Annotated in this window: 118 protein-coding genes, 2 tRNA genes and 2 pseudogenes (2 of these 122 running past the window's edge); 56 read left to right on the top strand and 66 right to left on the bottom strand. The window is 61.6% G+C overall.

Annotated features, from left to right (window positions below; translation table 11 throughout):
• The 4 genes from glmS to WDO70_00845 form a co-directional block, all read left to right on the top strand.
• Positions 1-525 carry the 3' end of a glutamine--fructose-6-phosphate transaminase (isomerizing) gene (gene glmS / locus WDO70_00830; GenBank protein MEJ0061770.1) on the top strand. The gene continues 1,296 nt to the left of window position 1, outside the view, so 525 of the gene's 1,821 nt are visible here — the last part of the coding sequence; its start codon lies off the left edge, out of view; its stop codon occupies positions 523-525.
• 46 nt (positions 526-571) lie between these two features.
• Positions 572-1,948, top strand: coding sequence for a 3-deoxy-7-phosphoheptulonate synthase class II (locus WDO70_00835; GenBank protein MEJ0061771.1), 1,377 nt, complete (start codon positions 572-574; stop codon positions 1,946-1,948).
• A gap of 24 nt (positions 1,949-1,972) precedes the next feature.
• Complete coding sequence (locus WDO70_00840; protein MEJ0061772.1) at positions 1,973-2,338, top strand: hypothetical protein; 366 nt, start codon at positions 1,973-1,975, stop codon at positions 2,336-2,338.
• Positions 2,339-2,437: 99 nt separating this feature from the next.
• Positions 2,438-5,290, top strand: a complete 2,853-nt coding sequence (locus WDO70_00845) for a S8 family peptidase (protein MEJ0061773.1) — start codon at positions 2,438-2,440, stop codon at positions 5,288-5,290.
• 15 nt (positions 5,291-5,305) lie between these two features.
• Here WDO70_00845 and WDO70_00850 read toward each other — a convergent pair whose 3' ends face one another.
• Complete coding sequence (locus WDO70_00850; protein ID MEJ0061774.1) at positions 5,306-6,808, bottom strand: leucyl aminopeptidase; 1,503 nt, start codon at positions 6,806-6,808, stop codon at positions 5,306-5,308.
• A 62-nt stretch (positions 6,809-6,870) separates the two neighbouring features.
• Between WDO70_00850 and lptF the strand changes: the two genes are divergently transcribed.
• Positions 6,871-8,055 carry an LPS export ABC transporter permease LptF gene (gene lptF, locus WDO70_00855; GenBank protein ID MEJ0061775.1) on the top strand — a complete coding sequence of 395 codons (1,185 nt, stop codon included), beginning with the start codon at positions 6,871-6,873 and terminating at the stop codon, positions 8,053-8,055.
• Positions 8,056-8,061: 6 nt separating this feature from the next.
• On the opposite strand, the gene WDO70_00860 is transcribed toward lptF, so the two are convergent.
• Positions 8,062-9,150 (bottom strand): hypothetical protein, encoded by a 1,089-nt coding sequence (locus WDO70_00860; protein ID MEJ0061776.1) that lies wholly within the window; start codon positions 9,148-9,150, stop codon positions 8,062-8,064.
• A 145-nt stretch (positions 9,151-9,295) separates the two neighbouring features.
• Complete coding sequence (locus tag WDO70_00865) at positions 9,296-9,676, bottom strand: hypothetical protein (GenBank protein ID MEJ0061777.1); 381 nt, start codon at positions 9,674-9,676, stop codon at positions 9,296-9,298.
• Between the two features lie 177 nt (positions 9,677-9,853).
• On the opposite strand from WDO70_00865, the gene WDO70_00870 reads away from it, so the two are divergent.
• Positions 9,854-10,543, top strand: a complete 690-nt coding sequence (locus WDO70_00870) for a hypothetical protein (protein MEJ0061778.1) — start codon at positions 9,854-9,856, stop codon at positions 10,541-10,543.
• A gap of 3 nt (positions 10,544-10,546) precedes the next feature.
• Here WDO70_00870 and WDO70_00875 read toward each other — a convergent pair whose 3' ends face one another.
• From WDO70_00875 to WDO70_00890, 4 genes are all read right to left on the bottom strand, one after another.
• A complete protein-coding gene (locus WDO70_00875) occupies positions 10,547-11,113 on the bottom strand; it encodes a hypothetical protein (GenBank protein MEJ0061779.1) in 567 nt (188 codons plus the stop codon).
• Between the two features lie 29 nt (positions 11,114-11,142).
• Positions 11,143-11,547, bottom strand: coding sequence for a hypothetical protein (locus WDO70_00880; protein ID MEJ0061780.1), 405 nt, complete (start codon positions 11,545-11,547; stop codon positions 11,143-11,145).
• Entirely contained in the window at positions 11,544-12,002 is a 459-nt protein-coding gene (locus WDO70_00885) for a hypothetical protein (GenBank protein ID MEJ0061781.1), read from the bottom strand. Before WDO70_00885 ends, WDO70_00880 begins: the two co-directional genes overlap by 4 nt.
• Positions 12,003-12,194: 192 nt before the next feature.
• Positions 12,195-12,980 (bottom strand): exodeoxyribonuclease III, encoded by a 786-nt coding sequence (locus WDO70_00890; GenBank protein MEJ0061782.1) that lies wholly within the window; start codon positions 12,978-12,980, stop codon positions 12,195-12,197.
• 110 nt (positions 12,981-13,090) lie between these two features.
• Between WDO70_00890 and WDO70_00895 the strand changes: the two genes are divergently transcribed.
• Positions 13,091-13,699, top strand: coding sequence for a hypothetical protein (locus WDO70_00895; GenBank protein ID MEJ0061783.1), 609 nt, complete (start codon positions 13,091-13,093; stop codon positions 13,697-13,699).
• Here the strand turns inward: WDO70_00895 and WDO70_00900 are convergent.
• From WDO70_00900 to xseA, 4 genes and pseudogenes are all read right to left on the bottom strand, one after another.
• Positions 13,696-14,670, bottom strand: a complete 975-nt coding sequence (locus WDO70_00900) for an NAD-dependent epimerase/dehydratase family protein (GenBank protein MEJ0061784.1) — start codon at positions 14,668-14,670, stop codon at positions 13,696-13,698. The two genes, WDO70_00895 and WDO70_00900, sit on opposite strands and share 4 nt — an antisense overlap.
• 9 nt (positions 14,671-14,679) lie before the next feature.
• Positions 14,680-15,645: a nucleotide sugar dehydrogenase gene (locus WDO70_00905; GenBank protein ID MEJ0061785.1), complete on the bottom strand. Its 966-nt coding sequence runs from the start codon at positions 15,643-15,645 to the stop codon at positions 14,680-14,682.
• A gap of 67 nt (positions 15,646-15,712) precedes the next feature.
• Positions 15,713-15,976 (bottom strand): annotated as a pseudogene (locus WDO70_00910) (nucleotide sugar dehydrogenase).
• Between the two features lie 48 nt (positions 15,977-16,024).
• Positions 16,025-17,503 carry an exodeoxyribonuclease VII large subunit gene (gene xseA / locus WDO70_00915; GenBank protein ID MEJ0061786.1) on the bottom strand — a complete coding sequence of 493 codons (1,479 nt, stop codon included), beginning with the start codon at positions 17,501-17,503 and terminating at the stop codon, positions 16,025-16,027.
• A gap of 35 nt (positions 17,504-17,538) precedes the next feature.
• Here xseA and purD point away from each other — a divergent pair, with 35 nt between their 5' ends.
• Positions 17,539-18,807 carry a phosphoribosylamine--glycine ligase gene (gene purD / locus WDO70_00920; GenBank protein MEJ0061787.1) on the top strand — a complete coding sequence of 423 codons (1,269 nt, stop codon included), beginning with the start codon at positions 17,539-17,541 and terminating at the stop codon, positions 18,805-18,807.
• 58 nt (positions 18,808-18,865) lie between these two features.
• On the opposite strand, the gene WDO70_00925 is transcribed toward purD, so the two are convergent.
• Together WDO70_00925 and WDO70_00930 are read right to left on the bottom strand one after the other, a co-directional pair.
• Positions 18,866-19,057, bottom strand: coding sequence for a hypothetical protein (locus tag WDO70_00925; GenBank protein MEJ0061788.1), 192 nt, complete (start codon positions 19,055-19,057; stop codon positions 18,866-18,868).
• Between the two features lie 76 nt (positions 19,058-19,133).
• Positions 19,134-19,518, bottom strand: a pseudogene (locus WDO70_00930) (nucleoside deaminase).
• On the opposite strand from WDO70_00930, the gene WDO70_00935 reads away from it, so the two are divergent.
• From WDO70_00935 to rsmD, 3 genes are read left to right on the top strand one after another with little or no spacing between them, the layout of a single operon-like run.
• Entirely contained in the window at positions 19,444-19,602 is a 159-nt protein-coding gene (locus tag WDO70_00935; GenBank protein ID MEJ0061789.1) for a hypothetical protein, read from the top strand. The pseudogene WDO70_00930 and the gene WDO70_00935 overlap by 75 nt on opposite strands.
• 19 nt (positions 19,603-19,621) lie before the next feature.
• The gene (locus WDO70_00940) at positions 19,622-20,386 is read left to right on the top strand and encodes a pseudouridine synthase (GenBank protein ID MEJ0061790.1); all 765 of its coding nucleotides are present in this window, start codon (positions 19,622-19,624) and stop codon (positions 20,384-20,386) included.
• Positions 20,383-20,952: a 16S rRNA (guanine(966)-N(2))-methyltransferase RsmD gene (gene rsmD, locus WDO70_00945; GenBank protein ID MEJ0061791.1), complete on the top strand. Its 570-nt coding sequence runs from the start codon at positions 20,383-20,385 to the stop codon at positions 20,950-20,952. Before WDO70_00940 ends, rsmD begins: the two co-directional genes overlap by 4 nt.
• A 2-nt stretch (positions 20,953-20,954) precedes the next feature.
• Here rsmD and mutL read toward each other — a convergent pair whose 3' ends face one another.
• The 6 genes from mutL to WDO70_00975 form a co-directional block, all read right to left on the bottom strand.
• The gene (gene mutL / locus WDO70_00950; GenBank protein MEJ0061792.1) at positions 20,955-22,739 is read right to left on the bottom strand and encodes a DNA mismatch repair endonuclease MutL; all 1,785 of its coding nucleotides are present in this window, start codon (positions 22,737-22,739) and stop codon (positions 20,955-20,957) included.
• Complete coding sequence (locus WDO70_00955; protein ID MEJ0061793.1) at positions 22,736-24,013, bottom strand: pentapeptide repeat-containing protein; 1,278 nt, start codon at positions 24,011-24,013, stop codon at positions 22,736-22,738. The genes mutL and WDO70_00955 overlap by 4 nt, the downstream gene beginning before the upstream one ends.
• 79 nt (positions 24,014-24,092) lie before the next feature.
• Positions 24,093-25,094, bottom strand: a complete 1,002-nt coding sequence (gene galE / locus WDO70_00960; protein ID MEJ0061794.1) for a UDP-glucose 4-epimerase GalE — start codon at positions 25,092-25,094, stop codon at positions 24,093-24,095.
• A gap of 113 nt (positions 25,095-25,207) precedes the next feature.
• Positions 25,208-25,281: transfer RNA gene (locus WDO70_00965), tRNA-Gly, on the bottom strand.
• Positions 25,282-25,377: 96 nt separating this feature from the next.
• Complete coding sequence (locus WDO70_00970) at positions 25,378-26,349, bottom strand: quinone oxidoreductase (protein ID MEJ0061795.1); 972 nt, start codon at positions 26,347-26,349, stop codon at positions 25,378-25,380.
• A 5-nt stretch (positions 26,350-26,354) separates the two neighbouring features.
• Positions 26,355-27,053 (bottom strand): dienelactone hydrolase family protein, encoded by a 699-nt coding sequence (locus WDO70_00975; protein ID MEJ0061796.1) that lies wholly within the window; start codon positions 27,051-27,053, stop codon positions 26,355-26,357.
• A gap of 231 nt (positions 27,054-27,284) precedes the next feature.
• Between WDO70_00975 and WDO70_00980 the strand changes: the two genes are divergently transcribed.
• The 6 genes from WDO70_00980 to WDO70_01005 all read left to right on the top strand — a co-directional run bounded on the left by WDO70_00980 (position 27,285) and on the right by WDO70_01005 (position 31,083).
• On the top strand, positions 27,285-27,560 hold the full coding sequence (locus WDO70_00980; protein MEJ0061797.1) for a DUF6489 family protein: 276 nt from the start codon (positions 27,285-27,287) through the stop codon (positions 27,558-27,560).
• Between the two features lie 120 nt (positions 27,561-27,680).
• Complete coding sequence (locus tag WDO70_00985) at positions 27,681-28,289, top strand: hypothetical protein (GenBank protein ID MEJ0061798.1); 609 nt, start codon at positions 27,681-27,683, stop codon at positions 28,287-28,289.
• An 8-nt stretch (positions 28,290-28,297) separates the two neighbouring features.
• The gene (locus tag WDO70_00990) at positions 28,298-28,969 is read left to right on the top strand and encodes a hypothetical protein (protein ID MEJ0061799.1); all 672 of its coding nucleotides are present in this window, start codon (positions 28,298-28,300) and stop codon (positions 28,967-28,969) included.
• Between the two features lie 110 nt (positions 28,970-29,079).
• Positions 29,080-29,670, top strand: a complete 591-nt coding sequence (locus tag WDO70_00995; GenBank protein MEJ0061800.1) for an RDD family protein — start codon at positions 29,080-29,082, stop codon at positions 29,668-29,670.
• 70 nt (positions 29,671-29,740) lie between these two features.
• A complete protein-coding gene (locus tag WDO70_01000; protein ID MEJ0061801.1) occupies positions 29,741-30,181 on the top strand; it encodes a hypothetical protein in 441 nt (146 codons plus the stop codon).
• 134 nt (positions 30,182-30,315) lie between these two features.
• Positions 30,316-31,083: a DUF5765 domain-containing protein gene (locus tag WDO70_01005; protein ID MEJ0061802.1), complete on the top strand. Its 768-nt coding sequence runs from the start codon at positions 30,316-30,318 to the stop codon at positions 31,081-31,083.
• On the opposite strand, the gene WDO70_01010 is transcribed toward WDO70_01005, so the two are convergent.
• Together WDO70_01010 and WDO70_01015 are read right to left on the bottom strand one after the other, a co-directional pair.
• Entirely contained in the window at positions 30,991-31,950 is a 960-nt protein-coding gene (locus WDO70_01010; GenBank protein MEJ0061803.1) for an L-threonylcarbamoyladenylate synthase, read from the bottom strand. The genes WDO70_01005 and WDO70_01010 overlap by 93 nt on opposite strands.
• Entirely contained in the window at positions 31,947-32,477 is a 531-nt protein-coding gene (locus tag WDO70_01015; GenBank protein MEJ0061804.1) for a peroxiredoxin, read from the bottom strand. Before WDO70_01015 ends, WDO70_01010 begins: the two co-directional genes overlap by 4 nt.
• A gap of 34 nt (positions 32,478-32,511) precedes the next feature.
• On the opposite strand from WDO70_01015, the gene WDO70_01020 reads away from it, so the two are divergent.
• On the top strand, positions 32,512-35,643 hold the full coding sequence (locus WDO70_01020; GenBank protein MEJ0061805.1) for an AsmA-like C-terminal region-containing protein: 3,132 nt from the start codon (positions 32,512-32,514) through the stop codon (positions 35,641-35,643).
• Positions 35,644-35,646: 3 nt separating this feature from the next.
• Here the strand turns inward: WDO70_01020 and WDO70_01025 are convergent, their stop codons facing one another.
• Both WDO70_01025 and tyrS read right to left on the bottom strand, forming a co-directional pair.
• Positions 35,647-36,240 carry a hypothetical protein gene (locus tag WDO70_01025; protein ID MEJ0061806.1) on the bottom strand — a complete coding sequence of 198 codons (594 nt, stop codon included), beginning with the start codon at positions 36,238-36,240 and terminating at the stop codon, positions 35,647-35,649.
• 68 nt (positions 36,241-36,308) lie between these two features.
• Complete coding sequence (gene tyrS / locus WDO70_01030; GenBank protein MEJ0061807.1) at positions 36,309-37,547, bottom strand: tyrosine--tRNA ligase; 1,239 nt, start codon at positions 37,545-37,547, stop codon at positions 36,309-36,311.
• A 61-nt stretch (positions 37,548-37,608) separates the two neighbouring features.
• Here tyrS and WDO70_01035 point away from each other — a divergent pair, with 61 nt between their 5' ends.
• Complete coding sequence (locus WDO70_01035; GenBank protein MEJ0061808.1) at positions 37,609-38,502, top strand: aldose 1-epimerase; 894 nt, start codon at positions 37,609-37,611, stop codon at positions 38,500-38,502.
• Between the two features lies 1 nt (position 38,503).
• Here the strand turns inward: WDO70_01035 and WDO70_01040 are convergent, their stop codons facing one another.
• Positions 38,504-39,385: an HAD family phosphatase gene (locus WDO70_01040; protein MEJ0061809.1), complete on the bottom strand. Its 882-nt coding sequence runs from the start codon at positions 39,383-39,385 to the stop codon at positions 38,504-38,506.
• Between the two features lie 326 nt (positions 39,386-39,711).
• On the opposite strand from WDO70_01040, the gene WDO70_01045 reads away from it, so the two are divergent.
• Both WDO70_01045 and WDO70_01050 read left to right on the top strand, forming a co-directional pair.
• The gene (locus WDO70_01045; protein ID MEJ0061810.1) at positions 39,712-40,632 is read left to right on the top strand and encodes an ROK family protein; all 921 of its coding nucleotides are present in this window, start codon (positions 39,712-39,714) and stop codon (positions 40,630-40,632) included.
• 21 nt (positions 40,633-40,653) lie between these two features.
• The gene (locus tag WDO70_01050) at positions 40,654-41,139 is read left to right on the top strand and encodes a phosphomannose isomerase type II C-terminal cupin domain (protein MEJ0061811.1); all 486 of its coding nucleotides are present in this window, start codon (positions 40,654-40,656) and stop codon (positions 41,137-41,139) included.
• A 19-nt stretch (positions 41,140-41,158) separates the two neighbouring features.
• Here the strand turns inward: WDO70_01050 and WDO70_01055 are convergent, their stop codons facing one another.
• The gene (locus WDO70_01055; protein ID MEJ0061812.1) at positions 41,159-41,875 is read right to left on the bottom strand and encodes a helix-turn-helix transcriptional regulator; all 717 of its coding nucleotides are present in this window, start codon (positions 41,873-41,875) and stop codon (positions 41,159-41,161) included.
• 157 nt (positions 41,876-42,032) lie between these two features.
• On the opposite strand from WDO70_01055, the gene WDO70_01060 reads away from it, so the two are divergent.
• Positions 42,033-43,091 carry an SPFH domain-containing protein gene (locus tag WDO70_01060; protein MEJ0061813.1) on the top strand — a complete coding sequence of 353 codons (1,059 nt, stop codon included), beginning with the start codon at positions 42,033-42,035 and terminating at the stop codon, positions 43,089-43,091.
• Positions 43,092-43,182: 91 nt separating this feature from the next.
• Here the strand turns inward: WDO70_01060 and secA are convergent, their stop codons facing one another.
• From secA to shc, 4 genes are all read right to left on the bottom strand, one after another.
• Positions 43,183-45,903: a preprotein translocase subunit SecA gene (gene secA / locus WDO70_01065; GenBank protein MEJ0061814.1), complete on the bottom strand. Its 2,721-nt coding sequence runs from the start codon at positions 45,901-45,903 to the stop codon at positions 43,183-43,185.
• A gap of 89 nt (positions 45,904-45,992) precedes the next feature.
• Positions 45,993-46,736: a hypothetical protein gene (locus WDO70_01070; GenBank protein MEJ0061815.1), complete on the bottom strand. Its 744-nt coding sequence runs from the start codon at positions 46,734-46,736 to the stop codon at positions 45,993-45,995.
• 28 nt (positions 46,737-46,764) lie between these two features.
• Entirely contained in the window at positions 46,765-47,175 is a 411-nt protein-coding gene (locus tag WDO70_01075; GenBank protein MEJ0061816.1) for a hypothetical protein, read from the bottom strand.
• Positions 47,176-47,183: 8 nt separating this feature from the next.
• The gene (gene shc / locus WDO70_01080) at positions 47,184-49,109 is read right to left on the bottom strand and encodes a squalene--hopene cyclase (GenBank protein MEJ0061817.1); all 1,926 of its coding nucleotides are present in this window, start codon (positions 49,107-49,109) and stop codon (positions 47,184-47,186) included.
• A 255-nt stretch (positions 49,110-49,364) separates the two neighbouring features.
• Here shc and WDO70_01085 point away from each other — a divergent pair, with 255 nt between their 5' ends.
• The 6 genes from WDO70_01085 to tolB are packed head-to-tail and all read left to right on the top strand — an operon-like array spanning position 49,365 to position 54,087.
• Positions 49,365-50,201, top strand: coding sequence for a hypothetical protein (locus tag WDO70_01085; protein MEJ0061818.1), 837 nt, complete (start codon positions 49,365-49,367; stop codon positions 50,199-50,201).
• 38 nt (positions 50,202-50,239) lie between these two features.
• Positions 50,240-50,683, top strand: coding sequence for a tol-pal system-associated acyl-CoA thioesterase (gene ybgC / locus WDO70_01090; GenBank protein MEJ0061819.1), 444 nt, complete (start codon positions 50,240-50,242; stop codon positions 50,681-50,683).
• 9 nt (positions 50,684-50,692) lie between these two features.
• Positions 50,693-51,433: a protein TolQ gene (gene tolQ, locus WDO70_01095; protein MEJ0061820.1), complete on the top strand. Its 741-nt coding sequence runs from the start codon at positions 50,693-50,695 to the stop codon at positions 51,431-51,433.
• A gap of 27 nt (positions 51,434-51,460) precedes the next feature.
• Positions 51,461-51,916: a protein TolR gene (gene tolR / locus WDO70_01100; GenBank protein MEJ0061821.1), complete on the top strand. Its 456-nt coding sequence runs from the start codon at positions 51,461-51,463 to the stop codon at positions 51,914-51,916.
• Between the two features lie 7 nt (positions 51,917-51,923).
• Positions 51,924-52,730, top strand: a complete 807-nt coding sequence (locus WDO70_01105; GenBank protein ID MEJ0061822.1) for a cell envelope integrity protein TolA — start codon at positions 51,924-51,926, stop codon at positions 52,728-52,730.
• Between the two features lie 19 nt (positions 52,731-52,749).
• Positions 52,750-54,087, top strand: a complete 1,338-nt coding sequence (gene tolB / locus WDO70_01110; GenBank protein ID MEJ0061823.1) for a Tol-Pal system beta propeller repeat protein TolB — start codon at positions 52,750-52,752, stop codon at positions 54,085-54,087.
• Between the two features lie 7 nt (positions 54,088-54,094).
• On the opposite strand, the gene WDO70_01115 is transcribed toward tolB, so the two are convergent.
• Genes WDO70_01115 through WDO70_01125 form a run of 3 tightly spaced genes read right to left on the bottom strand, consistent with a single transcriptional unit; the run spans position 54,095 to position 55,845 of the window.
• Complete coding sequence (locus WDO70_01115) at positions 54,095-54,601, bottom strand: Smr/MutS family protein (protein MEJ0061824.1); 507 nt, start codon at positions 54,599-54,601, stop codon at positions 54,095-54,097.
• 52 nt (positions 54,602-54,653) lie between these two features.
• Positions 54,654-55,088, bottom strand: a complete 435-nt coding sequence (locus tag WDO70_01120) for a hypothetical protein (protein ID MEJ0061825.1) — start codon at positions 55,086-55,088, stop codon at positions 54,654-54,656.
• Positions 55,089-55,098: 10 nt separating this feature from the next.
• Positions 55,099-55,845 carry a hypothetical protein gene (locus WDO70_01125; GenBank protein ID MEJ0061826.1) on the bottom strand — a complete coding sequence of 249 codons (747 nt, stop codon included), beginning with the start codon at positions 55,843-55,845 and terminating at the stop codon, positions 55,099-55,101.
• 599 nt (positions 55,846-56,444) lie between these two features.
• Between WDO70_01125 and WDO70_01130 the strand changes: the two genes are divergently transcribed.
• The 5 genes from WDO70_01130 to WDO70_01150 all read left to right on the top strand — a co-directional run bounded on the left by WDO70_01130 (position 56,445) and on the right by WDO70_01150 (position 59,374).
• Positions 56,445-57,248 carry a nuclear transport factor 2 family protein gene (locus tag WDO70_01130; protein MEJ0061827.1) on the top strand — a complete coding sequence of 268 codons (804 nt, stop codon included), beginning with the start codon at positions 56,445-56,447 and terminating at the stop codon, positions 57,246-57,248.
• A 273-nt stretch (positions 57,249-57,521) separates the two neighbouring features.
• Positions 57,522-58,148 (top strand): disulfide bond formation protein B, encoded by a 627-nt coding sequence (locus WDO70_01135; protein ID MEJ0061828.1) that lies wholly within the window; start codon positions 57,522-57,524, stop codon positions 58,146-58,148.
• Positions 58,096-58,668 carry a demethoxyubiquinone hydroxylase family protein gene (locus tag WDO70_01140; GenBank protein MEJ0061829.1) on the top strand — a complete coding sequence of 191 codons (573 nt, stop codon included), beginning with the start codon at positions 58,096-58,098 and terminating at the stop codon, positions 58,666-58,668. The genes WDO70_01135 and WDO70_01140 overlap by 53 nt, the downstream gene beginning before the upstream one ends.
• Positions 58,669-58,901: 233 nt before the next feature.
• Positions 58,902-59,111 (top strand): hypothetical protein, encoded by a 210-nt coding sequence (locus WDO70_01145; protein ID MEJ0061830.1) that lies wholly within the window; start codon positions 58,902-58,904, stop codon positions 59,109-59,111.
• 11 nt (positions 59,112-59,122) lie between these two features.
• On the top strand, positions 59,123-59,374 hold the full coding sequence (locus tag WDO70_01150; GenBank protein MEJ0061831.1) for a hypothetical protein: 252 nt from the start codon (positions 59,123-59,125) through the stop codon (positions 59,372-59,374).
• Between the two features lie 128 nt (positions 59,375-59,502).
• Here WDO70_01150 and WDO70_01155 read toward each other — a convergent pair whose 3' ends face one another.
• A complete protein-coding gene (locus WDO70_01155) occupies positions 59,503-60,477 on the bottom strand; it encodes a type II secretion system F family protein (GenBank protein ID MEJ0061832.1) in 975 nt (324 codons plus the stop codon).
• Positions 60,474-61,373, bottom strand: coding sequence for a type II secretion system F family protein (locus WDO70_01160; protein MEJ0061833.1), 900 nt, complete (start codon positions 61,371-61,373; stop codon positions 60,474-60,476). Before WDO70_01160 ends, WDO70_01155 begins: the two co-directional genes overlap by 4 nt.
• Positions 61,374-61,511: 138 nt before the next feature.
• Here WDO70_01160 and WDO70_01165 point away from each other — a divergent pair, with 138 nt between their 5' ends.
• Genes WDO70_01165 through WDO70_01175 form a run of 3 tightly spaced genes read left to right on the top strand, consistent with a single transcriptional unit; the run spans position 61,512 to position 63,315 of the window.
• Complete coding sequence (locus tag WDO70_01165) at positions 61,512-62,105, top strand: hypothetical protein (GenBank protein MEJ0061834.1); 594 nt, start codon at positions 61,512-61,514, stop codon at positions 62,103-62,105.
• Positions 62,102-62,698 carry a hypothetical protein gene (locus WDO70_01170; protein ID MEJ0061835.1) on the top strand — a complete coding sequence of 199 codons (597 nt, stop codon included), beginning with the start codon at positions 62,102-62,104 and terminating at the stop codon, positions 62,696-62,698. The genes WDO70_01165 and WDO70_01170 overlap by 4 nt, the downstream gene beginning before the upstream one ends.
• Complete coding sequence (locus WDO70_01175) at positions 62,695-63,315, top strand: hypothetical protein (GenBank protein MEJ0061836.1); 621 nt, start codon at positions 62,695-62,697, stop codon at positions 63,313-63,315. The genes WDO70_01170 and WDO70_01175 overlap by 4 nt, the downstream gene beginning before the upstream one ends.
• A gap of 5 nt (positions 63,316-63,320) precedes the next feature.
• Here the strand turns inward: WDO70_01175 and WDO70_01180 are convergent, their stop codons facing one another.
• From WDO70_01180 to hemE, 11 genes are all read right to left on the bottom strand, one after another.
• Positions 63,321-64,994, bottom strand: a complete 1,674-nt coding sequence (locus WDO70_01180; GenBank protein ID MEJ0061837.1) for a CpaF family protein — start codon at positions 64,992-64,994, stop codon at positions 63,321-63,323.
• The gene (locus WDO70_01185) at positions 64,991-66,229 is read right to left on the bottom strand and encodes an AAA family ATPase (protein MEJ0061838.1); all 1,239 of its coding nucleotides are present in this window, start codon (positions 66,227-66,229) and stop codon (positions 64,991-64,993) included. The genes WDO70_01180 and WDO70_01185 overlap by 4 nt, the downstream gene beginning before the upstream one ends.
• Positions 66,230-66,273: 44 nt before the next feature.
• A complete protein-coding gene (locus WDO70_01190) occupies positions 66,274-66,708 on the bottom strand; it encodes a CpaD family pilus assembly lipoprotein (GenBank protein ID MEJ0061839.1) in 435 nt (144 codons plus the stop codon).
• A gap of 4 nt (positions 66,709-66,712) precedes the next feature.
• On the bottom strand, positions 66,713-68,113 hold the full coding sequence (locus tag WDO70_01195; GenBank protein MEJ0061840.1) for a type II and III secretion system protein family protein: 1,401 nt from the start codon (positions 68,111-68,113) through the stop codon (positions 66,713-66,715).
• Between the two features lie 11 nt (positions 68,114-68,124).
• On the bottom strand, positions 68,125-68,997 hold the full coding sequence (cpaB, locus tag WDO70_01200; protein ID MEJ0061841.1) for a Flp pilus assembly protein CpaB: 873 nt from the start codon (positions 68,995-68,997) through the stop codon (positions 68,125-68,127).
• 28 nt (positions 68,998-69,025) lie between these two features.
• Positions 69,026-69,547 (bottom strand): prepilin peptidase, encoded by a 522-nt coding sequence (locus WDO70_01205; protein MEJ0061842.1) that lies wholly within the window; start codon positions 69,545-69,547, stop codon positions 69,026-69,028.
• A 278-nt stretch (positions 69,548-69,825) separates the two neighbouring features.
• A complete protein-coding gene (locus WDO70_01210; GenBank protein ID MEJ0061843.1) occupies positions 69,826-70,116 on the bottom strand; it encodes a hypothetical protein in 291 nt (96 codons plus the stop codon).
• 79 nt (positions 70,117-70,195) lie between these two features.
• Positions 70,196-71,452 carry a transcription termination factor Rho gene (gene rho / locus WDO70_01215; GenBank protein ID MEJ0061844.1) on the bottom strand — a complete coding sequence of 419 codons (1,257 nt, stop codon included), beginning with the start codon at positions 71,450-71,452 and terminating at the stop codon, positions 70,196-70,198.
• Positions 71,453-71,684: 232 nt separating this feature from the next.
• Positions 71,685-72,110, bottom strand: coding sequence for a protoporphyrinogen oxidase HemJ (gene hemJ / locus WDO70_01220; GenBank protein ID MEJ0061845.1), 426 nt, complete (start codon positions 72,108-72,110; stop codon positions 71,685-71,687).
• Between the two features lie 40 nt (positions 72,111-72,150).
• Entirely contained in the window at positions 72,151-73,173 is a 1,023-nt protein-coding gene (gene hemH, locus WDO70_01225; protein ID MEJ0061846.1) for a ferrochelatase, read from the bottom strand.
• Positions 73,170-74,189: a uroporphyrinogen decarboxylase gene (gene hemE, locus WDO70_01230; GenBank protein MEJ0061847.1), complete on the bottom strand. Its 1,020-nt coding sequence runs from the start codon at positions 74,187-74,189 to the stop codon at positions 73,170-73,172. Before hemE ends, hemH begins: the two co-directional genes overlap by 4 nt.
• A 481-nt stretch (positions 74,190-74,670) precedes the next feature.
• On the opposite strand from hemE, the gene WDO70_01235 reads away from it, so the two are divergent.
• Positions 74,671-75,168 carry a hypothetical protein gene (locus tag WDO70_01235; GenBank protein ID MEJ0061848.1) on the top strand — a complete coding sequence of 166 codons (498 nt, stop codon included), beginning with the start codon at positions 74,671-74,673 and terminating at the stop codon, positions 75,166-75,168.
• Positions 75,169-75,259: 91 nt separating this feature from the next.
• Entirely contained in the window at positions 75,260-75,412 is a 153-nt protein-coding gene (locus WDO70_01240) for a hypothetical protein (protein MEJ0061849.1), read from the top strand.
• Positions 75,413-75,543: 131 nt separating this feature from the next.
• Here the strand turns inward: WDO70_01240 and WDO70_01245 are convergent.
• From WDO70_01245 to WDO70_01275, 7 genes are all read right to left on the bottom strand, one after another.
• Positions 75,544-75,630: transfer RNA gene (locus WDO70_01245), tRNA-Leu, on the bottom strand.
• An 88-nt stretch (positions 75,631-75,718) separates the two neighbouring features.
• Positions 75,719-76,555: an N-carbamoylputrescine amidase gene (gene aguB / locus WDO70_01250; protein MEJ0061850.1), complete on the bottom strand. Its 837-nt coding sequence runs from the start codon at positions 76,553-76,555 to the stop codon at positions 75,719-75,721.
• On the bottom strand, positions 76,555-77,532 hold the full coding sequence (locus WDO70_01255) for an agmatine deiminase family protein (protein MEJ0061851.1): 978 nt from the start codon (positions 77,530-77,532) through the stop codon (positions 76,555-76,557). The genes aguB and WDO70_01255 overlap by 1 nt, the downstream gene beginning before the upstream one ends.
• Positions 77,533-77,539: 7 nt before the next feature.
• Positions 77,540-78,592 (bottom strand): deoxyhypusine synthase, encoded by a 1,053-nt coding sequence (locus WDO70_01260; GenBank protein ID MEJ0061852.1) that lies wholly within the window; start codon positions 78,590-78,592, stop codon positions 77,540-77,542.
• On the bottom strand, positions 78,589-79,863 hold the full coding sequence (locus WDO70_01265) for a type III PLP-dependent enzyme (GenBank protein ID MEJ0061853.1): 1,275 nt from the start codon (positions 79,861-79,863) through the stop codon (positions 78,589-78,591). Before WDO70_01265 ends, WDO70_01260 begins: the two co-directional genes overlap by 4 nt.
• A gap of 603 nt (positions 79,864-80,466) precedes the next feature.
• A complete protein-coding gene (locus WDO70_01270) occupies positions 80,467-82,113 on the bottom strand; it encodes a DUF1566 domain-containing protein (GenBank protein ID MEJ0061854.1) in 1,647 nt (548 codons plus the stop codon).
• Positions 82,114-82,358: 245 nt separating this feature from the next.
• Positions 82,359-82,664: a hypothetical protein gene (locus WDO70_01275; protein MEJ0061855.1), complete on the bottom strand. Its 306-nt coding sequence runs from the start codon at positions 82,662-82,664 to the stop codon at positions 82,359-82,361.
• 368 nt (positions 82,665-83,032) lie between these two features.
• Between WDO70_01275 and WDO70_01280 the strand changes: the two genes are divergently transcribed.
• Positions 83,033-84,073 (top strand): rod shape-determining protein, encoded by a 1,041-nt coding sequence (locus tag WDO70_01280; GenBank protein ID MEJ0061856.1) that lies wholly within the window; start codon positions 83,033-83,035, stop codon positions 84,071-84,073.
• Between the two features lie 20 nt (positions 84,074-84,093).
• On the opposite strand, the gene WDO70_01285 is transcribed toward WDO70_01280, so the two are convergent.
• Positions 84,094-84,840, bottom strand: coding sequence for an FkbM family methyltransferase (locus WDO70_01285; protein ID MEJ0061857.1), 747 nt, complete (start codon positions 84,838-84,840; stop codon positions 84,094-84,096).
• Positions 84,841-85,057: 217 nt separating this feature from the next.
• Here WDO70_01285 and mreC point away from each other — a divergent pair, with 217 nt between their 5' ends.
• The 4 genes from mreC to WDO70_01305 all read left to right on the top strand — a co-directional run bounded on the left by mreC (position 85,058) and on the right by WDO70_01305 (position 89,218).
• Entirely contained in the window at positions 85,058-85,963 is a 906-nt protein-coding gene (gene mreC, locus WDO70_01290; GenBank protein MEJ0061858.1) for a rod shape-determining protein MreC, read from the top strand.
• Positions 85,960-86,469 (top strand): rod shape-determining protein MreD, encoded by a 510-nt coding sequence (mreD, locus tag WDO70_01295; GenBank protein MEJ0061859.1) that lies wholly within the window; start codon positions 85,960-85,962, stop codon positions 86,467-86,469. The genes mreC and mreD overlap by 4 nt, the downstream gene beginning before the upstream one ends.
• Positions 86,470-86,548: 79 nt before the next feature.
• Complete coding sequence (gene mrdA / locus WDO70_01300) at positions 86,549-88,366, top strand: penicillin-binding protein 2 (GenBank protein ID MEJ0061860.1); 1,818 nt, start codon at positions 86,549-86,551, stop codon at positions 88,364-88,366.
• A 99-nt stretch (positions 88,367-88,465) separates the two neighbouring features.
• On the top strand, positions 88,466-89,218 hold the full coding sequence (locus WDO70_01305) for a hypothetical protein (protein MEJ0061861.1): 753 nt from the start codon (positions 88,466-88,468) through the stop codon (positions 89,216-89,218).
• A 30-nt stretch (positions 89,219-89,248) separates the two neighbouring features.
• Here the strand turns inward: WDO70_01305 and WDO70_01310 are convergent, their stop codons facing one another.
• Positions 89,249-89,587 (bottom strand): TIGR02300 family protein, encoded by a 339-nt coding sequence (locus WDO70_01310; protein MEJ0061862.1) that lies wholly within the window; start codon positions 89,585-89,587, stop codon positions 89,249-89,251.
• Between the two features lie 279 nt (positions 89,588-89,866).
• Between WDO70_01310 and aroA the strand changes: the two genes are divergently transcribed.
• Both aroA and cmk read left to right on the top strand, forming a co-directional pair.
• Entirely contained in the window at positions 89,867-91,210 is a 1,344-nt protein-coding gene (gene aroA, locus WDO70_01315; GenBank protein ID MEJ0061863.1) for a 3-phosphoshikimate 1-carboxyvinyltransferase, read from the top strand.
• Positions 91,207-91,851, top strand: coding sequence for a (d)CMP kinase (cmk, locus tag WDO70_01320; protein ID MEJ0061864.1), 645 nt, complete (start codon positions 91,207-91,209; stop codon positions 91,849-91,851). The genes aroA and cmk overlap by 4 nt, the downstream gene beginning before the upstream one ends.
• A gap of 10 nt (positions 91,852-91,861) precedes the next feature.
• Here the strand turns inward: cmk and WDO70_01325 are convergent, their stop codons facing one another.
• Positions 91,862-92,059 (bottom strand): hypothetical protein, encoded by a 198-nt coding sequence (locus WDO70_01325; GenBank protein ID MEJ0061865.1) that lies wholly within the window; start codon positions 92,057-92,059, stop codon positions 91,862-91,864.
• A 246-nt stretch (positions 92,060-92,305) separates the two neighbouring features.
• Between WDO70_01325 and rpsA the strand changes: the two genes are divergently transcribed.
• On the top strand, positions 92,306-94,060 hold the full coding sequence (rpsA, locus tag WDO70_01330; GenBank protein MEJ0061866.1) for a 30S ribosomal protein S1: 1,755 nt from the start codon (positions 92,306-92,308) through the stop codon (positions 94,058-94,060).
• 39 nt (positions 94,061-94,099) lie between these two features.
• On the opposite strand, the gene WDO70_01335 is transcribed toward rpsA, so the two are convergent.
• Entirely contained in the window at positions 94,100-94,663 is a 564-nt protein-coding gene (locus WDO70_01335) for an NAD(P)H-dependent oxidoreductase (GenBank protein ID MEJ0061867.1), read from the bottom strand.
• 224 nt (positions 94,664-94,887) lie between these two features.
• Here WDO70_01335 and ihfB point away from each other — a divergent pair, with 224 nt between their 5' ends.
• Positions 94,888-95,190, top strand: coding sequence for an integration host factor subunit beta (gene ihfB / locus WDO70_01340; GenBank protein MEJ0061868.1), 303 nt, complete (start codon positions 94,888-94,890; stop codon positions 95,188-95,190).
• 131 nt (positions 95,191-95,321) lie between these two features.
• Positions 95,322-95,699 (top strand): LapA family protein, encoded by a 378-nt coding sequence (locus WDO70_01345; GenBank protein MEJ0061869.1) that lies wholly within the window; start codon positions 95,322-95,324, stop codon positions 95,697-95,699.
• A 2-nt stretch (positions 95,700-95,701) separates the two neighbouring features.
• On the opposite strand, the gene WDO70_01350 is transcribed toward WDO70_01345, so the two are convergent.
• Positions 95,702-96,088, bottom strand: coding sequence for a hypothetical protein (locus WDO70_01350; protein MEJ0061870.1), 387 nt, complete (start codon positions 96,086-96,088; stop codon positions 95,702-95,704).
• A 98-nt stretch (positions 96,089-96,186) separates the two neighbouring features.
• On the opposite strand from WDO70_01350, the gene pyrF reads away from it, so the two are divergent.
• Together pyrF and WDO70_01360 are read left to right on the top strand one after the other, a co-directional pair.
• Positions 96,187-96,882 carry an orotidine-5'-phosphate decarboxylase gene (gene pyrF / locus WDO70_01355; protein ID MEJ0061871.1) on the top strand — a complete coding sequence of 232 codons (696 nt, stop codon included), beginning with the start codon at positions 96,187-96,189 and terminating at the stop codon, positions 96,880-96,882.
• Between the two features lie 62 nt (positions 96,883-96,944).
• Complete coding sequence (locus tag WDO70_01360) at positions 96,945-98,042, top strand: branched-chain amino acid ABC transporter substrate-binding protein (GenBank protein ID MEJ0061872.1); 1,098 nt, start codon at positions 96,945-96,947, stop codon at positions 98,040-98,042.
• A gap of 12 nt (positions 98,043-98,054) precedes the next feature.
• Here WDO70_01360 and WDO70_01365 read toward each other — a convergent pair whose 3' ends face one another.
• From WDO70_01365 to gloB, 4 genes are all read right to left on the bottom strand, one after another.
• The gene (locus tag WDO70_01365; protein ID MEJ0061873.1) at positions 98,055-98,573 is read right to left on the bottom strand and encodes a deaminase; all 519 of its coding nucleotides are present in this window, start codon (positions 98,571-98,573) and stop codon (positions 98,055-98,057) included.
• Positions 98,574-98,772: 199 nt separating this feature from the next.
• Positions 98,773-99,765 (bottom strand): adenosine kinase, encoded by a 993-nt coding sequence (locus WDO70_01370; GenBank protein MEJ0061874.1) that lies wholly within the window; start codon positions 99,763-99,765, stop codon positions 98,773-98,775.
• Between the two features lie 33 nt (positions 99,766-99,798).
• Complete coding sequence (locus WDO70_01375) at positions 99,799-100,536, bottom strand: MgtC/SapB family protein (protein ID MEJ0061875.1); 738 nt, start codon at positions 100,534-100,536, stop codon at positions 99,799-99,801.
• Between the two features lie 77 nt (positions 100,537-100,613).
• Positions 100,614-101,396 (bottom strand): hydroxyacylglutathione hydrolase, encoded by a 783-nt coding sequence (gene gloB, locus WDO70_01380; GenBank protein ID MEJ0061876.1) that lies wholly within the window; start codon positions 101,394-101,396, stop codon positions 100,614-100,616.
• Between the two features lie 104 nt (positions 101,397-101,500).
• On the opposite strand from gloB, the gene WDO70_01385 reads away from it, so the two are divergent.
• A complete protein-coding gene (locus tag WDO70_01385; protein ID MEJ0061877.1) occupies positions 101,501-102,244 on the top strand; it encodes a methyltransferase domain-containing protein in 744 nt (247 codons plus the stop codon).
• 15 nt (positions 102,245-102,259) lie between these two features.
• On the opposite strand, the gene WDO70_01390 is transcribed toward WDO70_01385, so the two are convergent.
• On the bottom strand, positions 102,260-103,039 hold the full coding sequence (locus WDO70_01390) for a hypothetical protein (GenBank protein ID MEJ0061878.1): 780 nt from the start codon (positions 103,037-103,039) through the stop codon (positions 102,260-102,262).
• A complete protein-coding gene (locus tag WDO70_01395; GenBank protein ID MEJ0061879.1) occupies positions 103,032-103,688 on the bottom strand; it encodes a helix-turn-helix transcriptional regulator in 657 nt (218 codons plus the stop codon). Before WDO70_01395 ends, WDO70_01390 begins: the two co-directional genes overlap by 8 nt.
• Before the next feature lie 290 nt (positions 103,689-103,978).
• Here WDO70_01395 and WDO70_01400 point away from each other — a divergent pair, with 290 nt between their 5' ends.
• From WDO70_01400 to WDO70_01410, 3 genes are all read left to right on the top strand, one after another.
• The gene (locus WDO70_01400; GenBank protein MEJ0061880.1) at positions 103,979-104,152 is read left to right on the top strand and encodes a hypothetical protein; all 174 of its coding nucleotides are present in this window, start codon (positions 103,979-103,981) and stop codon (positions 104,150-104,152) included.
• Between the two features lie 110 nt (positions 104,153-104,262).
• Positions 104,263-105,012: a metallophosphoesterase family protein gene (locus WDO70_01405; protein ID MEJ0061881.1), complete on the top strand. Its 750-nt coding sequence runs from the start codon at positions 104,263-104,265 to the stop codon at positions 105,010-105,012.
• The gene (locus WDO70_01410) at positions 105,009-106,523 is read left to right on the top strand and encodes an O-antigen ligase family protein (GenBank protein MEJ0061882.1); all 1,515 of its coding nucleotides are present in this window, start codon (positions 105,009-105,011) and stop codon (positions 106,521-106,523) included. The genes WDO70_01405 and WDO70_01410 overlap by 4 nt, the downstream gene beginning before the upstream one ends.
• Here WDO70_01410 and gshB read toward each other — a convergent pair.
• The 3 genes from gshB to rsmI are packed head-to-tail and all read right to left on the bottom strand — an operon-like array spanning position 106,520 to position 108,912.
• Complete coding sequence (gene gshB, locus WDO70_01415; protein ID MEJ0061883.1) at positions 106,520-107,512, bottom strand: glutathione synthase; 993 nt, start codon at positions 107,510-107,512, stop codon at positions 106,520-106,522. The genes WDO70_01410 and gshB overlap by 4 nt on opposite strands.
• The gene (locus tag WDO70_01420; protein MEJ0061884.1) at positions 107,513-107,893 is read right to left on the bottom strand and encodes a YraN family protein; all 381 of its coding nucleotides are present in this window, start codon (positions 107,891-107,893) and stop codon (positions 107,513-107,515) included.
• On the bottom strand, positions 107,890-108,912 hold the full coding sequence (rsmI, locus tag WDO70_01425) for a 16S rRNA (cytidine(1402)-2'-O)-methyltransferase (GenBank protein MEJ0061885.1): 1,023 nt from the start codon (positions 108,910-108,912) through the stop codon (positions 107,890-107,892). The genes WDO70_01420 and rsmI overlap by 4 nt, the downstream gene beginning before the upstream one ends.
• Before the next feature lie 68 nt (positions 108,913-108,980).
• Between rsmI and WDO70_01430 the strand changes: the two genes are divergently transcribed.
• A complete protein-coding gene (locus WDO70_01430; protein MEJ0061886.1) occupies positions 108,981-110,093 on the top strand; it encodes a penicillin-binding protein activator in 1,113 nt (370 codons plus the stop codon).
• A 101-nt stretch (positions 110,094-110,194) separates the two neighbouring features.
• Positions 110,195-110,931, top strand: partial view of a lytic transglycosylase domain-containing protein gene (locus WDO70_01435; protein MEJ0061887.1) — the 5' portion only. Its footprint extends 1,189 nt past the window's final position; the window shows 737 of its 1,926 coding nt (coding positions 1-737); it begins with the start codon at positions 110,195-110,197; its stop codon lies off the right edge, out of view.

Genomic DNA, 110,931 nt, shown 5'->3' on the forward strand with positions numbered 1-110,931 from the left:
GCATTGCGCGAGATGCCGGCGCGGATCAATCAAGTCTTGCAGCAGCATGACCGCGTCCAGCAGCTTGCCCAGGATATCGCCGAGGCCACGGACGTGATCTTCCTCGGGCGCGGATGGCTTTATCCGGTCGCGCTCGAAGGCGCGCTGAAACTCAAGGAAGTTTCCTATATCCATGCCGAGGGCTTCGCCGCCGGCGAATTAAAGCATGGCCCGATCGCGCTCATCGACGAGCATGTGCCGGTCGTCGTTCTCGCCCCGCATGACGCTTTGTTCGACAAAACCGTCTCCAACCTCCAGGAAGTGGTGGCCCGGGGCGGCAAGGCGGTCGTGCTGGCCGAGGCCGAAACCATGGACAGGCTGGGCTGCAAGCCGTTCCGCTCGCTCGCCATGCCGAAGGCCGACGAGGCCCTGCTGCCGATCCTTTATACGGTGCCGCTGCAGCTTCTGGCCTACTATACGGCGGTCGCCAAGGGCACCGACGTCGACCAGCCGAGAAACCTAGCCAAAAGCGTCACGGTAGAGTAAATCTGTTATCAGCGACCCCTGATAACCGGCTATCGACATGAATTACATGACGCCTCAAAACTGGACCCCGGATTCCTGGCGGCAGAAGCCTGCCGCCCAGATGCCCGCTTATGCCGACGACGGCGCGCTGAAAGCCGCCGAAGCGCGTCTCGCGCGCCTGCCGCCGCTGGTCTTCGCGGGCGAAGCGCGGCGGCTGAAGGCGGATTTGGCGCGCGCGGCGGCGGGCGAAGCCTTCGTCTTCATGGGCGGCGATTGCGCCGAGAGTTTCAAGGAATTCCAGGCCGTCAATATCCGCGACCTGTTCCGGGTTATTCTGCAGATCGCCATCGTGCTGACCTTCGGCGGCGCGACGCCGGTGATCAAAGTGGGCCGCGTCGCCGGGCAATTCGCCAAACCGCGCTCGGACGATTTCGAGACCCGCGACGGCATTAAACTGCCCAGCTATCGCGGCGATATCATCAACGGCATGGACTTCACCGCGGAATCGCGCGCGCCCGACCCGCAGCGGATGGTCGATGTTTATCATCAGTCCGCCGCCACGCTCAATCTGCTGCGCGCTTTTGCGCAGGGAGGCTATGCAGACTTGCATGAAGTGCATCGCTGGAATCTGAATTTCGTCGCCAAAAGCGCCGAGGGCGAGCGTTATGAAGACATGGCGAAGCGCCTCGACGAAACGCTGGCCTTCATGGCGGCCTGCGGTATGACCGGCGCGACGGTGCCGCAAATCCGCGAGACCGATTTCTATACCGCCCATGAAGCGCTGCTGCTGCCCTACGAGCAGGCGCTGACCCGCACCGACAGCACGACCGGCGACTGGTACGACGTGTCGGCCCATCTGCTGTGGATCGGGGACCGGACGCGACAATTGGATGGCGCTCATATCGAATTCGCGCGCGGCATCAAAAATCCCATCGGGCTGAAATGCGGCCCCAGCCTGCCGCCCGCCGATCTGCTGCGGCTGTGCGCGACGCTGAATCCGGATAACGAGGCGGGCAGGCTGACGCTTATCGTCCGCATGGGCGCGGATAAAATCGCCGCCGGACTGCCGCCTTTGCTGCGCGCCGTGAAAGAGGCGGGATTGAACGTCGTCTGGTGCTGCGATCCCATGCATGGCAACACGAAGACCGCCTCGACCGGCTACAAAACCCGCATTTTCGACCATATTCTGTCCGAAGTCCGGGATTTTTTCGCCATCTGCGAGGCCGAAAGCGTTTATGCCGGAGGCATCCATCTCGAAATGACCGGCCAGGACGTGACCGAATGCCTCGGCGGCGCGCAGGCCATCGCCGAGTCGGATCTGGCGAGCCGCTATCAGACTCATTGCGATCCCCGCCTCAATGCCAGCCAGGCGCTCGAGCTTGCTTTCCTCGTGGCCGATGCCCTCAAGCTCAAGCGGCAAACCCAAAAAATTCAGCCAGCGTAACAACGTCAACGGAGGAGAACGGCTATGCGAAGCGATCTGTTATTTGGAGCGGCGGCGGTTATTCTGACGATATCTTTTCCGGCGGCGGCGGGCGGCCTGACCTACAAGGATCGCAGCGGCATATGGCTTCCGACGGCATGCGCCCGTCCCCAGTCTCCGGCGAATCTGGCCCCCAGTTCGAAAATGTCGGCCAACGACCTCAATGGCCAGGTCAGGCTCTACAACGACTATACCGCGCAAGCTCAGGCTTATATGGATTGCGTGAGCCAGGAAGCCGCGCGCGACGCGACGGCGGCCCAGCAGGTCATCGCCCGCGATGCGCAAAAATCCATGGAGGCGATGGAGCAGGAGCTCAGTCATATCCAGGCGAAACTAAAAAAGCACAAGTGAAGCGCGTTTTCTGCGGCAGCGCGCCCCAAATTCATTGATTTTTAAGTCTAAACCCTGTCAACTGCCTGACGACTGCCATAGCCGACGGGGAGTAATGTTATGGTCCTGCACGCCAAGCGCCGCCTTTCATCATATTTATGGTTCCTGTGCGGCGTCATGGCGCTCAGCATGCTGACGGCAAGCCCCGCCGAGGCCGCCGCGAGCCTTTACGAGGCGCCGCTGCGCGCGTTCCTCCTCCAGGATCCAAGCCATTTCAACGAGCATATGTGGGCCTTGATCGCGGAGAATCCCGAAGCCAAGAACGAGATTTTCGCCGAAGCGGTCACGCTCAGCCTGGAAAAACAGATCGCGGTGAATCCAGGCGCCAAGGCCGAGTTGCTGGCGAAATTCAAGCAATTGTACCCCCAGCTCGCGGACCGGCTCGACGCCGCTTTTCTGGACGGCTCGCAAATCCAGGCGGCCATCAGCCCGCCGCCCGCGGGACCGCTGAAGACCATTCAATCCTACAGCCCGCCCACGGCCTATGAAATGTCTCAAACTACCTGGTGGGAGCGCAACTGGCCCTGGGTGGCGCTTGGAACCGTGGTCGTGGGCGGCGCCACCGCGGGCATTATCATAGCGACATCGTCAAAAAGCGAGGACGCGCCGCCGCCCGGCTTTCCCAATCCGCCCACCGTCGGGGAAGCGGCGGAATACAGCGCTCAACACGGTCTCGAGCAAATTGGCGCCGGGGCCGCCAACGCCCGCGGTTTCGCCGGACAGGGCATTACCGTCGCCGTTCTGGACAGCGGCCTGAACACGCTGCATCCCGATATGGTCAACAATATCGCGCCGGGGGGCTATGATTTTATCAGCGGCAGCGAGAATGTGACCGACCACTCCGACGTCACTCACGGCACGCATGTCGCCGGGATCATCGCCGCCGGCAAGAATGATTTCGGCACGCGCGGCGTCGCCTATAACGCCAAGATCCTGCCTTTCGCCGTCATCGGCGACGGCGCGCCCGACACGGCGATCGGCGATGCCATGCGCGCCGCCACCGCCGCGGGCGCACGGGTGATGAACGGCAGCTATGGCCCCGGCACTGAGGCGATCGCTTATTATGAGAACGCACGCGCGCAGCTTTTCACCGACTTCGATCTGGCTGATGCCAACGCCTATCTGGCGGCAGCGCAAAGCGGTATGGTCATGGTCTTCGCCGCCGGAAACAGCGGAATGGACGACGTGCCGCTGATGGCTTCGCATCCTCTTAGCGGCGGCTTCCTGCCTTTCGTCAGGCCCGCGAACGCCAATATTCCGCTGGGAGATCCTGGCGCTTACCGCAAATACAATAACGACAATTCTATCTCGACTCTGAACGCCGATTATTCCGGCCTCGAAGGCCAGGTCATCGCCGTCGTCGCGGTGGACAGCACCAACACCATCGCTCCATTCAGCAATCATTGCGGCGTGGCGAAAGCCTGGTGCTTTGCCGCGCCGGGCGTGCATATCACTTCCACCGGCCCCGAGAACACCTATGTCGCGCTGAGCGGTACATCCATGGCTTCGCCGCATGTCGCGGGCGCGGTCGCCCTGCTGCTCTCGCAGCATCCGGAACTGACCGGCCCGCAGCTTCTCAACTTGCTGGCGACGACCGCGACGCATCTTGGCATCTCCACGACGGGAACGCCGGACGATATCTATGGCTGGGGCCTTATCAATCTCGATCTCGCCACGCAGGCGGTCGCGCCTTTCTCGGTGGCGCTGCACGGAATGGCCAGCGGCCCATCGGTTCTATTGACGAACTCGACCGTGCGCGTCGGCAACGCTTTCGGCCCGTCGGTCGCGCGGGCGCTGGGCTCCACCCAGATCGGCGTCATGGACGCGTTCCAGCGCAATTACACGATAGGGCTCGATCAGCATGTCACGGCGGCTTCCTCGGCCTTCGACGGCACCGTGGCGCTGCAGCGGTTCGGCCAGCAGGAATTCCGCCCCGAAATCGCCCTCGACGACCGCAACAGCCTGAACTTCACGCTGCGGGCGCAGGACGGGCTTAAGCGCGCGGCGGCCGACGGCGGCGGCCAGGACACGACGTTCGACAGTTTCAGCTTCACCCACAAGATCGACGATGCGGCCTTCAATGTCAGCCATCGCGATCCGCGCGCCGCCTCGCTGCATTACCGCGTCGAAGACCGCGAATTGCTCAGCGCGCAAGTCACGGCGGGCGGCGTCGGCAATCCCTATCTCGATTTCGTCGAAACCGGCTATGCCCAGAACGTGACCATCGACGCGCCCTGGGGAGACGGCAAGCACGGCAAGCTGCACGCCTTGACCGCGATGGGCGGGCCTGAAAACGACGACGGCCAGCGCAACATGCTGGCGGCGGGCGAGTTCAATTATGGCGACCCGGCAGCCAATATCGGATTCACCGGCGGCGCGCTGATCGAAGACAATCGCGCGCTGGGGCTGCGCGGCGACGGCGCCTTCGCCCTCGGTCAGGGAAGCTCGACATGGTTCGCGGGCGCGAGCGCGTTCTGGCAGATCGCCAGCGATACGCAATTCCAGGCTTCATGGTATGGCGGCGTCACGCAGGCCAGCATGGCGCGCGACTCCCTGATCCAGGATGCCGAGGCGATCGTCTCGACCGCATGGCGTCTCGGCGTCACGCGAAACGGACTCTGGCAAGACGGCGACAGCCTGCGCTTCAATCTGGCGCAGCCGCTGCGCGCTGAAACCGGTTCGCTGAGCCTGAACCTGCCGCAATACCGCCTGCGCGACGGCACGGTCATCCGCGACAATGCCAGCCTCGGCCTCGCCCCCACCGGACGCGAGATCGATTTCGAGACCGGCTATCGCATGCCGTTCGGCGAGGCGACCAGCCTCGATTTCGCCGCCCTCTACCGCAAGGATTCGGGCCATGTCGCGGGCGAGAACGAAGCCATCGGCCTCGCGCGGCTCCATCACGATTTTTGAGAATCAACTTTTGGACTATGCGCCCGCGCTGCGCGCCGTCACATACTGGTACAGCAGCCGCACGCCGTAGCCGGTCGCACCTTTCGGCACGGTGGCCAGCGGCTTCTTGATCCAGGCGGTTCCGGCGATGTCGAGATGCGCCCAGGCGACGCCTTTCTTGACGAAGCGCTGGATGAATTTCGCGCCGATGATGCTGCCCGCCTCGCGCCCGCCGCTGATATTCTTGATGTCGCCGGCGTCGCCATTGATCTCGCGATCATAGACCTCGTCGATCGGCAGGCGCCAGAGCTTCTCGCCCGTGGCCGCGCCCGCTGCGCTAAGCTGCCCCGCAAGCCCGTCATCGTTCGAGAACAGGCCCGCATATTCATGGCCGAGCGCGACCAGGATCGCGCCGGTCAGCGTGGCAAGATCGACCACGGCGCTGGGCTTGAACTGCTCCTGCGCGTACCAGACGACATCGGCGAGAACCAAACGGCCCTCGGCGTCGGTATTGTGGACCTCGATGGTCTGGCCCGACATGGAGGTGACGATATCGCCGGGGCGCTGCGCGGTGCCCGACGGCATGTTCTCGACGAGGCCGATCAGGCCGACGACATTCGCCTTCGCCTTGCTTTTCGCCAGCGCGTGGATCGCGCCGGTGACGGCCGCCGCGCCCGCCATGTCGTATTTCATTTCCTCCATGCCGCCGCTGGGCTTGATCGAGATGCCGCCGCTGTCGAAGGTCACGCCCTTGCCGACCAGCGCGACGGGGCTTTGATCCTTGGCGGCGGGATCGCCCTTATAGAGCATGGTGACGAGGCGCGGCGGCAGCGCGCTGCCCTGCGCTACGCCGAGCAAAGCGCCCATGCCGAGCTTACCCATGGCTTTCTCGTCCAGAATTTCAACCTTGACGCCGAGTTCGGCGAGCTCCTTGCAGCGTTCCGCGAAACTGAGCGGCGTGAGGGTGTTCGCGGGCTCGGTGACGAGATCGCGCGCAAGCTCCACGCCTTCCGCCACGGCGTCGAGCGCCGCCCAGGCGCGCCTTGCGCCCGGCACGTCCACGGTTTCGACCGCGCAGCCTTTCAGGGCGGCTGAATCCGGGGTTTTCTTGGTCTTGTATTTATCGAAGCGATAGCCGCGCAGGCGCGCGCCGAACGCCAGATTGGCGGCGAATTCGGCAGGCGACAATTTGCCGCCCTTGAAAATATCGGCGATCACTGCACCTTGCGCCGCCTTGACGCCGATCAGCGCCGACGCCGCCCCGCCGCCGAGATTCTGCGCCGAGGCTTCGGTCAATTCCTCGGGCTTGCCGATCCCGAGCAGGATGACGCGCCCGATCTTCGTGCGCGGCGGCGCGACGACGGAGAGGGCCTCGTCCTTCTTGCCGGTGAAATTCCCGGCGGTCATGGCTTTTTTCAAAGCGCCGCCGGTTTTCTTGTCCAGCTTCGCGCCGAGTTCGCCGAGCTTCTGGCCGAGGGCCACGGGAATGACGGCATGGCCCTGAGTCGGGATTTGCGCGGGCGCGAAGGTGATTTTCATGACTATCCCTCGAAGAATGGGCCCATGAGCGGGCGGAAAACAGGCGGGAAACCCATAGTGTCATGACGGCTTATATTTGGCAACCTGCTCCAGACTATCCGCGCTTGCGCCGGTTTCGCAGGTTCGGCTACCCTACCCCCATGTTCATGCTGCAGCGTTATCTCCTGCGCCAGATTCTGGTCGCCTTTCTGTTCACCTGCGTCGCGGTGACGATCGTCGTGCTGTTCACGCAGTCGTTCCGGCTTTTGTCGCTGGTGATCGATAACGCCGCGTCGCTGGGGATTTTCGCGCAGCTCGCCTTGCTGACCATCCCGACTTTCATCGGCATGGTGCTGCCGATCGGCCTCGCCGCCGCCATCGTCTTTGTCTATCAGCGCCTCGCTTCCGATTCCGAGCTGATCGTCATGCGTTCGGCGGGGCTAAGCGCGCCCGCGCTGGCGCGTCCGGCGCTGTGGCTCGGCGTCGCGGCGACCTTGCTGGGATTCGCGCTGTCTTTCTGGATCGCGCCATGGGCCAACCGCACGCTGGTCGGCATGCAATATAAGGTCAAAAGCGAATTTTCGGTCTATCTGCTGCGGCCCGGCATGTTCAACGACATAACCGGCGGCCTGACCTTCCACGCACGCCGCCGCGACGGGCAGGGTGGCCTCGAGGGCATTTTGATTCACGACAACCGCAAGCCGGACATGCCGGTGACGATCATGGCCGAGCGCGGCCTGGTCACGACCATCGAGGGGGAGCCGCGCATCGTCGTTTTCAAGGGCCAGCGGCAGGAATATGACCGGGCCAAGAACAAGCTTTCGACGCTCGATTTCGAGCGTTACACTTTCGACCTCAGCGTTCTGCGCACCGCGAGCGACCGGCTACCCGATCCAAGGGAGCTTAGCCTTGAGGATCTGCTTTCGGATACGCCTCCGGCCGTCAAGACCGAGAATCCCGACCGGCTGACGGCGGAGCTGCATCAAAGATTTTCGACGGCGCTATGCGGCCTTGGATTTGCCATGCTGGCCGCCGCGATCCTGCTCGGCGGGCAATTCAACCGGCGCGGTGTGACGTTCCGCGTCATTATCGCGGCTTCCTGCATCACATTGTTGCAGGCGGCGCTGTTATGGGTTTCCAACCTCGTGGCGCGGCATATCGGCTTCGCGCTGCTGCTTCACGCGCTGACCCTGATGCCGTTTTTTCTTTCTTTCTGGATGCTCGGGCGCAACCCCATGGAGCCGCCCCGGGCGAAGCCGGCAAGCTAAAGAGCCTTACGGCGCCGGCGATGCGCCCGGATTGATCGTCCGGATGACCCGCACGCGTACCGGCTCGTTATCGCAGGACACGGCATAAATCGTGTCGGACGGTTTTTTTCTCTTTTCATTGCGCAGACCCACGGCGGATTCAGCGGCCAGATAAGACAGGCCGGTGATATTGGCGGAGCCGTAGGAGCCTTTGTCGGTCGCCACGATGGCGATCACGCTGCAGCTGTTGCCGTAATCGCTGAGCGCCTTGCCCGGCGGCGGCACGGTGCCGGTGGCGACGATGTCTTCAATCGCGTCGACCGGCGCGGACTCGGCGCGGGCGGGCGCGGTGGTGGCAGAAGCCGCTGCGGGCTTCTTGGCCGCAACCGTTTTTGAAGCCGCTGCTTTTGGAGCAGCCGCTTTTTTCGCGGTGACGTCAGGAGCGGCGACCGGAGCGACGGGCTTCGTGCCGTCTTCGACGGTGCCTTCAATCGGAAGACCGGCGGCGCGGCGGCGCAGCGCGCGCGCCAATGCCGTCTCCGGCACGGCGGGAACATCGGCGGGGCCTGCCGTCTTGTCTTGCGACGCGGCGACGTCCGGCTCTTCTTTCGGCTGGGCCGTTTCGGGCAGAACTTCCTTCAGCACCTGGCCGGCATAGCTGGCGAATTCGCGGCGGCGATCGACCTGAACGCCGCAAACGACGGTATGGGACGCGTAGGTAAAATCCGTCGCGCTGTTTGTCTTGGCGATATCCAAAGCGGCCGCCTTGCTCGTCGACGGCGCGACGACCGCATGAAAGCCGCGCTCCTTGCCGAATACGAGGCGGACTACGGAACATTCTTGCGGAAGGGCGGTTACGGAAGGCGGGCGATAGCCGTCCGCCCGGCTCGCCGCTTCAAAGGCGGAACGATTGATCTGGCCGGCGCTGAAATTATAATAACTCTCCGGCGGCAATTGCGGATTCTCGACCGGCTTGACCGTGCCGGAAAAGGATCCGGCGATCTGCGCCTCGGGATAGCCGGGATACTCGGCATTATTGAAAATACCGGCGCAAGCCGTGCTGGCCAACGCCAAAAATCCCGTGCCCGCATAGCTGTAGAAATTCCTGACCATCATAATAAGCTCCTTCAAATATATGTTCGAGGCATGGTTCGACACATATCATCGATTCGATGAAAGTAATAAAAGAATCCGCTTAAAAAGGCTCTCAGCCGCCAAAAACGGGGAGAAAACGCCTCGGATCCGAACGGATTTCTTCTGCTTACGGAGCGGGCATTTCTATGGTCTGGATCACGGCGGACGGTCTTTCCGACGCCAGCCGCCCGTGCCGGGGGCCATCCGTGACGGTCGTCGTGGGTTCCGAAATGACCGTGTCGCACAAAACCTGGCTTTCAAGCCCGTTGTCGCGATTCTGGCGCGCGGCGGCTTCCGCGACATTGCGGCTAAAAATCGAAGCGGTGACGCTGGTTTCCTGGCTGCCATTGGCCAGATTTCTTTTCGCCATGACGGCGCAATTATCAATGCCGCCGCCCGATCCCGCGTTTTCGGCCTGCGGCAGCCCGCCGCCGCAAGCCGTCGCGATAACGGCGGGAGCCATCAGAAGCGCGGTTTTTGCGTTGCGAAATATCGTGCCGGTATTCATAGGCTTGCCCCATCCATGTCGATGTCTATCCGTTCTGGGATGATCTTATAATAGTTTCATGAAAGTAAATAAGGAAATCCCGTGCCGTTTCGCCCGGCGGCTTTCCAAGCCTTGCTTGCCATTTCCCCCGAATCAAGCATAGCATCGAAAACCTGACGCATCGGGAAAGCGGGCTATATGAGCGCCAACGGAAGTGGGAATGGGCTTAAGGTCCTCTCGCAGCACGCGGTCGAAGAAGCGATGCTCGGGTGCGGTTATAAAACCGCCGTCTTCTATGAAACCGTTCCACCGCCGCTATATATCAATCCCGCCGATATCAAAATGCCCAAGGAGCGGGGAAGGCTCCTTACCCTTAAATTTCCAGCCAGAGCGCCTAAAAATATAATCGCCAAGGAAACGCTCGACGATCCCAAAAAGCTTTCAGACCTGCTCCAGCGGGTTTTTCTGATGGCAAGAATGCTGCAAACGCGGATGCTGATGACGATTCTTACGGCGGATGAGGAACTCAGCGCGCCGCCGGGATCGCTCCTTGCCACCTACCGCGACCGGATAACCGTCAAACAGATATCGCCGCCATTGCTCGAAACCTATAAGGGCCGCGTCGGCGAAGCGACATATGAATGGAGCAATGGCGAAGAGGGGCCGGAGGGAGCCGCCGTCTTTTTCGGAGCCAAGACGCTCGTCGGCTCTGCCGCAGGGCTTTATAAGGAATTAGGATGCAACGCGCTCGCGGGCCCTGCCGCCGCGCCTTATATAGAAAATCTGAAAACGCTTATCATCGAAGCGTCCGGACCCGCGCCGGAACGATCTTCTCCGGTGGCGACCCTTCAAGGACAGCAACCACTATCCGGCTTGCGCTGCGGATAATTTCTAGCCTGGAGAATCGAGGCCGAGCCCCGGTTTGCGTTTGGGCGCGGCATTCTTAAGCGCGGGCGTGGCTGCCGGTTTGGCTTCTGCGGGCTTGGGAGCCGCTTCAGTAGCCGCAGGCGTTGGCTGGGTCGCCCAGCCGAGTTGCGCAAAATTGTTATCGGATAAACTCTTGGCCGCTTTGGCTTCAGGCTTGGGATCCGGACCTTCGGTGAAGGCGGGATGCGCCGCGTCATCGGCAACGGCGTCCGAATATTCCTTATAGGCTCCCGCCGCCATGCCAAGGTCGAAATCAGCCATCCCTTGATTTGGCGCGGCCCCCAGCGCCTGCTTAAGCGCCCAATCGTACTGCGCGAACATCTGCCCGCCGGGCAATCCTGCTATGTCATGCATAAAGCCTCTATTGACTTCGCTAAGCCCGTCGACATAAGCGGCGGTCTGGCCGGCGGCGGCGCCCGCGGCTTTGTTCAGCCGCTGCGGCACGCGCGTCAGCGCCCACATGAACTTATGTTCCGCCGCATCGACGCGCGCATTTTCAGCGCTCTCGTTCGGATTTGCTATCTTCGCCATCTTCTTCCCCTTTTCAACCTATTCCGTTCTCAATCGCCCAGATTCAATTCCGGCGCTTGAAGCTTGACGCCGCGGCGCGGCGCAGGCTCGGGCGCGTCGATGAAATCAGGAATATCGATTTCCCGCTGCGTCGCCATCAGATATTCATCCAAAGCGAGCCGGGCGGCGCCGTAATCGGGATCGGTCAGAAACGCGTGGTTGCGGGTCATGACATCCGTCGCTTGCGCCGCGCCCGCGGCAGTCTGTCCCGACCATCCGCTGGCAAGATCATAGCGCAGCGCGTCCTGTAGCGCGCCGGAAGAACCCGCGATATCCAAACCGCGCTTGAAGGCAAATTCCACAAAACCATCCCATGCTCTTTGAGCGCTCTTTTCCGCTGCGTCCTGTCCCTGCTTGGCCTGGATATCCAGAGGATTGATCATCTGCGTTTTCATTTTTTCTCTCCTTCTTCGGTTAAGCTGCGGATCATCATTTCAGCGGATTTCCAAGGCACGTAAACGCCTTCTTCTTCGCCATCTTCGTCAGATACCGACGCCGCGCTCTTCGCATCCACCGGCGAAAACATCGCCTCGTGAATCTCGCGCATCTGCCTTATATGCGGCTCGGCGACAGCTCTTGTCTCCGGCGGGCATTGCTCGAGGAGCTTTTCATATTCGCCGATGATCTTGCCGACATGCTCCTTAAGCTCGTCCTGCACCGCGCGCTCGATCTTGAGCTGTTCGTAATCGCGCATCATCGCGTGGATATTGGCCTTGACCACCGGCCAGTGATCGCCGTCCTCGCCCATCTCCATGCCGGCGACGATCATCGCGTTGCGGGCGAGCTGAACCAGCCGTTCTTCATCGAACTGAGTGGGATTGGCCGTTTCCATATCCTGCCGTTTGGTCATCGTTTTCTCCGGCGAGTTTCCCCTACGCCTTATATAAATCCTATCATAGATTTTGTGAAAGTAATGCTGAAAGTAAACGCTTGAATTGTTTCATGTTTTTCTGGCTAAGACTGATGTATCGCGAGAAGATTAATCGACCGTTAATTTTATAAAAAATGATGGGTAACTTGTTGATATTTTGGGGTAGCTTTTTTAAGCCAAATCAATCTCCACTGGAACATGATCGCTCGGCTGAGTCCAGCCGCGCGCCGGACGCATGACATGCATCGATTTCAGCTGGCCGCGCAAATCGGGCGTCACCCAGATATGATCGAGCCGCCGCCCGCGATTCGATTTTTCCCAATCCTGCGCCCGGTAGCTCCACCAGGTATAAAGCTTCTCCTGCGGCGGAACGAAGTGCCGCAGCGCGTCATGCCATTCATGCGCCGCCTGCATCGCGTTCAGGCGCTCGACTTCGCCGGGCGTGTGCGACACCACGCCGAGCATCTGCCGGTGCGACCAGACGTCATGCTCCAGCGGCGCGATATTGAGATCGCCGACGAGAATCTTTCCCGTCCGCCCGCGTTTCTTTTTCCACCACGCCGCCTGCTCCTCGACGAAGCCCAGCTTATGCGCGAATTTCGGATTGGCCTTGGGATCGGGAATGTCGCCGCCCGCCGGGACATAGACATTGTGAATCTCGATGCCGTTCGACAGCCCTGCATGGATATGGCGGCAATCCTCGCGCCCCTGCCAGTTCAGCGCGCCATGCCCGTCAAACGGCAGACGCGACAGGATCGCGACGCCATTATAGCTTTTCATGCCGCAGATATGCTGATACTTATACCCGGCCTTGGCGATAGCATCATGCGGAAAGAATTCGTCCGGGCATTTGGTTTCCTGCAGGCAGACCACGTCCGGCTTGCGCTCCCTCATCAGCCGCAACAGCAGCGGCAGCCGCAAACGGACGGAATTGATGTTCCAGGTGATGAGCTTCATGCCGCTTCTTTCGGAAAATTGCGCTTATCCGTCATGAAATCATTTTAACCATTTTTGAACGGAACATAATAGCCGTATATGTAGATAGCAAAAAACGGAGATAATTAATCATGGTCTGGGAATTTAAGCCTGCTCTTACACCGTCCAAAAACGAGGCGACGGTGCGCGAAGCAACGATTTTCGATTTCTTCAGCCAGGTCAAACTGGTCGTCGCCAGGCGCGACCGCAAGCATCCGGAACTGGCACACGCCATGGAATATATTCAACAGCAGGCGAAAATAGCAGGCTTGCCGCTGAGCAACCAAGGGACCCCTCTAGACGAAGCCGGTAAGCCCCTCGTGACGCTCGCGACGCCGTGGTTTACAGAGCCGAACGGCGATCATCCCGTCAGGCTGGTGCAAGTCGCCGTCAAGTCCGAACGCTTTCAAGCGGGAAGAGATTTTTACGACGCGCTAACGGATACAGTCGCCATTGCACACTCGGCCTATAAACTCAGCGTTGAAGCCGGGGGCGGCCCTAAACTAATCACCAATAAAGGCTATGGCATCGCATATCCCGGCACGCCGATAGAAATCGCCTGTCTGGGCAAAAAGTTCTCACACCGGGCGAAGAACTGCTCGCCGACGGCTATACGAGCAGGAACACCATCGGCGACCGGCTCATACAGGCCCTCAAAGAGAAATGCAGGCGGGCCTCTGTCATACCGAAATAAGGCTTAAACCTTATGATACTCCCGGAACCACGCCACGAATTTCTCTAATCCGGCGGCGATGGTGGTCGTGGGCATATAACCCAAGTCGCGCGTGCTGGCCGCGATATCGGCGAAGGTTTCCGGAACGTCGCCCGGCTGCATGTCCTCGTACTGATAGACCGCTTTCTTCCCCAGAAGATTTTCCAGCGTGCCGATAAAGTCCATCAGATTTTCCGCGCGCGAATTGCCGAGATTATAGACGGCGGCGGGCGCGGCGCCCGCTTCGCGCTTCGGCGGATGCGCGGCGGCAGCCAGAATGCCGGACACGATATCGTCGACATAAGTGAAGTCGCGGCGCATCTTGCCGTGATTGAACACCTTGATCGGCTCGCCGCGCAAAATCGCGCCCGCGAACAGATAGGCCGCCATGTCGGGCCTGCCCCACGGCCCATAGACCGTGAAAAACCGCAGGCCCGTCATCGGCGTGCCGTAGAGATGCGCGTAGGTATGGCCGAACAATTCATCCGCGCGTTTGGTCGCGGCATAGAGCGATACCGGATGATCGGTACGGTCTTCCACCGAAAATGGAATCTTTTTATTGCCGCCATAGACCGACGACGAGCTGGCATAGACGAAATGCCGCAATTTCTTCATGGCGCGCGCCGCTTCGAGCAGCACGATCTGCGCCATGATATTCGATTCGATATAGGCGTAGGGATTGACCAGCGAGTAACGCACGCCCGCCTGCGCCGCGAGATGGATGATCTCGGTGATGTCCGCGCCGTGTCTCTCGATGATCGAGGCGACGGCTTCGCGTCCCGCCAGATTGGCGCGGTAAAACGTAAAGCCGGGCAGCTTCTGCAATTGGGCCAGCCGCGCCTCTTTGAGCTTTACGTCGTAATAATCATTGACGCTGTCGATGCCGACGACCGGCACGCCCTGCCCCAGCAATTTCGCGGCGGTATGAAAGCCGATAAATCCGGCGACGCCGGTAACCAAACCGTCATGCTACAAACTCCAATAGCAAAGTCCCGCCGGAACGGCGGAGGGCATCAGCGCCGATTTCACGTCGGCGACCACGCCGCCGGGCTTGACCCGCGCCATCCATGAATCCATCGCCGCCATGATCTGCCGGTGCGGCACCGCGAGAACCAGCGCGTCGAGCTCGCGCAAATCCGCGTCCTCGGAAAGCTCAAGCCCGTATTCGTGGCGGGCGTGGGCGGCATCGGCCATCGGATCGTGCAGCAGCACCTCGCAGCCGTAATGGCCGAGCTCGCGCACGATTTCCGGCACGCGGCTGTTGCGCAGATCGCGGACATTTTCCTTGAAGGCGAGTCCGAGAACGCCGACGCGCGCTCTACCGTTCCAGCGCCCGCCGCCGACCATCAGCTTGACGATTTTTTCGGCGATGAAGACCGGCATATTGTCGTTGATGCGCCGCCCCGACAAGATCACCTGCGGATGATAGCCGAGCGCCTCGGCGCGCGTGGTCAGATAGTAGGGATCGACGCCGATGCAATGCCCGCCGACGAGGCCGGGCGAGAATTTCAGGAAATTCCATTTCGTGCCCGCCGCCGCCAGCACGTCCGCCGTGCGGATATTGAGGCGGTCGCAAATCAGCGCGAGCTCGTTCATCAGCGCCACGTTCAAATCGCGCTGGGTGTTTTCCAGAACCTTGGCGGCTTCGGCGACGGCGATGCTCTGCGCCTCATGCAGGCCCGCGGTCACGACCGCGCCATAGACGGCGCGCAATCGCGCGAGACTTTCGGCATCTTCGGCGGCGATGATCTTGACGATGGTTTCGAGCGTGTGCTCGCGGTCGCCAGGATTGATGCGTTCGGGAGAGTATCCAAGACGGAAATCCTTGCCGCGCTTTTTGCCCGACGCCGCCTCGATGCGCGGGCCGCAGACTTCTTCGGTAAGGCCGGGATAGACCGTCGATTCGAATACGATCACCGGAACCCGGGCCGTCATTCTCGCGTCCCTTGAGCGCCGCGCCGATCATGTCGCAGGCGCTCAGCACCGCGCCGAGATCGGGGCGCTTGGCCTCGTCGATGGGGGTGGGCACGGTGACGATGAAAAAACTGCAACCGGCCAGCGCCGCCGGATCGTCCGTTATCGTCGCGGGCGTAGCCTTCAGGACATCCGCGCCGATTTCCCCGGTCCAGTCATGACATTGCCGCAACGCCTCGACGCGGCGCTTGTCCACGTCGAAACCGGCGATGCCGGGGAATTTCCCGGCCAGCCCGACGAGAAGCGGCAGCCCTACATAACCAAGACCGATGACGGCGATTTTTTCCTGCATGAAGGGGAAAAAGCACAGAAACGGGGCGAGCGCAATGCCCTCCCCAAATCAGAACAGGCTGCCCTGTCCGCCGTCGCGGCGCGGCAGGATTTGCGCCGCCGCCTCGCCATCATGGAAGATCAGCGCGACTTTCTGCTTCAGCTTGGCCCCGGCAGCGCTCGAAACAATCTGGCCGTTTTCCGCACGCACCAACGCGTAGCCGCGCTGCAGCACGCCCTGCGGCGACAGGCTGACCAGAAGCTGCCCCGCGCGGCGCACGCGTTCATGCCACTGCTCCCATCGCTGCCCGAACGCACGCTCGCCGCGCGCGGCGATCTCGGGCAGTCGGCGCTCAAGCTCCCGGAACGATTGCACGCGCTGGCGGAAAGCGGATTCCATCGCCCGCGATTCATTGCTCAGTTTCTGCGCCGCGAGGCGCAGCCATTCGCGCGGATGCGGCAAGCGCCCGCCGGTTCCCGCCAGCGCCGAGCGTCGCAACAGCAGAATCTGACTCATGCCGGTTTTAAGGCGCTCCGCCCTGTCGTCGGCGCGCTGCCACAGCGGCTCCAGCATGCGGCGCGGATCGCCGAGCGCGCGGGCGACGAGCATGAGCCGGTCGCGACGCGCCTCGATCCCGCGCCGATTGGCCTGCTGCTGCCGCGCGGCGAGATTGTGCAAGTTCGCGAGCAGCTCGGCCCGCACCGGCACCGCCATTTCGGCGGCGGCGGTCGGCGTTGGCGCGCGGCGGTCGGCGGCGAAATCGATCAGCGTGGTATCGGTTTCATGCCCAACCGCGGAAATCAGCGGGATCGCGCTCGCCGCCGCGGCGCGCACCACGATCTCTTCGTTGAACGGCATCAGATCCTCGACCGAGCCGCCGCCGCGCGCGATAATCAGAACGTCCGGACGCAGCGGCGAATCTTCCGCAAGCGCATTGAATCCGTTGATCGCGGAAACAATCTGCTCCGCAGCAAGGGGGCCCTGCACCGCCACCGGCCAGATGACGATGGGACACGGAAAACGGTCTTCCACCCGGTGCAGAATATCGCGGATCACCGCGCCGGTCGGCGAGGTCACGACGCCGATGCGGCGCGGCATGAAGGGCAGGGGTTTTTTACGTTCCGGGGAAAAAAGCCCTTCCGCCATAAGCCGTTTTTTGCGCTCCTCGATCAGTTTCAGCAGCGCGCCCTCGCCCGCGAGCGCCATCGCCTCGACGACGAGCTGGTATTTCGATTGCCCGGCATAGGTGGTGAGCCGCCCGGTGCAGACCACCTCCATGCCGGCCTCCGGCTTGAAGCCGAGCCGCCCCGCGCCGCCTTTCCAGATCACGGCGGCCAGAACGGATTTATCGTCCTTGAGCGACAGATAGACATGGCCGTTGCCATGGAATTTGCATTCCCCGATCTCGCCGCGCACCCGCACATGGCCGAAACGCTCCTCGACCACCTGTTTAAGCTCGCGGCTGATCTCGGATACCGTGAATTCGGGCGCGTTCGCGCCCGGACGGGGTTGATCTATCAGAGCGGATGGGGCAGAAATTTCATTCATCGTCTGACGATAAAGTAGAAACAGGGGGGAAGTCCATGCGGGTTCTGGTTATCGGCGGCGGCGGACGCGAACATGCCCTATGCCAAGCCCTGCTCAAATCGCCGCAATGCAAGGCGCTGTTCTGCGATCCGGGCAATGCCGGGATTGCCCCCATCGCCTCCTGCATCCCGCTGAATAGCGAAGACCATGCGGCGACCGTCGCCTTCTGCCATATGGAAAAGATCGATTTCGTCGTCATCGGGCCTGAAACCCCCCTCGTTCACGGTCTGGCCGATGTGCTGCGCCAGGATGGAATCCCGGTTTTCGGCCCGTCTCAGGCCGCCGCCGAGCTGGAAGGCTCGAAGGGCTTCATGAAGGATTTGTGCGCCAAGACGAATATCCCGACCGCCAAATATCAGCGCTTCACCGATCTCGACGCCGCGCTCGCCTATATCGACCAGGAAGGCGCGCCGATCGTCGTCAAGGCCGACGGCCTCGCGTCCGGCAAGGGCGTCACCGTCGCCATGACCGTCGAAGAGGCGAAACAGGCCGCCACGGAAGCCCTCAAGGGCCGCAAATTCGGCGCGTCGGGCGCGTCGCTGGTGATCGAGGAATATATGGAAGGCGAGGAGGTCAGCTTCTTCGCTCTATGCGACGGCCCGCACGCGATCCCGTTCGCCTCGGCGCAGGATCACAAGCGCGCCTTCGACGGCGACGAAGGCCCGAACACCGGCGGCATGGGCGCCTATTCGCCCGCGCCGCATATGACGCCTGCCTTGACCGAGCAGGTCATGCGGGAGATCGTGCAGCCGGCGACGAACGCGCTGCTCGCCATGGGCAGGCCGTTCCAGGGCGTGCTGTTCGCGGGGCTGATGCTGACCAAGAGCGGCCCGAAGCTGATCGAGTTCAACGTCCGTTTCGGCGATCCAGAAACCCAGGCGATATTGCCCCGCCTCAAGAGCGATTTATTGCTGGTGCTGCATGCGGCGGCGATGGGCAAGCTCGACGAGATCGCTCTCGAATGGGACGACCGCGCCGCCCTGTGCGTGGTGATGGCGGCGAAAGGCTATCCCGGCAGCTACGGCTATGGCAGCGTCATCAAGGGCCTCGACCGCGCGGCGGAGTCTCCCGACGTGCTGGTGTTCCATGCCGGAACCGCCCATGACGGCGACACGATCCTGGCGAATGGCGGGCGGGTGCTGGGCATTACCGGCCTCGGCGCGACGATTCAGGAAGCGCAGCAGAACGCCTATAAGGCTATCGACCGGATCGAATGGAAAGAGGGCTTCTGCCGCCGCGATATCGGCTGGCGCGCGGTGGGATAAAACAAAAACGCGCGCGGCAGAGACTGCCGCGCGCGTCATGAATTGAATTCCGGGCCGATTACGGTGCCGGAGCGCCGAAGATACGTTCGAGGCGGCTCAAGAACGGAACCGCGCCGCGCGCAGGCTCCATCGCCATCGAAGCAGTTATTCCCAGTTTCACGGTTCCTAATTGCTGACCGATGGCATCAGGCACGCCACCGGTTTGACCGGCGACTTCGCTCATGGCGCTTGCAAAATCCAAACCAAACATCGTCCATCTCCTTGACTTGAGGGTAGAGGCCCGACGATAGGGCCATGAAAACCATAAATTGGCAAGTAATTTTTAGTTAATACCTTAAATTACTGAAAAAGCTTCGCAATATGTCCCCGCAAGCCTGTTCCTCCATGCCGCCGATGATTTCCGGCGCGTGATGGCAGGTCGGCTGCGCGTAAAAGCGCGGCCCATGATCAACCGCGCCGCCCTTGGGGTCGTAAGCGCCGAAATAAAGCCGCCGGACGCGGGCGAAGCTGATCGCCCCGGCGCACATGGCGCAAGGCTCCAGCGTTACATAGAGATCGCATTCCGGCAGGCGCGGCGAGCCGAGTTTTTTTCGTTGCCTCGCGTAAAACGAGCATTTCCGCGTGCGCCGTGGGGTCATGGGCGGCTTCGGTCATATTCCCGGCCCGGGCGACGATTTCGCCGTTCAGCACGGCGACCGCGCCCACCGGCACCTCGCCGCGCAAGGCGGCGGCGCGGGCTTCCTCGAGCGCGATTTGCATGAAGCTTTGCATAAGGGGCGGCATGGCTATACATAGGGAATCCAGGGAAAGAACCATGCCACAAACAACGACGAAAAGCGAACAGGCGAACAAGGGCGAGCGCATCGCCAAATATCTGGCGCGCGCGGGAATCTGCTCGCGCCGCGACGCCGAGAAAATGATTCTCGAAGGGCGCGTGAAGGTGGACGGCAATATTCTCGCCAGCCCCGCCTTCAACGTCACCGAAGCCAGCGCGGTTCTGGTCGACGGCAAATCCGTCGCCGCACGCGAGCCCGCGCGCCTGTGGCGCTATCACAAGCCCGCGGGCCTCGTCACCACCGCGCGCGATCCGCAGGGCCGCCCGACGGTATTCGAAAATCTGCCGAAAAATCTGCCGCGCGTGGTTTCCGTGGGGCGGCTCGACCTCACCACCGAAGGGCTTTTGCTGCTGACCAATGACGGCGCGCTGGCGCGGCATCTGGAACTGCCGAAGCATGGCTGGATGCGGCATTACCGCGTGCGGGTGCATGGCACGGTGAACGAAGCGCGGCTGAAGAAGCTGGAGGGCGGCCTGGTGCTCGAGGGCGTCCGCTACGGCCCGATCAAGGCGACGCTGGAAAAGGCGCAGGGCGCTTCCAACGCGTGGCTCGAGGTCGGCATCCGCGAGGGCAAGAACCGCGAGATTCGCAAGGTCATGGAGCATATGCGCCTTACGGTCACCCGCCTGATCCGCGTCAGCTTCGGCCCCTTTCCGCTTGCCAAACTGGCGCCGGGCGCAGTAGAGGAAGTGCCGCCGCGCATGATGCGCGAACAATTGGCGGACTTTTTTACAGAACCATGATTCGGATCGTCGGAGGCATATTCGCGGGCCGCAGTCTGCCCGTGCCGGTGGGGCGGGAAACCCGCCCGACCTCCGACCGCGTGCGCGAAGCGATGTTCAATATCCTGGCCCACCGCGACTGGAATGTCGGGCGCGACGCAATCATGAACGCCCATGTCCTCGATGTCTGCTGCGGCACCGGCGCGCTGGCGCTGGAGGCGATCTCGCGCGGCGCCGACTATGCCTGCCTCGTCGATCTGTCACCGGCAGCGATCAGAGTGGTGGATAATAACGTCAACGTGCTCGGCATCGCCAACCAGTGCCGGATCATCCGCGCCGACGTGCTGCAGATGCCCAAAGCGCCCAGGCCGTGCAATTTGATTTTCATCGATCCGCCCTATGACAAGAATCTTCCGGCGCAAATCGTGCCGGGCCTCGTCGCGCAAGGCTGGGTCGCGCCGCGCGCCATCGTCGTCGTCGAAACCGCCGAGGACGAAACGGTGGAGCTTCCGCCGGAATTCACCCTCAAGCTCGACCGCGAATATGGCGACACGAAAATCTGGTTTTATGTTTACGAGAAGAAATAAATTTACCTTCGCTCGAATAATTTTTCCAAATCCGCCAGCTTCAATTCGATATAAGTCGGGCGGCCGTGATTGCACTGGCCGCTGTTGGGCATATCTTCCATTTGGCGCAAGAGCGCGTTCATTTCCTCGCCATTCAGCAACCTTCCCGCCCGCACCGAGCCGTGACAAGCAAGCGTCGAGCAAATATGTTCGAGCTTCTCGCGCAGGCTTTCCGCCGTGCCGTAGGATGCGATCTCGTCGGCAAGATCGCGAATCAGTCCCTTGATGTCCCGCTGGCTGAACAGCGCCGGAATCTCGCGCACCAGAACCGCGCCCGCGCCGAACGGCTCGATCATCAGGCCGAGCGCCGCCAGCTCCTCGGCGCGCGCGGCAAGCCTGCCCGCCGCCACGTCGCCGAGATCGACCACTTCCGGCAGCAGCAAAATCTGCCGCTTCACGCCGCCCTCGGCCAGGGCGGCTTTCATCTGCTCATAGACGATGCGCTCATGCGCGGCATGCTGATCGACGATGACGAGACTGTCTTGCGTCTGGGCGATGATATAGGTGGCATGCACCTGCGCCCGCGCCGCGCCCAGGCGATGTTCCGGCTGAACTTCCGCCGCAGATTCGACGCGCGCCGCCGGCGCGGAATCGAACGCCAGAGAGCCGTGCGACATCGGCGGCAGCCCGGACGGCATATGAAATCCGCCGCCGTGAGAACCGCCGGAACCTTGGTGAAGCCATGTCATATTTTGTCCGGGCCGCATCGCGGCAAGCGCCTGCGGCGCAAGCGACGGCGCGGCGCGCCTTGCGTCACGCGACAGCGCGTCGCGGATCGCGGCCACCGTCAGCCCGCGTATCAGCGCGGCGTCGCGAAAACGCACCTCGGCTTTCGCGGGATGCACATTCACGTCGACCTCGCGCTCCGGCAGCGTGATGAACAGCGCCAGAACCGGCTGCCGTCCCGTGGGCAAGAGATCGCCATAGCCGCCACGCACGGCGGCATAGAGCAGCTTGTCCTTCACCGGGCGGCCATTGACGAACAGATATTGCTGCCGCGCCGTCGGGCGGTTGTGAGTCGGAAGGCCGATCATGCCGCCCACCGTCACATGGTCGCGGCTCAGCGAAACCGGCATCGAGTTTTCCAGAAATTCCTCGCCCAGCACCTGGCCGATGCGCGTCCGCCGCGCTTCTTCGATAAGGCCCGGCGCGGGGGCAAAGCGCACGGGACGCCGCCCTTCCTCGATCAGGCTGAACCCGGCATCGGCGCGGCTCAGCGCCAGGCGCTCCAGAACCTCGCGCGCATGATCGCCCTCGGCGCGCGGCGTCTTGAGAAATTTGAGCCGGGCAGGCGTCGCGTAAAACAGATCGCGCACTTCGATGCGCGTTCCCAGGCCCGCCGCCGCGGGCTGAGCGATGCCGACCGCGCCGCCTTCGACCGCGATCATCGCGCCACTTTCGCTTCCCGCCGCGCGGCTGGAAATCGACAGCCGCGATACCGCGCCGATGGAGGGCAGCGCCTCGCCGCGAAACCCCAGCGTGCTGATGGCGAACAGATCGTCGCCGGGAAGCTTGGAGGTGGCATGGCGCTGGATCGCGCGCGGCAATTCTTCCTGGGTCATGCCCTTGCCGTTATCGACGACCAGAATCATGGACTGGCCGCCATCGCGCAACGTGACCTCGATCTCGCTCGCGCCCGCGTCGAGCGCGTTCTCGACCAGTTCCTTGACAACGGCCGCCGGCCGTTCGATGACCTCGCCCGCCGCGATCTGGTTGATGAGATTGTCCGGCAAAACGCGAATCGTCATCGCTTCCCATCCATTCGCGTGCCTTCGAGATTGACGGCTTCCATGTCCGCGCCTTGCAGATTCGCGCCGCGCAGATCGGCGTTCGACAAATTGGCATGCGCGAGGTCGGCTCCCGCGAAATTGACGCCGGTCAAGTCCGCGCCCGAAAGATCGGCATAGCGCAGGCTGGTTCCCGATAAATCGCTGGCTATGGCTTTGCGGCTGCCGATCTTCAGCGGCTGAAGCTTGGCGCGCTGCAGATGGCTGCCGGTCAATTGCGCTCCGGATAAGTTGGCCCCCCGCAGATCGGCCTGGATCATGTTGCACTGCCTGAGATCCGCGCCGCGCAGATCGGCGGCCTGCAGCTGCACTTCCAGCATGTCCTGGCCGTACCAGATGGAATTCTCGCCCCGGATCATCGCGAGAAGCGCGCGGGTGAAGGGCGGCTCCCGGCGCAGATCGAAGCCGCTGATATCGAGCCGTTCGCCCTCCATGCCTTCGCTCGCGACCCATAGCGTGTGCGCCTTGAGCCTTTCGGCGAAAGGCTTGTCGAGCTGCGCCAGCGTCGGCCCGGCGGCGGCGGCATCCAGCGCGCCCTTGGTGTCGGCGTCGAGGAGATTGGCGGATTCGGTCTTGGCTTCCGTCATCACGGCGGCGCGCAGATTGCTTTCCCTCAAATCCGCCTGGCTGAGATCCGCGCCATGCAGGTTGGCTCCCTCCAGGCTCGCGCCGCGTAAATTGCCGCGCAGCATGACGCTGCCGGCAAGATTGGCGTCCTGGAAATTGGTGTTCATCGCCATGACGCCGGAAAGTTTCGAGCCGCTCAAATCCGCGCCGCGGAAATCGGTCGTGCTTTCGGCGGTGGCGCGATCGCCGCTTTTCTTGGCCGAAATATCCCCGCCGCCATCCTCGTCCTGCGCCTGCGCCATCATCCGGCCGCCGCGCAGATCGGCGCCGGTCATATCCACACCCGCCATCACGGCGCCGCGCAGGACGGCGCCGCGCAGATCGGCGCGCACCATGCTGGCGTTCAAAAGATTGGCCTCGCGCAAATCGGCGCCGAAGAAGGAGCAGTAATCCAGCGTCGCGTCGCGCAAATCCGCCCCCGCGAGAACCGCGCCGCCGAAATCCGCGTGGGACATATCCTGGCCGCGCAGCGTCAGGCCGGTCAGGTCGTAATTGATCAGGCTCGCGCGCCGCCCGCCCACTTTGCCCGCGCGGAACATCGCATGCTTGCGGACCAGATCGTCCAAAGCTTCCTGATCGATGCGGATCGTCGGAGAGGATTCGTTCATGAGCCCAATTTAAGGCACATCGCGGCGAAAGGGAATCGGTTAGTATCCATTCGGAAACCCGCGATGATGCGCCGCAATATTACGACGGCAGCCGCACATCCAGCACCGCCTCGCGGTAACGCTGGCCGCGATGCCAGGCAAGGGCGGAGGCGACGATATCGCCGAGCGGGCGGCCCGGCTTCCAGCCCAAAAGCCTGCCCGCCTTCTCGGCATTGGCGACCAGCGCCGGAGGATCGCCCGCGCGGCGCGGCCCATATTCCGCCGGAACGGGGCCGCCGACGCGATTTTGCACTTCGTCGATGACCTCCTTGACCGAATAGCCCTTGCCGGTGCCGAGATTGCAGACGGTGCTTTCGCCGCCGCCGAGAAGGTAGCGCAGCGCCGCGACATGCGCCTCGGCGAGATCGCGGACATGGACGTAATCGCGCACCGCCGTGCCGTCCGGCGTCGGATAATCGGTGCCGAACACCGTGATCGCGGGCTTATGGCCCAGCGCGGCGAGAATCACGTTGGGCAGCAGATGGCTCTCCGGCCAATGGGCTTCGCCGATGCCTTCCTCCGCCGCGGCTCCGGCGGCGTTGAAATAACGCAGCGCCACCGACTTCATGTCCGCCATCTCCCGAAGCGCCTGCTCCGCCGCCAGCTTGGTCTCGCCATAGGGGTTGATCGGCTTGAGCGGCAAATCCTCGGTCAGCGGGGAGATGTCGGGCATGCCGTACACGGCGGCGGTCGAGGAAAACACCGCATGGCGAATGCCGCCGGCGCGCGCGGCGGCGAACAGCTTCTTGGCGCGCTCGAAATTATTGTCCCAGTATTTCGCGGGATTTTGAACCGACTCGCCGACTTCGATGAAAGCGGCGAAATGCATCAGCGCGGCGGGCTTGAACTCGGCGCAGACGCCGCGCACGAAATCCTCGTCGCCGATGTCGCCCTGGCGCAGCGGGCCGAATTTCACCGCCCATTCATGCCCCTGCGACAGATTGTCGATGGCCACCGGCGTGAAGCCCGCGTCCCGCAAGGCAAGGCAGGCATGGCTGCCGATATAGCCGGCGCCGCCGGAAACGAGGATCGTGGATGACATGGGTGCCTATAAATATATCTTTGTTTATGCTTCGTCCGCCGTCGCGTCGCGTCGCGAAGCTATGGCGGGACACTCGGTTTTTCTAAGCGCGCCAGCGCGCTAAGAAAAACCGGTGGAGCGGGTGGCGGGAATCGAACCCGCGTAGCCAGCTTGGAAGGCTGGAACTCTACCATTGAGTTACACCCGCGCTCATCGATCGAAAAACACGGCGACCGGTCATCAGACGTAGCCGAAAATCAAGACCGGTTCAACAAATCCCGCGTTTCGCAGGGCCGATTACCGGCTATGGCATTAAAATAACCTTCCCCGCCGTCTGCCGCCCTTCGAGCGCCTCATGAGCCTTGGCGGCGTCGGCGAGGGCGAAACGGGTCATCTGATCGAGCAGCACGGCGCCGGATTTCAGCATCAGGAACAAATGCGCGGCGCGGCGCCCCAGTTCCTGCGGCGTGGCGATATAATGGGGCAGCGAAGGCCGGGTCAGCGTGAGCGAGCCCAGCGCGCCGAGCCGCGCCACGTCGAGCGGCGGAATCGCGCCGGAAGACTGGCCGAAGCTGACCAGCGTGCCGCGCGGCTTGAGGCATTGCAGGCTACCCTCAAACGTCGTCTTGCCGACAGAATCATAGACGACATCGACGCCCAGGCCGCCGGTGATCTCGCGCGCCCTTTCGGCGAAATCCTCGCTTTGGTAATCGATCGCATGGGCGCAGCCATAATGCAGCGCGAGGCGCGTCTTGGTTTCGCCGCCCGCGGTGCCGATGACCGTCGCGCCGTGATGCGCCGCCCACTGGGTTAGCAAAAGGCCGACGCCGCCCGCCGCCGCATGCAGCAGAATAGTATGCCAAGGCATGACTTCAAAGCTCGAGGTGATGAGATATTCGGCGGTCAGGCCCTGCAGCAGCACCGCGGCCGCCGTCGCGCTGTCGAGCCAGTCGGGCAGCGGCACCAGCCGGTCCGCCTTGACCAGATTGTGCGTGGCGTAGGTTCCGGGCTTGTCGGCGACATAGGCGACGCGCATTCCTTCGGAAATTTTCTCGACGCCCGCGCCCACCGCCTCGACCACGCCCGCCGCCTCGAGGCCGAGGCCCCCCGGCAGCGCGACCGGATAAAATCCCGTGCGGTGATAGATATCGATGAAATTGACGCCGATGGCTTCATGGCGAATCAGCGCCTCGCCGGGTCCGGGCGCGCCGAGCCGCAAAGGCTGCAGCCGCATGATGTCGGGGCCGCCGGGCGCGGCGAAGGTGATGGCCTGCATCCTGGCTAACTCCGCAAGTGAGCGGCAAAAAATTCGGCGCTGCGCTTGTTCGCCAGCGCCGCCGCGGCTTCGTCCCAGTGAACGCCGCCGGGACGGGCGAAGGCGTGATCGGCGTCCGGATAGACGGGCGCCTGGATGCGGCTGTTCTTGGCGACGGCCGCCAGGACTTTTTCCTGCGCTTGCGGCGACGAGAATTTATCTTTCCCGGCCATATGCATCAGAAGCGGGCAGCGTATGTCCGGCACATCCTCGAGCAGATTCTCAAGCCCGACGCCGTAATAGCTGACGCCGCAATCGAGATCGCTGCGCGCCGTCAGAAGAAAGGCCAGCTTGCCGCCCAGGCAATAGCCCACCGTGCCGACCTTGCCGTTGCAGCCCGGCATCGTGCGCGCATAGGCCAGCGCCGCCAGCAGATCGTCGACGCCGCTGGCGACGTCGAAGCGCTCATAGAGCCCGAATGCCTGTTTCATATCGGCGTCGGTCTGGTCGGAAAGCTGGATATGAGGCTCGAGCCTCCAGAAAAGATCGGGGCATATGGCGAGGTAGCCGTCGCGCGCCAAATCGTCGCAAATGCCGCGCATGGCCGGATTGACGCCGAAAATCTCCTGGATGACGATGATCGCGGGCGCGGAAACGAAATCGGGCCGCGCCACATAGGCGTCGAAATGGCGGCCGTCGAGGGAAGGGATTCGGGTGTCGAACATGGAGGCGTATCCCAGAATGAGAAACCGGCTTTATCAGGCGGCGCGGCCTGTGGTACCATGTGGTATCGTCAGTCCGCTTGAGAACCCGAAAAAATTCTGTCGCCGGCGCGATGAAGACATTGAGAAAAACCACCCGGCCGCGACAGAATTTTTTCGGGTTCTCAAGTTGACGTAGTATATAAGCCATAATATTCCCTTCCCTCAAGAAAGATCGCGCAAAGGCCAGCCGCCATGAAATTGACCATGAATGTCGAATGCACGCCCGAGGAAGCGCGGGCCTTTTTCGGGCTGCCCGACCTGCAGCCGATGCAGCAGCGCCTGATGGAGGAACTCGAGGCGCGGATGATGGCCAATATCAAGGCCATGGACCCCGAAGCGCTGGCGCGCAGCTGGTTTCCCGCCAGCATCCAGGGCATGGAACAGCTGCAAAAAATGTTCTGGGGCCAGATCCAGCAAGGCATGGCGGGCTTTAACCAAGCGGCTGGGTTATCCGAGAAAAAGAAATAGGGATCGCGTCGAAATCTCTGAAAATATTGCAAGAGCCAATATTTTGCAGTAACTTACCGTTTATTGAAGCCTGACAAGACGATATTGCCTTGCAATATGGTTTTGTTGTAGGGGACGACCATGATAACGGGAAAAGATAAGCCGTCTTTCGATATATGGTTGCGCTGGGCGGATGTGCTGGCGCGGCGCCTCGATACCGTGCGCCAGGTTTACGAAGATCACGGCGACCATGATTCCACGGCCAAAACCGCGGTCTATCTCGGACAGTTGCAGCATGTGCTGGCGGGAGCGCTGGCGCGCTATTTGTCGGGACAGCCCTATGCCGCGCTCAACCAGCTATCTCACGGCCAGGAAAAACTGGATGAAACCCAAATCCGCGCGCTGGCGGGCATATTCCGCGCCGCGCTCGACGCGTTGCCCAAGATTTCCCGCGATATGCAGAAACTTCTGCACTCCAAATGGAACGGCGAATGCAGCGGACGCTTGGCGTCCGACCTGTTCAAGGGGCCGCGCGGCGCCGTGAATGAGGGCATCGGCAGCGGCCTGCCCCATGACGGCCAGCTGCCCCAGGCGCTGGACGCGTTGCTGCGGCAGGAAGAAACCGGCGAGCAGCGCCCGGCGCGGGTCAGCGCTCTTTCCGCCGACCAGCAGCAGCGCTGGACGGATACCGCGCGGCGCTGGGCGGATCAGAATAGCGGGCACTTGCGCCGCGCAGGCTCGGTCGAGTAGAAATCCCCATGTCGAAATTAAGCCAGCGCGCGCCCTTTAACGATTGGTGGTATTGGTCGGAATGCCTTAGCAAAAGGTTCCGCACCATCTGCGACATTTATCATGAGAATATCGAGCATACGCGCGCCCACGACGCTTCGAATTGGTCGAAGAAACTGAAAGAGAACTGTCAGCCGCCGGTCGAAGCCATGCGCAAGGGCATGAAGACCGACGAGCAGAAAGCCGAAGTGAAACGGCTGGAAGAAGAGGCCATCGCCAACGCGGCGCAGATGTTCCGCGAAATCATGGTCAATTTCCCCTTCATCTCGAGCTCGATGCAGGCGCTGCTCGCCGTCACCTGGCAGGAATGCGAATGGGAAAAACCCGTGCCGGACGAATATGACGAAGACACCGGCCTGCTCAAGCCCAAGCCGAAGAAAAAGAAAATCGACGAGCGGATCACCGAGCTTTTCTGGGGGCCGAAACAGCGTCAGGACGAAGGCATCCGCAGCGGCAAGGTAGCGGATGGCGGCCTGCCCGGCATTCTTTACAATCTACTCGCCGCCGAAAAAACCTCCTCGACCCGCACGCCGACCGATTACGGCCAGGCGCTGCAGGCCGCCGCCGTGCAGCAGCAGGTCGCGACCACCAAGGCGCAAGCGTCGGCGGGCATGAATTTCAGGCCGGGTGGAGGAATGTGAGGGGCTTTGTTGGTGAGTGAAGCCGCAGGCTTCGCGAACCTACAAAACCCCATGAACGCCTTTGGCGTTCAAACCCGCCGAAGCTTCCGCGCAGCGGAAGCGAAGGGGGATTGATTCAAAAAGAACCTGGGGAAAAGCCGTATTTTCTTTGTATAGGACAACAGATGGAATACGCAGGCTTTTGGCGACGTTTCGGCGCTTTTTGGATTGATGGCATCGTTTTTTTGCCAGTGACAGGCATCTTCTATTTGGCCCAGGAGCATTTCCGTCTTGCTGAGTTGTATCTCTTGGCTCCTATGTTGGCAGTCAGTATTTGGTTTCAAATTTATCTGGTTGCTAAATATGGGGGTACGCCTGGAAAAATTTTATTGAAAATACGAATTGTCATGGTTGATGGCTCGCCAGCCACAATGAAGGCGGCCATCCTTAGATATGCAATCCTGCTCATACTCAGTCTACTATCTCAAACCGCATATATTATGGCAGTTCTTAAAATGACTGATACGGAATATCATGCCCTAAGTTTTATGCCGCGAACGTTAAGACTGCATGAGCTTGCGCCATCATGGCTTCCCGTCGTTGACGCATTGCTGCAAATATGGATTTGGGGCGAATTTATCACCCTTCTCTTTAATAAGAAACGCCGTGCGGTACATGATTTTATAGCAGGAACGGTCGTTATCAAAAAGCGCAGCCAATAAGGACTTTTCCATTTGACCTCCCCGCGATTCCGCATCAAACTATCGCCCTGCGCCATAGCGGGAACGGCCCATGCCATTCGGGATACGCGGAGAATTCATCGTCGTCGGAGCGGCCCTGATCGCCGCCAGCGCCGCCTTCCCCGCCGCCGCGCCGGTCCTACTTGAAAACGCCACCGGCATCAGATTGCTTCCCGGCGCCAAATTTAAAGATGAATGGACGGAGAACCATGCGGCCGCCACCCCGGCCGCGGCCGGCTCCATCGAATGGAGCTTTCGTCTGTCGCAAATTGAAAAGGACAATACCGGTCTGTCACGCACGCTAAGCAAGAGCGGCCTCAAACTGACCTGCGAGAGCCGCCCGCGCAGTCTCGCGACCGGCAGCGAGCCTCCCGCCATGATAGTGTTGAACAGCCTTATCGACGGCAAAGGCTGCAATTTATATGGCTCGCGCAGCACCTATTACCGGCCAGCGCCCAAGCCGCCCGCACTCGCGGCCATGATCCATCCCTAAGGCGCGATCGTCTTTCGAGACGGAGCCGGCGCGGTTTCCATCCGGAAAATGGAATGGAAAAATCGAGATGTTCATGGCAAAAATGAAAGAAACGATGGCGAATCGGCGCGGATGATTGACCGGAGGTGAAAGGCATGTGCTGGAGTGGTGAGGCATCGGCGGCGATTGCGGCGGTGGGGGTATTGAGTACGGGGTATGCGGCTTATAAAAAAGAGCCGCGCGCGCTCTGGATATGCCTCGGTTATTTCTCGCTGATGGAAATTCTTCAGGCCTATACTTATTCGGTGATCGGCCAGTGCGGCAATCCCGCGAACCAGATGGCCACCTTGCTGGGCTATCTCCATATCGCCTTCCAGCCCTTTTTCATCAACGCGGTCTCCATGCATTTCATCGACCGGCGGAAAGCGCGAAAGATCGCGCCGCTGGTTTATACGCTATGCTTCGCGTCCGCCGTCATGCTGCTCCTTAAACTTTATCCGTTCGCCTGGGCCGCGCCATGCAACGCCATACCGTTATGCGGCAAAGAGCTATGCTCCATGCATGGCAACTGGCACATAGCCTGGTCGCTGCCGCTGACGACGGTCGGGGAGAAGGCGCATATGTACGCGCTGGCGGCCTTCGTCGCGCCGCTGCTCTACGGCTCGTGGCGGTTTACGCTCTATCACGCGGTCATGGGGCCGCTGCTTGCCATGGCGACCACCAGCAACATGAATGAGTGGCCGGCAGTCTGGTGCCTGTTTTCCATCGGATTCCTGCTGGTCGTGATTAAAACGCCGCTGCGCGGGCTTTTATATGTGGATCGAGGCCCGTTATGGGGCCGCCGCCCGCCGCAGCCGGTCGTTGATCGCCATGCCGAGGCCGATTTCGGGAATGGCGGAAACGGCAATGCCCGACAAAGCTGAGGCATCGGCCTCATGCAGGAAAGCGAACAGGTTTGCCGCCGCTTCGCGCAGATCGCCGTCGCGGCTCAGATTTTTGCGCAATCCGCCGCCTCTCAATCCCAGTTCCGGCCCGAACAGGATGAACACTTCGTCATCGCGCGCCGCCGAGACATTCATGCGAAGCGGCAGGCGCGGCGCGTAATGGCTTGCCAGCTGGCCGGGAGCCTTGGGCATTCCGGCAGCATCGGCCTGCGCCAGTTTGCCGCCCATTTTGCCGACCATGCATTGCTCGATCTGCTCCGCGCCGATGCCGCCGGGACGCAGCAGAACCGGATTCGCACCCGTCAGATCGATGATGGTCGATTCGATGCCAACCTGCGATTTGCCGCCCGCGATAATCGGAATTCGATCGCCCAGACCGGCGCGCACATGCAAGGGCGTCGTCGGGCTGAGGCCGCCGGAAGGATTGGCGCTCGGCGCGGCGACGGGAATTCCCGCCGCCGCCAGCAAGGCGCGCGCGACGGGATGGGCCGGGATGCGCACCGCCACGGTCGGCAATCCGGCGCGGGCAAGCAGGGAAATCGGGCAACGCTCGGCGGCGGGAAGCACCAGGGTCAGCGGCCCCGGCCAGAAATGCCGCGCCAACAGCCGGGCGGAATCATTCCAGACGATGACCGGATCGAGCTTTTCCGCCGCGTCGGCATGGACGATCAGCGGGTTGAAGCCCGGACGCGCCTTGGCCTCGAAGATTTTGGCGACGGCGCGGTCGTCGGTCGCGTCCGCGCCGAGGCCGTAGACCGTCTCGGTCGGAAACGCCACCAGCTCCCCCGCGCGCAGCATCGCCGCCGCGCGCGCGATGCCGGCTTCGTCGGCGGCCATCATCGTCATGGAGCCTTGGTCAATTCTTGCAGCGCTTTTCTCACATCCTCGACATGGCCGGGAACGCTGACCTTGCGCCAGACGGCGCGAATGACGCCCTTGCCGTCGACCAAAAAGGTCGAGCGCTCGATGCCCATATATTTCCTGCCATACATGCTTTTTTCCACCCAGACGCCGAAGCGCTCCAGCGCCTCGCCGGTTTCGTCCGAGGCGAGCGGAAAATTCAATTGATGTTTCGCGATGAATTTTCCGTGGCTCGCGATGCCGTCCTTCGACACGCCGATGACGGCAGCGCCGAGTTTCGTGAAGTCCGCCAGCGCGTCCCGGAAACCGCAAGCCTGCGCGGTGCAGCCGGACGTGTCGTCCTTGGGATAGAAATAGAGAATATAAGGTTTGCCCTTCAGCCGCGCCGGGCCGATCATCCCGCCATCCGTGGCGGGCAGGCGGAAAAGCGGGGCCTTGTCGCCGGTTTTGGGGCCGCCGCGCGGCGGCGCGGGGGGTTTCTTTACGGCGAATTTTGAAGTCTGTTTGGGCATGGCGGTCTCTGCTGGGCGCGGCTAAGATAAGGCTATGAGCGTTATATATAGATTGTTGCGGCGAGCGGTCAAACTTGTCTTGGAAATGACGGCGGCCCTGATCGGGATCGCGCTGCTGCTGCTCGGGCTGCTGGTCTGGCGCGCGGGCAGCGGGCCGGTCATGATCGACACGCTGGCCCCGCAGCTGGCGCAGATTTTGAGCAATCCTGGCGCGGGCCTGCGCGCCGAGGTCGCCCACGCCCAGCTTATGTGGAGCAAAGACGACCAAGCGCTGCGGCTTGTCGCCATCACGACCAGGATTTTCGACCGCCAGGATCGCCTGATCGCCGAATTGCCGCAATTGTCGCTCGGCCTCAATTTTCTCGCTTCGCTGCACGGCCAGAGCGCGCCGGTCGAGATTTTCAGCAATAATCTCAATTTGCGCTTTTTGCGCACGCCCGACGGCTCGCTGCATTTCGGCGAATGGGCGACGTCGCCGGAAGAAGAGCAGGGCGCGACGCCCGATATCGCGGGCTATATGCGCGAGTTCCTGCGTCTTGAAACCGGCTGGAGCGGCCTTGGCCTCATCGGCGCGGTAAAAGCCGAGCGGCTCGACGTGATCGTCAGCGATCAGGCCACGCGCCAGGACTGGAGCATCAAGGCCTCGCGCCTGCATATGGCGCGCAGCCGGACGGGGCTGACCGCCAAGGGCTGGCTTGAAATCGGGCTGGGCCAAGGACAAGACAGCACGATCCTGCTCGATGCCGCCTATAACGCCCGCGATAAAGCCATTACGCTGCGCGCGCAATTTTCCGGCCTTAACCTTTCCCGCTGGGCCGACAAGGAGCCGCGCCTTGCGAAACTGGCCTTCGCCGATATCGCGCTCGGCGGCGTGGTCGAGGCGGGGTTCGACGAAAATCTGCAATGGCGGAGGCTGCATGTCGATCTAAGCGGCCAGGGAGGGCGCCTCGTCAGGCCCGATCTGTGGCCGAAACCCTTGCCCGTCACGACGCTTCGCCTGAAGGGCGACGCCGATCTCGACGCTCGCCGTTTGCTCGGCGAAGCGGCGCTGGACGCGGCGGGCGTCAAGATCGCGCTTCATGCCCAGGGCGCGCCGGGGCCGGGGCCGGATGATATCGCCGTGACGGCGGCGGCGTCGGTCGGCGATTGGCCGCTCGAACGCCTGACTGAAATCTGGCCGGAGGGAATCGCGCCCAACCCCCGCGCTTGGATCGCCGCCAACATCACCGCCGGGACGTTCGGAGAGGTCGCGGCGTCGGCTGCCTTCAACACCAGCCTCCACGATCCGTCGGACGCGCGCGATTTCGCGCTCAAGGGAAAAATATCCCTCGCCGGCGCGACGATCCACTATCTCGACGGCATGCCGCCGGTGACCGGCGTCGATGCCGTGGCCGAAGCCGACCGCTCGACTTTGAGAATCGAGGTTAAGGGCGGCAAGGCCGACCATGTCGTGCTGGGACCTTCTCCCGTCGTCATCGACGGCCTCGATAGCGACCGGCAGACGATCTCCATCGGACTGACGGGAAAAAACAGCGTCGGCGACGTGCTGCGTCTGATCGATCATCCGCCGCTCGGCTATGCCAAGGCGCTCGGCCTCTCGCCGCAGGACGTGGCGGGCACGGCCGATCTCGACGTCAAATTGGGTTTTCCGCTGATCAAAATATTGCCGCTCGACGCTATCCATATCGACGCCAGGGCTAAAATCGCCGATCTCGCCAGCGACAAACTGATCAAGGGATTGCCGATCACCGGCGGGCAATTCGACCTTGCCGTCGACGCGGCGAAAATGAGCGTCGCCGGCCAGGCAGCCTTCAGCGGCGTTCCCATGAAGGCGGAATACAAACAGCAGTTCGCCGCGATGCAGGTGCCGGGCGACGCGCCGGATTCTCCCGCCACCGCGCTGCAAAGCGAGGCCATGCTGACCGGCGTCTTGTCGCCGGCGAACTGGACGGCGCTTGGCGTCGATTTCGGCAAGGACGCTTCTGGCGATACGCCGGTCACCGTCAAATACGCCAAGGGTTTCTCGGGTCCGGCAACGCTGGAACTGGATGCCGATTTCACGCAAGCCGCCATGGCCATCGGCGCGCTGAACTGGTCGAAAACGGCTTCCCAGCCCACGTCGGCCAAAGCCAAGTTGGTTTTCGGCGGCAAAAAAGGCGAAGGCGCGAAACTGGCCTTGGCGCTGGCAGGCCCGCAAATGAATCTGAAGGCCGAAGGCGCGGTCGATCCCGAAACCATGCGCCCGCAAAATATCGCCTGCGATCCGTGTAAGGCCGGGCGCAACGATATCCGCGCCAGGCTGAGTTTCGCCAAAGACGGCGGCGTCGAAGGAACGATCTCCGGCGCGGCGCTCGATTACCGCGAACCGGAAGAAAAAAGCGCCGTGCCGCCGGGGACGGCGAAGACCAAGCCCCTGCGCCTGAAAATCAACGTCGAAAAACTGTATCGCGGCGGCGGGGAATATTTTTCCAAATTCCGTGCCGTGTTGCGCCGCGACGAGATCGGCTGGGACAAAATCGAATTGCGGGCTCTGGCGGGCGGCAAGGTTCCGTTTACCGTCACGCTGCTGCCCGAAGCCGTCAAGCTGCGGCGGCTTACCGTCACGACCGACGATTTCGGCGCGGTGCTGCGCGCGGCAGGCATGACCGAGGAAATCTCCGGCGGCAAGCTGGTCATCATGGGCAACAGCACGCCCGCTTATCCGCGCCGGATCGAAGGCGAAGTCAAGCTGAAGAATTACCGCGTCTATCGTCTTCCGTTTCTGGCCGTCCTGCTCAACGCCGTGTCCTTCACCGGCTTTGCCGATTTGATGAGCGGATCGGGAATCGGTTTCGACCGGCTGGAAGGGAAATATGTCTGGGAAGGCCAGAAGCTTCGGCTCGACGATGTCCGCACTTCAGGCGGCGCGCTGGGCCTTAATGTCGAAGGCGGGATCGATTTTGCCGCCAGCAGCGCGGATTTGCAGGGAACCGTGGTGCCGTTCAGCTTCGTCAACAAAGTCATCGGCCTGATCCCGCTGGTCGGCGACATTCTGACCGGCGGCGGCGGCGGCGGGGTTTTCGCCGCCACCTATCAGGCAACGGGCGATCTCGACGACCTGCAGGTCAGCGTCAATCCGGTCTCGATCCTCGCGCCGGGAATCGTCAGGCGGATATTTTTTCAGTGAGCGTTATTTCGCGGGATTCGGATCCTGTCCCGGCTTGCGGGGCTTACGCGCCGGCGGCCTGAGCAGCGCGGCGGCTTCAGGGGTCATGAACCCGGCATCTTCCATGACCTGCAGGGTGACCTGCCGGTCTTTCGGCAGAATTTTTTTGTACATATCGAGGCCGCTCGTAATAAGAAATTGCCCCTGGCTGTCCATGGACTGCGCGTTCAGGCCGCCGCGCCCGTCATAGGCGACACCCATCGTCACGATGCCGGTGTGGATGCGGTGCAGAGCCTGCCCCAGCGGAAACAGCTCGATGGCGCATTCGGAAAAACTCTGCTCGATGCCGGATTTTCGGCCTTTCGGCGCGCTGCTTTCGATTAGCCTCGCCTTGGCGGCAAGATTCAGCGGAATGACGATCTGGTTCAGATTTTCGATGCGGCGCTCTGGACTGACCCTGATATCTTCCGCTTCCGCATTTCTATACAGCCGGGTCTTGTCATGCAAAGTCCGGTATAAAAAATCCTGGGGGCGCTTCTCGCTCGAAGCGAGGCCGCAGGTATGGAGAAAGGCAAAAATGCTGCCGCGCGTTTGCTGATCTATATTCGGCTCGGCCATGACGGTCGCTCAAAAGAAAGTTAAATCCACGCCTTCAATTTATCCCAGGGATTTACTTTCACCAAAAACTATTCCGCCTTAACCAAACCGTGCCGCTTCTTGCCGAATGTCAGGCGGGCCGTGCCGTCGATGAGATCGGCTTCGGCGATGGCGGCGGTGATAACGGTGACCGGCTGGTCGTTGAGCCTGACGCCGCCTTGCTCGATCAAACGCTTGGCCTCGCCCTTGGACGCCGCCATTTTCAGCGCGACGGCGATATCGGCGATCAGCGGCGTCTCGCCGCGCTTTATATGGAAGGTGGGCAGCCCCTCGGCGCTGCCGCCCGCGAAAGCTTCGGCGGCGGTTTTGGCGGCCTGCAAGGCGGCGTCCTCGCCATGGCAAAGTTTCGTCGCCTCGTTGGCCAGGATTTTCTTGGCCTCGTTGATCTCCGCGTCTTTCAGATTCTCCAGCCGCTCGATTTCATCCACGGGCAAATCGGTGAACAGCCGCAAGAACCGCCCGACATCGGAATCCTCGGTATTGCGCCAGAACTGCCAGTAGTCGTAAGGCGAAAACTTTTCCGCCTTCAGCCAGACCGCGCCGGAGACCGTCTTGCCCATCTTGACGCCCGACGAAGTCATGATCAGCGGCGTGGTCAGGCCGAAAAGCTCGGCGTCATGCAGCTTGCGCCCGAGCTCCAGCCCGTTGACGATATTGCCCCATTGCTCGGAACCGCCCATCTGCAAAACGCAGCCATGCCGCTTATGCAGCTCGGCGAAATCAAAGCCCTGCATGATCATGTAGTTGAATTCGAGGAAAGTCAGCGGCTGCTCCTGCTCCAGCCGCCTTTTGACGAAATCGAAGGCGATCATCCGGTTGACGGTGATGTGCCTGCCGACCTCGCGCAAAAACGGGATATAGCCGAGGTTATCGAGCCAGTCGGCGTTATTCACCATGATCGCGTCCCGCGGCCCGTCGCCGAAAGTCAGAAAGCGCCCGAAGACGGTCTTGATGCTGGCGATGTTGGCGGCGATCTGTTCGTCGCTCAGCATCTGGCGCAGTCCCGTCTTGTCGGACGGATCGCCGACCTTGGTCGTGCCGCCGCCCATCAGCACGATGGGCCTGTGCCCCGCCTGCTGCAAACGGCGCAGCGCCATGATGCCGACCAGATTGCCGACATGCAGGCTGTCCGCCGTCGCGTCGAAGCCGATATAGCCGGAGATCGTTTCGCGCGCGGCTTTAGCATCCAGCCCGGCAAGATCGGTGCATTGGTTGATCGTGCCGCGCGCGGCGAGGCTGCGTATAAATTCCGATTGCGGATTTTCCATGGTTTAAGTTTATACTAGCATCCGATTGTCCATGTCAGCAATAAATGCCGGGGAGACGGATTTGCTTTTACTTGATTTGGAAAATGGTCCCCTGAAATGCCGCGTCGCGCCGGAAATGGGCGGTTCGATTTATAGCTTCGACTATAAGGCCGGGCAGAAAATCCAGCCTCTGATGCGTCCCGCCTGGGGCGAAGACGCGCATCTGATAACCGATTTCGCGTCATGGCCGCTGGTGCCGTTTTCCAATCGCATCCTGCATGGAAAATTTCGTTTCGGAGGCAAAGACTACCGGGTGCCGGTGACATGGCTCGGCTATCCGCACGCTTCCCACGGCCATGGCTGGGAACGGCCTTGGCGTGTCGAACGCCATGACGAAACGCGCTGCGACTTGTCTTTCGCGTTCGACGATGAGATTGCCTGGCCGTTTCCCTATAAGGCGGAACAGAATTTTTCTCTGTCCGAAAATGCGCTCGATTTACGGCTGTCGCTCGTCAATAGCGGAGACAAGCCCATGCCGGCAGGTTTGGGACATCATCCCTATTTTCCCAAACCGCCCGGCACCACGCTGCAGGCGAAAATCGGCGGATTGTGGGAAGTCGACAAGGATGTCATTCCGACCCGGCGGATTCCCGTGCCGCCGCGCTATGACTTTTCCTCGCCGAAGGCTTTGGACGATGCCGAATTGGACCATTGCTTCGACGGCTACGAAGGATTGATGGAAATCGTCTGGCCGGGACGGCCGGTGACATTACGCGTCTCATCCTCGGAAAATCTCCGGCATTGGGTCGTTTATACGCCCGCGGGCAAGGATTTTTTCTGCGCCGAGCCGGTCAGCCATATGCCCGACGCGGTCAACCGGATGGACGCCATGGAGACAGGGCTTCAAATCCTGCAGCCGGGACAAAGCCTGACGGCGGATTATCGTTTCGAGATTGCCGTCATAAAGCCGGAATGAATTAGCCCGACGAGCCGGGCTCATAGTCGGCGCCGCCCACGACGCGAAGCCTGCGCGCGTGATTCGCCGATGGCCTCTCGGGCTTGGAATGGCCGAGACGGCTGGGGCGTTCGGGCATGGCCTGCACGATCTCCACCAGGGCGGGGACGAGATCTTCCGGCCGGTAAATAACGGCCACCGCCCCGAATCTGAGCATTTCCATGGCCAGCGTGTCTTTGCGGTCTTCGGTAACATGGCTGGCCAATACCTGGCCGATCACGGGGATGCCCGCCTCCCGGGCGGCTTCCACGCCCGCGATCGAATCTTCGAAAGCCAGCATCCGGCGTCCATTAGCGGCAAACATTTCTTTGGCCCTGTTGTGGGCGTCCGGATGCGGCTTGTGCCGGGGCTGTTCGAAGTCGTCATGACCGCTGATAAGCCATTGCTGGCTGGTATCGAAATGACGGTCGAGCTTCGCGGCTTCTATATAGCGGGTGGCGCGGGCGCGCTCGCTGCTGGTGACCACCATTTGCGGCACACCGTTGTTTCCGAAGAACTTCACCAGTGCCGCCATGGCCGGAACCACGATCACTTTTTCGTCCGGTTCGGGCGAATTGCTGCGCCGGCGCAGAATGGAGTCTTCGACCGATTGGGGAATCTTGGTGTTGTATTTCTGGCTGATGATCTGCCTGATGTTGGGCAGCGCCGTGCCGACATAGGGCAGGCAGCATTCGATCTGCGTGACTTTGAATTGGGTGGCCTTCGCGAGATGGCGTTCGAATTCCTGCTGAATGACCTTAAGCGCGCGCGTCTCGTTGTCGACCAGCGTGCCGTCGCAATCCCAGGCGACGCCATCGATTTTATCCAAATAAGGAATCAACGGCGAGAAATCCATTTTGCTCATATTGATACTCTCCTCATATTGACAGTCTCTTGCGCGAAGGAAGAAGGAACAGGTAATCGAGTCGGCTCCATTCACTCACTCTGTCGTCCACTTGTATGGTTTTTCAAGTATAATTTCCATAAGTGTTTTTTATTTTCATGCAGGGTGGAAGAAAAAAGCAAAAACATGGTAAACAAATTCAAACATGGTAAATAAAAATCGACTTTCATTTTGCACTGCACAACAAACAAGTTCGCGTATGCACAAATTATCTTTTGATGAAAAAGAAAAATATGCGATAGAGTCGCTTTTTGGCCATTCAAAACTAAAGACGGAGATATTCGCTCATGATCCGCATCGGCATTGATCTCGGCGGCACGAAAATCGAGGCGATCGCCCTCGACCAGGACGGCATGGAACTTGCGCGGCAGCGCGTGCCCACGCCCAGGGACAGCTATCAAAATGTCGTCGAGGCCATTACCGGCATCGTGCTGGCCCTCGAATCCGAGCTGAACGAACGCGCGCTCGTCGGCGTCGGGATGCCCGGCTCGATCTCGCCGCGCACCGGCCTGATCCGCAATTCCAATCTCCAGATCATGAACGGCAAGCCTTTCGACCGCGACCTGCTCAAGGCGCTCAACCGCGAGGTTCGCGTGGAGAACGACGCCAACTGCTTCGCCGTGTCAGAAGCCTCCGACGGCGCGGGCGCGGACAGCCGCGTCGTGTTCGGTGCCATTCTCGGCACCGGCTGCGGCGGCGGCATCGCGGTGGACGGCAGGATCATCGGCGGATTCAACGGCATCGGCGGCGAATGGGGCCACAGCCCGCTGCCGTGGCTGCAAGAGGGCGAATGGCCTGCCCCCGAATGCTATTGCGGCAAAAGAGGCTGCCAGGAATTGTATATTTCGGGCACGGGCTTCCGCAGGGATTATATGCTGCAGGCCACGCAGGAGCTTTCCGGCGGCGAAATCGCGCGCCAGGCGCTTGCCGGCGAGCCGGTCGCCAAGGCGGCGTTCGAGCGTTACGTGGACCGGCTGGCGCGGTCGCTCGCCGTCGTCATCAATATGCTCGATCCCGATGTCATCATCTTCGGCGGCGGGATGTCGAACGTGACGGCGCTTTACGATCTCGTGCCGCCGCTTCTCTCCAAATATGCGTTCTCGGACGGCGTTTCCACGCCGGTGCGGCGCGCCAAGCATGGCGACAGCAGCGGCGTGCGCGGCGCGGCTTGGCTGTGGAGCCTGGAAGATTTGCGCCAGGCCGCTTAGGGTCTGAACTGGACAAGCATTATGCCTCGCTATGTGGTGAATTACCGGCCCGGCGAAAAAGACTATGATCGTCCGTGGGGAGGATGGGAAACCACCGGCGTCGGGCATCTGGCCGAAGACGAGGGCGGGTTTGCCTATTGCGACAAGATTCTGACCGTCAATCCCGGCTGCCAGCTTTCGATCCAGAAGCACGAATTCCGCCAGGAAGACTGGACGATCACGCGGGGAGAGGCCGTCGTCTGCCTCGGCGACAGCCCTGACGCGCTCAAGGAATATGACCTTAGGGCAGGCGAACGCATCCATATTCCGCGCGGCGCATGGCATCGCATCAGGAATAACGGCGCCACCGCCATGAGTTTCGCCGAACGCCAATCAGGCATCTATCTCGACGAGAAAGACAATATCCGCCATCCGACGCCCAAGGATCCGCGCATGACGGACGAAGCCGCGATGCGGCACATTCGCGCCGAAGTGATTCGGCTCGGCTTGGAATGGCCGGCCGGCTGACGGCAAGACAGACGATCCGTCATCCGGCCTTCGTTTCATCGAGAACTTTTTGCGTCTTGAGCTGGTAGTGAAATTTATAGACGTCGTCCGGAACCGGCTTGCCCAGCGCCCAGATGGCGTTGAAATGCTGGCGGAAGGACGCGGCGATGCCGTGATTGCGAATGATGATCATGCGAAGCGGCGGCCCCCAAAGCACGATCGCGACATTGTCGCCATAGATCGCCATCGGCACCTCGCCGAATAGCTCCTTGGGAACCCAGCGGTAGTGATTGCGCACGGCCAGGAAGTTCGTGTCGTTCTCAAGGAACAGCGCGCGTTCCTTGATATTGATTTTAATCGCGATTTCTTCAAACCTTTTGTATGCCGCAAGCCGGCCGGGATCATGGCTCCGAAACCGGCTGTTATCTTTGCCGATGACGAGAAGCTCGCCATTGCCGGACGGAAAAGCCTTAAGGCAATCATCATAAAACAGATTGGTAAGGGCATCCTGACCTTCGATCTTCTCGATCTCGAGAAGCTCTCCGGCCAAGCGCACGCCGTCCTTGTCGAGAAATTCGACGCCTTCGCGGGCCAGCGCGTCGCGAATCGCCTGCATGCTGTCCATGCGCGGGCTGCCGACTTCGCGCTCGATATTGTTGAGCGAGTTTACGGAAAGTCCGGATTTCTGGGCCAGTTCTTTCTGGCTGAGGTTCAAAAGGCCGCGTGCGGCTCTGATCTGCTTGCTGCTGATGGTCATGAAGCAAGCTATATCATAATTTTATGCAATTAAAATAAAGAAAATGGTTTTTTCACACAAATGTCTGTTTGTAATATACATATTATATATATTTACAAATCACAAATATGTATTTATCACAATAGATACTGATAATAATCATATTTAGGAGTAAAACATGACAGATCTTTCCAATATCGGAACCGTTTTCAAAAAAGCCAAAAAAATCGCCATACGAGGCTTGCTCCCTATCCTGGCCGTCGCCGCGGTCTATGATTCTTTCACGGTGAACGACTCGCAGGAGCAATCGGTCGTGACCCGCATGGGCAATATCAACCGGATCCTTGGCGCCGGGCCGCATCCCAAGATCCCCTTCTTCGAGCAGGCCGATAAATATCTGGCCGGCACGACGACCTTCCCGGTCATCGACATTCCTATCTCGGTAGCGCCCGACAGCGAAACTCCGGAAGCCAAGACGGCGCGGCTGGCTCAATACGAAACGGCGGGACTTGCGATCTATACAACGGACGAACAGCCGATCTATGTCAAAAAATTCACGCTGCAAATCCGGATCAAGGAAGGCGAGGATCTGGTGAGGCTCCACGCCAAGAACCGAAATTGGCGAGAGCAAATTCTCAGCATCTCCGAACAGGCCTTGAAAGCCGTCTCGGGCCAGCAGCATACGGCGGACGTGCCGCAAAACCGCGACAAGATCGCCAATGACGTCGCCGCTCATGTGGGCGACGTTTTGAGAAAGCGCGGCATCGGCATCGAAGTACTGGGCGGACAGCTCAACAATTATAACTATTCGGCGAAATATCTGGCGCAGATCGAAGACGCCGCCAAGGCCAAGGCCGAACAGGTCAAGGCCAAAACCGTCGCCGATACCGAGGCCGAAAACAAACGCGGCCTGATCACCAAGGCGGAGGGCCTGGCCGACGCCCTGAAGCAGAATGCCGATGCCGAGGCGCATTCCATACGCGTCAAGCAGGATGCCGAGGCCTATGCGATCACCCAAAAGGGTAATGCAGAAGCCGCCGTCTTGAGGGCCAACAAAGCGGCGGAAGCGCAAGGCATCACGGATATCGGCAAGGCGCTCCGGGCCAATCCTTCGATCATTCCCTACACTTATGCCGCCGGATGGAAGGGCTCGTATCCGACCTATTACGTCGAAGGCGGCGCGCAGCGGCCCGCACAGATGTTCAACATGCCGCTTCCGCCCGCGCCGGGAGGATAATCAATCGGCCCGCTTGATTGAGGGCCGGAACGAAAAACGGCGGGGTCCTGCCATCAAGGGCAAGACTCCGCCGCAATTTTTTGTCCGGCCCCTAAACCGCCGCGCCGTGGCAATGCTTGTATTTTTTGCCGGAACCGCAGGGACAGGGCGCGTTGCGCGGCGTCCTGGTCCATGTGTCCGGATTCGCGGCGTCGAAAACCGCCTGCGTCGGCACGGCGGCGAGCGGGCGCGGCATGGGCGCGGCGGATTGCACGGGATCGGGCTCGGGCAGGCTGGCATGAATCGCCTGCATGTCCATTTGCTGCTGGCGAGCGATAAGCTCTTCAAGCGTCGGCACGCGCACTTGGGCCAGCATGAGGCTCCTGGTCACGTCCAGCCGCAGCTGGCTGACCATCCTCTGGAACAGCTCGAACGCCTCGCGGGCATATTCGTTCATCGGATCGCGCTGCGCGTAGCCGCGCAGATGGATGCCCTGCCGCACATGATCGAGCGCCAGCAAATGATCTTTCCACAGCTGATCCAGATGCGCGAGCAGCGCGGCCTTTTCCACGCGGCGCATGGATTCCGGCCCGGTCTGTGCCTCTTTGGCGGCCATGTGCTCGTCGGCGGCTTTGGTGATTCGCTCGGCGATCTCGGCTTCGGCGATATGATCTTCCTTGGCCCAGGCTTCGAGCGGCAGATCGAGGCCGAGCCCGTCGCTGACCCGCTCCTTGAGCCATCCCATGTCCCATTGTTCGGCATAGGAACCGTGCGGAACGGCCTTCGTCACCATGGAATCGATCATGTCGGCGCGCATGTCGCGGATGGTTTCGGACACATCGGCTGTAGCCATGATCTCGCGGCGCTGCTCATAGACCACCTTGCGCTGGTCGTTCATGACATTGTCGTATTTCAGCAGATTCTTGCGCATGTCGAAATTGCGCGCTTCGACTTTTTCCTGGGCCTTGGCGAGGCGGCTGGTGATCATCGGATGGGCGATCATTTCGCCGTCGCGCAGGCCGAGCCGCGCCAGCAGCGGCGCCATGCGATCGGAACCGAAAATCCGCATCAGATCGTCTTCGAGGCACAGGAAGAATTTGGAAGCGCCGGGATCGCCCTGCCGCCCCGACCGGCCGCGCAGCTGATTGTCGATGCGGCGCGATTCATGCCGTTCGGTGCCGATGACGAACAGGCCGCCCGCCTCGCGCACCTTCTCGCGCGCGATCTCGATCTCGGCCTTGATTTCCTGCGCGCGCCGGGCGCGCTCCGCCTCGTCCTCGACTCCCTCAAGCTCGATGACGAGACGCATGTCGAGATTGCCGCCGAGCTGAATGTCGGTGCCGCGTCCCGCCATGTTGGTCGCGATCGTCACCGCCCCCGGCCTTCCGGCCTGGGAGATGATTTGCGCTTCCTGCTCGTGATAACGGGCGTTGAGAACATTGTGCGGGATGCCCTGCTTCTTGAGCGCCGCCGAAAGCAGTTCTGATTTTTCGATGGAGACCGTGCCGACAAGAACCGGCTGCCTGCGCTCCAGGCATTCCTTGACCAGCTTGGTGATCGCGGCGAACTTGTCGGCAATATTCTGATAAACCTCGTCGTCGAGGTCGAGCCGCCGCACGCCGACATTGGTCGGCACGTCGATCACTTCGAGGCCGTAGATTTCCGAGAATTCCGCCGCTTCGGTCATCGCCGTGCCGGTCATGCCCGCGAGCTTGGGATAAAGCCGGAAATAATTCTGGAAGGTGATCGAGGCGAGGGTCTGGTTCTCGCGCTGGATCGTCACGCCTTCCTTGGCTTCGAGCGCCTGATGCAGCCCTTCGGAATAGCGCCGCCCTTCCATCATGCGCCCGGTGAATTCGTCGATAATGACGATCTTGTCGTCCTTGACGATGTAATCGACGTCGCGGGCGAACAGCTTGTGGGCACGCAACGCCTGGTTGGCGTGATGGACCAGATGGATGTTCTGCGGATCGTACAGCCCGCCGCCGGGAACGAGGAGTTCCGCCTCCGTCATCAGGCGCTCGAGCCTCTCGTCGCCCTGCTCGGTCAGCACGACGGTGCGCTGCTTTTCGTCTTTTTCGTAATCGCCGCTTTCGAGACGCGGCATCAGCGCATTGACCTTGATATAGAGCTCTGATGAATCTTCGGCCGGACCGGAGATGATCAGAGGCGTCCGGGCCTCGTCGATGAGAATGCTGTCCACTTCGTCGACGATGGCGAAATTGAACGCGCGCTGCGCCAGTTCCGCGGGCGAAAATTTCATATTGTCGCGCAGATAGTCGAAGCCGAATTCGTTGTTGGTGCCGTAGGTGATGTCGGCCGCGTAAGCGGCGCGGCGCTCTTCGTCGTCGAGGCCATGGACGATGCAGCCGACCGACAGGCCGAGAAACCGGTAAACCCTTCCCATCCAGGCGCTGTCGCGCTTAGCCAGATAGTCGTTGACCGTCACGACATGCACGCCCTTGCCTTCGAGCGCGTTGAGATAGACCGCCAGCGTGGCCACCAGCGTCTTGCCCTCGCCGGTGCGCATCTCGGCGATCTTGCCTTCATGCAGGATCATGCCGCCCATGAGCTGAACGTCGAAATGCCGCTGGCCGAGCGTGCGCTTCGCCGCCTCGCGCACCGTGGCGAAGGCTTCGGGCAGCAGGCCGTCGAGTTTTTCGCCGGCCGCCAGCCGCGCGCGGAATTTCGCGGTCTGCGCCGTCAGCGCCTCGTCGCTCAAGGGCGCGATGCTGGCTTCCAGATCGTTGATTTTGGCGACATTTTTATGCATCGAGCGCAGAATGCGCTCGTTATGCGAGCCGAATACCGCCCGCGCCAGATTTCCGAACATTGGGGAAAGAACTCCAAAAAGCGCTTCTCACGAGGCTATTATCTGGCGCTTCAAGCGCCATAATACAAGGGGCATTTAGTTTGCCCTTATCAGGACACGAAGCGGGTAGGGTCAGTAATTCGCGGCACAGCCGGGGGAGGGCGCGACGGCGATTCGCCAAAAGCGCGCCGGACGACCTCGAGCGCCTGATTGACCGGTATTTTCCCGTCCTCGAATTCGACAAGCGTGAAATTGTCTTTTGCCGACGCCTCAAAGCCCATATTGGCGCGGCTGATATATACCCTGCCGCCGGTTCGCGTCTCGACCTCGACGAAATTCTGACCCGCATAGGAAGACAAATCCAGGATATCCATCGCGAACCCCGGCTCCGCCCCCACGGCCTCCACCCTGCCTTTGACATACAGTTTCGCGCAGGGAAAGTCCGCCGCCGCCGCCGGGCCGGGCAATTCCAAAATTTGTATCGCTCCGGCGTAAATTGGGGCATAGCGCGGGCCGCTGCATGCCTCCATGACGACGGCATGAGATTGCTCGAACAACTGCTTCGTGCCGTCGGTAAATCGCACGGCGGTAAAACGATCGTCCGGAGTTTCTTCTATGCCGTCATAGGCCGCCGCGTTGACGATAACATCGTTTCCTGTGCTCGTTTTGAACGTAAAGATATTCACGCTCGCGTCGCCGATAGCGTTCATAAGCAAATCGCGGGAAGGCAACGTCCCCGCCTGAATTTCCCTATCGCCGAAGGACCGGAATCTTATGGGGGTCAAACTTTCGAGTTCCGGGCTTATGAATTCGACGAATTTCATCGATCCCGGATCAAGACGTTTTCCATTCATGGTCTTTCCTGTAATGAGCAGTTTGCCGTTAATTCAAATTCGGATTTAAGCCTCTTGCCTGGCCGGGCGAAATCAGCCGGCGGATAAATTCCGGCTCGCGGTAGATTTCCACTCTGCCGCCATCGGTGAACGTAACCATGCTGTTCCCGTTTTTCTTCGCCGTCGCGATATTCTGGACATGCGCGGGATTGAGATGCACCTCCGACCCGGTCCTCGTAAGAAACGAAACCAGCTCGACTCCCGCCATTTTCATCAGCCCGGCATAACTGACGACTCGTCCGCGAACGAACGCCGTGCGCGATACGGGCGTGGTATCCTCAACGCCGTCGAGCAGCATCTCGCCCACCGTCGCGCCCTGGCCGGGATAGATGATCACCTGCACATCGCGCGTGCCGCCGAAACTTTCCAGGGATATATCCAGTTCTCCGGCGCAGTTCATCGTAAGCGTTACATCCCGTGAATGATCCTGGTCTTTCCGTCCCGCCGCAGGTTCCGATAGCGCGCAAGCGCCCAAAGCGGAAAGAAGGCGCGATAGCCGTGATAGCTCAAATAAAACACGCGCGGAAAGCCGACGGCGGTGCACAGCCTTTCGTCCCACAGGCCGGTCTCGTTCTGCGTGTCGATCAGATATTCGATTCCGCGCTTCACGGCGGGGTGATCGACTTCGCCGGCGGCCATGAGCCCGAGCAGCGCCCAGGCCGTCTGCGACGGCGTGCTGGCCTTGCCTTCGCCTTTCGGCTGATCCTGCCAATAGCTCGCGCCGTCTTCGCCCCAGCCGCCGTCGAGGCGCTGTTTGGAGGCAAGCCAGTCGACCGCGCGGCGCACCGCCGGATCGTCCGGCTCGACGCCGCAAACATTCAGCGCGCATAGCGCCGACCATGTTCCGTAAATGTAATTCGTGCCCCAGCGCCCGAACCAGCAGCCTTCCTTTTCCTGCTCCTTGCGCAGATAGTCGATCCCGCGCGCCATGTGCGGATGGTCCTTGGGATAACCGATCTGCGCCAGCATGGAAAGGCAGCGCGCGCTGACATCGGCGGAGGGCGGATCGAGCAAGGCGCCGTGATCGGCGAAGGGAATGTGGTTGAGATAATAATAGGTGTTGTCGGCGTCGAACGAGGCCCAGCCGCCGTTCTTCGACTGCATCCCCAGCACCCAGTCTTCGGCCAGGGAATTTTGCGGGCGAAAGGCGCGCCAGTCATGCCGGTCGAGCGCCAGCGCCACGACGGCGGTGTCGTCGAGATCGGGATAGTGGTCGTTGGCATATTGGAACGCCCAGCCGCCGGGCTTGAGTCCCGGACGCTGATCCGCCCAGTCGCCGACGACATCGGTGATCTGCCGCGCCGCCATCCATGCGCAGGCGTTGCCGACCGCGGCATCCTGGCCGCCGGCTTCGAGCAGCGCGTGAGCGGCAAGCGCGGTATCCCATATCGGCGACAGGCAGGGCTGGCAATAGGCGCTGTCCGCCTTGTCCATCACCAGTTTTTCCACCGCGCTCCAGGCCGTCACGCTGTCGTAATGGGTCTTCGGATAGCCGAGCACGTGATACATCATCACCGTATTGGCGATCGCCGGATAAATCGCGCCGAGGCCGTCCTCGCCGTTCAATCTCTCCTTGACCCACGCGACGCACGCCTCGATGGCGCGGCGGCGCAAATCCGCCGGCATGAAAGGCTCGGCCCGGCGCAGGATTTTATCGATCGCGCCGAACACCGGCACCATGACGGATTTGTTGTGGTTGCTGTTCCAGTCCTGCACCTTGTCCGGCGGCACGGCGAATAATTCGTCGATGCGAATGCGGTCCGGATTCGCGGCGCGCGGCTTCTTCGCCATCAGCACCAGCAGCGGCACGATCACGGTGCGCGACCAATAGGACACTTTCGACAGATGGAACGGGAACCAGCGTGGCAGCAGCATGATCTCGACCGGCATCACCGGAACGGCGCGCCACGGCACCAGGCCGAATAGCGCAAGCTGGATGCGGGTGAAGACATTGCTTTTTTCCGCGCCGCCATGCGCGAGAATGGCGTCGCGCGCCCGGATCATATGCGGCGCGTCCGGGCTGTCGCCCGCGCAGCGCAGCGCGAAATAGGCTTTGACGCTCGTGCTGATGTTGAAATCGCCGTCGGGGAATAGCGGCCAGCCACCATGCGCGCCCTGAATGCCGCGCAGATAGACCGCCATTTTCTGCTGCCGGGGCCGGTCGAGCTCGCCCAGAAAATGCTCCAGCAGGATGAATTCCGCCGGAATGGTGGCGTCGGCCTCAAGCTCGAAAGCCCAATGGCCGTCCTCGCGCTGAAGTTTCAGAAGCGCGTCGGTCGCTCCGGCGATCACGTCCTGCAGTTCGCCCTGGGCGGTATCCAGAAGCGGCTGCATGTCCGGGGTTTGGTATTGAAAAGCTTGCGTGGGCATTTTTATCTTTCCTGATGACGGCGGGGAACATAGCCGAAACGAGGCCGGGTTTGAAGTTTAATCGGTAAGAATATTACTTTCAGCGCATGATGTTAACCAATATCTCTATTAAAATTCGCCGTGAAAAGCCTTTTTCGAGTTATGAAAGTTTTTAAAATAGTCCTTTATTCTGGTAAGATCACGATAGTTAAGCAGTTAATGATTGTGGGAGACTTGATTATGGCCGCTTCGGAACAACCGGGACGTTCGCGTCCGCCTAAAGGCCGCCGCCACCGGCAGGAAATGCCGCGCGTCCCAGCGCATCAGCCGGGCGCGGCCAGAGCGCCGCGAGGCCAGGTCAGCGCGCCTGCCGTCCCCGTGGGAGGAATCGGCGCCCCTCCCGCGCAAGCCGTTCGGGGCGCGATAGCGCCCGGACAAAGGCGGCCTGCGCTTCAGGGGGCCATCAGCCCCGGCGGAAGCCAAAATCCACAGAACACGACGCGTCAAACTTTGACTCCGCTTACGAAAGCCGTCGGGTGGGGGTTGGGCATTCTTGCCTTCTTCGGCGCCGTTCATCTCGGCCAGGAATTTCACGCCCACGCGACCAAAAACGATGCCAGCAGCACGGTTCTGGGCGCTACGGTCACGACGCCGAACAATTACAAGAACATGAGGGAACTCAACCGGCAATATTTCGCCCTGGTTAATCACATCATCGGCGATGCGATCAAGGCCAACGGGGTTAATGGCCTTGATGAGGTGCGGCGAGACTTTCCTTCATATTTCGGCGACCGGCCGGCGGGCAATCAGCCGCCGCTCGACGGGCAGCGTCAGCCGGTGGTGCAACAGCCGGGCCTGCAAGGCGGAGGCAGCGTCCAGGATCCTGCCACGCCAGGCCTGCCGCTCCTGACCAGCAACAGCCCCGCCGCCGGCCAGCCGCAAGTTGCGGCGGTTCAGATTCCAGCCGCGGCCCCCGCGCCCCAAAACGAAGCCGCGCCTCTTCAGAGGGCGGAGTCGCGCGGCAAGCCGGCCCCGGAAACCAAGCCTTCCCCTGCAAGGGTCACATACTCCCTATAGTCTATTGTAGTCTGGCGCTTTTCCTCTAATCTCGCGTCATGACGCATTCTCATGACGCGGCGCATCGTTTTTCGTTGCGCGTCTATTACGAAGACACCGACGCGGGCGGGATTGTCTATTACGCGAACTATCTGCGTTTCTTCGAGCGCGCCCGCACCGAGTGGCTGCGGATAGCGGGCATCGATCACACCGAGCTGAAACGGCGATACGGCCTTATTTTCGCCGTAAGGTCATGTGACATCGACTATCTCGCGCCGGCGCGGCTCGACGACCTGCTGGAGGTCGTGACGGAAATCCGGCATCTCGGCGCTTCTAGGCTGGACATGACTCAATTCATCCGTCATGAAGAAAAGACGCTGACCACGGCGGACGTTACGGTGGTGGCGATCGGCCTGGACGGCAGGCCGGTGCGGATACCGGACGATTTGCGGCGTATCATCGCGCCGCTGATTTCTTCTCCCGCGGCGGAGAAAAAGATTTAGGGGGAAATAATGGAACCACAAGCAATTGAAGCGGCGCAGCTGGCGGGGTCGGTAGGACCGGTCGATCTGTCGATCATAGGGCTGTTCTCGCATGCCGACATCATCGGCAAATGCGTGATGCTGGGCCTGCTCGCGCTGTCGGTGGTGACCTGGGCGATCATTTTCGACAAGGGCGTGAAATTGGGCCGCCTCAAGCGCAAGGCGCTTTATTTCGAGGAGCGTTTCTGGTCCGGCCATTCGCTCGACACGCTCTATGACAAGATCGGCAAGCGCCCCGGCGATCCCATGCAGTCCGTCTTCGCCGCCGGGATGAAGGAATGGCGCACCGCCGCCGAAAAGGGCGGACTCGCGACGGCCCAGTCCCGCACCAGCCTGCAAAGCCGCATCGACCGCGTGATGTCGGTGGTGATCGGGCGCGAAATGGCGCAGATCGAGACTTGGATGACGTTCCTCGCCTCGGTATCGTCGGTCGCGCCCTTTGTCGGCCTGTTCGGCACGGTATGGGGCATCATGCGCAGCTTTATCGGCATCGCGGCGGCGCAGAACACCTCGCTCGCCGTCGTCGCGCCGGGCATCGCCGAGGCCCTTCTGGCGACCGCCGTCGGCCTTATCGCGGCCATTCCCGCCACCGCGGCTTACAACAAGTTTTCCACCGAACTCGGCCGTTACGGCGACCGGCTCGAGAATTTCGCATCGGATTTCAGCGCGCTGCTGTCGCGCAATCTGGAAGAACAAAGGCTGGCGGCGTAACCATTCGCCGCCACGGGAGATCGCGTCATGGCCATGGGCCCTCAATCATCCGGCGGCGGCGTCCGCCGCAGCGGGCGGCGCAACTGGCGGCGCAACGCCGAAATCAACGTCACGCCGCTGGTCGACGTAATGCTGGTGCTGCTGATCGTGTTCATGGTCACCGCGCCGCTGCTGAACGTCTCGGTGCCGATCGACCTGCCGCAGACCAAGGCGAAAGCAAGCTCCAACCAGGACAAGGAGCCCCTCGTCATCACCATCGACAGCAAGGGGCAGGTCTATCTCCAGGAAAGCATGGTGGAGATGGGCAGCCTGATCACGCGGCTTCAGGCGGTCAGCGGAGCCAATCCCGACGCCAGGGTTTTCGTGCGCGGCGACCGCAACCTGTCTTACGGGAAAATCATGGAAGTCATGGGGCTGGTGACGTCGGCGGGCTATAGCAAGGTGGCGCTGGTAGCCGAAATGCCGAAAGCCAAGAGCCGGTGAGAGGGCGATGAAACGCTCCCTCTGGGTTTCGTTTGCGCTGCATCTGGCGATTTTTCTGGTCGTCTGGCTGGGACTGCCGCACTTTCTGCCGCCCTTGCCGTCGCCGACCGTGATTGTGCCGGTGGAAGTCGCCGATATCGGCGAGATCACCAACACCAAGGTCAAACAGGAAAAAGAGCCGGAGCCGCAACCCCCGCCTCCGCCGCCTCAGCAGCCGCCCAAGCAGGACGAAACGCCGCCACCGCCCCCCAAGGCGGAACAACCCCCGCCGCCGCCTCCGGAAAAGAAGCCGGAGCCGCTGCCTGAAAAGAAACCCGAGCCGCTGCCCGAGAAAAAGCCCGAACCCAAAAAGCCCGAGAAAAAACCGGAGCCTAAGCCCGACCCGCTGGCCAGCGTGCTGAAAAATATCGCCCAGCTCAAGCCCAGCACGCCGTCGAAAACCCCGCCCGATCCCAAGCAGAAGGAAGCCTCGGCGCCCCAGAACAACACGCCGTCGCTATCCGACCGGGTGACGATTTCCGAGGCCGACGCGCTGCGCCGACAGATCGCATCCTGCTGGAACATGCCGATCGGCGCGCGCAACGCCGAGCAGCTCATCGTCGAGGTGGTGATCGAGGTCAACCCCGACCGCACGGTGCAATCGGTGCAAATTGTCGATATGGTTCGGCTGGCCGATCCGTTTTTCCGGGCCGCCGCCGAATCGGCGGTACGGGCGCTTCGCAACCCGCGCTGCAGCCCTCTTGAACTTCCGCCCGATAAATACCAAGAATGGAAGACGATTCACTTCAATTTCGATCCGAGGGACATGCTGTAGCCCGGAGGATGGAAATCAGATGACGAAAGACAGAGGACAGAAAGCCATGCGTTATTTTATCGCCCTACTCGTAACCGTCCTGGCGCTCATGGCAGCGCCCGCCCGCGCCGAGCTGCGCATCGATATCACGCGCGGCACCGTGGAGCCGATTCCGATCGCGCTGCCGGTCTTCGCGGGTTCGACGGCGGAGGCCGCGCAAGTGGGTCGCGACATGGCCAAGGTGATCGAGAATAATCTTCTGCGCTCCGGCCTGTTCAGGACGGTCGATCCCAAATCCTTCATCCAGGACGCCGCCAGCCTTCAGGTGCAGCCGCGCTTTCCCGACTGGCGGGTGCTGAACACCCAGGCGCTCGTGGTCGGCAAGGTCGAGCCGCAGGACGGCGGACAGCTTCGGGTCGAGTTCCGCCTTTGGGACGTGTTCAGCGAAAGCCAGATGGCCGGGCTTTCCTATAAGACCTCGCCGCAGAACTGGCGGCGCGTGGCGCATATCATTTCCGACGCGATCTATAAGCGCATCACCGGCGAGGACGGCTATTTCGACACCCGCATCGTCTATGTCTCGGAAACCGGCGTGGCGACCAAGCGCATCAAGCGCCTGGCGATCATGGATCAGGACGGCGAAAATCACCGCTTCCTGACCGACGGGCGGACGCTGGTGCTGACGCCGCGCTTCTCGCCGACGGCGCAGGAAATCACCTATATGGCATTCTACAACAACAAGCCGCGCGTCTATCTGTTCAACATCGACACCGGGCGGCAGGAGATGCTGGGCGATTTCCCCACCATGACCTTCGCGCCCCGTTTCGCGCCGGACGGCAACCGGGTGATCTTCAGCCTGAGCACGAACGGCAATTCCGACATCTACACCATGGATCTAAAGACGCGGCGCACGGTGCGGCTGACGGCGGGCGGCTCGATCAATACCGGGCCGAGCTTCTCCCCCGACGGGCGGCAGATCACCTTCGAGTCCGACCGCGGCGGCGCGCAGCAGATTTACACGATGAACGCCGACGGCGGCAACGTGCAGCGCATCAGCTTCGGCAACGGGCGCTACGCCACGCCGGTCTGGTCGCCGCGCGGCGATCTAATCGCCTTCACCAAGCAATATCAGGGCCAGTTTTATATCGGCGTCATCCGTCCCGACGGTTCCGGCGAGCGGCTTCTGACGCAGGCGTTCCATACCGAGGGGCCGACCTGGGCGCCCAACGGGCGCGTGCTGATGTATTTCAAGGAAACGCCGAGCGGCAACGGCAAGCGCGCGCGGGTCTATTCCATAGACCTCACCGGCTATAACGAACGGGAGATCGCAACGCCGCTCGACGCCTCCGATCCCGCATGGTCGCCGCTGATTCCGTGACCGCGCCCTAGCGCTTCAAAACCACATAAAACGCGCCGCCGCCGCCATGGCGCGGCGCTGCGGGATGGCAAAAGCGCACCGCCTTGGCCGTCGCGCCGTCCCCGAGCCAGCGTGGGAGCGCCGCGCGCAGCACCGCGCCGCGCCCGGTGACGATCAGCGCGAAACGCTTTCCGTCTCGCCGCGCTTTATCGATAAATTTTCCTACCGCCGCGTGCGCGGAAGATTCGGTCATATGATGCAGATCGAGCTTCGCTTCGATGCGCGCCTCGCCGCTCTCGAGGCGGCGCAGCAATGCCGGATCGCCGGGCGAAGGTTGCGGGACGAGCGTGACGGTGACGGCGGGAAGTCTGGAAGGCTTGTCGGGCAGCGCGAGGACGGCGAATTTCTTTTTCTTTCCGGCCTTGGCGGATTTTTCTTCGGGCTTCGGCGAGGCGCGGACGCCCGAACGCGCCGCCGGTTTTCGCGGCGCGGGTTTTATGCCGCGCTTGAAATTTTCCCAAACATCGTCCGTCATCGGAATGATGCTAAGGCAAATTTTCATGAAAGGGAATCACAACGGATTCTGGTTATCCGCCGATCTTCATGGCCGAAGCCGACGACACCCGGCACTTCGCGCCTTTTTTCGTATTGCTCACGAATTTATCGCGCGAGACGGGAGCTTCCTTGCCCTTGGCGTCGGTGCAAACCGGAAAACCGCGGCCATTATCGATTCTCTGAAGGTCTTTGGCGAGCTTCGCTTCTTTTTCGGTCGGCACCGCATACCGATCCACGATTTTCGTATAGCCCGCCTGCTGCATGCTTCCGCCGCCGGGCACGCTTTCATTGAATCCGGGGCCGCTGGTCTTGCCTTTGGCTTCCGGGCCTTTCGCCGCTTGACCTTTCGCCGTCTGAGCGGGGGCATTTTTTGCTTTAGGTTCGGCCGAAGCGGTTTTCGTGCCGCCCGCCGCGGCCACTGCCAGCGCGACTCCGGTCAAAAGCCTGTATGTTTTTCTCGACGCCATGTCTCTTTCCCTAATCTCTGCCGAAAGCAGGCGATTTTCCTTTGGGCTTGGGGCTGCCGGCCAGCCTGGTGTCCGGCTTGGCGGCGGATTTGACGGCGGGTTTTTGCTCCGCGCGCTTGACATCTTCCACGATATTGAACGGCACGCCCGATCCCTGCTCCTGCGGCGCGCCCATCGTGACGATCGTCGCTCCGTTGGCGCGCTGCTCGGCTACCCAGCGTCTTTGCTCTCTGTCTTCCGCGCTTTCCGCGGAGTGGCCCGTTTTGATGCCCGTGGTTTTCGAGGCCGCGGGTTTTACCGCAGGCTTCTTTTCAGGCTCGCTGACCGGAGGCGTCCACGCCCATGGAGCTTGCGTCGTTGCCGCCGCCACGCTGGAAGAAGGAGGCGGAGCCGCCGGCGCTTTGCCGCGCGCGTCCCATTCGGCCTTATGCTGGGCGGCAACCTGTGCCGCGGCCTTGGCGCGCGCGCCTTCATCGATGCTCTGCTGCCTGAGCGCGCCTCCAGCCGCTACGGCGCCGCCGATGACGCCCGCCATGCTCAAGCCTGCCGCCAATCTCTTAAACCGTCCGGGACTTTTGCTTTTTTCCGCTCCGGCAAGAAGCCTGGCTTCCATTTTATTGACGGCGCCTTCCTGCTTCAGCCGCTTGTCCTCGGTGCGCGCGGCAACTTTCCTCGGAGCCGTCATGGCAGCCACGGCGTCGCTGACATCGCCGCCAGGCAAAGGTTCGTTCCCAGAAATCGTTGGTTTTTTAGCCATGTCAGCCTCCCTGCGCACTCTCAGTCGCTTCAATAATCATATGCATAATTGGCAACTAATTACCAATATTAATTGGGCCGCTTATTATTCTGCGTTACAACACTAATCTTAAAGCCAAGGGATTTACTTTGTCCTAAAGGAGAGAAATAGCTGCCGCCTCCGATTTTTCTGGAAAAATGACGGCGATAACGGCAGCCATGACCGATTTTATAGCTGAAAAACCCATATCATGAGCGAAAACACCTCATTTAACCCCTATTTGCCCGTCATAAGCCTGGATTTATCGTGAAAAATCCAAAATCGGCCTTCAAATAGTCAAATTTCAGCATTATTGATCATTTTTAAAGCCTGTTTGAGGCATAGGCGCTGGTTATAATATGTTATGTCTTTCTCGATTAAGACTGGAATCACGGACAGGCCGAGCGATGACATATAACATGGATGGCGTTTTGCGAAAAAATGTGCCTCAAAAACGATTCGCGTGCTAATGCTTGATAAAGCATCCGGCAAGGTTGTGAAGATCATCAATGCTTGAAACAATGTTAACTTGCTGAGAAACCTCGTAAATCCTCGCCTGCACGCATTAAAACGAGACGAACATGGCAGCCACTAAAAAATCGAGTCCGAGCGCTAAACCCGCTAAAATCAAAGCTCCGGCAAAGAAGCCGGCTAAACCGCCAGCGAAAACTGCGGCAAAAAGCAGCCCGGCCAAAAGCGCCGTGCCCAAGAGCAATATCGCGGCGCTTAAGCTGGCGCGGCTGCCGCGTCCCAGCCTTGCCGTGCAGTTTGCCGGGTCGGCCGCCAAATTGCCGCCGCGGCTGCAGGCAATCCTGGACCGGAGCGAAATCGAGCAATTGCTGCATACCCATAGCCGGGCGCTCGATCGGGGCGAGGAAAATTTGCTGCGCTCGGTCTACCATGCCGACGCGACGCTCGATCTCGGCCCCGGGGTTTTCCAGGGCGCGGTCACCGACTATATCCAGTGGGTCGCGGCGGTGATGCAGCAGGTCAAGTCTTCGCATCATTTCACCGGATCGAGCCGGATCGACGTGCGCGGCGACGAAGCCTTCGGCGAAAGCTATTTCATCGCCCAGAACCGCCTCGACAAGCCGACGGGGCGCGAAGACCTGTTCCTCGCCGGACGCTATCTCGACCGGCTCGAGCGCCGCCCCGCCGGGGCCGCCGGGGTATGGAAGATTGCCCACCGCAAGCAAGTTCTGGACTGGGTGCGCACCGTGCCGGTCGCCGATATTTTCTACCACCTCAATCCCGATGCCCTGTGGGGCCTGCGCGGCAAGGCCGACATGTCAAGCCACATGGAGCAGTTTCCCGGCGGCGAGGGCAAGGGCAAGATGCCTTCCTTCGCCGGACGCCGGTATGAAAGCAAGAGCATCAAGCTCTAGGGTCCAGACTCAATTGGAATGGAGGGTTTCGCGCAGGCGAAAAAGCCGAACCGGCTACGAAAAGACCGAAGCAGGTAACGGTGTCTACCTGCAAGGTCTTTGAGAACGCCGGGCGGCTTTTGCGCCGCGCCCCCCGGGTATGCTAAAGAAGGCCGATGTGCGTTGTCAGCTTCGCTTGCCGTAGATGGACTACGGCTTCGCTCGCTTCCTAGCATCTCGGCCTTCTTTAGCATACGAAACCCCCATTCTAATTGAGTCTGGACCCTAATCCCAATGACGGACGGCGCAAAGCATATCGTGGAAGAGGGCGGGCGAAAATCCTCATGCCCCGTCTCGTCGGCTCTCCTTAATCTGACCTGTTGCCGTTTGACCTGGCGCTGCGGACTGTTCGCCGCGGCGGCAATCGCCTGTTTCGCGCTCGGCTTCGCCCTTATCTCGGAATATGCCTTCGGCTATGCGCCCTGCGTGCTCTGCTTGTGGCAGCGCGCGCCTTACGCGCTGGTCGCGATCATCGCCGCGGCGGGGATTTTTCTTCCCGGCCTGCGGCGCTGGCGCGGCGTTGTCATTCTGGCCAGCGCCCTGCTTCTGGCCGTCGATGCGGGTCTGGCGGTTTTTCATGTCGGGGTGGAGCAGCATTGGTGGCTCGGCACGTCCGGCTGCGGCATCCATGACGCCGCCGAAGGCGATACGCGCTCGATACGCGAGAGCTTGCTGGCGCTGCCGGTGGCGCGGTGCGACGAGATCGCCTGGACGTTCCTCGGTTTCTCGATGGCGGCCTGGAACGCGGTTTATGCCACATTTGCCACGCTGCTCATGACCTATATCCTCCTGTTCGGCAGTCCAGAAAATGTCCAAACGCAAGACGTCAAAAAGTCCGGGGAAAACCGCGAACGCGCGTAAAGCCATCCCCGGCCATAAAAAGCTGGAGCGGATCTTGCGCGTCGATCACGCGGGCGAGTTCGGCGCGCAGCGCATCTATGCCGGACAGCTTTCCATATTGGGAAAAAGCGCCATAGGCGACGAGCTTCGCCATATGGCGGCGCAGGAAGACGAGCATCTGCGCGCATTTTCGGCACTGCTCAACGAGCGGAAGATCAGGCCCACGGCGCTGCATCCTTTGTGGCATGTCGCGGGATTCGCGCTCGGCGCGGGAACCGCCCTGCTCGGCGAAAAAGCGGCGATGGGCTGCACCGTCGCGGTCGAAGAAGTCATCGACGAGCATTACCGGCAGCAGCTTGCGGCGCTCGGCCCCGGCGAGGCGAAGCTAAAGGCGCTGATCGAGAAATTCCGCCGCGAGGAAAACGAGCATAAGGACGCTGCCGCCGCGCACGGCGCGGAAACGCTGCCCTATTACCCGGTGCTGCGCGCCTTCATCCGCGCCGGGTCGAAAGCGGCGATCTGGCTGTCGGAAAGGTTGTAGAGCAAATCCCGTTTAGGTGGAACACCCGCTCTTCGCAGTGATCCACCTAAACGGGTGAATTTGCTCGACAAACAAAAGCTAGAGCATGTCCCGTCTTTATAATTTCGATTCTACCTTTCCGGGACATGCTCTAGAAGAAAGACGGCAGCGCGTTAACCATGAAGGCGAATCTGTTTTTCAGTTTCATGGTTTCAGGATATTGTGTAGGCGCACATCATAAGGAAATTTGAATTATGACGCATTATTCGACCCAAGAGGAATTATTGGCCGGCCGGTTTGCCGAGATGCGCCTGCGCCGCGCGGCAAGACTTTCAACGCGAAGCCCGCGCTTGGGCGTGCTTAATTTAATCCGCGCTTATTCGAGTCTGCCGCCCGAAGCCAAACGCTCGGATACATGGTCGTCGCGCCGCCGGATCGACGCGCTGAATTTTGAGACCAAATAGGAGATATTATCATGGCCAATAAAAAGCTTTACGCCGCCGTCATTGCGGGATTCATCGCCGCTAAATGCGCCTATCGGCCAGCGGCGGAAGCCGCACTCGGCCTTGTGCCGCTTCAAGTCACCTATCATCCAGGCGGCAAGGTAGATCCGGACGGCGCCATCACGATATCCCGGCAGTGGCGCACCGAAACCGGCGGGCATGCCGAAGGTCATGGCTATAGGATTCCGTCGGTTCCGCTGCTTCCGAAGCTCGATTTACTGTAAGCGAATTGCGGATTAAGTAAAGATTATCCCGTTTCACCAGACCCCGGATAAAATCCGTCTGCTTCGCAGCCGGATTTTTCCGGGGTAAGGGTTTGGTAAGCTCGCCTTCGGCTCGCTAACCAAGCCCCTTACTTAGCTGCCGCCATGGTCGCCGTGACCTTGATCGCGGCGGGGCCGATGATAACGATGAACAAAGTCGGCAGAATGAACAGGATCATCGGCACGGTGAGGACGGCGGGCAGGCGAGCGGCTTTTTCCTCGGCCTTCATCATGCGCTCCTCGCGCATTTCGCTCGCCAGCACCCGCAGCGCCTGAGCCAGCGGGGTGCCGTAGCGTTCGGTCTGAATCAACGTATTGACCAGCGACATCACGCCTTGCAAATCCACGCGGTTGGCAAGATTTTGCAGCGCCTTGCTGCGCTCGGGCAAAAGGCCAAGCTCGACCGAGGTCAGGCCGAATTCCTCGGCGAGCTCCGGATGGCTTTGCCCAACCTCGCGGCTGACCCGGTCGAACGCCGAATCCAGGCTCAGTCCCGCTTCGGCGCAGATCACCATGAGATCGAGCGCGTCGGGCAGCGATTTGCGCATAACGGTGACTCGTTTCTGCGCCGCGTTCTTGAGAAAGAGGCTGGGCAGAACCCAGCCGAGCATCGCGCCCGTCATCACGCCCAGCATTCCCAGCGCCGCCTTGGTCTTCAGCGCGCCAAGCGCGGCGATAAGCGAAAAGGAAAGAAACCCCAGGCCGCAGGTCATCGCCAGCTTGACGAACAGGAAGATCGCGAGCGCGTCCCGGCTGCGATAACCGGCGCGCGTCAGCTTGAGGCGCATGTCGTTCTCGCCGTCCTTTTTTTGCATCTTGGTCGCGCCGACGATGCGCTTGATGACGCTCATCTGCTTTTGCTGCTTTTTTTTGTCTTTCAGGCGACGGCCCGGAAGTTTTTTCGTCTGCTTGGCCAGCTCCTGCCGCCGCTGGCTGACGGCGCGCAGACGGGCTTCGAGCGGGTTGGTCTCGAGCAGCACTTTCCAGATGATCCAGATGACGACGACGGCGATAACGCCGTAGACGCCGACCATCGTGCCCTGATCCTGAAATATGCTTTTCATGCTTCGAACCGGATCATCTTCGCCATGATGCCGTGGCCGGTGCCCATCAGTCCGAGCGCGATATAAAGCAGCGTGTTGCCTTGCGGCGTATTGATCATCTGCATCATATATTCGCGGTTGACGGCGAGCAGGATCAGGAACATCAGAAACGGCAGCGAGCCGATGATCAGCGCGCTGGCCCGCGCCTCCGACGACAGCGCGCGCACCTTAAGGCGCAATTGGCGGCGTTTCCGTAAAAGGTCGGCGAGATTGCCCAGCGTTTCCGCGAGATTGCCTCCGGTTTCGCGCTGGATCGACATGGCGATGATCATGAAGCGGAATTCCGGCGTATCGATGCGCCGCGCCACCTCCCACATCGCCATGTCCATGGTCTTGCCGAGCCGGATGCCGTCGGTGATGCGCGAGAATTCGAGGCCGATCGGGTCCGGCATCTCGCGGGCGACCGAGGCCATCGACTCGGCGATGGGCAATCCCGAACGCAGGCCCCGGCACATGGTGTCGATCGACTCCGGGAAATATTTCAGGAACTTGTTGACGCGCCGCTTCGCCATCGAGCCGGTGACGGCATAGGGCAGGAACCATCCGCCGAGCGCGGCGAGCGCCCCGCCCTTCAGCGAGCCCATATGCATCATGCCGGTGGTGACCATGAAGAAAATGATCGCCAGGACGGCGCAGAGCAGAAGATATTCGCCGAGCGCGATATTGCGCCCGGTGCGCTCGAGCCGCGCCCGCAATTTGTCGGGATTGCGCAGCATGTTCTTGATCAGATCGTCGAGAAACGGGATCGCGCTATCGTGCATGCTCCGGCGCAGCGAGAGCTGCTCGCTCTTGCTCTTGCGGACTTCAGGCTTTCTTCCCGTGACACGGTTCAGCCGTTTGATCGATACGGTGGCCATAACCCGATATTTATGACCGATATTGGTTAAAATACCGGCAAAAGGCCGAAAATCCTCATGAAAACAATGCCGTTATTGACGGGAGGGGTAATTTTACGAAATAACTGGAGGCGTTTATTTTTAAAGAGTTATTTCGTCATGACCGATTTACAGAATCGCTATACCCATCTCGACCATTCGCCCTACGGGTCGAAGGGGCTGATGCGCTTTCTCGCGACGCCGAGCATTTACACCGGCGTGCCCATCGCCGTTGCTTTCGCGGCGGCCAAGACCATGCTCTCGCCGCCGGGAAATAGAAAAGCCGTCTTCCTGACCGAGCTTGGCATAGGACTTGTCATGCCGCTATTGGCGGCCCGGCGACTGGACGCGCCTCGATGCGAATATATCCCTGAAACTTCCGTCATTGACCGCTCCGGTCAGGCGCCGAACGACGTGGACACGCATTTTCATGCGGCCCAGCATTATCTTGCCAAAAACAGAGGGTATATGGCGGTGGCCATAATCGGAAGCGCCCTGGGAGCGTGCGGTATATTTACACACGCGACCGCTTTCCAGGCCCTCGTCAATGCCCGGCGCGCCGCGAGCGCCGCCCTCAATTTAATCACGCTTCAATGGACGGTGCAGACCAACCCGCCGAAGATTGAGGAAAAAGAAAAATCCTCTCTGCTCGACGCCTTCCGCCCGCCGACCTCCACTGCCTCTATGCGCGCTTTGCCGAGGCCCGCGCCATGAAAGATTCGCAGGATCGCTACATGAATCTCGACGGCTCGCCTTACGGGTCCAAAAGAATCATGCGTTTCCTCGCCATGCCGAGTGTTTATACGGGCGTGCCGATTGCCATCGCCTTTGCCGCCGCTAAAGCAATGTGCGAACCGCCTGGCATGAGAAGGGCGGTGTTTTTATCTACGGTCTACCGAAACTTGCTTACGCCAATGGTGTCCACGATCATGATGCGATCCCTCAACCTGTCCGCGCCCGGCGTTATCGACCGAGCAGGTGGAAGTGGCAATCCGCAAGCATCGGCGATCGCCATGTTTGGTTACAAGATGAATTCTTTTCTATTTCCTGCGGCAGGCGCTCTGTGGAGTGCTGCGGATATAGCGAGCGACCACCCATGGACAGCGGCAGCAAATATTCCCCAAATGCTGGTCAATGCAGTCTGGTGCTATCGCGCGGCCCGGAAGCTGTACGCCGGAGAATGGACGGTCCAGACCGAGCCGCCCAAGATTGAAGAAAAGAAAAAAGAAAAATCCTCTCTGCTCGACGCCTTCCGCCCGCCGACCTCCACTGCCTCTATGTGCGCTTTGCCGAGGCCGGCGCCATGACGGATTCGCAAGGCCGTTATATCCATCTCGACGGCGCGCCCTATGGGTCGACAGGACCGATGCACATTCTCGGCGCGCCGAGCGTCAAAATGGGCGTCCCCATCGCCATAGCCTTTGCCGCCGCCAAGGCGATGTGCGCGCCGCCGGGAACAGGCAAATGGGTGTTTGCCGCCGACGTGGCTTCGGGCGTCATCTGTCCGTTCTTCTTGCTGAGCGCCATGAACAGATGGCCGAAGCGCGACGCCCGCATGCCGGCAACCGCCGTCATCGACACATCCGGCCGGACGGCCAATGATCCGTCGGCTTTGGTGAAAATGATTCGTGAATATAAAATTCAGGCTTTTGTATTCGGTGCGGCGGGAGCGGTCTTTGGCGCCGGCGCTGGCCTTGCGAGCGCCGACCAGTTCTTGATGATGAGACAGGCCGTCCAGGTGCTGGCGAACGCTACCTGGAGCTGGCGCGCGGCGCGGAAACTGGAAACCGGCGCATGGACAGTCCAGACCGAGCCGCCGAAGATCGAAGAAAAGAAAGAAGAAAAATCTTCGCTCGCCGATCTCGTCCGCCCGCCGGTTTCCGGCGCGGCAATCCGCGCATTGCCGAGGCCGGCGCAAGGCTAGAGCCGTCACTCCCTCGACGCGATGGCTTCCATAAGCTGGCGGTCGAGATTGAAGTATTGCGCCTTGGGCAGGAAATGCGGGCGCAGCCCGTGATTGATGAAATTGACTTCCAATTTTCCGTCCACGCCTTCGCCGGTCACTTCGGCGGTGAATAAATCCTGCATGGTGACGACTTCGCCCTCCATGCCGGTGATTTCGGAAATATGGGTGATGCGGCGCGAGCCGTCGCGCATCCGGCTTACCTGGACGATCATGTCCACGGCGGAGACGATCTGCATCCTGATCGCGCGCGGCGCGAGATTGACCCCTGCCAGCCCGACCATGTTCTCGAGCCGCATCAGCGCCTCACGCGGGCGATTGGCGTGGACGGTGGAGAGCGAGCCGTCATGGCCGGTATTCATCGCCTGCAGCATGTCGATCGCCTCGCCGCCGCGGGTCTCGCCGACGATGATCCGGTCGGGCCGCATGCGCAGCGCGTTCTTGAGAAGATCGCGCATGGCGATTTCGCCATGGCCTTCGAGATTGGCGGGCCGGGTTTCGAGCCGCACCACATGCGGCTGCTGCAACTGCAGTTCCGCCGCGTCCTCGATGGTGACGATGCGCTCGCCATGGTCGATCATCTGCGACAGCGCGTTGAGCAAAGTGGTCTTGCCCGATCCGGTGCCGCCGGAAATGATGATGTTGCAGCGGCAGCGCCCGGCGATCCGCAGCACGGCGGCCATTTGCTGGGATATGCTGTTGAATTTCAGCATCGTGTCCAGCGTGATTTTCTTCTTGGAGAATTTTCGGATCGTGATGGTCGGCCCGTCGATGGCGAGCGGCGGGATGATGATATTGACGCGGCTGCCGTCGGCGAGGCGCGCGTCGCACAGCGGCGTCGTCTCGTCGATGCGCCGCCCGATGGCCGTGACGATGCGCGTCGCGACCGCCAGCACATGCGCGTTGTCGCGAAAGGCGATGTTGGTCAGCGTCAGCTTGCCGCGCTGCTCGATGAAGATTTGCTTGGGCCCGTTGACCATGATTTCCGAGATGGTTTCGTCGGCGAGCAAAGGCTCGATCGGGCCGAGGCCGAGCATGTCGTCGAGCAGGCGCTGCACCAGCTCCTGCCGCTCGGCGGCATTGAGCTGGATGCGGGTTTCGTTCAGGAGATCGGTCACCAGCTCGCTGACGTCATGCGAAAGCTGGGCGCGCTCCATCTTGGCCGCCGCCGACGTGTCGATCCGCTCCATCAGCACCGGCTGCAGCTTTATTTTCGCGAGATCGATCGACGAGGCCGGAGGCCGTCCGCCCGCCGGAGGCAGCGGGGCGCCGAGCTCGAGATTGGCGGTGGCCTGCGCCGTCGGAATCACCGACTTGACCGGAATCGACCCCGGCGCGGCCTCGCCGCCGCGCGCCGGGGCCGCGGCAGAGGGCGGCGCATTGCCGGCCGAACCGCCCGACTGAAGATAGGCATTGATCATCGCGGTGACGAGATCGCGGTGATCGAGCGCGTTGAAGGTCAGGCTGTTCTGTTCCAGGAATTGCCCGCTGACCTCCCTGGCAAGCTGCGCCAGATCGCCGCGCTGCATCTTGCCCGCTTTATCGGCCGGAATCCTCTCGCGCATCTGCGGCATCAGCCGGTCGCGCAAAGCGCGGATCGAAGTGTCGATCTTTCCTCCCTGGCCGTCCGGGGGACTCATGATTTCTTATCCTTCTTGCCGTCCTTGTCGGGAGCATCTTTCTTGCCGAAGAATCCGCCGGACTTCTTCGCCGCTTCTTTTTCTTTCTTGCCGAGCAAATGGTTCATGATGGCACGGTAAGCTTTGGCGGCGGGGCTGTTCGGCGCCATGGCGGCGATGGTCTTGCCGACATTGGACGCCTCCAGCGCCACCTTGACGTCTTCGGGAATGGAAAAATCGATCTTGCCCTGGCTGTTCTTTTCGAAGGTGCCCTGATCGATATGGGCCGGGCGATCCTTGCCGTGCCGCGTGGTGATCACCAGCAGCGGCAAAGTGGGGTCGATGCTTTTCAGCGCCATCTTGATCCGCAGCGTGTCGCGTATCCCCACCAGCGACTGTTCGGTCAGCACCAGCACGGCGCTGGCTTCCGCGATCAGCCGGCGCTGCTGGGCGAGAAGGTAACGCGGCGCCTCGACGATCACATAGTCGAAATTCTCGCGCATTTCCTGCATCACGGCGGCGAGCGCGCCCGCGTCCATATGGACCGATTCCTCGACCGATTCCTCGGCGCTCAGAACCGAAAGCCTGCTGCTCGACACGATCATGGCGCTGGCGATCATCAGGCTGTCGACGCGGCTCGGCGAGCTCATGATGTCGCGCAAGCCCCGGCTCGGCTCGAGATCAAGCGCCAACGCCCCATTGCCATATTGCAGGTCCAAATCGACGAAAGCGGTATTGATCTTGGCTTCGTTGGCGAGCATCCATGCGAGATTGACCGCGAAACTCGTCGTGCCGATGCCGCCGCGCGCGCCGATGACGAAAATAGTCTTGGATTGCCGCTCCTCGCCGTCGTTCTTGCTCTTGGCTTTTTCCTGGCTCGACTGCAGCGCCTGGTCGAGCTGTTCCTGGCCGAGAGGCTTGACCAGATAATCGACGACGCCGGTCGCGATCATCTGGCGGTAAAGCGAAATGTCGTTGGCGCTGCCGACGGCGATGATTTTAATGTCGCCGCCGCAAAGGCTGATCAGGCGGGTGCATGTTTCCGGCATGTTGGCCTGGCCGTCGAGATCAACGACGACGAGACGCGGCGGGGCGGACGATTCCAGCATCGAGCCGAACAAATCGGCGCCGCCGAACTGTACGGTCGCCTCGGGCCAGCTCTGACGCCCGACCCATGTGCGCAGGGTTTCGGCGGTGGCCTCGTCCGTCACGAACGCCATGAATTCGGCATGCATAATGAGTTCAGAGCCGCTCATCTGTTCCTATCGCGGTTCGAGGGTTGCGACGATCATATTTTGCGTTACTCCTTCGGCGCCGGGAGCTGGGTCGGATCGTAAAGCCCCTTGGCTTTGTCGTCGTGATAGCGCTTCATGTTCGACGCCGCGCGGGTGGCGTCCTGTTTCCCGAGCTTGCGGCCTTCGACGAGATCGGCGGGCTCATCGATCGTCAAGGCGAGATTGCGCTGGGTGGCGCAGCCGATCTGGGGCTGCGGCATATTGTCGTCGTAAGCGGGCCGATGCTCGGCCCATGACGGGCATTCGGGCGGATAGGCTTTGAGCGTTTTGCTTCCCGGCGCGATGGGCGCCACGACGATCCGGTGATCCGGATTCCTGGAAACGGGATCGTCCTTCATGTCCGTGATGCAGCCGCCGAGCAGCGGCAGGAGCAGCAGGACAAAAAGCCCGGAGGCGAAAAACGCAGACCGCGATGTTTTGACCGATGCCGGAGAATCCATGATCTTACTCCACGATAAAGCCGCCGCTTCCGGAAGGCGCGGCATGAGACACGGGCTGGACCAGGATCGCCGTCGGCGCGCCGCTGGCCGGCTTCTTGCCGGTGTCGGCGCTGGCCGTGCGCTGATCGAGAATGCGCTCGGCTTCATCCGGCGGCGCGAGGCCGTCCGTCGGCAGCGCCAGCTGCTCGCCCGACGGACGCACCAGATAGGGCGTCACGATAATGACCAGCTCGGTTTCTCCGCGCTGGAAGCGCGTCGAGCGGAACAGCGGCCCCAGCACCGGCGTATCGCCCAGGAAGGGGAATTTATCGACATTCTGGTTGCTGTTGTTGGACAGCATCCCGGCGATCGCGAAGCTCTGCCCGCTCGCCAGCTCCACCGTGGTCTCGGCGCGCCGGACCTTGAGCGCGGGAATCGAGAAATTCTGCAGCACCACCGCGCCGTTGGAACTCAGCTCGCTGACCTCCGGCCGCACCTTGATATTGATGCGGCTCTCGTTGATCAGGGTCGGCGTGAAGGACAGCTTGACGCCGAAATTCTTGTATTCGATGGAAATCTGCCCGTTGGACTGCGGCACCAGGATCGGATATTCGCCGCCCGCCAGGAACGAGGCCGTTTCGCCCGACATCGCGGTCAGATTAGGCTCGGAGAGGAGCGTGATCAGCCCGTCGGAGGCCAGCGCGTCGATGAAGCCGTTGATGTCGTGGCCCGGACCCTCTTGACCGAAATTGAACGTATTGGCCGCCGTCGGCGTGCCGGGACGGTTCGTGTTCAGGCCGAAAGCGTCGGGCGCGTTGACGATGGCCGCGCCGTTCGTCAGGCCGAAGGCGAATCCGCTCGCCTTGAAGGCGGTGGCCCAGTTGATGCCGAAGAAACGGTTGACGGAGCGCGCCACCTCGGCGACGCGGACGCGCAGATTGATCTGGTTGGACGCCTGCACCTGAAGGCGATTGATGATCTCGCCCTTGTCGGACACAAAGCGGGCGGCCACGCGGCGCGCGTCTTCCGCCGCGCCGGGGTCCTTGACGATGCCGGTCAGCATGATGCCGTCGGGCATGCCCGTCACCCTGATGCGGCTTTCAGGCAGCAGCGCGGCAAGCGCGCCGGACACCGCGCTGACATTCATGTCGACATGCACGCGGCGCTTGTCGAGGGTCTTGTTGTTGGCGCCGACCGCCATCAGCGTGGTCTCGCCCATTTTCTTGCCGAACACCATGACCGTGGTCGGGGACAGGATTTGGATGTCGGCGATGTCGGGATTGGCGATGAAGACCGATTTCGCCGGCTCCGGCAGCTCGATGGTCTCGCCCCGGTCGATTTCGACGCGCAAGGGAAGATCGTCGGCAAGCGCCGGAAAAGACGGCAGCATGGCCAGCGTTAGAAGCAGAAGGAATATGCGGATCATGGCCTCTCGCCTCATTGCTCGAAATTGATTTCGGACGTGTCCTTGCCGCGAATGATCTGAACCCGGTGCCGGACCGCCATGCCGCCAGGCCTTTCCAGCGCGCCGCTGACGTCGCTGTCCCAGGTAGGGCCGCCGCGCTTCGGCGACGCGGACCCGCCGGTGGCCGTGCCGCCCGCGGCTTCTTCTCCGCCAAGGCTGCGCAGCACGAGGGACATGGTGCCGTTCCAGTCCGCCGCCAGCGCGACTTTTTCGGCGTCCCTGGGCGTCACTTCGATGGTCGCGACATCCGCGAGCTTGGGGTCGGTGGCTTTTTCGTCGGTCTTCTGGTCGAGGGCCAGCACCCTGGCATTGGCGACGATGGTTTCGCTGACCCGGCGCTGGTTCTGCCCTTCCGCGCCCGGCACCACCACGTTATGCGCGACGATGACATCAACGCGGTCGCCGGGAAAAATCAGGCCCGCGACGCCGGTCACCGGCGTAATCTTAACCGAAATGGCCCTCATGCCCGGCGCCAGCGCCGCCGACAGGAAGCCCTGTTCGTTGGTCTTGAAAACCCGGCCCGCCAGAACCGGCTCCCCGGCGCGCATGCCGCTTCGGGTGAGCGCGCCGGCATAATCCATCCGGTCGCCGGTCTCGGGCTTGTCCTTGATGACCATCGCGGCCTTGGGCTCGGCGGTCCAGACCTGCCATTTCAGGTCGCTGTCCCTCAGCAGGCTGCCGGGAGCGAGATCGCGCGCCGCCACCAGGACATTGGGGCCGGCGGGCTCTTCCTTCTTGGCCTCTTCTTCGGTCGTGGGCGGCGCGAGCGCCTGCCGCACGAGCACGATCGTGCCGCCGGCAATGACCAGCGCAAGCAGCAGCAGAATGAGTTTCCGCGATGACATGAGAGTTCGAACCTCTGCCGGGTAATATTCAGAACAACGCCGGATCGGCCATCATGCCGAAGGCAGCGAGGCTGCCTGCGGCGATGGCGATGCCGTAGGGAATGGCGACCTTGGTAAGCCCGTGCATGATGCCGCCAGGAAGGCTCGCGGCGCCCTCGGCGCTTGTACGATTCCGCGCCCACAGGCCGGCCATGACATAGCCGAGCGCCAGAACGCCGCCGGCCAGCCCGGTGACGACCAGCAGCACGCCGATCAGCTTCGGACCCGACCAGAGCGCCGTGGCCGCCAGGAATTTGACATCCCCGGCTCCGGCGAAATTGCCCGCGAACAGCGCGAAACCGATGGCCAGCACCAGCGCGGAGACTCCGATATGCTGCTCCCATGGAACTTCACGCGGCGCGGACAGCACATAAAGCGGAAACAGCGCGGCAAGGCCAGCCCAAACCCAATTGGGAATGCGGAAACTACGCGCATCGCTCACTGCCGCCGCAATCGTCAAGCCCGCCGCTCCTGTCAGGAAAACCCAATGAAAGTATTGAAGCCAAATCATGAAATGCCGCCGTCCCGCTTACCGATCTTCATTCGCCAAGAAGGCTTTTATACCTTATCCACAGGATGGCACGCCATTGTTTAACACTGAATTAAGCGCATTTAAAACCAGCGGAAAAATCCCCAAAACGGCGATTTTGTTAGGACAATATCAAGACTTTTTCTTTTGCAGTGCGAAACGATCCTGTTTGTATATGCTCTGTTCCGAAGGCGGAACAAATGAAAGCGCCTGTGGATGAAAGGGGACAAATGTCACACTATCACCCTTTCCAACGGGCCTTAAAGAATCCCCGTGCCGAAAATCATCACGGCGATAAAAAGACAAAACAGCGCGGTGAGGAAAAAGTAATCGGCTATTTTCTCATAGAACAGCGATCCGTGTTCCGTTCGCAGCGAAATATAGGAAAGCACGCAGCTTCCCAGCAGCAGGATGGCGGCGACCAGGCATATCTCATCCGCCAGCGTGTCTTCGCTGGAGCCGGTCAGTTTCAATCCCGAAATCAGCACGAAGCAGATGCCCAGAAGATTCGAGGAAGCGTTGAGGATATGGGGCTGTTTTCCGCTCGTCATCCTGGAATTCTAACGTCCCCGGTGATAAAAAATCAACCGGAGCTTCTACGCGCCCTTCGGAGACGGGATGGTTCAGGCCCTACTGATTCATCGAGTCGAAGAATTCGCTGTTCGCCTTGCTGTGCTTGAGTTTGTCGAGCAGGAATTCGACCGCGTCGGTCACGCCCATCGGCAGCAGGATGCGGCGCAGCACCCACATCTTGGTCATGGTGGCCTTGTCGACCAGCAGCTCTTCCTTGCGGGTGCCGGACTTGGTGATGTCGATGGCGGGGAAAGTGCGGCGGTCGGAAAGCTTGCGGTCGAGGATGATTTCCGAATTGCCGGTGCCCTTGAATTCTTCGAAAATAACTTCGTCCATGCGGCTGCCGGTATCGATCAGCGCGGTGGCGAGAATGGTCAGCGAGCCGCCTTCCTCGATATTGCGCGCCGCGCCGAAGAAGCGCTTGGGACGCTGCAGCGCGTTGGCGTCCACGCCGCCGGTCAGAACCTTGCCCGAGGACGGGACGACGGTGTTGTAGGCGCGCGCCAGGCGCGTGATCGAGTCGAGCAGGATCACCACGTCGCGTTTATGCTCGACCAGGCGCTTGGCCTTTTCGATCACCATTTCCGCGACCTGCACGTGGCGGGCGGCCGGCTCGTCGAACGTCGATGAGATGACCTCGCCCTTGACCGAACGCGCCATGTCGGTGACTTCTTCGGGCCGTTCGTCGATCAAAAGAACGATCAGATAAACTTCCGGATGATTGACCGCGATCGCGTGGGCGATGTTCTGCAGCATCACGGTCTTGCCGGTGCGCGGCGGCGCGACGATCAGGCCGCGCTGGCCTTTGCCGAGCGGCGCGATCAGATCGATGATCCGGGTGGTGTATTCTTTCTTGGTCGGATCCGAAAGCTCCAGCTTGAGCCGCGAATTCGGATAAAGCGGCGTCAGATTGTCGAAATTGATGCGGTGGCGGACTTTGTCCGGATCGTCGAAATTGATCTGATTGACCTTGAGCAGCGCGAAATAACGCTCGCCGTCCTTGGGCGCGCGAATCTGGCCCTCCACCGTGTCGCCGGTGCGCAGGCTGAATTTCCGCACCTGGCTCGGCGAAACATAGATATCGTCCGGCCCCGGCAGATAGTTGGATTCCGGCGAGCGCAGGAAACCGAAGCCGTCCTGCAGAACCTCCAGCACGCCTTCGCCATGGATCGCCTGATCCTTTTCGGCAAGCGACTTCAGGATCGCGAACATCATATCCTGCTTGCGCAGGGTCGAGGCGCTTTCGATTTGGAGTTCTTCGGCGAAGGCCAGCAATTCTGCGGGCGTCTTGGCCTTCAATTCGCGGAGATTCATCGGGATAAGGGGGGTTCAGGTTATGGGGAAAGCCGGTAATCGAGTCTGTGGGTTGGGGTGGCGCCGGTTCGCTTGCAAAGCAGCCCAAATTGCTGGCGGCGAATTCGGAAATTTTATCGAGGGCGATTTATTGAGGTCCGGCGGACATGGGGTGACAAAAGGTATGCCACCAAGATAATGCAGCGGGATTAAGGATTAGTTAGCGGGTTTGCCCCCGGATGTCAAATATTATTCAAAACGGCTTCACCACGGCCATGATGACGATTCCGATCATCAAAAGCGTCACGGCTTCATTGACGATACGGTAAAAGCGCGGTGACTTTTTATTGCGGCCTTCGGCGAAATCCCGCCGCCAGCGCGCGAACATGCCGTGCAGCGCGGTCATGGCGATGACGAGGGTCAGTTTCACATGCATCCAGCCCTGATGCAAAATTCCCGGATCGAGCGCCAGCATCCAAAACCCGAAAATCATCGCCGCGATCATCGCCGGGTTGACGATATAGCGCAGCAGGCGCCGCTCCATGATCTTGAAAATCTCGATCCGGTCGGAACCTGGCGCAGCTTCCGCGTGATAGACGTAAAGCCGTGGCAGATACAGCATCCCCGCCATCCAGGCGATGACGGCGACGACATGCAGGGCTTTGATCCAGAGATACATGGTCAGATTCTCCGCGTGACGGCCTTCATGATAACAGCCTTCATTGGGGGCAGCCGCAAAATTCCCTGGCGCAAATCCGTTTTCCTTCCGGCCCGCAAACGGTTTTATCGCCCGCCAGCGCGGCGCGCACAAGACCGTCAAGACCGGCGATGAAACGCGGCGCCGTGCTGACGGCGGGCACCCGCGCGTAAAACGGCGCGCCGCCTTGCATCGCCAGATGCCGGTATTCTATATCGAGCTCGACCAGGGTCTCCACATGTTCCGAGACGAAGGCGACCGGCGCGACGATCACCGGAACCTTATCGCGTCCGGCGCGCGCGATTTCCGCTTCGGTCGCCGGGCCGATCCATTTGAGCGGGCCGACGCGGCTTTGATAGCAGCTTACCCAGTCGAGGCCGGGGATCGCCAGCGCACGGACGAGGGCGGCCGCCGTGCGCTCGCATTGCGCCTGATAGGGGTCGCCCGCCCGGATAATTTTTTCCGGCAAGCCGTGCGCCGAGAACAGCAGGCGCGGCCTGCCGTGCGCCGAAGCCTCGGCATAGGCCGCGCGGATCGAAGCGGCCATGGTTTCGATAAAGCCAGCCTCTTCGGGATAGCAGCATATCATCCTGGTCCGCGCCGTCAGACCGGCGCGCTTCGCCTCGCGCCGCCATTCGGCATAGCTCGAGGCCGTGGTCGTGGTGGAGAATTGCGGGTAAAGCGGCAGCAGAATAATCTCATCGGGAGAAAATTCCGCGACCCGGCGCGCGGTTTCTTCGGCCCTCGGATGCCAGTAACGCATGGCGATGAAGCTTTTGACCTCGCCGAGATCGCCAAGCGCCGCTTCCAGCGCCTTTGCCTGAGCTTCGGTATTCGGCAGCAGCGGCGACGCGCCGCCGATGCTGGCATATATCCCCCGCGCGGTTTTGACCCGCCTGCGGGCGATCCATGTCGCCAGCGGCGCACGGATCAGCCAGGGCAGGCGCAAGATTTTCGGATCGCTAAACAGGTTGCGAAGAAAAGGCTCGACCGCGTCAAGGCTGTCCGGCCCGCCGAGATTGAACAGAACGACCGCGATTTTCATTGGGAGCCGCCGCGAACGAGGCGCACCAGCTCGGCGACATGATCCGGCGGCGTTTCCTTGGAAATCCCATGGCCGAGATTGAAAATGAACGGTTTGCCGCCGAGCCTTTCCAATATGTCCGCGACGGCGCGGCGCATCGCGCCGCCGCCTTCCGTCAGAATTTCCGGCGCGAGATTGCCCTGCACCACGATATCGCGCTGCAATTCAACGGCTTGTTCGAGCGCGACATCCTGATCCAGGCCGACGGCGTCTATTCCGGTTTGCTTGACATAATTCCGGTAATTTTTCCCCGCGCCGCGCGGAAAACCTATGATCTTCGCGCCGGGAATTTTCTTTCTGACGAGAGCAGTGATTTTTCGCGTGGGCGCTATAATAAAATCATGAAAACTCTCTTCGGTCGCAAGGCCCGCCCAACTATCGAATATCTGCACGGCATCCGCGCCGGCCTCGATCTGACGGCAAAGATAATCGGCGCTCGCATCCGCCAGAAAATCGAGCAGATATAAAAACTCTTCGCGCTTTTCAGTAGAAAATACCTTCGTTTCCGGAAAACCTCCGCCGCCCTGACCATCGATCATATAGCAGGCGACCGTCCACGGCGCGCCGCAAAAGCCGATGAGCGCCTTGTCCGGCGCCAGGATTTTTCTGACGCGCCGCAAAGATTCGAAAACCTGATCGAGGCGATTTCCGGCGTCGTTACTTTCTATTTCCTTCATGCCACGCAGCGGATTCAGCCTTGGCCCTTCGCCCTCGGTAAAAGTCAGGTTTCGCCCGAGCGCATGCGGCAGAAGAAGAATATCGGCGAAAATAATCGCGGCATCGAAATCGAAACGCCTGATGGGCTGCAGCGTCACCTCGGCGGCCAGTTCCGGATTGAAGCAAAGATCGAGAAAACCTCCGGCCTGTTTTCGCGTTGCCCGGTATTCCGGCAAATAGCGTCCGGCCTGGCGCATCAGCCAGACGGGAGGAACCGCCGCCGATTGACCGTCAAGGACCTGAAGTAATTTTTTAATCATGGCGGTGTTATAGAACAAAAATGAAATCTATGGCCCGATTTTTTCTTTTTCCTGCAAAACAATTTTACTTAAAAATAGTTTGTTGAAAGATGTTGTCCCTGTGAATAACGGGAAAAGAATCCCATCCCCAAGTTTTCCAGAGCGATAAAAGAAAAAGACCGCATTCTTCGTTCGGCAAACTTATTTATAACACCGGGAAAAATCTGTTTTCCGCTGTTTTGCCGCCTTGTTAATCATGGGGATAGTTTGTTCATTATCTTATACCGGTCATTCACATGCTGTGCATGGATAAAATGAGCCCTCGCGTAACCACATGGATGAATCCGGCATAGCGGTGACAAAATACGCCGATTGGCGCGCCGGCCGACTTATCAACAATTTACACAATAATAACCCCCTGGTTATCGCTCCCTTGCAGAGGCGCTTCTACGCTTGACGCGAGAATCATTTTACCGTTCCCCCAGCCTTAAAGGAGTTCGCCATGACGACCATCACCGCGACTTTCGACAACCGCCTCGAAGCCGAACAGGCCGTCACCGAAATGACCCGCAACGGCGTCGATCAAGATCATCTTAGCCTGCTGATGTCGGATAATGCGCGCCGCACGATCTTCGGCACCAGCAGCGGCAGCAGCGATGTCAGCGACCGCGCCGCGAAAGCCGGGGTCACGGGCGCCAGCATAGGCGGAGCGCTCGCTGCGCTGGTCGCCGGCCTTACGGCGGTAGGCTCGCTTGCCATTCCCGGAAGCAGCTTTCTCGTCGTGGGCCCTGTCGTCGCGGCGCTTTCCGGCGCGAGCGCAGGCGCCATTGTCGGTGGCCTGACCGGAGCATTGATCCAGGCTGGCCTCGATGAAGGAGAAGCGAGCCGGTATGAAGCCGCCATCCGGGCAGGAAAAATCGTTCTCGTCGTCCATCCGGAAGATGAAGATGAAGCCGATGCGGCCCGTCGCGCGCTGCGCGGCATACGTCAGGCGGCCTAACCTGCCGATGATTAAGCAGGGGCGCGGCGCCCATTAAATTGGACGCCGCGCCTTTTTGTCGTCCATTCACGTTAATAAGCGGGAGGCGCTCATGAGTATTCTGTTCGCCGTTATGCTGGGTTTCGCCGCCGTGATCGGCATGGCGCTTCTTGCCTGTTTGTTCATCGTCATCGCCGCCGAACGCATGACCGATGATCGGGAAAGCGGGGAACTGCTTTCCTCCTGGTATATGGATGTGCAGTGATATTGAGCGCTTAAAATTGCCAATTCTCTGAACTAGCCCGTCTTCACTCCCTTCGGGAGCTTCGCCGGACACTGCTTCGTCCTAACGGTCTAATCGCGGCTGCGCCACGCGTAGCCCGTAAGGGCGAAGCGTGGTGCCCCAGGAGGGACTTGAACCCCCACACCCTTGCGGATAGCAGATTTTGAGTCTGCCGCGTCTACCAATTCCACCACTGGGGCATTCAGCAATCAAAAGTTAGGCAGAAGTCAGGACGTTCTATCCGATAGGGCGCTCGCTATCAATATAGAACCTTGGCAATAGGCAGACTTATGGCCTTCTGTCCCGGAAAAAGCCCCAGGCGGCGCGTTCGGCGGCGATGGCGGCGGGATCGAAGCCATGGATTAATATGCCTTCTTCATCCCGGCCCAAAGACTGAACGATCTCGCCGGTCTGATCGGTGATGAAGGACGAGCCGTAATAATTCTGGCCGCCGCCCTGGCCGTCAGTCTCGGTTCCTATGCGGTTCGAGGCCGCGACCGGCACGACATTTGAAGCCGCGTGGCCCTGCTGCGCCCGCCGCCAGCGATCCCGCGTATCGAGTTCAGGCTTGTGCGGCTCGCTGCCGATGGCGGTGGGATAGAGCAAAATATCCGCGCCCATCAGCATCATGCCGCGCGCGGCTTCGGGAAACCACTGGTCCCAGCAGATGCCGACGCCGATCCTGCCCCACGGCGTGTCCCAGACTTTATAGCCCGTATCGCCGGGGCGGAAATAGAATTTCTCCTGGTAGCCCGGCCCGTCGGGGATGTGGGTCTTGCGGTACGTTCCCATGACCGCGCCGTCCGGGCCTACCGCCACGACGCTGTTGTAATAGCCCGGCCCGTCGCGCTCGAAGATCGACACCGGCAGGAATAATTTATGCCTGGCCGCGAGCTTCTGCATCGCCAGCACGCAGGGATGCTCGGCGGCGGGGAAGGCGCGGGAGAAGTTTTTCTCGTCCTGCCGGGTGCAGAAATAATGTCCCTGGAACAGTTCCGGCGTCAATACGACGCGCGCGCCTTTGCGCGCCGCCTCTTCGACCAGCGCGCCGATCTTCTTAATGTTGGCGTCCATGTCGTCGCTTAAGCTGCACTGGACGACGCCGAGGGTGAGTTGGCCGGTCATCATTCAGGCTCCTGCTGGGTCATGCAGTGGAACGCGCCGCCGCCGGTCAGGATATGATTGGCGGGCAGCGCGATGATGTCCCGTCCGGGAAATAATGCTTTCAATGCCTCAGCGGCCATTTCCGAATAATGCGCCTCATAGACCGGCATCACCACGGTTTTATTGCCGATGATATAGTTGACGTGACTCGCCGGAACCGGTTCGCCGTCTTCGCTCAGAATCAGGCCTGGACTCGGGATGCGCGCGACCTCCATGCCCATGGCTTCGAGATCGCGGGCGATGGCATCCAGGGTTTCGCGGTTCGGATCATCGTGGCCGGACGGCGATTGGCATACGACGTGCCCCTTTGCTATAAAGCGCGCGATATTATCGATATGGCCGTCGGTATGGTCGTTGAGCAATCCCCGGTCGAGCCATAAAATCTTTTCGACGCCGAAGGCTTCGCGCAGTTTCGCCTCCATGTCGGTTTGCGACATGCCGGGATTGCGGTTGGGATTGAGCAGACACTGGCGTGTGGTCAATAGATTGCCCGCGTCGTCCACTTCGATCGAGCCGCCCTCGAGCACGAAATCGAACTGGCGCGAGGGCGTCCCGCTGCGCGAGGCGATAAAACCCGCCACCTCGTCATCATGAGGCAGCACGTATTTTCCGCCCCACCCATTGACGCGGAAATGCAGCGCGACGGGCTTGCCATTCTCGCGCGCGAAGACCAGGCCGCTGTCGCGCTGCCACATGTCGCCGAAGCGGGCGGGGATCAATTCGACATTCGGGTGGGGCAGCGCCGCGCGCGCCGCCGCCATGGAATTCTCGCCCATCACCAGGACTTTGACGGGCTGTCCCTTGGCGAGCGCAAGAATCATCGCCGCCGTCTCGCGCCGCGCGGGCTCGAGATTGTCGAGCCACAAATCGGGATGCGACGGCCATCCGGTCCAGATGGCTTTTTGGGTTGCCCATTCGGGAGGAACGAAGATCGTCATTCCCGTTCTAGTCTTTGAACAGTTTCGACCAGTTCCGGCGCGGACGGTTTTTCCAGTGGCCGCGATGATAGGCGTCGCTGGCGAGCAGCGGCATCACGCTGCCGGCTTCGGCGAAGACCATCTGTTCCTGCGCCATGTCGACCTTGCCCCACGAGCAGGCTTCTTTCAGAGTCGAGCTGGACAGCGCGCCGTCGCGCACGTCGGCCACCGAGATTTGCACGGTATATTTGTGCATCGGGACTTCCTTGCCCAGGAGTTCCGCGCCGATCACCGTGTCCTGGGTGAAGTTTTTGGGCACGCCGCCGCCGACCATCAAAAGCCCGGTGGTGCCGGCCTCGATCTTGATCCGGGTCAGCTCGCCGAAATCGCGGATCGAATCCATGGTGATGTGCTTCTCGGGGTTTTTCGCCTGATGCACGATGAGGCCGAGCCCGGCGCTGGAATCCGTGAAAGCGGGACAGAAAATCGGCACGCCGTGATCATAGGCCAGATCGACCAGCGATTCCTTTTTCTTGGCATGGGTTTTCAGGTATTTTCCCATATGGCGGATGAATTCGCGGCTCGAATAGGGCTTGGCGGGCAGGCCGTCGGCGATCTCGCGGATCGCGCCGTCGCAATGCTGCAGCTCTTCCTCGTCGATATAGGTATCGTAGATGCGATCGATGTAATGGCTGCGCAGCTCGCGGTCGTCGGCCATCGGCGTGCCCTGGTAATGCTTGAAGCCCAGCGCCTCGAAGAAATCCATGTCGACGATGCTCGCGCCGGTCGCCACCACCGCGTCGACCATGTTGTATTTGATCAGGTCGCGATAGACATGCATGCAGCCGCCCGCCGAAGTCGCGCCCGCCAGCGTGAGGATGATCGTGCATTCCGGATCGCGCAGCATGTCGTTGAACATGCCGGTGGCGCGGGCGAGATCGCGCGAGGTGAAGGACATCTTGTCCATCGCCTCGATGATCGGGCGGGCGTCGAACGACGTGATGTCGATATGCTCGACCGGTGTCGACAGGAATTCCGCCTTGGTGTTGGCGACGGTTTTCGGTTTCGCGGGCGTGCTCATTGCGCGGTGACCTCTTTGACATGGGATTTGGATTTGCGCGGCCGCAGCTTGATGACATTCGCCGCGCCCGGATCGATCTCGGCCAGGATTTCGTCATAGAAGCCGTTGAACCGGGTCTTCAGCGTCTTGCCGTAGGAGCCTTGCTGCCCGACGGCGATCCAGTCGCCCTCGCGGGCGTCGGCGGGCAGCATGAAGGGGCCGTTGACGTAATCTTCGCCGTCGCAGGTCGGGCCGTAGAACCGGAAAGGCTGCAGCGCCTTGCCGCATTTGCGGCCGGGCCGGTAAAGCTGCGCCGGATAGCGCAGGCCGAAAAACCGCCCGTCGAACAGCGTGCCGTACGCGCCGTCATTCAGATAAAGCGCATCGGCCTTGCGCAGCTCGACCCGCAACACGGCGGTTTCGCAGGCGGCGACCAGCGCCCGGCCCGGCTCGCCCCAGATTTGGCAGCCCTTCGGCAGCTTGAGCGCCTTGATCGCGCCCTGGATGGCGGCGAAATAATCCTCGAGCGGGGGCGGCTCGAGGCCCGGATAGGCGACCGGAAAGCCGCCGCCGACATTGAAGACATCGACGGAGACGCCGCTCGCCGCGACGACCCGTCCGGCGCATTCGATAGCCCGCGTATAATCGGCGGGGTCCATGCATTGCGAGCCGATATGGAAGGTCACGCCGACCTTATGCGCCACCTTGTCGGCGTCGCGCAGGATTTGCGCGGCGGCGTCCGGCTCGGCGCCGAATTTGCGCGACAGGTCCTGCTGCGCGATCTTGCCCTTGGGCACCGCGATGCGGACATGGATGCTGAGGTCCGTCGCCGCCTGGGTGGCTTCGAGGATTTTGTGCATTTCCTCGAACGTGTCCACCGCGAAATCGCGCACGCCATGGACGAAATAAGCCTCGGCGATGGCTTCGCGGCTTTTGATCGGATGCATGAAGGCGAGATGCGCGCCGGGGCACAGCATCCGCAGGCTGCGGATTTCCCCGATCGACGCGACGTCGAAATGCCGGATTCCCGCCGCGAAAAGGCCCTTCAGCACATGCGGCGCGGGATTGCATTTCACCGCGTAATGCGGAATGCCGGGAAAACCGCGCAGAAACGTCTCCGCCGCTTCGCGCAAGGCGTGCGGGAAGAAGCAGCGCGCCGGCATGTCCGGACGCAGCGTTTTCACCATTTCCGCGATCGACGCGAAGCGGGGCGTCTCGTCGCCCCCGCCATGCGGATAAGTGTCAGGATTCCCGGCGATTTCGCCGGGCGTCGCAACGTTATGGTAATCCATCTCTCACTGGCCCTCGCTGTGGGCCGCCGGAATTCCGTCATGCCGGGCTGCAAATGAGGGTCTTCTGCGCTTCCGGTGCGCGCGTACCTTTAAGTACGCTTGCGCTCCGGTTCTCGAAAACCCTCATTTTCGCCTCGGCCTGACAAAATTCTGAACAGGCCCTTAAGTTACAAACCAGCCAAGACGGCAAGAGCGATGAGAGGCGTTGTAGGATTGGACTGATGAAGTGGGGAGAAGCGTCGGCGGCGCGGCGGCCTTCCAGCGTCAAGCTGGCAGCGCACACGGCCTATTTGCCCGTCCCCCGCATACTCCGCCGTCTCTCGAAAGAGACACCGGAAATTTGCCTTCCATCAACCAAAACGACGCCCAACACTCAGGCAACCTTGGCTGCATACCACGTCCCTGCTTCGCAAATGCTAGGCAAGGCGGAAAGCGTCGCTACATAAACCAACGTGGGGAAACCGGCGGAGTGGTATTTCCGTCCGATCCTTGGGGCCAGTGGCGCGTGCGCTTCTGATTTCCATTTAAGGCAAAGTTTCTTAAGAAACAATAATTTTTTTATTTGCGGGAAAATTTTTTGCGCCGCAGTGTCGCGCGGATGCGTCATCTCCGCGCGCAGCGGACGAACCAGACATTAGCCTTGAAGTCGCCGTCCTGGTCGCCATCGCTGAACCATTGCATCAACGCACGGTCGTAAATGACCTCCGTGGACGACCAGTACCCGTTATTCCCGTCTGGAACCGTATCGGAGCGGAAGTCCCCGATGGCCGCGCGGTTGATGCGTAGGGTATCGAGCTCGCTTCTGGACGGCAGATACCAGTCCGCATGGCCATGCATGTCGAGACCGTCGCAGAACTGCGCCGCCGCATGCGGCGCGCCGTTCCCGCTGTCGGTGATGGCGGCGATGCAGCCCGTCACCGCCTCGCCGTCATTGGCGCTGACGCCACACACGTCGCCCGTGGCGGACCAATTGCTGGTGCCGTTGTTCCATGTATAGGTTGCTCTGCTCCCGGAACAGGCCGATCCGTCCCACGACCGGCCTCCGTCGCAGCGCGTGACATACATTTTCGGCGCGCCGGGAGCGGAAGACAGCCCGGCATAGACGGTGCCGTCGGCGCAGAGGGTGCCGGGCGCGGGCGAGCCGTCGCAATCGCCCGCCGTTCCGACGCTCCAATTGTCCGAAGTGTTGCCCGCGCTGACCGACGCGGTATTGGTTACCGCGCCCGTCGGCGAGCTGGCCAGCTTCAGCTGCAGATACTGCCCCGACAGGATGGAGCCCATCGTCCCGGCAGGCGTCCAGTCCTGCACCGGCGTGGAATCGCAGGCGGTGCTGTTGCTTGAGCTGCAGACGCGGAAATAAGGCGAGCCGGTTCCCGAAACCGCAACATTGACCGCGCAGTTAAAGCCGGTGAGCTGCAGGATATCGGAATAGATCGTTATGTTGACGGTCTGATTCGCGAGATCGGTAAAGAAGAAAGGCTGGGGGGTGGTGTCGTTGCAAGGCGCGCCGCCGCCCGAGCCGATGAACAGCATGTGGCTGCCTTTGAGCAGCGTCGAGGTGCCCGCGCCATTGGCCGCCCATTGCAGCTGGATGTCGCCTTGCGTGGCGGCGTTCACGACATAGCCGCTGATAGACAGCGCCAGCGCCCCGATCGTGCCGGTTCCGACCGAGCCGGCGGTAAGCTGGCCGGTGATCGTGGCGCTGTGGGACTGGGTGACGCTGGTGACGTTCGTCTGGCCCGTTCCGTTGGCGATCAGATGCCACTGCCCGGTCGCGCCGCTCGGCACGGTGAAAGCGGCCTTGAAGTCGGAGGTGGCGTCGGCGCTGCTGAGATAAAGCACGCCGGTGAACCAGCGGCTTTCATTGGCCGATAGCGTGAATTTCAGGTGGTCGTCATTCTGCAGCGTCGTGCTGCTCACCGACTCGTCGGCTGTCTTCGCCTCCAGCGCGAAGGGCGCGGTGCCGCCCGCGCCGCCGCTCGCGGCCAGCGCGGCCCAGGCCGTGCCGTTGCATAGCTGAATGCCGCCGCCCGTGTATTGCACCATGCCCGCCTTGCCGCCGTCGCAGGCGGTGGAAGCGTAGGGCGGGTTGACCACCGCACCGATCATAAGCGGTGCGCGGATAAAGGCCGTCCCGTCGCACTGCGCGATCGTATCCCAGTCGGCGGAATTCCGGTCGCTGGTGCATGGGTTGCCGATCTGCTTTTCGGCGGCCTGCGTGCTTGTCGTGGAAAAAAGCAGCAGAGCCATAAAAAGCAGGGGCGTTATAATAAGAGCCTGAGCCGTCATTCCCGGCGCGTTGGCGAAGCAAGCGCGGTGGTATCCCTCTCCCCTTGGGGGAGAGGAAGAAAAACCTTGGGCTTGCGCTTTTGCGCAAGTCCTTAGTTTTTTCAGGTGAGGGGGTTCCCCGGATGGAGGAACCCCCTTCATGACTTCGGGCGCTTCCGCAAAGAAATAATGGGCGCGCGCTGACGCGCGGTTAAGAACGCGCTCTTTCACTTGTCCACCCTGCAGCAGCGGCATACTGCAAAGGCGGTGTTCGTCCGGTCGGCGCATTCCACCGGAGGGTTCATGGCGCTGTTCTGCATCCCGGTGCAGGACGCGCCTTGCGCCGCGCACAGTTCGTCGCAGCTTTTTATCGGGGAAGAAGACAGTTGTTTCGACGGCTCGACGCTGAAGCAGGACAGCCCGCCCGATTGTACCGGTGCCGCCGGATCATCGGCGGCTTGCACCGTCAGCGGCAGGCACAAGAGAAGAAAGAGAATGAACGAACCGGCAATAGCTGCTTTCGATAGGCCCATGTCCGATTCCCCGGCGCGAATGCAACCAGCCAGAGACAATTCTCTGGTGGCCGGGGAGTTGATAAACCTTACATAAGAAAGGTCGCGCAAGTCTTTAGCCTTGCGGCCTGGACATGCACTTGCGCCTCCCCGACCCAGGTAGGCCGAGGAGTGCGAATAACGGTCACACAAACCGCTTATGTAAGGGGTTATCACGCCCCAACGCCAGTCTTCACCAGCGTCAAGATCATCCTAAAGACGAATGGGCGGCAGAGTCAAGGACGCGTCGGCGACGGGCTTCCCAAGCGGCGGCGCGGGGCGTATATATAGCGCGAAGCCGTCCGGCCATGAGCGCGGCGGCGAACCCATCAAAGATCAAAGGCAAATGTATGTTCGGCAATCTTCTTGGTTTTCTGTCCGCCGATATGGGCATCGATCTCGGCACCGCCAACACGCTCGTCTATGTGCGCGGGCGCGGCATCGTGCTGAACGAGCCATCGGTCGTCGCCATCGCCGAATCCCGCGGCAAGAAGCAGGTGCTGGCGGTCGGCGACGAGGCCAAGATGATGCTGGGGCGCACGCCGTCCAACATCCGCGCCATCCGTCCGTTGCGCGACGGCGTGATCGCCGATTTCGAGGTGGCGGAGGAGATGATCAAGCATTTCATCCGCAAGGTGCATAACCGCCGCAGCTTCGCCAACCCGCAGATCATCATCTGCGTGCCGTCCGGCTCGACGCCGGTGGAGCGGCGCGCGATCCAGGGCGCGGCGGAAAACGCCGGGGCGCGCAGCGTGTTCCTGATCGAGGAGCCGATGGCGGCGGCGATCGGCGCGGGCCTGCCGGTGACCGAGCCGACCGGCTCGATGGTGGTCGATATCGGCGGCGGCACGACCGAGGTCGCGGTCTTGTCGCTGGGCGGCATCGTCTATTCGCGCTCGGTGCGCGTCGGCGGCGACAAGATGGACGAGGCGATCCAGAATTACATCCGCCGCTATCACAATCTGCTGATCGGCGAGAGTTCCGCCGAGCGCATCAAGAAGGAAATCGGCTGCGCCTGCCCGCCCGAAGACGGCGAGGGGCGGCATCTGCAGATCAAGGGGCGCGATCTGACCAACGGCGTGCCCAAGGAAATCGTCATCACCGAGCGGCAGATCGCCGAGAGCCTAGCCGAGCCGGTCAGCCAGATCATGGAGGCGGTCAAGGTCGCTCTCGAAAACACCGCGCCGGAACTCGCCGCCGATATCGTCGACAAGGGCATCGTCCTGACCGGCGGCGGCGCGCTGCTGCGCAATCTCGACCTGGTGCTGCGCCACGCCACCGGGCTGCCGGTCTCGGTCGCCGAAGACCCGCTATCCTGCGTCGCGCTGGGAACCGGTCGCGCGCTCGAGGAGATGAAAACCCTCAAGAATCTTCTCGTGCACGGCTACTGAGCAAAAGACAGGCCGCTAACTCATACCGGCCATTCGTCCGCGCTCTGGACTTTCGGCAGCCCCTCCATGGCGAGGCCGGCCTCCTTGGGCATGCCGAGCATCATCAGCGATACGATGGTGCGCGGATGCCAGTGATTGACGGTATTGCCGAAAAAATTATTCGCGCCGATGATCGGCGCCTTGTGCCAGTAAAGATCGTAGCCGAGGCTCAGGGTATAATCGAGCAGGTCTTTCGATTTCTCGCGCACGTCGTTTTCGAAATAAAGCACGGGCCTGAGCTTCGCGATCGTCTTCGCGCCGCTCATCAGTACGTCAAGCTCGTTGCCGTCGACGTCGATCTTGATCAGGCGGCAGGAATCGAGCGCGAGCTCGTCGATCGCGACGGCTTTGCTCTCGCGGTCCTTGCGGACGAATTCCTCTTTCACGGCCGCGCCCTCGCTCGCGCGCATGAAGGCGTTGAGGGGGATCACGTTGCCGATCTGGTTCAGCGCGAGATTGGCGCACAGGATGTTGAAGACATCCGGATGCGATTCCACCGCATAGATCCGTCCGGTGGGCCCGGCCATCTGGGAAAGCGGAACGGTAAGGTCGCCGATATTGGCGCCGATATCCAGCACCGTGTCGCCCGGCCGGACGAAAGCGCGCATCATCCCGACCTCGGTTTCGCTGTATTCCCCGTATAAATCGAAACATTTGCCGATATAGGGGCCGGTGAACAGCATCCAGCCATACCGGCATCGTTTCAGCGTCAGCGGTCCGAATTGCATGGGCGGGCCTTTCTTATGAGTTCCGGTCTTGTAATTTCCGGCTTGGCGGGAAAGATAAAGGCATGCGGAGGGCAGGTAAAGCGGGATAAGCGGGTCATTCCGAAGAGAAAATAACCATTTCCCCGGCCCGCGGGACGGAGTAATAATCATTTAACAAGCAAAAACTGTTAAAATTCGCTTTTTGCGGCGTTAGCCGCCTGCTGCGAGCCTAGACCTGATGCCGTTGCCTTTCCTATCCCTGCCGCCGCGCTCCAAACGGAGCGGCAATCGCGCTTTCGCCATTCCGCTGCGCGCCCTGTGGCAGCGCTTCGCATTCCTGATTCTCGCGGCGCTGGCGGGATGGCTGCTGGTGCTCGGCATGATCCAGCCGCAGATGCTGGCCCCGGCGCGGATCAAGATCGTCGACAGTTTCTCGCCGCTGCTTGACGCCATGACCCGTCCCGCCGACGCGCTGCGCGATTTGAGCGAATCCGTGAGCGACTGGATGGATGCGCATGACGAAGTCGTCCGGCTGCGCGCGGAGAATGCCAGGCTGAAAAGCTGGGAACAGGCGGGGGCGGGGCTGGCGGCGGAAAACCGGGCGCTCAAGCAGCTGCTCAATTTTCATGACGAGCCGGTGGCCGGCGCGCTGTCGGCGCGGGTGATCGCCGTTTCGGGCGGTCCGTTCACGCATGCGATGATCGTCACGGCGGGCGCGCGCGACGGCGTGCGGCCGGGAATGGCCGCGATGACGGCGGACGGGCTGATCGGCCGCGTGGTGGAGGTCGGCGACTGGTCGGCGCGCATTCTTTTGATCACCGATCTCAATTCCCGCATCCCGGTCATGGTGCAGGACAGCGGCGAGCGCGCCATTCTGGCGGGCGACAATCAGGCCCGGCCCACGCTGCTTTATCTTCCCGAAGGCGCGGTCGTGGCCGACGGCGCGAGGCTGGTGACATCGGGCCATGGCGATATATTCCCGCCGCATCTGCCGGTCGGAATCGTCGCCGAGCACAGCCGCACCCGCACCACGGTCGTTCCGGTGGCCGATCTAGGCCGGGTTCATTATGTCCAGCTGATCGATTTTAACCTGGCGGGGGGCGCGGCCAACACCATCGCCCGCGAACTTCGCAAAAAGCCATGATCCAGGGATTTCTCCATCAGCTGGATGAATTGGTGAGGCGCGCCGTGCCGCTGTTCGCGATATTCTTCCTGGTTCTGCTGACGGTCGCGGCGTCGCCCATACCGCAATTCGCGTCCCTGACGCCGTCTTTCGCGCTGATCGCGGTCTATTACTGGTCGGTGCATCGCCCCGATCTTTTGCCGCTGCCGGCGCTGTTCGCGCTGGGGCTGATCCTCGACGCGCTTATGCGCCTGCCGCTCGGCCTCTCGGCGCTGAGCTTCATTCTGGCGGCGCGCTGGGTGCAGGGACAGCGGCATATTTTCTCCGACCGGTCCTATGCCACCCTGTGGTTCGGTTTCGCGGTCGTCGCGGCGGTGACGGCGGCGCTGCAATGGATGGTGGCCGGGCTGCTGGCATGGCACATGCTTCCCGCATGGCCGCTATGCCTGCAAACGCTGCTGACGATCGCGGTCTTTCCCCTTTTTGCCTGGTCGATGATTTTGCTGCAGCGTCACATCGTGCATTAGCGGAAAACAGATGCCGGATGACGGAAGTAATATGATAGGCTGCCGCGGTAACCCCTGACATTGTTTTCTGCCCTCTGATATGTACGTCACCTCCGATCATGACCGGATACGTTTGTTCACGCGCCGCGCGCTGCTGGTGGGCGGCCTCAAGGCCGGGCTCATCGCGCTGTTTGCCGGAAGGCTTTATCACCTGCAGGTCGAGGAAGCCGCGAAGTACCAGACGCTCGCCGAGGAAAATCGCATCAGCGGACGGCTGATTCCGCCGCCGCGCGGCCAGATTCTGGATCGTTTCGGCGTGCCGCTGGCGATCAACCAGCAAAATTTCCGCGCCATTCTCGATCCCGCCGAAGCGGATGACATCGATATTCTGCTGAACAGGATCGGCGCTTTCCTGCCGATCCTCGAATCCGACCGCAAGCGCATCCTGCGCGATCTCGAACAGAAGAACACCCGAAGCCAGATTCTGATTCAGGATAATCTGACCTGGGACCAGGTCGCGGCGATGGAAATGCGCCGCGGCGATTTCGGCGGGCTTTCGATCGAGCCCGGCGAAGTCCGGAGCTATCCTTATGCCGAGGCCACCGCCCATATTCTGGGCTATGTCGGCGCGCCCGGCGAAAAGGAATTCAAGCGCGATCCCCTGTTCGCCGTTCCAGGCTACCGGATCGGCAAGAGCGGCATCGAGCTGCAGCTCGACGACCGGCTGCGCGGTCAGGCGGGGCGCCGCCAATTGGAGGTCGACGCCCATGGCCATGTGGTGCGCGAGCTCGCGCGCGACGAGCCCGCGGCGGGAACCGATATCGCGCTGACCATCGATATCGGCCTGCAGCAATTCGCCCAGCGGCGGCTCGGCGCGGAACGCAGCGCCGCCGCCGTGGTCATCGACGCGCATGGCGGCGCTTTATACGCGCTGGCTTCGCATCCCAGCTTCGATTCCAATCTGTTTACCTTCGGCATCTCGGAGGCGGACTGGAACCGGCTGAACACCGACAGCAACGCGCCGCTGACCAACAAAGCGGTCTCGGGCCTCTATGCGCCGGGATCGACCTTCAAAACGATTACGGCGCTTGCCGCGCTCGAGGCCGGCGTCACGGACGAGAGCGACACGGTTTACTGTCCCGGCCATTTCGATCTCGGCGATCATCGCTTCCATTGCTGGAAACGCGGCGGCCACGGCACGGTCGGCATCGTCGCCGCGCTGGCGCAATCCTGCGACACCTATTTCTACGATCTTAGCCTGCGGGTCGGCATCGACAAGATTCAGGCGATGGCGAGGCGCATGGGGCTCGGCGCCCGCACGGAGATCGATCTGCCGCACGAACGCAGCGGCCTGGTTCCTGGCCGCAGCTGGAAACTGGCGACATACAAGCAGGAATGGCAGCAGGGCGAGACCCTGATCAACGGCATCGGCCAGGGCTATATGCTGGCGACGCCCCTGCAGCTCGCGGTGATGGCGGCGCGGCTGGCGAATGGCGGACTCGGGGTCGGCCCCTATATCGTGCGGGACGCGCCGCAGGAAAAAGCCTCGAGCCTGGGCATCGCCGCGCGGCATATCGAGATCGTCAGCCGCGCCATGAATGCCGTCGTCAACAGCCAGCGCGGCACGGCCTATAGCGCGCGCATCGCCGATCCGGCCATGGCGATGGCGGGCAAGACCGGGACTTCGCAAGTGCGGCGAATCAGCAAAAGTGAGCGCGAAACCGGCGTCATCGCCAATGAAAAACGCGCCTGGGAAGACCGCGACCACGCGCTGTTCGTGGGCTTCGCGCCGGTCGCCGCGCCGCGCTATGCCGTGGCCGTGGTGGTCGAGCATGGCGGCGGCGGCTCGCATGTCGCCGCCCCCATCGCCCGGGATATTTTGGTGGAATGCCAGAAGCGCAATCCAGCCCGGGCTTGAGCTTATAAATCATCCATTTTTTTCTTTATATTCTCCAAAATCGTATATAGGATCGCGACCGCCAATGGGTAAGAACTTTATCATGATGGGGAAGCGTGGATGACACAGGCGATGAACGGTGACCTTCCGCTATATGCCCGCAACACTGATTATTTTCTGACCAAGGGAACCACCCGCGAGCTCGTGGCCTTGACCGCGCCTCCGAGGGAGGGCGGCCTTCACAGCCCTCCGCTGCGGCGGCTCGCGGCCTATCGGGCCATGGCGCATATCGAGCCCGGTTCGCCGCAAGGCCTGCGGCTTGCCAGGAATCTTCTCCAGGATGTCGGTAAATTCTATCATACGAAAGACAAGGTCGAGCTCGGCATCGTGGCCGCCCATGCCGCCGGAACGGCGAGCACGGACAATGATTCCGTCGCGATGCAGGCGACCAATATGGTCATCGGCGTTATCAGCGACGGCTTCGCCGACGACAGGCTGGATGCCAAGACGAAAAAACATGCGCTGATGCTCTATGTGGGGCAAACCGCGCCGGAAGGTTCTGCATTGCGCGATTGGGCGTGGCGAAGGCTTGAATCTTCCTGGCCGCAGCAGGACGAGAAAAAAGAAGCGCTGACAAGTTTTCTTCTCAAAAGCTGGGCCAGAGAAGCCTTGGAATCCTTCAAGCCGGAGCCATATGCGCCCCAGTCCCAGTTGGATGCGGTAAGCGCCAATTCAATGGGCTCGCAGTTTCGCGCCTGGGCCGAGGAAACCCTTTCGCCTCCGGTCTCGCAGCCGATGGCGTCGGTTACGGCGCTTCCGGTCCGGCCATCCGGCGCAGGGAGCGCCGACGCGCAAATGGTCCTGGCGCAATAAGAATAAAATTAGATTGAGGCTGGAGGTTTCTTAGCCTTCTTCGTCGGCGGTGGCGACGTCGCCTTCCAGCTCGACCGCGCCCTCAAGCTCGGATTCTTCATCGCCAAGCTCGCCGGCATCCTCGATCACGCTTTCCTCGCCATCGCCTTCGATCGGCTCGATATCGTCGATCTCCTCGGCGGCGGCGGGCTCTATGGCTTTTTTCTGCTTTTCTTCCGGCGCGGCGCGGCGGCGCGAGCGCATCAGGGCCTCGGGATCGAACACCGTGCCGCAATTCGGGCATGAAGGCGGGTTCTTCCGCATGTCGTAATAACGCGTGCCGCAGCTTGGACAAGTGCGCTTCAGACCCCATTCCGGTTTTGTCACCATCAACCTCCGAAAACATCCTAAAATTCAGTATATGATCATCGCAACTCAAGAATTGGCAGGCGGCTTGGCGGTACAACCGGCGCCGGCTGAGATTTCAGGGCGCGGCCTGCTAATTCTTGAACTGCGATAGGCACATTGGGGCGGCGGCGGCCTGATTTTATGGCCGGTCTCCCGTGGGCCGGTGATTTGCCATGAAAAGCGTAGTAAGTCAAAACTTTTACTGGCAATAGAGAATAATACCCCTCGAACTACGATGGATCGCGCCCGTCAATGGTAAGCATGCCCAAAAGCCCCCAGCAGAATCCCCAGCCGCTGACCTCCCGCGCCGCCGCGCCCCTCAAAGGCGCGCTCGCCCCGCCCGGCGACAAGAGCATCTCGCACCGCGCGCTTATGTTCGGCGCCGTTGCCGAGGGCAGGACCGTTATCCATGGCTTGCTGGAAGGCGAGGACGTACTGCACACCGCTTCGGCGCTCGAGGCGCTGGGGGCGGATATCGGCAAGAACGCCGATGGGACTTGGGACGTGAAGGGCGTCGGCGCGAACGGCTTCAAGGAAACCCAGGCGACGCTCGATATGGGCAATAGCGGCACGGCCGCGCGGCTGATGATCGGTTTGCTCGCGTCCCAGCCGATTGCGAGCAAATTCGACGGCGACGCCTCGCTGCGCAAGCGCCCGATGGCGCGGGTGATTGATCCGCTGGTGCCGATGGGCGCGAATTTCTTCAGCCGCGAGGGCGGAAAACTGCCTTTGACCGTGCTGGGCGCGTCGAGGCCCAAGCCGGTCACCTATCGCCTTCCGGTCGCCTCGGCCCAAGTGAAATCCGCGATCCTGCTGGCGGGGCTGAACACGCCGGGCGATACGGTGGTCATCGAGCCGACGCCGACGCGGGACCATTCGGAAATCATGCTGCGGCAGTTCGGCGCGAAGCTGGATATCGAAGCCGAGCCGGACGGCGCGCTTCGCATCACGCTGCATGGCCCGGCGAAATTGACGGCGCAAACGGTTCACGTGCCCGCCGATCCGAGCTCGGCGGCCTTTCCGCTGGTCGCGGCCTTGCTGGTGCCCGGATCGGACATCACGCTGCGCAATGTCGGGATCAATCCGCGCCGCACCGGCCTGTTCGAGACGCTCAGGGAGATGGGCGCGGATTTGCGGATCGAGCCGATCGACGCGCCGGGCGAGGCCCGTGCCACGTTTTACGCGAAATCGAGCGCGCTGCGCGGCGTCACCGTGCCGCCGGAGCGCGCGCCGAGCATGATCGACGAATATCCGATCCTGGCCGTCGCGGCGAGCTGCGCGTCGGGCACGACGCGCATGCGCGGCCTCGGCGAGCTTCGGGTCAAGGAAAGCGACCGGCTTGCCATGGTCGCGAAGGGGCTCGAGGCGGCGGGCGTGACATTCGCCATCGAGGGCGACGATTTGATCGTCGAGGGCAACGGCAAGCCGCCGCGAGGCGGCTGCACGATCGCCACCGCGATGGATCACCGCATCGCCATGAGCTTTCTGGTCATGGGCATGGTGACGCAGCAGCCGATATCCATCGACGATGGCGGCTTTATCGACACCAGCTTTCCTGGCTTCGTGGATTTGATGAACGGATTAGGGGCGGCCATCGCGCCATGATTATCGCCATCGACGGCCTTGCGGCTTCCGGCAAGGGAACCATCGCCAAAATGCTGGCCGCGCATTTCGGCTTCGCTCATCTCGATACCGGCCTGCTTTACCGGGCGGTGGGCGTGGCGGTGCTGCGCGCGGGCGGCGACCCCGGGGATTCCGGCGCGGCGGAAGCGGCGGCCAGATCGCTCGATCCCGCCGCGATGCTGGCGGCGGGCGAAGACCCGGCGATGCGCAGCGCCGAGGCTGGCGAAGCGGCCTCCAAGGTTGCCGCGATTCCCGCCGTACGGGCGGCCTTGCTGGACTTTCAGAGAAATTTCTGCGCCAAGCCCCCCGGCGGCAAAGGCGCGGTGCTGGACGGGCGCGATATAGGCACCGTGATCGCGCCCGCCGCCGAGGTTAAGATTTACGTCACCTGCGCGCCGGAAATCCGCGCCGCGCGGCGCGCCAGGGAATTGCGCGGGCGCGGCGACCAGGTGACCGACGGGGAGGTTCTGGCGGCGATGCAGGAGCGCGACGCCCGCGATCAGGCGCGGGGCGTGGCCCCCGCCGTGCCCGCCGCCGATGCCGTCTGGCTCGATACCGGCAGCCTCGATATCGGCGCGGCGTTCGCGGCGGCGCTGGCGATCGCGAATAAAAAAAACGTGTAGCCTCCGCCTCTTAGCGCGGGGCGGGAATAACGGCGGGCGTGCGGCTGCGTCTGTTGAGCTTGAGATCCGCAATATCGTCTTCGCCGTCGACATGCTCCGGACTGAACCCCCGTGCGTAATCGATGGGGCGGACGGGCTGGCGATAATCGCTGATATCCCTGCGGCGATGCTCCAGGGCCGTTCCGATATGCGTAATATATAAAGACATAAATCCTCTTTCTTAATAAAGATCGGTGTGATCATAACATCCGGGAATAGTTTCATGGAATCCTAAATGAGCCGGACGGAAACAGGAAAGCCTTGCCAATGCCGCCGCGCTGCGGCATAAAAGCCCCGCGTTCGGCATGTTGCTGAGCGCCCGCCTGTTTTCGGCTCCGTAACGGTTTCGCTTTCCGCCGGATGCCAGACAGGCCCGATCAACCCCGAGCCAAAGCGAGCGAAAGATATCATCATCATGGCAGCGTCAGCCGCGAAGCGGAAATTCCGCGAACACGACATCCAAACCCCCACCAATCAGAATTCAGGCGAAAATTTCGCCGCCATGCTCCATGAGACCATGGGCGGCAGCGGCGGCCTTGAAGGCAGCGTGCTGCGCGGCCGCGTGCTCGCGATCACCGCCGACGTCGCCGTCGTCGATGTCGGGCTGAAATCCGAAGGCCGCATTCCGCTGCGCGAATTCGCCGTTCCCGGCCAGGCCGTGGAGCTCAAGGTCGGCGACATGGTCGACGTGTTCCTCGAGCGCATGGAAGATCGCAACGGCCAAGCGATGCTGAGCCGCGAAAAGGCCAAGCGCGAAGAAAGCTGGATCGCGCTCGACAAGGCTTTCGCCGGCCAGCAGCGCGTCACCGGAATCATCTTCGGGCGCGTCAAGGGCGGCTTCACGGTCGACCTCGAAGGCGCGGTGGCGTTCCTGCCGGGCAGCCAGGTCGATATCCGCCCGGTGCGCGACATCACGCCGCTGATGGGCACGCCGCAGCCTTTCCAGATTCTCAAGATGGACCGCGCGCGCGGCAATATCGTCGTCTCGCGCCGCGCCGTGCTGGAAGAAAGCCGCGCCGAAGCCCGCACCGAACTCGTCGCCAACCTCAAGGAAGGCCAGATCCTGCAGGGCGTCGTCAAGAACATCACCGACTATGGCGCGTTCGTCGATCTCGGCGGCGTCGATGGCCTCCTGCACGTCACCGACGTGTCGTGGAAGCGCATCAACCATCCGTCGGAAGCCTTGCAGATCGGCCAGCAGGTCACCGTGCAGGTCATCCGCTTCAACCAGGAAACCCAGCGCATCAGCCTCGGCATGAAGCAGCTCGAGACCGATCCGTGGGACGGCATCGCCGCCAAATTCCCGGTCGGCACCCGCATGAAGGGCCGCGTCACCAACATCACCGACTACGGCGCCTTCGTCGAGCTTGAAGCCGGTGTTGAGGGCCTGGTGCATGTGTCCGAAATGTCCTGGACCAAGAAGAACGCGCATCCCGGCAAGATCGTCTCGACCAGCCAGGAAGTCGAAGTCATGGTGCTCGACGTGGACAGCTCCAAGCGCCGCATTTCCCTCGGCCTCAAGCAATGCATGGAAAATCCGTGGGAGAAGTTCGCCGCCTCGCACAACGAAGGCGACATCCTGGAAGGGGAAATCCGCAACATCACCGAGTTCGGCCTGTTCGTCGGCCTGCCCGGCGATATCGACGGCATGGTTCACATGTCCGATATCTCCTGGAACAAAGCGGGCGAAGAAGCGATCCGCGATTACGCCAAGGGCCAGAACGTCAAGGTCAAGGTTCTCGACATCGATCCGGAGAAGGAGCGCATCAGCCTCGGCGTCAAGCAGCTGGCCGAAGACCCCTTTGAAAGCGTTTCGGTCAACTTCAAGAAGGGCGACGTCGTCACCTGCACCGTCAGCGCCACCAATGACGGCGGCGTCGAAGTGACGCTCGGCGGCGAGGCTTCGGGCTTCACCGGCTTCATCAAGCGCGGCGATCTCGCCCGCGAACGTTCGGAGCAGCGCCCCGACCGCTTCGCCGTCGGCGAGAAGGTCGACGCCAAGATCACCAACATCGACAAGGCGGCCCGCAAGGTCACGCTGTCGATCAAGGCGCGCGAGGCCGACGAAGAGAAGCAGGCGATGGAAGAGTTCGGCTCGCAGGATAGCGGCGCGTCGCTCGGCGATATCCTCGGCGCGGCGATCAAGAAGGCGCAGAAGAAGGAGGACTAATCCCTCCGCTCTCTGCGCGACATTAAGCCGCCGCGGTCCTCAGGACTGCGGCGGTTTTTTTTCGGCATGCGCCAGAAACTGCTCCAGCAGCGCCTGCAGCCTCTTTTCCGTCTTCTCGTCCTTGAGGCGGCCGTCGTCGCCGAAAGCCTGATAGGCGCCCGGCAGGCCCATCATGCCCGGAAAGACATGGACGCCGAGAACCTCGAACGGCACGCGCGTATGCCAAAGGCTGCGCACCCCGCCGAGCGCGCCCGGCGACGCCGCCAGCAGCAGCAGCGGCTTGCCTTCCAGCGAGACTTGCTTTTCGCGCGACAGCCAGTCCACGACATTTTTAAGAATGCCCGGAATCGAGCCGTTATATTCCGGCGTCGAAATCACCAGCGCGTCGGCCGCAATGATTTTAGCCCCGAGCGCGGCGGTTTCCTTGGGAATTCCCGATCCGGTCTCGATATCGCCGTCATAGGGCGGCATCGGATAATCCTTGAGGTCGAGAAGCTCGGTTTCGACGCCGGGACGGGCCTGGGCCAGCCTTGCCGCCTCGCGCGCCAGCTTTTTGTTGCAGGAATCTTTCCTCAATGAACCGGCGAACAGCAGCAGTTTCATGGTCGGCTCCGTGGGTAATGGGGTTTGGCGCGGGGACGGGGAGAGTATCTTACATGTCGGGGGCCTGCAATGCGGCTCATTCGCCGGGCTGGCCCCTGCGCAAAAATCTTTTCTCCCCAAAGGCTTACTTGACGCCGCGCTTGACTCGGCGGTTGCGGTTTGGCAACCTTTGGATCAATCGATTACCCGTCGCACAACCGCATCGTCACGAGGAGATGGCCGCGATGACCAAGTCGGACCTGATTTTGCGCCTCGCCGAGAAATATCCGCATCTCCTGCAAAAGGACATCGAGCGCATTGTCGCGACCTTATTCGGCGAAGTGACGAATGCCTTGGCAAGAGGCGACCGGGTGGAACTGCGCGGCTTCGGCGCGTTTTCGGTGAAGAAGCGCGACGCGCGCCAGGGCCGCAATCCCCGCACCGGCCAGAGCGTGGCGGTGTCGCAGAAATTCGTGCCGTTCTTCAAGACCGGCAAGCAGCTTCGCGACAGGCTCAACGGCATCGAGCCGAATAAAGACGACGATTAATCGCATGAGGCCGGGCTGCAAATCGCGTTGGCCTGCGCTTCCGCTGCTCACGTACCCTAAAAGTACGTTGCGCGGCGGTTCTCGACCAACACGATTTTCGCCACGGCCTGATGCGATTAAGGACTGAAACGATGAAAATCCTCTGGCGCTATTTTTCCTGGCTGTTCAGCATTCCGCTTCTCGCTTTCGCGATATGCTTTTCCGTCGGCAACCGCGAGCCGACGATTATCAGCCTGTGGCCGTTCGATATCGAGCTGGCGCTGCCGATCTACCTGCTGGCGCTGGTGCCGCTGGCCTGCGGCCTTATTTTCGGCGCGGGCATGCAATGGTTCGTCGATCTGCGCCACCGGGTCGCGGCGCAGCGTCTCGGCAAAGAAGTGGCGCGGCTCAAGGCGGATATCGCCACGCTCAAGGCCGAGGCGGCGCTGCGCCAGATTTCCGGCGGTCAGCCCCCGGCTCCATCCAAAAACCCGCTCAAGCTGATCGCCGGGCTGCGAGCGAAGTCGTAATTTCAGCGTTGAAGAGTAAGAACCTGACGCCAGAGCGGCCGGACGATGCACTGGCCCTGACTGAGGCCGCTCAGCACGGCGTCGCGCTGCGGCCCGGCGGCGGGGAGGTTGAAAATTTCCCCAGGCTTGTTCTCCGGCCCGTCCGCGCATTGAAGCGCGGCCTCGCCGCGCTCGGCGCGGGCGATTTTCTCGGCGAGCGGAAGGCGGGTCATTTCCAGAGTCCGATGGATATATTCCCGCGTCACATAGCCGGTGGCCATAAGAGTAACCGCGAGAGCCGTGCCGATCACGTGAAGATTGCGGGACAAAAATCCCTTGCGTGGGCCGACTTCCCCGGCGGCGCTGCGCAGATCCTGCGTGATGGGGCGGGTTTCGCTCATGAGCGTCATAAAGCCATAAAATCCGCCATATACCAAGCAAAAGAGTTGCGGCCCGGCCGGTTTCATGTTGGTTAATGCGGCTGGTGTATTTCTATGGGGACGGGATCATGACCAATCCGGTTTTCTGCGCGCTCGACATGCCTGATCCCGCTGAGGCCGCGACGATGGCTTTGCAGGTCGCGGGACATGTCGGCGGGATCAAGCTCGGCCTCGAATTTTTCATGGCGCAGGGCCCCGGCGGAATCGCTAAAGCCCGCCCGCCGGGTCTGCCGTTTTTTCTCGACGTCAAGCTGCACGATATTCCCAACACGGTCGCGGGCGCGTTAAAATCGCTGCTGCCGCTTAAGGCCGATTTCATCACCATCCACGCCAGCGGCGGCGCGGCGATGATGCGCGCGGCGCGCGATGCGGCGGCACAAGCGCCGGGCGCGCGTCCGAAACTGCTGGGCGTGACGGCGCTGACCAGCCTCGATGGCGGCGATCTCGCCGCCGTCGGCCAGGATCGCGACGTGACCGCGCAGGTCGTCAGGCTGGCGAAACTGGCGCAGGATTCCGGTCTCGATGGCGTGATTTGCGCGCCGACCGAAATTTCAGCGTTGCGCGCGGCGTGCGGAAAAGACTTCATCCTGATGGTGCCCGGTATCAGGCCGTCTTGGGCGGCGGCGGGCGACCAGAAGCGCGTGATGACGCCGCGCGAAGCCATGGCGGCGGGCGCGACCTATCTGGTCATCGGCAGGCCGATCACCGCCGCGCCCGATCCGGCAGATGCGGCACGGAAAATCGCCGAGGAACTGGCGGGTTGATTGACTCCCGGCCGGGGGAGAATAAAATGCCGGAAATGTCATTCTTGCAGGGAGCATCCATCATGACCCGTTTTCTCGCGACCCTGTGCGCATGCCTGCTGCTGTCTTTCGCGGCGCGGGCGGCGGATACGATCAAGCTCGGCATCGGCTATCCGATGAGCGGCGAGGTCGCCAGCCTCGGCGCAGATGTGCGCGCGGGCTTCGATCTCGCCCTCGAGGATATCAACGCCAAGGGCGGGCCGGCGGGCAGGAAGATCGAGGCGCAGTTCGAGGACGATGTCTGCGATCCCAAGACCGGCGTGATCGTCGCGGGGCGCTTCATCGCCGCGAAGAAAGACGCGGTGATTCATATCTGCAGCACGGTCTGCATGGCGGCCGGGCCGCTTTACGCCGAAGAAAACATCCCCTTCTTCAATATGTGCAATGCCGACGGCATAACCGCGCAAGGCTTCGGCAATGTCGCGCGCGCCTGGATGAGCAATATGCGCGTGGGCGGCGCGCTCGCCGCTTTGGCCGCCAAGCACCTTCCCAAAAAGAAACTCGCCGTGCTCTATGCCGCCGACGCTTACAGCAGGAATCTCGGCGAGGACATGATCGCGGTGCTGGACAAGGAATACGGCGTCAAGCCGGATTTTACGCTCAGGCTTGCCGGGCAGGAGCAGGACTTTTCCTCCATCATCACCCAGCTGAAGGATGGCGGCATCGAAACCGTCTATCTCGGCTTCTGGCCCAAGGGAATCGGCATGTTCCTGCGGCAGGCGGACGCGGCGGGCTACCGGCCCCAGTTCCTGAGCAACGATGTCGCCAATGGCGATGAAATCATCAAGATCGGCGGCGCCGGTTCCGACGGGCTGATTTTTACCATGCCGCCCGATCCGAAAGACTTTCCGGAAGCGGCGGATGTCATGAAGGCGCTGGCGGCCAAAGGCTTCGCGGGCCGTCCCTATGCCGTCTATTCCTACATGATCGCGCAGATTTACGCCCAGGCGGTGGAAAAGGCCGGCAGCGCCGCGCCGGACGCGGTGATGAAGGCGGTCAAGGGCAATGCGTTCGACACCGTGGCCGGCAAGGTTTCCTTCACGCCGAACGGCGACATGACCGGCCTCGAGATGCAGTATTTCCAATGGCGCGGCGGAAAATACGCGCCGTGGAAGCCGTAGGAATCCGCGCCGTCAGCGAAGCGCGTGAACCCTTACCCCGCGCTCGGCGAACATTTCGGCGGCGGCTTCCATGCTGCGGCGGTATTTCTTTTTGAGTTTCGGGTAATAGCGCAGCGCGCCTTCCGGCACGCAGACCCAGCGCACCCCCGCCTGGATGATATCGTGCGCGCAGGTATGACAAGGCGGCAGCGTCGAATATATCCTGCAGCCCTTCAGGTTTTTCAGGCCGAATTCCGCGCGCCTTTCCTGCGCCAGCGCCAGGGCGCGCTTTTCCGCGCACATGAACCACAGGCTTTTCTCGCCATGCTTGAATCGCGCGGGCAGAAGGGCGACGCCGTCCGGCGGCTCGTTGACGGCGGCGGCGATCAGGTCCTTCGCGCCGGGCGAGGTGATGACCGCCCCGACCTTGACGCTCGGATGCGGCGACAGGACGGCGGCGCGCGCGGCGAGCTCCAGCCACTGCCGGTCTTTCATCAGCGGGCCTTTCGCGGCGCGGCGCGGCGGTTTCTTGGCGGGGGATTTCTTCTTCATGCAAGCCCCATGCGACAGGGCTATTCAGCATAGGTCCCAAAACTTGCCGGTTGGTTAAGAGACCATCTGCAAAGTCATGATGCCGGGCTGCAAACCACACTTTTCTGCGCTTCCGCTGCTCACGTATATTAAATACGCTGCGCTGCGGTTCTCGAAAAATATGGTTTTCGCCACGGCCTGATGATTTTTCAGATGGTCTCTAAAGCTTGATTCCGGCTTCCCGCGCCAGATCGGCAAGGCTGCGCTCCGGACGCGGGCCGAAATGGCCGAGAACCTCCGCGGCGGCGATCGCGCCGAGCCGCCCGCAGGTGGCGAGATCATGGCCGTGTGCCAAACCGTAGAGAAATCCCGCCGCGAACTGGTCGCCCGCGCCGGTGCTGTCGATCAGCTTCTCGACCGGTTCGGTGGCGATTTTGACCCTTTCCTCGCCCCGGCAGATGATCGCGCCGTCTTCGCCCATCGTGGTGACGAGCAGCGGGCATTTTTTGCGCATGATGCCGATGGCCTGCGTCACATCCGAAGTTTCGGCCAGCGCCATCAATTCATTCTGGTTGGCGAACAGGATATCGATCCCGCTTTCGATCAGGACGTGGAATTTATCCTTGTGCCGCGCGATGCAGAACGTGTCGGAAAGCGTGAGCGCGAGTTTCTTTCCGGCGGCGCGGGCGATTTTGACGGTCTCGAAGAAAGCTTCCTGCGCCTTGGGCCGGTCGAAAAGATAGCCTTCGAGATAGACAATGTCCGACGCGGCGATCACGGCGGCGTCCAGATCGCCGGGCGCGAATTCCGAGGCCGCGCCGAGAAATGTGTTCATGCTGCGCTGGCTGTCGGGAGTCACGACGATCAGGCAGCGGGCGGTGGGCGTTCCGGCCATTGGCTTGGTCGAGAAATGCGCGCCGAGCGCCGCGAGGTCGTGGCGGAAAATCCGGCCCAGCTCATCGTCGGCCACCTTGCCCATGAAGGCCGCCTTGCCGCCGAAGCTGGCGTAACCGGCGACCGTGTTGGCCGCCGAGCCTCCCGACGCCTCGACCGCGCTGCCCATCTTGGCGTAGAGCTCTTCGGCGCGGGCCGTGTCGATCAGCTGCATGCTGCCTTTGGCGATATTTTCGCGCGTCAGGAATTCGTCGGTGCCGGGCGCGAGAACGTCGACGATGGCATGGCCGATGGCGCACAGGCCGAAAGAAGCAGACATAGAATTATCCTTAATGGGGTTATGGGGGCAGCCTTAGTTGCGGGCATGCGACAGACGGAAGCTCTCGATTTCTTCGAGAGCGGGCAGGGCGTTCGACCAGGTGAGGATCGAATCGCCCTTTCTGCCGCGCGATATGGCGACGAACTGCCATTCCTGCTGTCCGTCGCGGTAGATGGTGGCGATGGTTCCCTTGGCGACGTCGAAGCCGCGCTCGCTCGCGATCCGGTACAGCACTTCCTCGCGCAGGATATAGCCGCGCTTGAAGAACAGCACCACGGAAATGGCGTGGCGCTTGGGCAGGAAAATCTCTATTTTTCCTCCCCACATCATGAATCCCGCCGACAAAAGAGTCAGCAGGGTGCCCGCCGTGTAAAAGCCGACGCCGACCAGAACGCCGATCGCCGACGCCGCCCAGATCGACGCCGCCGTGGTCAGGCCGCTGATATTGAGGCCGTCTTTCATGATGATTCCGGCGCCGAGAAAGCCGATGCCGGTCACGATGCCCTGAATGGTGCGGGTGGGATCGACCATGCCGGTGACCGCGAAATGCCCGCCGAACCATTCATGCGGATAGCCGGAAATGGCCGTGAGCGCCGCCGAAGCCATGCAGACCAGGCCGTAGGTCTTCATGCCCGCCGCGCGGCCGTGATAAGACCGCTCATAGCCGACGAACAGGCCCAGTACCAGCGCGACGAAAAGATTGCCGAAGACAACCAGGTTGGCTTCGAGTTCCGTCGAGGTCCAGTAATCGGCGAAGGGGATATGGCTCATGTCAGGCAGCGGATGGCGGAAGACGGGACATTATATGCCGGTACTATTTCTGATTCTTGGCCTTCTGTCATCTGGCATTAACTAAAGCGGTCCATCGCCGCCCGGATCGAGGCGAAGACCGCCACCGGATTCGCGCCGTCGAGCGGAAAGCCGTGGCGGGCGAGCGTCTGCTGGAATGCCGGCTGGTCGCAGCGCAGGAACGGATTGAAGCGGGTTTCGACCTCGATCGTCGAGGGCAAGGTCGGCGTGCCGTGGCGGCGCAGTTCCTTGATATGCCGGACATGGGTGAGAAGCTGCGGATTGTCCTTGTCCAGCATCAGCGCGAAGCGCGCGAAATCCTCGGTGTATTCATGGCCGCAATAAACCTTGGTGGCGGGCGGCAGGGCGCGAAGCTTCTGCAGCGATTCCCACATGACCGGGGGCGTGCCTTCGAACAGCCGCCCGCAGCCGAGCGAGAACATCGCGTCGCCGCAGAACAAGGCTTCGAGGCCGGGAAAGTAAAAGGCGATATGACCCGCGGTATGGCCGGGCACGGCGATCACCTTGCCGCGCAGGGTGGAGAAGGTGACGGTGTCGCCCTCTTCGACCCCCCGGTCGAGGGTCGGAATCTTCGCCCGCTCGGCGCTCGGCCCGATGACGGCGGCGCCATAGGCTTTCTTGAGCGCGGCGCTGCCGCCGATATGGTCGTTATGGTGATGGGTGCAGAGAATCAGCGTCAGATGCCAGTCGCGCTTTTTGAGCGCGCGCTTGACCACGTCGGCATCGCCCGGATCGACGACCATGGCGAGGCCAAGCTCGGTGTCGCCGATCAGGTAGATATAATTGTCGGCGAAGGCCGGAAGGATATCGAGCGTGAACATCGGATGGCGGATGCCGGAAGACGGATGATGAAAGTCCCGGAACAGTATGGCATATTGCCCTGCCTGTCATCTGACATCTGCTTTCTGACATCCGGCGACATCCGATGCCCGACCTCGTCGATCTGAGAACCTTCTACCACACGCCGCTGGGTCAGGCGGCGCGGCGGCTGTTGCGGCAGAAAATGCTGCAATTCTGGCCCAGCCTCGGCGGCATGAGCGTGATGGCGCTGGGCTACGCCACGGTTTTGATGCGTCCCTATGTCGGCCAGGGCGCGCATGTCATGGGCTTCATGCCGGCGATGCAGGGGGTGAGCGCCTGGCCGCGCGAGGGGCCGAACCGCAGCTGCCTTGTCGAGCCTTTCAATCTTCCGCTGCCCGACAATTCCGTCGACCGCGTGGTTTTGCTGCATATGCTGGAAAGCTCGGAGAATATCGCCGCGAGCCTGCGCGAGGTCTGGCGGGTGATGAAAAGCGGCGGCCGCATGATCGCCATCGTGCCGAACCGCCGGGGCATCTGGGCGATGAGCGACGCGACGCCGTTCGGCGCGGGCCAGCCTTTTTCGCCGTCGCAGTTCAAGGACATTCTGCGCGACAATAATTTCCTGCCCGAGCGCGCCGCGCGGGCGCTTTATTTGCCGCCCTGGCACGGCGCGCTGTGGCTGAAGCTCGCCGATACGGCGGAAAAATGGGGCGGCGCGATGTTTCCGACTTTGGGCGGGGTTCTGCTGATCGAGGCCAGCAAGCAGCTTTACGCCCCCGTCGGCCCCGCCCGCGCGCGGCAGCGCAAGGCGCTGGTCATGCCGTCGCCATTCCTGCCCGCGCCCGGCGGGCCGCTGGCGAGCAGATGAACACCCCGTTAGCGGTTAAGCTCTGAGCGTTGTTTCTGCTGTGCTGGCGAGAAGAGCCGCTTGGTCGTTAGCCGCATTCTTGTCACCCGCTTTCAAGCGCGCGAAATCGATGCGCGTGAAGTAGCGTTTCGCAAGCCCCTCAAGGCCCGGAATGACCGGGTTTGTATTGAAATATAATGCCGAGGCCAATTCGCTTCCCGGATAAATTTCCGCCGCGTCGCAATCGAGCGTCATCATATTGAAGACGGCGGATTCTTCCTTGATGTAGTTTATGGACTGTTCCCGGAAAGCAGCTTCATTGCCAATAACGATTCCGCGCGCCTTCCACCGGCTGATTATGCCTTCAATGTCCTGCATAATGGCCGAAGTAAAATCCGGATTGCTTTCGGCCTGCCTGCCTATTAGCTGCATGTGCTGCGGGAAATCAGGCCGGTCGATCCATTCATTCCATCGGCTGATGCTGTAGGGCTTTTTCAAATCCGACAGAGAATCCTGAACGCGCGCGAGCCACATGGCGCCTTCGGCCAAGGCGACGATTTTGGCGGCCCGGTCATTGACTCCGCCGGCAATGAGATTATAGCGCTGCAAAGTATCGTTCACGCTTACGATCACATGCTTGATATTGGCGCTTCGATTAAGCCAGTCGACCAATGCGGCAAACTTCATCCCCTCATGATAGGGCGCGCCGACGCTAATCATAAGTCTGACTGTATCGTATGCCCGCCAGCCCGCGCCGTTCTTGATGCGCACGGAATAACGGATATCGTTATTCATGATCCATGGCATGTTAGTCATAATTGATCTCCGCGGTGGAAGGCGGCGGCAGCGGGCATGTGGACCACATGAAATCGAACAGGTTCTTTTGCGCCGTGACCACGTGACGATTGCGTATGACTAAGGCACTGTCATCACCACCCTCGGTATTCAGGATCATGGTCGCCAATTTGTCCCCATAGATCACGATGGCGGCGTTGTGGAAATATCGCGAGGGCAGGCATCGGTATTCCTTGGCGTGGCCATAATAAGCCGTGTCGCCTTCGCGAATCAAGGAACGCATCTTGATGCCGCTGCGTCTAAGGCGTCGGTAATTCTCGATGACTGGCTCCGGCGAAACGCTATCCACGACGCAGGCGAATAATGCTTCGGCCTTCTCTTGTCCGGCGAGCGTATGGATAACATCGTCGAGCAAGCGCACATATACATTATCGCCTTCGATCATTGTTATGGCGTCATCGCGCATTTTGACGCCGTCATGGTCGGTAAACTCGACCCCATGCTCTGCGAAAACCTGCGTGATGTCGGTGATTGTGCCGACGCGGGGCTGAACCGTGCCGTCCTCGATCTTGCGGATGCCCTGCGCCGTCAAGCCTGCCTCGGCGGCAAGCTCTTCCTGGCTCATATCAAGCAAGGCGCGCGCGGCGCGTATCTGGCGTCCGGTAATCATGAAAATGGGATAACTCTGTGGATAAAAACTGTAACGATTAACCTTTGGAAAGTTACTAACAGACCCATTAACGAAAATCAATCCATATTTTCTATATCGAAAAAAGAAACTTTACTGGACTTTTTAAGAAAATTTTAATATAAAGCCACTAATTTCGGCTTATCGGTGTTGCAACGCCATATTTATGGGCGGAATGCGGAGGCTGCGGTCGCGGTAATCGCCTGCAATCGAGAGCCTGAAAAATAAAGGCGAGAACCAAGAGAAAACAAGGACATAAACAGGGATCAACTATGGCTGTCATGACCTATAAAAATCTTGTGGATCGATACGGCCAGGACATGGCCTTCGATCTTTTGATCACCATCGAGAAGATGGCCAAGATCAGGGATTCGATCACCCTCGACGAGGAAGAGCGGCTGCAGCGGGCGCTGGCGGTGCTGGATAAGGCTGAACTCGCCGCCTAATCAGGCGTATATCCGCAAAATAAGGCGTGCCCTGCAAAGGACGCGCCTTTTTAATGTCTCATGCTATAAAAACGACGATTCTCCTTATGCCGGGATCGTTAACTGCCCCCATGCTGAACGCAAAACCGCCGCCTAGAAAAATCTACCGCATTCCGCCCGGAAAGCGGCTCTACGCCGTGGGCGACATTCACGGCCGCATCGACCTGCTGCGCCGCCTGCTCGACATGATCGGGCGCGACGCGGCCACGATTCCCGACAAGGAGAAGGAACTGGTCTTTCTCGGCGATTATGTCGATCGCGGACTCAAGTCGAACGAAGTTCTTTCGCTGCTCCATTTCGGCCTGCCGAAAATATTCAACCCCATCTTCCTGCGCGGCAATCACGAAGACGCGATGCTGCGCTTCATCGACGGCGATCTCGGCGTGGCGGCCAACTGGTTTCATTTCGGCGGACGGGAGACGATCGCCAGCTACGGCATGCCGCTGCCGCCGCGCAATCCCTCGCCGGAGCAGGCCGCCGCCATCCATGCCGCGCTGCTTGCCGCCATGCCCGCCGAGGATTTGGCTTTTCTGCGCGCCACGCGGCTTTACCATCAATGCGGCGATTACGGTTTCGCGCATGCCGGGGTGCGGCCCGGCGTGCCGCTTCAGCAGCAAAAAGCCGCCGATCTCATGTTCATCCGCGGCGAATTTCTGAACAGCGACGCCGATTTCGGCGCCCTGGTGGTGCATGGCCATACCATTGCCCCGGAGCCGGAAGTCCGCCATAACCGTATCGGCATCGACACGGGAGCCTACGCGACCGGCAAGCTCACATGCCTGGTTCTTGAAGGGAGCAAACGCAAGTTTGTGCAGACATGACCTCAATTGCAGAACAGGTTGCCGCAGAACAGTCCGTAGCAGAACGGCCCGCCGCCCGCCGCAAAAGCTTCACCATCCTCAACGAGGAACATAGCCGCCGCTGGTTCATGAATTGCCTGTTCGCGGGATTCCTGGCCGCGCTGGCTCTCGCCCCTCTGCCGCTCGGCTCCAACCGCATGTGGTCGTCGAGCCTGCTGACGGTATGGAACAGCCTGCTGCTGCTTATCCTGATGGCCGGATGGCTCTTGCAGCCGCGTCTCATTGCTGTGCCGATGAAGAAATCCATGACCGTCGCCTTCGCGCTCATGCTGCTGACGCTCGCCTGGATCGTGCTGCAGACGACATCGCTGACGCCGGAATCATGGCATCATCCGCTGTGGCAGGAGGCGGCCGAACTCCTCAAGCGCCAGGGCTTCAAGGACGCCGAAACCGGCGGCGCGATCGCGCTCGATTCCGGCGCGGCGCTCGCGGGGCTGGTGCGTCTGCTCGGCTATATCGCGAGCTTCTGGCTGGCCTATTTCTTCGCGCTCGACGCGCATCGCCCCCGGATCATCCTGCTCGTTCTCGTCGTCGCGGGCCTGGGCTATGCCGCCTACGGCTTCTCGGTCCAGGCTTCGGGATCCAATCTGGTGCTGTGGTATCCCAAGCGCGCCTATATCGACAACATGACCTCGACCTTCTTCAACCGCAATTCCTACGCCGCCTATGCCGGTCTTGGGATGCTGTGCGCGCTTGCCTATATGATCCAGAGCTGGCGCCGCGCGTGGCGCAAATCGTCCCAATTGATGCAGTGGCGCGATTTTCTGGCCAAGCTGGCGGGCGGCGAAATCATCTGGGTGCTGCCGCCGGTCGCGCTGCTGATGGCGCTGCTGCTTTCCTCCTCGCGCGGCGGCTTCGCGAGCTCGATGGCGGGGTTGGCCGTGCTGGCGCTCGGCTTCGCGATCAACAAGCGGCTGAGATGGCGGTGGGTCGCGGCGATCTTCGGCGGCGCGTTCGTCGTCATTTTCATGACGATGGCCATAGGCGGCAACGAGCTTGCCGCGCGGCTCGACACCGGCACCGTGATCAGCGATCTGCCGCTGCGCACCAATGTCTACGAACTGACCTGGGAAGCCATCAAGGTCAATCCGTGGTTCGGCTACGGCTACGGCAATTTCGACGCCGCCTTCCGCCTGTTCCGCGATTCCACCATCGCCGGCTGGTACGAGCAGGCGCATGACGAATATCTGGAGATGGCGATGGATCTCGGCATTCCCGCCGCACTGGCCTGGTTCACCGCGCTGGGAATCATGATCGTGCGCTGCCTGCGCGGCATGGCCGCGCGCAAAAAAGACGGCATCTATCCGGTGCTGGCGCTGGCGGCCACGACGTTGGTCGGGCTGCATTCGATCCTGGATTTCAGCCTGCAGATCCCGGCCATCGCCGCCACCTACGCCGCGATTCTCGGCGCCGGCGTCGCGCAAAGCTGGACGACGCAGGAAATAAAGGACGCCGCCGAGCGCGATCTTTAAGAGGCCCGCTTTTTCGCCAAGCGCCCTTCGATCATGTTCCAGAATTTCTCTTCCATCCTGTCCGCGCCCTGCAGGCCGTAGAGCGTATTGGCGTCGAAGAAGCCGGCGGGCGAGGTGACGTTGATCTCGCCGACCAGCCCCGCCATCAGGTCGATGGCCGCGAACAGGATGCCGCGCCGGGCAAGTTCGCCGCTGAAACGGGCGATAACGGCGCGTTCTTCCGCCGCGATTTCGCAGGGCTTGATATGCGCGCCCGCGCCGATATTGACGCGGAATTCGCCCGCTTTCGGCACCCGACTGTAGGCGGCGGCGATCTGGCCGTCGACAAGGAGGACGCGCTTATCGCCCTTGACGATTTCAGGAATGAATTTCTGCGCTACGCATGGCAGGCCGCCAAGATCGCGCAGATAATCGACGATTGCCGTTTCCGGAGCCTGCGCGCCGAGGCGCACGACGCCCTTGCCGCCGTAACTATAGAGCGGCTTCAGCACGATATCGCCATGCCGGGCGAGGAAAGCGGCGATAGAGGCCGCATCGCCGCTGACTAAAGTCGGCGGCATGAGATCGGGCCAGCGGGCGATGAACAGCTTTTCCGGCGCGTCGCGCACCGCGCGCGGATCGTTGACGATCAGCACTTGATCCGCGATCAGCTCCAGCAGATAGGTGCTGGTGATATAGGCCATGTCGAAAGGCGGATCCTGGCGCAGAAGCACGACATCGAATCCGGCCAGATTTTCTTCCGACGGCGCGGCCAATTGCGGTATCTTCGCGGGATCGTCCCACGCCGCGACGAAAGCACCGCGCGCCGTCAATGCGCCGCTACCTTCACTTTTCCATGACATATCATTCGGCTGATAGACGAAAATCTCCGCGCCGCGCCGCAACGCGCCGCGCATCATCGCCAGCGTCGTGTCCTCCGGCGCGTCGAGCCGGTCGAACGCATCCATTTGCACCGCCACGCGCATCATTTTCATGTTCATCGCTTTCATTTACAGGCCCTCCCAAGCGTTCGGAATATGGCGCGGCGCGCGCAAGGGAGCAACCAGCATTAAATCGAATCGTATGGCGCTGTCCGTCAAGCCCGGATGCCGCGCGAGAAACATGCTGGCCGAACGCCGCAGCCGGTCGCGCTGCGGCGAGGTGAAGGCGAGGGCGGCGTCCGCCATATTTTGCCGCGCCTTGACCTCGATGACGGCGACCACGGCGCCGCGCGCGGCGATGATGTCGATTTCGCCGAACGGCGAGCGGTACCGCGCCGCGAGGATTCGGTAGCCCTTGAGCCGCAGCAGGCAGCGGCACAGGAACTCCGCCCATAATCCATAGCGATGCCGCCGCCGCCGGGCCTTCATCTTGATCTTCGCCTTGTTCATGTCTTGCCGCGCAATTCCAGCGCCCGCTCATAGACCTTGCCGCGCGGGATGCCCGTCGCATCCGCGACCTCGGCCACGGCGTCGCGCAGGCTTTTCCGCTCGAGCGCCTCGGCCAGCAAGCCGTCGAGATCGGCGGTTTGTTCCTCGGGCAGGGGCGGCGCGACGACGATGGTGATCTCGCCCCGCGCGGGATTCGAGGCATAATGCGCGGCGAGAACGGGCAGCGCGTCGCGGCGCGATTCTTCATGCAGCTTGGTCAGCTCGCGGCAGATGGCGGCTTGCCGCGCGCCGAAAATCTCCGCCATGTCGGCGAGCGTCGCGGCGAGGCGGGACGGCGATTCGTAGAAAATCAGCGTCGCGGGAACGGCGCTCCATCGTTTGAGCTCGTCGCGACGCGCCTTGCTTTTGGACGGCGGAAATCCGGCGAACAGGAACGGCTCCGGCGGCAGCGCGGAAAGCGCCAGCCCCGCCGTCACCGCCGACGCGCCGGGACAGACGGTTACGGGCAGCCCGGCCTGCAGCGCGGCGCGCGCCAGCCTGAACCCCGGATCGGAAACCAGCGGCATGCCCGCGTCGCTGACCAGCGCCAGGCTTCCCCCATAAGCGAGCTTTTTCATGATCTCCGGCAGCCGGGCGGCTTCGTTATGGTCGTGATAGGAAATCATCGGCCGGGAAAGCCCATAGGCGTGGAGCAGCGCGCCGGTTACGGCGGTATCCTCCGCCAGCACCGCGTCGGCGAGCATCAGCGTAACCAGAGCCCGCAGCGTGATATCGCCGCGATGGCCGATGGGCGTGGCGACGAGATAAAGTCCCGCGGGGAGTTTACTTGGCGCCGCGCCGCCGGTAATGTCGTCTTGAGCGAGCGCGGCCAGACGCTGCGCCAGACGGGCAAAATTCCATGATAGCGATGCAGGCACGACAGGGGCGAATTCCGGCGCGGTTTCAGGCGCGCGGACAGAGGCGGCGGTTTTCGTGCGCGAATCTCCGCGCGGTTTTTTTCCGGGCCTTTTTGCTGCCATTGATCTTGCTCCTCGGGCTGGGCGCTTGCGCCGATTCCACCCATAGCCGATTTGACGCTTCCCGCCAAATGCAGGCGGCTTCGCCCGCGCCGCCGGCGGCGCAGGGACAGATCGCCGCGCCGCCCGCGCCGATTCCCGCCGCCGATATCGTGAAAGTCGGAATCCTTCTGCCCTTGAGCGGCGCGCAGGCTCCGCTCGGCCAGGCGATGCTCAATGCCGCGCAGATGGCGGTGTTCGACGGCGGCGGCAATAATTTCGAGCTTCTGCCCCGCGATACCGGCGACAGCCCCGCCGGGGCGCAGGCGGCGTTCCGCGACGCGGCGTCTTCGGGCGCGCGGCTGATCGTCGGCCCGGTCTTCGCCGCCCAGGCCGCCGCGATCAAGCCCGCCGCCGCCCAGGCTGGAATCAACGTCCTGGCGCTCACCAGCGATTCCAGCCTGGCGCAGCCCGGCCTCTATGTCATGGGCTTTTCTCCCGGCGCGCAGACCAGGCGCATCGTGGCCTTTGCCATAGCGCGCGGCAGCCCGCGCCTCGCGGCGCTGATTCCCGCGGGCGCTTACGGCGATATCGTGTCCGCGGCGCTGCGCGAAACGGCGGCGCGCTATGGCGGCGCGATCGTCGTCGCGCCGCGCTATAATCCCGGCGGCGAGACGGCGGCTCTGGAAGCCGTCGCGGCGGAGCGCGGCCAGATCGACGCGCTGCTGATCGCCGAAGGCGGCGAATCGCTACAGCGCATCGCGGCTTTATTGCCGAATTATCAATTGGCGGGAGGGCAATTAGCAGGGGGGCATGTCCGCCTGCTCGGCACGGGATTGTGGGACGAGGATAATCTGGCGCTACGCGCGCCCGCGCTCGCGGGCGGGTGGTACGCGGCGCCTTCGCCCGCCGAGCGCCGCCGCTTTATCGCCAATTACCGCGCCGCTTTCGCCGCCGTCCCGCCCCGCCTTGCCACCATCGCTTATGACGCGACGGCGCTGGCGGTGACCTTGGCCAGACGCGGCGTGCGTGTCGACGCGGCCTCGCTGACCAATCCCAGCGGATTCGCGGGCGTCGACGGCATTTTCCGGCTCAATGCGGACGGCATGGCCGAGCGCGGCCTCGCGGTCAACCAGGTCGCCGCCCAAGGCGTCCAGCCCATCGATCCCGCGCCGGCAAGCTTTACCGGTTCAGAAAACAGATGACGGGGGCCGCAAGACGAATGACAGAAGGCGGAAGACAGCCGGCGCATTTTCATGCGCCGTGCGCAACACTTCGTCTTCTGGCTCTCGTCCTCTGTCTTCTGTTGTCGCTATTCTGTATCCCGGCCTTCGCGGACGGATTGTCGCCGGTCGATCTGCAGTATTATCGGCAGGCCTTCAAGGCGCTCGACCAGGACAAGGCGACCGCGGCGCTGCTTCATGCGGGCCGCGCGAAAGACCGCACGCTGCTCAAGGTCGTGCAGGGCGCGGTCATGGCGATGGACGACAATCCCTATGATTTCGCCGCGACGTCGAGCTTCGTCGAGCGCAATAAAATCTGGCCGGAGCGCCGCGCGATTATGGCGCAGATGGAGAAAAAGCTTCCGGATTCCATGACCTATTCCCAGATCGCGCATTGGTTCGACGCCCATCCGCCGATCAGCATGCGCGCCTTCGACCGCTATATCGCGGCGCTGCGGGCGCTGCGCGACGAGCGCGCGGCGACGATGATCCGCGCGCGCTGGATCGGCGGCGATTTCGACCGCGAAGGGCAAAATGATTTTATCGCCCGCCATGGCGATGCGCTGCGCGCGCAGGATCACGCGCGGCGGCTCGACCGGCTGATCGAGGATAGCCGGAACGACGATGCGAGGCGGATGGCAAGCCTGGTCGATGGCGGCCAGCGCGCGCTCATCGCGGCGCGGCTTGCTCTGGCGTCGGGCGATTCGCGCGCCGCGGGCCTGATCGGGCAGCTGCCGCCGGCCTTGCGCGACGATCCGGGCCTGCTGCTCGACCGGTTGCGCGCGGCGCGCCGCCGCGACGACGATATCGAGGCGGTGAG

The sequence above is a fragment of the Alphaproteobacteria bacterium genome (assembly GCA_037200005.1).
GTDB lineage: Bacteria > Pseudomonadota > Alphaproteobacteria > UBA9219 > RFNS01 > JBBCGY01.

Coding starts and splice junctions, on each gene's coding strand:
- WDO70_00850 (MEJ0061774.1), bottom strand. CDS start 6,808: ATGAAAATCACCTTCGCGCCCGCGCAAATCCCGACTCAGGGCCATGCC.
- WDO70_00840 (MEJ0061772.1), top strand. CDS start 1,973: ATGCGAAGCGATCTGTTATTTGGAGCGGCGGCGGTTATTCTGACGATA.
- WDO70_00985 (MEJ0061798.1), top strand. CDS start 27,681: ATGATAACGGGAAAAGATAAGCCGTCTTTCGATATATGGTTGCGCTGG.
- WDO70_01155 (MEJ0061832.1), bottom strand. CDS start 60,477: ATGAAAAGCATATTTCAGGATCAGGGCACGATGGTCGGCGTCTACGGC.
- hemJ (MEJ0061845.1), bottom strand. CDS start 72,110: ATGTATCTCTGGATCAAAGCCCTGCATGTCGTCGCCGTCATCGCCTGG.
- rsmD (MEJ0061791.1), top strand. CDS start 20,383: ATGATTCGGATCGTCGGAGGCATATTCGCGGGCCGCAGTCTGCCCGTG.
- WDO70_01190 (MEJ0061839.1), bottom strand. CDS start 66,708: ATGGATTCTCCGGCATCGGTCAAAACATCGCGGTCTGCGTTTTTCGCC.
- WDO70_01055 (MEJ0061812.1), bottom strand. CDS start 41,875: ATGACCATCAGCAGCAAGCAGATCAGAGCCGCACGCGGCCTTTTGAAC.
- WDO70_01020 (MEJ0061805.1), top strand. CDS start 32,512: ATGAGCGTTATATATAGATTGTTGCGGCGAGCGGTCAAACTTGTCTTG.
- WDO70_01260 (MEJ0061852.1), bottom strand. CDS start 78,592: ATGAGCACGCCCGCGAAACCGAAAACCGTCGCCAACACCAAGGCGGAA.
- WDO70_01265 (MEJ0061853.1), bottom strand. CDS start 79,863: ATGGATTACCATAACGTTGCGACGCCCGGCGAAATCGCCGGGAATCCT.
- WDO70_00890 (MEJ0061782.1), bottom strand. CDS start 12,980: ATGAAGCTCATCACCTGGAACATCAATTCCGTCCGTTTGCGGCTGCCG.
- WDO70_01010 (MEJ0061803.1), bottom strand. CDS start 31,950: ATGACGATGATGGCCGCCGACGAAGCCGGCATCGCGCGCGCGGCGGCG.
- WDO70_00895 (MEJ0061783.1), top strand. CDS start 13,091: ATGGTCTGGGAATTTAAGCCTGCTCTTACACCGTCCAAAAACGAGGCG.
- mrdA (MEJ0061860.1), top strand. CDS start 86,549: ATGTACGTCACCTCCGATCATGACCGGATACGTTTGTTCACGCGCCGC.
- WDO70_00925 (MEJ0061788.1), bottom strand. CDS start 19,057: ATGTTTGGTTTGGATTTTGCAAGCGCCATGAGCGAAGTCGCCGGTCAA.
- WDO70_01130 (MEJ0061827.1), top strand. CDS start 56,445: ATGGCAGCCACTAAAAAATCGAGTCCGAGCGCTAAACCCGCTAAAATC.
- ybgC (MEJ0061819.1), top strand. CDS start 50,240: ATGACGCATTCTCATGACGCGGCGCATCGTTTTTCGTTGCGCGTCTAT.
- WDO70_01305 (MEJ0061861.1), top strand. CDS start 88,466: ATGACACAGGCGATGAACGGTGACCTTCCGCTATATGCCCGCAACACT.
- mreD (MEJ0061859.1), top strand. CDS start 85,960: ATGATCCAGGGATTTCTCCATCAGCTGGATGAATTGGTGAGGCGCGCC.
- mutL (MEJ0061792.1), bottom strand. CDS start 22,739: ATGACGATTCGCGTTTTGCCGGACAATCTCATCAACCAGATCGCGGCG.
- WDO70_01125 (MEJ0061826.1), bottom strand. CDS start 55,845: ATGGCTAAAAAACCAACGATTTCTGGGAACGAACCTTTGCCTGGCGGC.
- shc (MEJ0061817.1), bottom strand. CDS start 49,109: ATGCAGCCGCTTCTGGATACCGCCCAGGGCGAACTGCAGGACGTGATC.
- WDO70_00845 (MEJ0061773.1), top strand. CDS start 2,438: ATGGTCCTGCACGCCAAGCGCCGCCTTTCATCATATTTATGGTTCCTG.
- lptF (MEJ0061775.1), top strand. CDS start 6,871: ATGACGGCTTATATTTGGCAACCTGCTCCAGACTATCCGCGCTTGCGC.
- WDO70_01280 (MEJ0061856.1), top strand. CDS start 83,033: ATGTTCGGCAATCTTCTTGGTTTTCTGTCCGCCGATATGGGCATCGAT.
- WDO70_01360 (MEJ0061872.1), top strand. CDS start 96,945: ATGACCCGTTTTCTCGCGACCCTGTGCGCATGCCTGCTGCTGTCTTTC.
- hemH (MEJ0061846.1), bottom strand. CDS start 73,173: ATGAAAATCGCGGTCGTTCTGTTCAATCTCGGCGGGCCGGACAGCCTT.
- WDO70_01390 (MEJ0061878.1), bottom strand. CDS start 103,039: ATGACTAACATGCCATGGATCATGAATAACGATATCCGTTATTCCGTG.
- WDO70_01310 (MEJ0061862.1), bottom strand. CDS start 89,587: ATGGTGACAAAACCGGAATGGGGTCTGAAGCGCACTTGTCCAAGCTGC.
- WDO70_01350 (MEJ0061870.1), bottom strand. CDS start 96,088: ATGACGCTCATGAGCGAAACCCGCCCCATCACGCAGGATCTGCGCAGC.
- galE (MEJ0061794.1), bottom strand. CDS start 25,094: ATGTCATCCACGATCCTCGTTTCCGGCGGCGCCGGCTATATCGGCAGC.
- WDO70_01335 (MEJ0061867.1), bottom strand. CDS start 94,663: ATGAAACTGCTGCTGTTCGCCGGTTCATTGAGGAAAGATTCCTGCAAC.
- WDO70_01075 (MEJ0061816.1), bottom strand. CDS start 47,175: ATGAACTGCGCCGGAGAACTGGATATATCCCTGGAAAGTTTCGGCGGC.
- WDO70_01275 (MEJ0061855.1), bottom strand. CDS start 82,664: ATGGGCCTATCGAAAGCAGCTATTGCCGGTTCGTTCATTCTCTTTCTT.
- WDO70_01180 (MEJ0061837.1), bottom strand. CDS start 64,994: ATGAGTCCCCCGGACGGCCAGGGAGGAAAGATCGACACTTCGATCCGC.
- WDO70_01205 (MEJ0061842.1), bottom strand. CDS start 69,547: ATGATTTGGCTTCAATACTTTCATTGGGTTTTCCTGACAGGAGCGGCG.
- WDO70_01150 (MEJ0061831.1), top strand. CDS start 59,123: ATGGCCAATAAAAAGCTTTACGCCGCCGTCATTGCGGGATTCATCGCC.
- WDO70_01000 (MEJ0061801.1), top strand. CDS start 29,741: ATGCCATTCGGGATACGCGGAGAATTCATCGTCGTCGGAGCGGCCCTG.
- WDO70_01370 (MEJ0061874.1), bottom strand. CDS start 99,765: ATGTCTGCTTCTTTCGGCCTGTGCGCCATCGGCCATGCCATCGTCGAC.
- WDO70_01175 (MEJ0061836.1), top strand. CDS start 62,695: ATGACGGATTCGCAAGGCCGTTATATCCATCTCGACGGCGCGCCCTAT.
- WDO70_01105 (MEJ0061822.1), top strand. CDS start 51,924: ATGAAACGCTCCCTCTGGGTTTCGTTTGCGCTGCATCTGGCGATTTTT.
- mreC (MEJ0061858.1), top strand. CDS start 85,058: ATGCCGTTGCCTTTCCTATCCCTGCCGCCGCGCTCCAAACGGAGCGGC.
- WDO70_01385 (MEJ0061877.1), top strand. CDS start 101,501: ATGCCCGACCTCGTCGATCTGAGAACCTTCTACCACACGCCGCTGGGT.
- WDO70_01375 (MEJ0061875.1), bottom strand. CDS start 100,536: ATGAGCCATATCCCCTTCGCCGATTACTGGACCTCGACGGAACTCGAA.
- rsmI (MEJ0061885.1), bottom strand. CDS start 108,912: ATGGCAGCAAAAAGGCCCGGAAAAAAACCGCGCGGAGATTCGCGCACG.
- WDO70_01005 (MEJ0061802.1), top strand. CDS start 30,316: ATGTGCTGGAGTGGTGAGGCATCGGCGGCGATTGCGGCGGTGGGGGTA.
- WDO70_01085 (MEJ0061818.1), top strand. CDS start 49,365: ATGGCCGCTTCGGAACAACCGGGACGTTCGCGTCCGCCTAAAGGCCGC.
- WDO70_00905 (MEJ0061785.1), bottom strand. CDS start 15,645: ATGACGGCCCGGGTTCCGGTGATCGTATTCGAATCGACGGTCTATCCC.
- WDO70_00990 (MEJ0061799.1), top strand. CDS start 28,298: ATGTCGAAATTAAGCCAGCGCGCGCCCTTTAACGATTGGTGGTATTGG.
- WDO70_01120 (MEJ0061825.1), bottom strand. CDS start 55,088: ATGGCGTCGAGAAAAACATACAGGCTTTTGACCGGAGTCGCGCTGGCA.
- WDO70_01170 (MEJ0061835.1), top strand. CDS start 62,102: ATGAAAGATTCGCAGGATCGCTACATGAATCTCGACGGCTCGCCTTAC.
- WDO70_01185 (MEJ0061838.1), bottom strand. CDS start 66,229: ATGAGCGGCTCTGAACTCATTATGCATGCCGAATTCATGGCGTTCGTG.
- WDO70_01395 (MEJ0061879.1), bottom strand. CDS start 103,688: ATGATTACCGGACGCCAGATACGCGCCGCGCGCGCCTTGCTTGATATG.
- WDO70_01400 (MEJ0061880.1), top strand. CDS start 103,979: ATGGCTGTCATGACCTATAAAAATCTTGTGGATCGATACGGCCAGGAC.
- WDO70_01070 (MEJ0061815.1), bottom strand. CDS start 46,736: ATGAATGGAAAACGTCTTGATCCGGGATCGATGAAATTCGTCGAATTC.
- rpsA (MEJ0061866.1), top strand. CDS start 92,306: ATGGCAGCGTCAGCCGCGAAGCGGAAATTCCGCGAACACGACATCCAA.
- WDO70_01365 (MEJ0061873.1), bottom strand. CDS start 98,573: ATGAAGAAGAAATCCCCCGCCAAGAAACCGCCGCGCCGCGCCGCGAAA.
- secA (MEJ0061814.1), bottom strand. CDS start 45,903: ATGTTCGGAAATCTGGCGCGGGCGGTATTCGGCTCGCATAACGAGCGC.
- WDO70_01165 (MEJ0061834.1), top strand. CDS start 61,512: ATGACCGATTTACAGAATCGCTATACCCATCTCGACCATTCGCCCTAC.
- WDO70_01285 (MEJ0061857.1), bottom strand. CDS start 84,840: ATGCAATTCGGACCGCTGACGCTGAAACGATGCCGGTATGGCTGGATG.
- WDO70_00980 (MEJ0061797.1), top strand. CDS start 27,285: ATGAAATTGACCATGAATGTCGAATGCACGCCCGAGGAAGCGCGGGCC.
- cpaB (MEJ0061841.1), bottom strand. CDS start 68,997: ATGTCATCGCGGAAACTCATTCTGCTGCTGCTTGCGCTGGTCATTGCC.
- WDO70_01410 (MEJ0061882.1), top strand. CDS start 105,009: ATGACCTCAATTGCAGAACAGGTTGCCGCAGAACAGTCCGTAGCAGAA.
- gloB (MEJ0061876.1), bottom strand. CDS start 101,396: ATGTTCACGCTCGATATCCTTCCGGCCTTCGCCGACAATTATATCTAC.
- WDO70_00860 (MEJ0061776.1), bottom strand. CDS start 9,150: ATGATGGTCAGGAATTTCTACAGCTATGCGGGCACGGGATTTTTGGCG.
- WDO70_00885 (MEJ0061781.1), bottom strand. CDS start 12,002: ATGACCAAACGGCAGGATATGGAAACGGCCAATCCCACTCAGTTCGAT.
- tolR (MEJ0061821.1), top strand. CDS start 51,461: ATGGCCATGGGCCCTCAATCATCCGGCGGCGGCGTCCGCCGCAGCGGG.
- WDO70_01115 (MEJ0061824.1), bottom strand. CDS start 54,601: ATGACGGACGATGTTTGGGAAAATTTCAAGCGCGGCATAAAACCCGCG.
- WDO70_00835 (MEJ0061771.1), top strand. CDS start 572: ATGACGCCTCAAAACTGGACCCCGGATTCCTGGCGGCAGAAGCCTGCC.
- WDO70_01235 (MEJ0061848.1), top strand. CDS start 74,671: ATGACGACCATCACCGCGACTTTCGACAACCGCCTCGAAGCCGAACAG.
- pyrF (MEJ0061871.1), top strand. CDS start 96,187: ATGACCAATCCGGTTTTCTGCGCGCTCGACATGCCTGATCCCGCTGAG.
- WDO70_01240 (MEJ0061849.1), top strand. CDS start 75,260: ATGAGTATTCTGTTCGCCGTTATGCTGGGTTTCGCCGCCGTGATCGGC.
- WDO70_01045 (MEJ0061810.1), top strand. CDS start 39,712: ATGATCCGCATCGGCATTGATCTCGGCGGCACGAAAATCGAGGCGATC.
- WDO70_01430 (MEJ0061886.1), top strand. CDS start 108,981: ATGCAGGCGGCTTCGCCCGCGCCGCCGGCGGCGCAGGGACAGATCGCC.
- tolQ (MEJ0061820.1), top strand. CDS start 50,693: ATGGAACCACAAGCAATTGAAGCGGCGCAGCTGGCGGGGTCGGTAGGA.
- WDO70_01210 (MEJ0061843.1), bottom strand. CDS start 70,116: ATGACGAGCGGAAAACAGCCCCATATCCTCAACGCTTCCTCGAATCTT.
- WDO70_01195 (MEJ0061840.1), bottom strand. CDS start 68,113: ATGATCCGCATATTCCTTCTGCTTCTAACGCTGGCCATGCTGCCGTCT.
- WDO70_00870 (MEJ0061778.1), top strand. CDS start 9,854: ATGAGCGCCAACGGAAGTGGGAATGGGCTTAAGGTCCTCTCGCAGCAC.
- WDO70_00865 (MEJ0061777.1), bottom strand. CDS start 9,676: ATGAATACCGGCACGATATTTCGCAACGCAAAAACCGCGCTTCTGATG.
- WDO70_01040 (MEJ0061809.1), bottom strand. CDS start 39,385: ATGAGCAAAATGGATTTCTCGCCGTTGATTCCTTATTTGGATAAAATC.
- xseA (MEJ0061786.1), bottom strand. CDS start 17,503: ATGAATGAAATTTCTGCCCCATCCGCTCTGATAGATCAACCCCGTCCG.
- WDO70_01015 (MEJ0061804.1), bottom strand. CDS start 32,477: ATGCCCAAACAGACTTCAAAATTCGCCGTAAAGAAACCCCCCGCGCCG.
- WDO70_01405 (MEJ0061881.1), top strand. CDS start 104,263: ATGCTGAACGCAAAACCGCCGCCTAGAAAAATCTACCGCATTCCGCCC.
- WDO70_01135 (MEJ0061828.1), top strand. CDS start 57,522: ATGACGGACGGCGCAAAGCATATCGTGGAAGAGGGCGGGCGAAAATCC.
- WDO70_01050 (MEJ0061811.1), top strand. CDS start 40,654: ATGCCTCGCTATGTGGTGAATTACCGGCCCGGCGAAAAAGACTATGAT.
- WDO70_01325 (MEJ0061865.1), bottom strand. CDS start 92,059: ATGTCTTTATATATTACGCATATCGGAACGGCCCTGGAGCATCGCCGC.
- rho (MEJ0061844.1), bottom strand. CDS start 71,452: ATGAATCTCCGCGAATTGAAGGCCAAGACGCCCGCAGAATTGCTGGCC.
- WDO70_00970 (MEJ0061795.1), bottom strand. CDS start 26,349: ATGCAGGCCATCACCTTCGCCGCGCCCGGCGGCCCCGACATCATGCGG.
- WDO70_00935 (MEJ0061789.1), top strand. CDS start 19,444: ATGGGCGGCTTCGGTCATATTCCCGGCCCGGGCGACGATTTCGCCGTT.
- tolB (MEJ0061823.1), top strand. CDS start 52,750: ATGACGAAAGACAGAGGACAGAAAGCCATGCGTTATTTTATCGCCCTA.
- WDO70_00955 (MEJ0061793.1), bottom strand. CDS start 24,013: ATGAACGAATCCTCTCCGACGATCCGCATCGATCAGGAAGCTTTGGAC.
- WDO70_01025 (MEJ0061806.1), bottom strand. CDS start 36,240: ATGGCCGAGCCGAATATAGATCAGCAAACGCGCGGCAGCATTTTTGCC.
- tyrS (MEJ0061807.1), bottom strand. CDS start 37,547: ATGGAAAATCCGCAATCGGAATTTATACGCAGCCTCGCCGCGCGCGGC.
- WDO70_01420 (MEJ0061884.1), bottom strand. CDS start 107,893: ATGAACAAGGCGAAGATCAAGATGAAGGCCCGGCGGCGGCGGCATCGC.
- ihfB (MEJ0061868.1), top strand. CDS start 94,888: ATGACCAAGTCGGACCTGATTTTGCGCCTCGCCGAGAAATATCCGCAT.
- cmk (MEJ0061864.1), top strand. CDS start 91,207: ATGATTATCGCCATCGACGGCCTTGCGGCTTCCGGCAAGGGAACCATC.
- WDO70_00940 (MEJ0061790.1), top strand. CDS start 19,622: ATGCCACAAACAACGACGAAAAGCGAACAGGCGAACAAGGGCGAGCGC.
- aguB (MEJ0061850.1), bottom strand. CDS start 76,555: ATGACCGGCCAACTCACCCTCGGCGTCGTCCAGTGCAGCTTAAGCGAC.
- WDO70_01160 (MEJ0061833.1), bottom strand. CDS start 61,373: ATGGCCACCGTATCGATCAAACGGCTGAACCGTGTCACGGGAAGAAAG.
- hemE (MEJ0061847.1), bottom strand. CDS start 74,189: ATGATTAAAAAATTACTTCAGGTCCTTGACGGTCAATCGGCGGCGGTT.
- WDO70_01140 (MEJ0061829.1), top strand. CDS start 58,096: ATGTCCAAACGCAAGACGTCAAAAAGTCCGGGGAAAACCGCGAACGCG.
- WDO70_00975 (MEJ0061796.1), bottom strand. CDS start 27,053: ATGTTCGACACCCGAATCCCTTCCCTCGACGGCCGCCATTTCGACGCC.
- WDO70_00880 (MEJ0061780.1), bottom strand. CDS start 11,547: ATGAAAACGCAGATGATCAATCCTCTGGATATCCAGGCCAAGCAGGGA.
- WDO70_00875 (MEJ0061779.1), bottom strand. CDS start 11,113: ATGGCGAAGATAGCAAATCCGAACGAGAGCGCTGAAAATGCGCGCGTC.
- aroA (MEJ0061863.1), top strand. CDS start 89,867: ATGCCCAAAAGCCCCCAGCAGAATCCCCAGCCGCTGACCTCCCGCGCC.
- gshB (MEJ0061883.1), bottom strand. CDS start 107,512: ATGAAAGCGATGAACATGAAAATGATGCGCGTGGCGGTGCAAATGGAT.
- WDO70_01270 (MEJ0061854.1), bottom strand. CDS start 82,113: ATGGCTCTGCTGCTTTTTTCCACGACAAGCACGCAGGCCGCCGAAAAG.
- WDO70_01145 (MEJ0061830.1), top strand. CDS start 58,902: ATGACGCATTATTCGACCCAAGAGGAATTATTGGCCGGCCGGTTTGCC.
- WDO70_01060 (MEJ0061813.1), top strand. CDS start 42,033: ATGACAGATCTTTCCAATATCGGAACCGTTTTCAAAAAAGCCAAAAAA.
- WDO70_01255 (MEJ0061851.1), bottom strand. CDS start 77,532: ATGACGATCTTCGTTCCTCCCGAATGGGCAACCCAAAAAGCCATCTGG.
- purD (MEJ0061787.1), top strand. CDS start 17,539: ATGCGGGTTCTGGTTATCGGCGGCGGCGGACGCGAACATGCCCTATGC.
- WDO70_01345 (MEJ0061869.1), top strand. CDS start 95,322: ATGAAAATCCTCTGGCGCTATTTTTCCTGGCTGTTCAGCATTCCGCTT.